Here is a 115,343-nt window from a genome sequence, read left to right as displayed (position 1 = left end):
AACAACATTATTTACGAATGTCCCTTTTCCTCGTTTTTTAATCAAAATATCTTGATCCACAAGTCTTTGAAGCACGCTCCTAACAGTTACACGACTAACATTATATGTTTTTTCTAGTTGTGCTTCAGAAGGAATCTTTTCTCCAGGTTTATATTCACCCTCTTGAATTTTTTTTTGAAGAATTGCATAAAGTTGCTCTTGTAAAGTGATAGCATTCAATTGATTTAAGTTTTCCATTCCAATTCCCACCTTGATATCATTGTTATTCAGAAGTGCATTTCATTATAGATGAAAAAGTTGATATTAAAGCATTGACAGCACTGCCAATGTTGTATTAACCTATATCTGTATAATACAACATAATACAAGTATAGGGAAGGTGTAAAAGATGGAGCGCAAAATTGTGATTGCTTCACATGGAAATTATTCGCAGGGTTTAGCTCATGCAGGCAATATGATATGTGGAGATCTTCCTTATGAATTGGAAGCGTATACTTTACTTCCGGGAATGTCTGCGGCTGATTTTGTGGAGAAACTTGAAAAAGAAATATTATCAGATGTGAGTGCAGAAAAAGAATATGTTATTTTGACGGATTTGTTTGGTGCGAGTGTTTGTAGTGCGATGTGCCAATTATTGAAATATGAAAATGTAAAGGTTTTCGCTGGTATGAATTTAAATTTATTGTTGATGGTTTGTATCGAGTATACACAAAAAATTGGAGAGAAAGAAGCACATGAAATTGTTGAAAAGGCACGAGAAGGTATACGATATGTTCAATTAAGTCCTATGATCGAAGAAGAGTTTTAATTAACTGGAGGCAATTATGAGAGATCGAAATTTTTTAGATATGTTCCAACAGAAAAAGGTTATCTTTGGCATGCTACATTTGAAAGGAACCTCAGAGAAAGATGTAATGGAAAGATTGAAGAGGGAACTAGACGTTTATGTAAATAATGGATTAGATGCTGTCATTATTGAAAACTATTTTGGTACTTATAAAAATTTAGAACAAGGATTGCAATATATTGAAAAATGCAAATTACCTATTCCTTATGGTGTAAATTGTTTAAATGTCGATCAAATGGGATTTGAATTAGCCAAAGGATATGAAGCAAATTTTGTACAGTTAGACTCTGTTGTAGGGCATGTACAACCTAGAGATGAAGAAACTTTAGACGCTTTCTTTACTAAATGGTATCAAGATTATCCAGGATATATTTTAGGAGGAGTACGTTTTAAATATCAACCGGTATTATCGAAAAATACGGTAGAACAAGATTTAATCATTGCACAAGACCGTTGTGATGCGATTTGTGTTACAGGAGAAGCAACTGGACAAGAAACTTCAACAGAGAAAATTATCCAATTCAGAAATACTTTGGGGAGCTTTCCACTCATTATTGGTGCAGGTGTTACTCCTGAAAACATGAAAGAACAGTTTAAATATGCAGACGGCGCAATTATCGGCAGTTATTTTAAAGAAAAACATGTAGCAGAAGAAGATGTATCAATTGAAAATGTCAAAGCAGTAGTAGAAGCAGTAAGCAATATACGGAGGGGTTTTAATGATTAAGTTAGTGAGAGTAGATCATCGATTATTACATGGACAAGTCGCATTTTCATGGACAAAAGTATTAGGAACAGATTGTATTTTGATTGCCAATGACGCAGTTGCGAAAGATTCTTTACGCATGGCAGCTTTACGCATGGCAAAACCCGAGGGAATTAGATTGGTAATGAAGAGTATAGAGGATTCTATAACATCTTTAAATAGTGGGGTAACAGACAAATATAAATTATTGATTATTGTAGAATCTGTAGAAGATGCGTATCGATTATCTGAAAAAGTAGATGTAATAAAAATGATTAATTTAGGAGGTGCAAAATTAATAGAAAATAAACGACAAATTTCTAAAGCTTTTTCAGTTTCTGATAAGGACTGTGAGTTACTACGTAAAATGAATGATAAAGGAATCCGATTGGAAATTCAAATGGTGCCTGATGAGCCAGCTAAAGATGTAATGAATTTAATTTAAAAAGGAGACTCGAGGCATGTTAACACAAACATTGCTTATCTTTTTAGTAGCAATTTTAGGATATTTAAACAGTTATTTCGGTAGTAGTATGATTAGTCGACCAATTGTAATGGGAATGTTAGTGGGGCTTGTTTTAGGAGATTTGACAACAGGTATTAAAGTAGGGGCTACATTAGAGTTGGTTTGGTTAGGAGCGATGGCTATAGGAGCAAGCAACCCACCAGATATGGTTTCAGGATCTATTATCGGAACATCGTATGTGATTGTAACAAACTCTAGTATAGCAACAGCAGTGGCATTAGCTGTTCCAATTTCAATGTTAATGCAAATGTTATGGAATTTATTAATGATTGTTTGGGTTCCGTTATTGGCTGCAAAAGCAGACAAATATGCCAATGAAGCGAATTATAGAGGAATTGATCGCATGCATTACATTGCTGTTTTTAGTCAGGCAATATTGTTAGCTGGTTTGACTTCTGCCGGATTCTTTTTAGGTTCAAAAGCTATTCAATCTTTTGTAAATATAATACCTAATTTTGTTAATTCGGGACTAAATTATGCTATGGGGATTATTCCGGCGATTGGTTTTGCGTTATTGGTTAGAATGATTGTGAGCAAAAAGACGGCTTGTTTCTTATTTTTAGGATTTTTATTAGTAGCATATTTAAAAATAAGTGTACTTGGCGTAACAGCATTTGCTTGTGTATTAACCGCTATTTTGCTATTCAATACAGGACTTTCATCTTCAAATAATCAAGTTCAGGAGGTTATTGACGATAATGAATTCTAATTCAGAAAAGTTAACGAAAAAAGAAATACGTCAAATCTTTTGGCGTTCTTGTCAATTAGATTCTTCTTGGAATTTTGAACGCCAACAGAATTTAGGATATTCTTATGCAATGGTGCCAGTTATTAAACGTTTGTTTAAGAATGATTCGAGAAAAGCAAAAGCTGCATTAAAAAGAAGTCTTGATTTTATGGCGATTACTCCGCAATTATCATCATTATTAATGGGGATTAATGCAGCGATGGAAGAAGAAAACGCTAATAATCCAGAATTTGATGATTCCGCCATTACAGCAGTGAAAACATCGCTAATGGGACCACTAGCAGGAATTGGCGATTCATTAATTGTCGGAACGTTACGGATTATTGCGACTGGAGTAGCTATTGGGTTTGCATCAAAAGGAAATATAATCGGTCCGCTTTTATTCTTGTTATTATACAATGTGCCAGGTTTTTTACTACGTTATTATGGTTTGAATTTTGGTTATAAATATGGGGCTTATTTTATTACAAATGCCGAAAAAACAGGCATTATGGATAAAGTCACATATGCGGCGAGTGTTGTTGGTTTGACAGCAATAGGAGGTATGATTGCAAGTTATGTTCAATTAGATTTATCCGGAATTATGATAGGTAGTGGGAAATTTGCGGAACCATTGACGAAATACTTGGATATGATTATGCCGGGACTCGTCCCTTTAGCTGTATTTGGAATAATGTATTGGCTGATTGGTAAGAAAATAAAAACGTCAAATTTGTTGTTAGGCAGTGTCTTTGTATGTATTTTTATTAGTTTTTTGGTTAGTTTATTTTAAACAAAAACCATAGAGTAGTATTATCCTCTTTAAGTAGATAGTATAAAAACCCATCAATTCATGATGAAATATAGATACGCACTGACCTAAAAAAATGAGACAAATAAAAACACCTTATGTTGAAGAATGGGTATGAAACCCATAATTACAACATGGAGGTGTTTTTTCTATGTCTAGAGCGAATAAACAATACCCATTTGACAAATTCCATGTAATGAAGTTGGTGAATGAAGCTTTAGATCAAGTACGCAGTCAAGAACAAATCGAACAGCCTGCACTTAAAAACACACGTTTCTTATGGTTGAAGAATCAGAAAAACCTAAATTCCGAACAACATGAAACCGCGTTAAAACTATTACTATTAGTTGAAGTACTGAGCTATTTAATTTGAGGTAGTCCAACACCTTCTTCTATAAATGGCATAAAGTAAATCTTGAAAATGGATGCCATCAGTTGGAGACCATTATGATTTCCCAACTTCCCTTAGTAAGACCTACTTTTATAGATGTCCCGACCAAAAGTACATCAAAAGGTTATGTACCAAGGTCTTATTGGATAGTGTAAGAAATACCTAGGGTTAATATCTTGATTCCTAATCCATAAAAATTAAATTTCGTTTTACTCGACTCTTTTATAATTTTTTTGTAGATAAATCTTTTTTCATTAAAATATGTGGAATTCCATCCTCCATAAATATACTTGATGAAGTCTGATAGCCAAGTTTTTTATAAAAACCCTCTGCCTGTGTTTGACCGTGTAATTTTACCTGGGATATTCTTTTTTCTTCTGCGATTACTTCTAACGCTTTAATAATTACTTTTCCAAGACCAAATTTACGGTAAGGCTCTAAGATACAGATTCTCTCCAATTTTCCAAATCCATCAACCCATCTTACTCGTCCAGTTCCAACAGGTTGTTCATTATAATAAACCAAAATGTGTTCAGAAAACTCATTAAGGGTGTCGAACTCATCAAACTCATCTTTCAATGGTACACCTTGTTCTTCAACGAATACTTCTTTTCTAATATGAAACGCTTTTTTTAAATCATTATCAATTGTTATTCTTTTTGAATTCATTTTTTTCAGTCCATTTCTAGAATTATTTAAACTGACTAGACAAAATTAATTTATAGTCATATAATTACTTTAAAACTTTTTTGTTGCAAGTGCAACAAAAATAATTGTATTAAGGAGTTTTATAAATGAAGGAAATTTTACGTGAAATTGGAATGATAGCGAGGTCATTAGATTCTATAAGTAATATTGAATTTAAAGAATTTGACCTTACAAAAGGACAGTATTTGTACCTAGTACGAATATGTGAAAATCCAGGAATCATTCAAGAAAAGTTAGCAGAGATGATAAAGGTAGACCGTACAACAGCAGCCCGTGCAATAAAAAAACTTGAAATTCAAGGGTTTATTGAAAAGAAAGATGATGATAATAACAAAAAAATTAAAAAACTATTTCCAACGGAGAAAGGTGAAAAAGTTTATCCCTTTTTAAAGAGAGAAGGAGAATATTCCAATTTGGTTGCTTTATCTGGATTTTCCCAAGAAGAAACAGAAACAATCTTTAATCTTCTTCAAAGAGTTCGAAAAAATATAGAGGTCGATTGGGAATTTGTAAAAAAGGGAAACAAGAGAGATTACTGATAAAGCTAATAGATTTATCTTTAAAACTGCCAGTTAGGTAGAGATAAATTACCTGGGATGCTGTGGCAGTCTTATCCCTGTTTGCTACCGGAACAGGTTTATTTAACAAGCGTCTTTATATAAAAACGGATTTCTTAGTCTAAATTCAATCAATCTAAAAAAGTAAGGAGAGAACTATTAGAATGACGATAGTTATTAAAAAGTGCACCCTTGAAGATTTACGCATACTTCAAAAAATAAGTTATGAAACATTTAATGATGCATTTCGAGAATTAAATACGCCCGAAAACATGAAAACCTATTTGGAAAGAGCATTTAATTTAGAGCAATTAGAAAAGGAATTATCTAATGTTTTTTCTTCTTTCTTCTTTTTATTTTTTAACGAAGAACTCGCTGGCTATTTAAAGGTTAATATCAATGAAGCTCAAACAGACAATATCGTTGAAGAGGCTCTTGAAATTGAGAGGATTTATATAAGAAGGAAATATCAAGTAAAAGGACTGGGAAAACATCTTATAAATAAAGGCATAGAAATAGCGAAAGAACAGAATAAAAAGAAAGTCTGGTTAGGCGTATGGGAGAAAAATAAGGGTGCAATCCAATTTTATCGAAGAATGGGTTTTGTTGAGAGTGGAGCCCATTCCTTTTACATGGGAGATGAAAAACAAACTGATTTTGTTATGACAAGAACACTTATATAATTGTAAGTTCTTGTTTAACTACTAGAAACGAGGTGGAATCAAGATATATAAAATCGATGAAGAAGAAAATATTTTTAACTTTATCGAAAAATACAGCTTTAGTAAGAAGCAGTTCAATAAGGGATTTTTAATTAAATGTAATTGAATATCATAATGAACAATTTGAGAAGATATTACTATTTGTTTAAAAGAGTTGAAATGATAGTTATTTACTTACTCTTTTTATTGGATATTAATGTTTTTTATAACAATTCATATTTAAATTCACAATCTGTTTAATTTTTGACACATCGATTTAAATGTTTCTATGCTATTCTTAAATTACTAAATTTAATTAAACATATAAAATCCTTGGAGGGTTATTAATGAGCTGTGGTTGTACAACAAGTTTAAAAGATGGGAAAGACATCGTTGACCATGTTAAAAGTAAAGGGAAAGAAAACTTTGCACCAACAGTGGCGCACGAGATTAGATGTGAGTGTGGAGAAACATTTACATTAGAAACAGTAATTATGAACTGCCCAAAATGTGAAATGACTTATGCGGTAACACCTTGTGGATCAGATGACAAAAATAATATAAAGCTTGCTGGCATAAAATACGCATAATAACTTAATTGTTTACACAAACAAAGAAGCTAAAGTAAATAGAAATTCAAAAATGGCATATCCATCATGATTTTGCCCAATTGAATTAAGAGGATTAGGTTGCTACTGCAACCTTTTTTTATTGAGTGGTCAGAATATAGTAAGGAAATGTTTATGGTAGATTTGTTTTAAAGATGATAAATCCACATCTGTGCTTGTTTTTGAAGCAGGTTCAAATATGAAAGAAGAATTAAGTAGTACAAATGGTGGAACCGCACTAAACTTATCCTCTGATAATAGATTTTCGTTCAATGGTTTACGATTTTTTTCTCATTATTATTCTTTTATTTATTACCTGGGGCAGGATGATCGACTCCCCTTACACGATGACTATGACCATCATCCTCTGTTGTATAAAAATCATAATAATGAACATGCATGCCATTTCCTACTGTAATCGCTGGTCCAGAGTATGCCTTATAATGATGAGTATGACCATTCTCGAAGACAACATATCCCTCTGTATAATGAATATGGTTACCATCCTGAGTTTGAATAGGGGGAGATGTAACGTCTAAACATTGATGAACATGCCCTGCCTCCATGGAGGTATAATCAACCGAACCATGATTATGGTGGGGAACAAACCCATTTGCAAAATCATCTTTTCCTATTTTTGCCATAAACTCACCTTCTTCTGAAATTGTTAACAATCAAACTTGATATGCCTTTGTTTCCTGTTGTTCGAAGTAATAATGAAACCTGTCTGTTTGTTGGATGAGCTGAGTATCTTTTCGGTTAAACTCCTCACCTAAAAATATTGCATGTTCTTTCATAATTCTAAGCCAAAACCTGTTTTCAGTAAGTGAACATTCTACAAATAATTGTTCAGTAATGGATTCGGGTCACGCTGCAAATGTTTCAGGGGCAACTAACATTTGTTTGACTGATCCGTACTTACATGACCAGGTAATTGGGGGTGATTTTGCATTTTACCCCTCCTGTAAAATGGCTTTATTACTAATGATATTACTTATTTATTCGAATATGTTTTGGACATGGTCAAATTTCTAATGTAATTAATTTAGAACCAAATTACTACTTTCATATTTTCAATTGGACGAGGAAAGATTTTGATACTTTTCGAAGGTTTAAAAGTGGGTATTTCTAATAAAAAATCAATGGCTAGTTTGAAATACATAAATAAACGAAAGAGCCAATCCTAACTTGGATTAGCCCTTTCACTTTATATAGGTTCTTTTACCAATTTGTAATTGCAACTAGTCCGCTGGATTTATTTCCCTAATTGAATTACTGTAATCATTTTACCGTATTCATTGTTTACTAATTATCTCTCCCTGGCTTGTAATAATAAGGATCACTTTTATGTTCGATTATTGCATTATTATCTATAAATAACGTTCCATTTTCTAAATAAGTCGCTAATATTATATTCTCCACTTTTTCCCCCATTTTTTCGAGTTCGTTATATAGCCAATCTCGATCTAATTTCAAATATTTCAAATTATGATAAACAATTTGACTGTCCATTATGAGTGGAATGGGAAGATACGTTTTACTAACCTTTAAATTTAAATCATTTGGTTGTACAGGACGATGTTCTGACTTAGGGATAACGCTAATATTACCAGTTGACTCCATAACCGCAATAGCAATATTTTGAGTATCAATGTACCCTTTTACCCTTAATTGTGACAATAACTCATTCATTGGCATCCTCACCTTTTTCAGTCCTTGTCTATCAATATCGCCATTATGAATTAATACCGTAGGACTTTCATAGAGAAGCCATCTTAATTTGTTATGTAAAGATAATCGGACTAAAATTTTATATAAAATTACCGTAATGGTAGCATAGATTATTGATTTTCCAATATTACCAACCTCAACCGGTGTACTAATGATATTGGTTAGGACAAGAATGTATAATAAATCGAAGGTGTGCATTTGAGCAACAGCCTTTTTTCCAGTTACTCTTAAAAAAATGTATCCCGCTATAAAAACGATTATGGCACGGAAGAATGTTTCCAAAATTACATCTCTCCTATAATTCGCTATATTTTCGTAAACATTCATATCGAACTAATGCTTTGCTAGTATTTGAAAAATAGATTGTTTTTAAACAATACGATTTGCATTACAAAAAGAGATTGGAATTTCCAATCTCTTTAACATTCTTAGGAATATTATTTGTAAATGTACCTATACTTTTTGTAAATGTACCTCTACTTTTTGTAAATGTACCTCTACTTTTTGTAAGGCTATATTTACAACCCAAGTTTTGAATTAGCATTGAAGCTATGTGAGTTCTTTGACTGTAAATGTGAGGATTTATTTCAATTAGAGAAACCTGGGAGGGAACAAAATGAAAAATAATAGTATTCAACAAATGGCGTCTTATATGATTTTGTTTTTATTAGGAACTGTATTCTTTTATTTTAACGATGGTCTTCAAACAAGCATTACCTATGGAGTAGGGTTTATCATCTTTGGTTTAGCATTTGGATTCCTAAGAAAGTTATTTTCTAAAAAGGACAAAGAATCAGTAGATTACCCGTTACCAGAGACAGATGAGCGAATTGAAAAATTAAGTTTAAAGCTTATGGCCCAAATTTTTGCGCTTTCCCATTTAATCGGTGCTGTAATACTATTCGGTTTATATATCACCGATAAAGGTTCAATGATACGAGTAGATTATGTTCTGGCCTATGTGGTAGTAGTTCTGTTTTTCACTTTAACTTTCGGTCCAAAAATCGTTAAAAATTTTGATCAATAATCAGTAAAAAGGAAGCAACCTCTATTGCTTCCTTTAAAGTCATTTCTTCTTTCGAATAATATCTGCCGCATAGTCTAATTAGAACATCCCCTTTCATAAAATTATCCAATATCAATCAAGAAATAATTAGTGTAAATAAAGGACAGTTCAAAAAATAACAGGTACTGTACCAGTTTCTGCTGCTATTTTAGGTGGCTTTTCCTTCTTGGACTACCATGTATCTTACATTTTCTGTGGTAAATTATTGTTTCATGGTTGGCTAACGGACAGCTTGGTTGGAGAAAAGGACTTTTTTAATGGCAGATAGAATAATAATTAATGTGGGTTATTAATAAAAAAATCCAGAAGGGACGGAGAGGAAATTATGTCATTATTACAAAATATAATTTCCATAACTGTTATAGTCTTCATTGTTACTGGAATTTTATCGCTTTTTTCTAAGAAAAAAGAAAAGTTGGATAAAGGATTTACATTAAGTTATTTTAACTTAAGTTATCGAAGAAAAATGATTCGTACACTTTGGATGCTTCTTATAATGTTTATTTCACTTGTTGCTTATAATTGGTATGTAGATTTCAGTTTTAAAAAAAATTTAATTATTTCAATTATCTTTTTAACACTTTTCTTAATACAGTTGGCTTATAACTATTATAAATGGAAGAAATATGAAAGGTAATTAAATCTAAATAAATCATTGTGAAGTAAAACACTTAAAGTAACGGTTGTGATTGTGGAACAAAGACAATTGCTTTTTTTCATCCTGAGCTAAAGTCTATAAAAAGCAAAACGATGTTCCACAATTTAAGAGTAAGAAAAATAAAACTCAATCTTACAGCACAAAACACACGAACGGTAACATTGCCGAGGTAGGAAGTCATATTAAACTCCCGAAACTTGGGTTGGTTCGATTTGCCAAAAGTCGTAAAGTGGAAGGAAAAATCCTACTAACTTACGGGAATGGGACTGCCTTTCTGTGGAATCCACCATGACCGAGACCAAAACGCTATTTTGAACCTTCTTGCAGAAGGTAGGAATCTCGGTACTTTAGTGCCGAGTAGTTCAATTAGTTGTTCTTACTACAAAGTTAAATATAGGGTCTCTAAGCTCAAATTCGTAGGTATATCCATCAACAATCCCGACTACTTTATTGCTATCATAAAGGTCAAGAATAAATCCTGCCATTTGTTTTGAGGTGTGAAACTGTGGTACAACACCTTCATATTGAAATTCATCAAGATCAAAAGAACGTTTTGCGAACTCTGTTTCAGTGGCAGCAGGAGCCAAAACTTTCACTTGCATATTCGCCCCTTTTGTCTTTAATTCGTGAGCGAGTCCTTCTGTAAATGCACTTACGTAAAATTTAGTAGCACAGTAGGTAATAGCATCTGCAACAATTTTATAGCCGCCACCTGATGATACATTAATAAGCTGTGTCCCTTCAACATTTGAATAATCACGAACATAAAGAGAAGTAAGTATTGTTAATGACTCAATATTCAAGTGTAACATAGCTTCAATTTTGTTTAGATTTTGATCAGCAACTGAAGCAAAATTGCCGAATCCTGCATTATTAATCCACGTTTCAATTTGGAAATCACGAAGACTTTCGTAAAGATTATAAGCATTCTCAGTGACTGATAAATCAGTTGTTCGAATAACAACATCTAAGTTTGGATTAATTTGTGTGATCTCTGACTTTAATTTTTCCAGTTTATCTTTCCTGCGAGCTACAACGATTAAGTTCTTTCCTCGAGACGCAAAAGCTAGGGCGGATTCATAACCTATACCTGAGCTTGCTCCCGTTATCACAGTGTATTTCATATAAATTCCTCCTGAATTTTTAATTAAGAACGTTGTAATTTTTTATGGCTTTATTAATTATATTCGTTAGAGTTAACTCTAAGGCAAGCGTTTTTTATTATTTCCATTAAGTCCATTAATAAAAAGATTGAATTACAAGGTAAAGGAGATTTTTTATGTACCATATTAGCGAGATTGCAAAGTTGTTAGAAATCACACCTCATACATTACGGTATTATGAAAAAGAGAAGATTATTTTTCCTGTACGAAATGAGAACGGAGAAAGAATGTATGATGAGATGCACCTTACCTGGCTAAAATTTGTAATGAAATTAAAGCAGACACAAATGCCAATTGCAAAAATAAGAGAATATGCTGAACTAGTAAGACAAGGAGAAAATACAACTCAAGCAAGGATTAAACTTCTTGAAGATCATCGAAGTTCCATTCAAAATCAGATAAAAAACCTATTATCCACAGAGAAGATGCTTGATAATAAAATTGTTGGTTATAAAGACTACATTAAAAGCCACAAGGGATTCCCCACTAAAAGTCCTAATTGATTTTATTAGTAGTGCCCTCTTATCCAAGGAAAATAAAGTATAGACTGAAAAATATAGTTTGTAGACTAAGAAAAGTTCTTTTGCGAACAAACGAACTGTTATGAACAAAATACACGAGCTACACTAAGGGTACGGGAAAAATGATTGGTGATGTATGGAAACAAGCTTTAAGTTGGTTGATGTTTATTAATGTAAGTGAATCAGAATCGTAGCACACCATCTCATCTGAAACATTAATCCGAAGTGGATGATTTTAACCGTTTACAATTTCCCCACCATTCACGTGCAGAATTTGCCCTGTTATGTAAGATGCATCATCAGAGGCCAAGAATACATAAGCAGGTGACACCTCATAGGGTTGACCGGCTCGCTTCATAGGGACATTGTCTCCGTATGTTACAATCTGTTCTGGTGGTAACGAAGATGGAATTAATGGAGTCCAAATTGGTCCCGGAGCCACACCATTGACTCGAATTCCTTGCGATACCAGTGATAGTGACAGCGAACGTGTAAATGAAACAATGGCTCCCTTTGATGCCGAGTAATCAATTGAATATGGCCCTCCATGATAGGCGCTAATGGATGTTGTATTTATGATGGAGCTCCCTGAACTCATATATGGCAGAGCAGCTTTCGTCAAAATAAACTGCGAAAAAACATTTGTGTGAAACGTGTTTGCTCGTTGCTGCGAATCTATATCTAGTAGACTATTCCTTACGTACAATACACCGGCATTATTTACGAGAATGTCTATTCGTCCAAATTGATGAATTGTTTGCATTACAGCTTGTTGGCAGGGCTGCTCATACCCAATATCGCCTGGAATGGTAATACAACGACGTCCGTATTTATTGACGTGGAACTTCGTCTCATTTGCATCACTGTGTTCACTTAGGTATGAGATTGCAATGTCTGCTCCTTCTTTCGCGAAGGTAACAGCGACTGCTCTCCCAATTCCACTATCACCACCGGTTATGAGAGCTACCTTATTCATAAGTTTACCGGCTGGTTTGTAATTAGGGTTATCAAATATAGGTCTAGGTATCATAATTGATTCAATACCAGGTTTACTTTGTTGCTGAGGCGGAAAACCCATTACGTACCCTCCTCTAGGCATTTTCCTACAATGTATGAAATTCCGATATAGGTTATTACCTATTAGCGAAATTACTTAATGGTATAGAGAAAGGTTGGTTTGATACTTGAAAAAACTTGAGGATTTCAATAAGTAAGAAAAATGCTATTTACTAAGTTTTGTAATTTCTATTGTATGTGGTCTTCTGTCAAGCAAGTAGTCACTAGAATACGAGACTTTTTATCTGCCAAACAACTACCGCTCCTTGTTTAGTGAGGGAATAGAAATGATCAATCGAAACATGAATGACCATTTCTACTATAAGACAACAAATATATGATGTGTAATGAGCGGTAGAGGACTGACACTAAAATCGATTACGGTGAAGTAGTGGGAGTTTGAGCTTTCTTCTCGGCATTAATCTCTAGTTTTTCACTTAAAAAAGTTGCCCCCAGTATAAGGACTCCGCCAATCATTTGAATCATTGTCATGTTTTCGCTTAAAAAAATTGCTGCGATGATCACGGCCGAAATCGGATCAATATAGCTAAGAACAGCAATCGTTTGCCCTTTTAATTTTTGAATAGAAGTAAAATATAAAAAATAACCTAAACCTGTATGCACAATACCTATTATTAGTATAAAAATAATAGAAGTAGAGTTTAAACTAGCAAAATGGAGATGACCCTGCCACAATACATAGGGAAACAGGACTAAAGCAGCTGTCATTAATTGCACTAGCGTGATTTCAAAGCCGGATAAATTTTTAATGAATTTGTTCATTAAAATCACACTTGCATAAAATGCTGCTGCTAAAAGACCATAGAAAATACCTAATGCGTGATGCTGCGAGCCGCTTGTATCACCAACCCCAGTGTTAACAATTAAAAATAGTCCAAACATTGCCGTAAGGATGCAAACCACCTTTACACTCGTCAGTTTTTCTTTAAGAATCCATGGTGCTAAAATCATGACAAATATCGGTGCGAAGTAATAGCTAATAGTGGCATTGGATATAGTGGTATAACGATAGGACTCAAATAGAAATATCCAATTAAGGCCAATCGCTGCCCCAGATAACAGGAGCAGGATTGCATTTTCCTTTAATGCTTTAAAAGATGGCTTATGTTTAAAAAGGAAACTAGCAATAAGCAGGAATAAACTTCCGATTACCCCTCTTAAAAAGGCAATTTCGCTTGAAGTCAGCTCAATCTTTTTTACAAACACCCCGATGCTTCCAAAAATGAGCATCGTCATGATGAGTCTCAATTTCGTTTTCATGTGGATCCCCCTCCTAGTTATTCTTAATCCAAACACAAAATGAGTGATATCTCAACTGCTTTTTAAAGTAATCGCCCTTTTTGCTCATCGACTTTTTTGTTTCTTCCACAGTCTTTATCCGAACAGCAACTGGAATTGTTTGCATTTCACTAATGGACATACATACTTTCTTAGTGAGGGCCACTTCTATCTAAGCAACTTGAAGAAATAGTTTGAACCATTCCTAAAAGTAGATAGACAACATCAAAGCGGGGCAGTAAATGATGAACTTAAGCTAACCAGAAAATAGATAAAAACCCCTTGATTTTAAAAATCTAAAGGGTTTTGTTTCGTTGCCTGAAGTGGATTTAGGACCAAAGGAATAAAATCTGCATAGGTGTCGATGTGAAAATCGGCTTCAATGTTTTGATTTTGAAAGGCAACGGTTTTAATCTTTAATTTCCTGGCGGGTATTAAATCTAAGTCTCGGTCACCCACTACCAAATGAATGGGGTGATTTTTTAGGACAGATTCATAGGAAGCACTATGTGGTTTTCTAGTGAACCCTTGTTCTTCAACGGAAACAATTTCTTTAAAGTATTTTGCTAAATGGAATTTCTCAAGGAGAAAAATAGTCGATTCCTTATCGCGATGAGTCACAATAATATTGTTCTCCACAGCAGATAACACATCCTCTAAGTGATCAAAAGGTCTGCTGTCCAACTTCGAATACTGATTATGTAATTTTTGGTATTCGCCTCGTTGATCCTCATCAATTCCATAATGTTTAAATGCCGTTTTGGAATCAATTTTTAGCCAGTTCAAAACTTCACTTCGATCTAGTTCTTTTTGACTTAAGTTCATAAAACCTTCAACTAGTGATGGATAGGTATCAAAAAGTGTTCCATCGAAATCCCACAATATGTTAATAAAAAACCCCTCTTTTCAAAAAAATAATGGCTGTATTCTCTAAAGACAGTATCCTCCCATTTATATGACAGAATAATACAAAAATCAACAATAAAGTTTCTAGGAACTATTTAGTTGGCTATTGGGGGTATCTAGAAATTCGATTAATTTAATTCAGGCGAACAGAGCCTGTCACTATTCGCCTGAAGGTGCTTTTTGATAGTAAAAAAATTTTATATTACATTTGGTACTATTTTGAATTAGGAGCGGTTGACCCTTTAGCAGGGCTGAAAGTGCGATAGGGGAAATTGCATTAGATGGATGAGTTAATGTTGGTTTTTTATTTGGGTAGCACGTTAGTTGATGAATTCAACTTTTCTCTCAGTTCTGATTCCAACTTAATATAATGCTCCAATCTTTTTTCTGTTGCTTCTAATATTCCTTCTAATATTTTAATTCTTAACTGCTCTTCTGACATAGCCTCAACTTTTATTATTTCTTGGGAACTATTCAGCGTTTTTTCAAATGTTTGTTTATTAATCATGTTCCTAATATCCTTCCTTTTTGAATAAACAAAAAATGTTGTTGAGTATTGGGCAGTTTCATCAACTGTGCTGTTATGAAGAATTTCGACTGGCACTATACTCTCCAATAATTCTTTGTTAGGGTAATCATAGAACAGAAATTCCTTATTTGAATTAATAAAAATAATAATAGAATCCCTGTCTACGGATTTTAAAAAGTTACCTATCTCTTTCGTTTTAGGCAAAGGATCATGGTTAAAATCATCCATAATAACAATACTTTTGTCTGGAATTTGACTCAAATTATTAACACTAACAATGCTTCTGCCAAATTGATTTCCTGAAATGTTTAATAAATTTTCCAGAAGTAGTTTATCTGAGTTCATTTCATAAATTTGGTAATCTTCAATTAACTCGCTAATTATTTTCACTGCGCAATAATACTGATGAGTATTATTAAAATACCTTTCAAAATCAGTTGAAAACCTTATACAATTTTCGAAATAGCTCATTAAGTTCGTTATGCTTGTGGACGTTATAGTCATTACTGTTTGTGGTTTTTCGGTAAAAACAAAAGGAATTAACTCAGTTGGAAAATTCTTTTTTAAAACAGTTGCCTGTGGAAATAAACCTTCATAGAACATGAGGTCATCAGGATGCGGTTTTATCACCAACCTGGTTTCCGGTACGAAATAATCAACCACTAGTTGATATATTTTTTTGTGTTCTTCGAAGGACATAATTCCTAAATTAGAAAAATGTTGTGTTAAAAGAATAGTTGAATTTTCGTCCATTTGAATCTTTTGATCGATACCAAAGAATACAAGAATTTTATCAATAAAGCTACTATCAGACCTACTCATTAATTCGCAGGTTTCTTCCAAGAAAGTGAAATATACTTCATTTTCCAACAAATAATTACCGAAATAACCATTTGGGCTCCCAACAATTATTTCAGAAAATGCTTGGAGATCGATATTATTTTCATTGAGATATTTTCCAACTAACTCGTGCTTGTTATTTATCATATTATTTTCGGTATCGTTAAAGAATTCATTGGAATTAAAAACAAACAGTTTCTCAAAAAAGTGACCTTCCATTTGCTTATACTGTGGATATTTTTCTTTAATAAAATCTGACAATAGAATGTAACAAGCCTGTTCTTTATGAAAAAGCTCTTTATAAATGATGCAGCGTAACAACTGATACGTTGTAACTACATGGTACAAAATCATAATGTTCACTCCGAATCTAAATTGAACATAAGCATATACCTACTAATTTTGTGGTGTTATAGCCCAGCCTGATCCATGATATCATTCAATGTTTCGAAAGTTTGATTTTCTGTATCTGCAATCACTCCTCTTGAAAAACGCAAATCACCAAAATATTTCCTTATAAATCGAAGATCTTTTATTATCATCCTAAAAGGTTGATAGGCATCGTAACCTGAAATATTAATTAGATAATCATAATTTGAAAACATCTTCTTGTATAACTTAACAAAATCAAAAATACCATGATGAATTTGCTCTATAATTTTATAATTTTCAACTTCGGGTACATCAAAAATTAATTTAAAACCTTCTTCCGTTTTCTTGAAGCCTGAGAATGAAGGATAGCAAGCCTGAGTAAATAACTCAAAAAATACATTATTATGTTTAGTATTTGAGTGGGTATCGTATAAATTTCTGTTATACATTCTTGAAAAAATATAAGGTTCTATTTCTTTTTTCATAATCTGGCTAAGATTACCTGTGTGGTTCGAGTGCCTACAACCGGCTACTAAACTTTGAACTTCACAATTCAAGTTCCATTTTTGTTCAATCAAATATTTGATCCCAGACCCTCCAGATCCGACCCAGCCAACGTCAACGACAGCAACTTTTTTACTTCCTTGAATGATCTTAATAAAATACTCTTTAACAATTGCATTATCTTCAGATAGCTTATTTACAACAGTTTCCCAATTTTCTACAAAAAATGTTTGAATTAATTTTACATTTCCCTTTTGAATCAAATCGTCTTCATTTAATTCATATTGACTTAACAAATCAATCATTTCATCTAATTCTAATGATTCTAGTAGTCCTTTTATGGTAATTCCCAATACACTATTTGCTTTGTGTTTGACCATTCGTTGCAAAAAATCATAACGATTTTTATCTATTGTATATTTCATATTGGCTATTCGAGACCAGTAAACATATTCATTATTCATATCAGAGTAAAGATAATTAAATACTTTGCGATATATATCCCCATCTCTTGAAAGAAACAAAACTTTATCTATATTATTTTGTTTTGCATAATCATAAATCCATTTGCAGAAGCCCAATATATACAAACCACCATAAATAAAACCATATTCATAATGCGGTGTATATTGCTTTTTACCATTATGCAAATGAGTATTGACGATTCCACTATATGTGGAACCAATTAGTTCGGACAAACTGCCTGTGCGGTATTGATTTCCTATCTCATGAACATTATGGTAATATCTTGTCGATATCCCTTGTTCTTGAGCGCTTTTTATATCTGACTCATAATTTTCCCCGACGTGTACGATACTGAGATCCTTGCCTAATTTTTGTTGAGCTATTTTGAATAACCGTTTATTTTGTTTACTACCATTGTTCTCACATGAAACAAAAACGTCAAATAATCCACTAAATCCTGCCTTCTCCAACAATTGTTTAATCATTGACGTGGTTAAATACATATCTGAAATTGCAATCAATTTCTTATTTTGCGACTTAAGAATTTCAAAAACATCTTTCATATAGGGATTAGCAAAACAAAACTCTAATTCTGTTTGAAACTCTAACTGGGTTCCATATTGTTTATCAATTCCTGTTTTTAACTCAATAAGTTCATATATATCAAATATTGTAACTTCCCTATTCCCTTTCTTTACTTCTGCTTGATTACGGGCTTCCTTCTCCGCTTTCATTCGTATGGACATAAAATTTACACTGTCCAGTTTTTCTCCTACTATCATGAATAGATGTTGAGGCTGGGCAAACGGCCTTAATAATAAAGTGTCAAAAACATCAAACGAAATAACATCGTATTCTAACATACTCGTAGCAAATTCAAGTGGTGTCGGTCGGTTTAATACTTTCGACTCCGATCCATCCAAATAGGGCAACTTTAGCAACTCTGTTGAATTTAAAGAGTCATACATTGATAAATATTCCTCCAATTTTTCCAGCTAAGTACTTTTATCATATTCACATGTCCAGTAGAGGTGAGGGCAAGGACAAGGACACAATTGGTATTTAGTCCCATAGCATTTTGAACAAAAAAGGTGCCATACATATAGATCGATAAAAAGCTTTTTGTATAAAAAGAACTTCTTTTTTAAGTGGATTTTTCATAATAAAATCATCCCGTTAATAAATTACTTAATATACATTCTCGATTGTCTACAAACCCTGTACGAGTATTCAGCGAGAAAGGACAGATGGAAATGGCGATTAGGGAAGGACATGGAAGTTCCGAAATAAAATCCGGCCTCAATGTCATCTATATCGTACTAGATGATGTGGGATACTCGGCTTTAGGTTGCTTTGGTTCGGAGATTGAAACGCCTCATATTGATTCATTAGCAGCAAACGGCCTACGGTACAATAACTTTAATGTAACCCCCTTGTGTTCACCTACTCGTGCTTGTCTTCTAACAGGCCGGAACTACCACTCTGTAGGGGTGGGAGTCGTAACTGAACTAGATTGGGGACCTCATTACCCAAATAAACGAGGGAGAATTTCAGATACTGCTGCCACACTTGCTGAAATCTTAAAGTTAAATGGGATAGCTACTTATATGGTAGGAAAGTGGCATCTGGTTCCTGGACATGAAGCAGCATCAAGCGGGCCTTTTGATAACTGGCCACTATCAAAAGGCTTCGGGCGGTATTATGGCTTTTTATTAGGGATGACGGATCAGTATGCGCCGGATTTAGAATATGATAATCACCGTGGGCAGAAGCCCAATCACTCAAATTATCATTTATCAGTGGACCTAGTTGATAAAACGCTGGAATTTATGACTGACCATCTAGCTGTTACGCCGGACCGACCATTTTTTCTATATTTAGCCTTCGGAGCACAGCATGAGCCACATCAAGTACCAAAAGAATTTATCGAGAAATATGCGGGCGTTTACGATAAAGGATGGGATCAGATAAGAGAAGAGAGATTCGAGCGACAAAAGGACTTAGGGGTTATTCCTCCTTACACAGAACTGGTTGAACGCAATCCGGGGATTAAGCCATGGGACGAACTGACAACGAAGGAAAAAGAGCTATTTATCAAATTTCAACAAACTTATGCGGGCTTTCTCACTCATACTGATCAGCAAATTGGCCGACTGTTGCATTTTCTAGAAGAAAAAAACAAGCTGGATGATACGATTATTGTGCTACTTTCTGATAACGGGGGTAGTCAGGAAGGGGGATGGAATGGCTCCATAAATGATACCGCCTATTTTAATGGGATCGAGGAAAATATTGAGGTTATGTTTGATCATATTGATGAAATCGGAGGACCTCACGCAAGCCCCAATTACCCGAAAGGCTGGGCGCAAGTAAGTAATACACCGTTTAAATATTATAAGCAAGATACGTTTTATGGAGGGACTCATGTACCCCTTATCATTTATTGTCCGCAAAGAATATCAGACCCTGGTTCCATTCGCTCCCAATTTTATCATGCGATCGACATTACCCCTACGATACTCGATCTTTTAAACATTGAAGCTCCTCTAGTTTATGAAGGCGTTCCACAGATGCCGCTACATGGTGTGAGTTTGAAGGATACCTTTACAGAACCGCATGGTCCATCAAGGCGAAAGACACAGTATTTTGAAATGGTTGGACACCGGGCAATTTGGCAAGACGGGTGGGTGGCGGTTACCTATCATGAAACAGGGATCCCTTTTAATGAAGATCATTGGGAATTATACAATGTAACCGAAGATTTTTCGCAAAAGTATAACCTAGCCGATAAGCATCCACGAAAATTAAAAGAGCTTCAAGCAATATGGTGGCGAGAAGCAATGAAGTACGGTGTTCTCCCCTTAGATGACAATCCATATAGAAAAGGGTATCAAGGACTGCAGGAGGGGAGAACAACATTCATCCTCTATCCTGGAATGGCTCATTTGCCAACAAGTGCTGCGCCAAACATAACCCTTTCCTCTTACTCGATTACCATTCCAATCTTCCGTTCGAATCGGACAGTGGAAGGTGTATTAATGGCTCATGGCAGTCATTCAAGTGGCTATACAATCTATATAAAAGATAATTACTTAGTTTATGAATATAACTTTGTTGGCACTGTATATAAACTTCAATCTTCTGTGGAAGTCCCGATTGGTTTTTCAACGATCCAATTTGAATTTAAAAGAGAAATGTTCATACAAGGAACGGGCAAACTTTATATTAATGGTCAACAGGTTGGTGCACTTTATATGCCACGTACATTACCATTTGTCCTTTCGGTTGAGGGATTGGATATCGGCCGGGACCAATTAACCCCGGTAAGTCCTAACTATCCCGTGCCGGAATTTTCGTTTAGTGGACACATAGAGAAAGTTGTTCTTGAACTTGATAGTCAAAGGGATCGCAACTATTTAAAAAAGGAAAAAAGAGAGCCCATTTACATTAATATAAATGGGACGATTATTATTCTGTGACTGCCCCTCAATTTAGCGTGGATCCCTCTAGAGAAAAGAGGTAATAAATTGGATAAGTACACTAGTTTCCACATTCTGGCTAAGCCAACAGGTCCAATTTGTAATCTAGATTGTACGTATTGCTACTACACGGAAAAGGAAGCTTATTTTCCTAAGGATCATTCCTTCCGAATGTCTGATGCAGTGTTAGAGTCGTATATAAAACAGTATATCGACTCCCAAGATACCTTGGAAATTGTCTTTGCCTGGCAGGGTGGGGAACCACTGTTAATCGGCTTAGATTTCTTTCTTAATGTAGTAACTCTGCAAAAAAAGTATGCGCACGGGAAACACATCACCAATACGATTCAAACGAATGGAACATTAATAACGGAACAATGGTGTGAATTCTTTTCAGCCCAGCACTTTTTGGTAGGTTTAAGCTTAGATGGACCCGAGCATATCCATAATCGATATCGGATGGACCGTGGGGGAAAACCGACCTTTGAATTGGTAATGAAGGCACTTTCGCTGTTAAAGAAACATCGCATCGAATTCAATATTCTTACCTGTGTAACAAAACACTCCGCTTATAAACCGCTAGAAATCTATCACTTTTTTAAGCAACAGGACATTCAATTTATCCAGTTTATCCCGATTGTAGAAAGAAATGTGAATGAAGGAGCGGCAGCGCTGTCCTTACGCCATGCCACTCCTCCTTCTCTAGCTAGCGAAGAAGCTCAACAAACGGTCACTCCCTGGACGGTAGAACCAGAAATGTATGGAGAGTTCCTGATTGAAATATTTAATGAGTGGGTTCAGCAGGATGTCGGATCTGTTTTTGTCATGAATTTTGAATGGGCATTAGCTTCCTGGATAGGAATCCCTTCACCTGTTTGTATTTTTTCGGAAGAGTGTGGTCGAGCCGTCGCAATGGAGCATAATGGTGATCTGTTTTCTTGTGACCATTACGTCTATCCTGACTATCGATTAGGAAATATTTCAGACGGCTTAATCCATTTGATGAATCTGCCAGCCCAGCTTGCCTTTGGAAAGACGAAGCGAGATACACTTCCTACCGTGTGCAAAAATTGCGACGTTCGATTCGCTTGTCATGGCGAATGTCCGAAACATAGATTTCTAGTTACAGAGCAAAATGAGCCGGGATTAAATTATCTATGCGCTTCCTATAAGAACTATTTTAAGCATATTCATCCTTACATGATTAGGATGAAGCAGCTGTTACAAGAGGGTTTACCTGCGTCTAATATTAAAGCAATGATGATGAATCAAGCTGCTCCTTCTAAAATCTAGTTAAGGTGGGACTGAACTACTAAAGAAGAGGATGGGAACATAGGCATTCACACCCATTTAAGGCTGCAGAATATTATGAAGAGGAGCGTTATATATGACGCCCCGAACGACAAGGGTATGGAAAAGGATGACTTTACTAAAACGCTTGATTCATCTTGAAAACAAAATATGAGTAGTCACAAAACAGTGTTTGGGGAGGAGAGTAAGATGGAGGTAGATGCGACAGCTGGACATTCCGGTATGGAAATTGGGATATATTCATTAGCAGATTTAGGGCCTGATCCACAAACAGGGAAAACCATAAGCACAAGACGGCGTTTGGAAGATATAATCGAAGCGGCAAAAATGGCTGATCAGGCAGGACTAGACGTTTTTGGTGTTGGTGAACATCATCGTCTGGACTATGCAGTGTCAGCACCACCAATCGTCTTGTCTGCGATTTCACAAGTCACCAATCGAATTAAACTGACAAGTGCTACGACTGTATTAAATACGGTTGACCCTGTTCGATTATTTGAGGATTTTGCTACACTTGATCTCTTGTCAAACGGACGTGCCGAAATCATTGCAGGACGTGGAGCTTTTACCGAATCTTTCCCTTTATTCGGTTATGATTTGGAAAATTATGATGCTTTGTTTGAAGAGAACATCGAGTTGTTTCTGAAGCTGAACGCTCATGAGAAAGTTTCCTGGAATGGTCGTTTTCGCTCTGCATTGCATGATGCCGAAATTGCCCCGCGGCCAATTCAAAAAAATATTCCCTTATGGGTTGGAGTGGGAGGTACTTCGGAAAGTGCAGCACGAGCAGGTAGATTAGGAGCTGGCTTAGCATTAGCGATTCTCGGAGGCGATCCGATTCGATTTAAACCGTTGGTGGATCAATACCGACAGGCGGCGAATGAAGCAGGTCATCCTCGTGAAGATATGAAGGTTGGAGTAACGGGCCATGTCTATATTTCGGAAACAACGCAGAGGGCAAGAGATGAATTCTACCCTTATCATTCAAATTACTGGGGTTACCTCAATCACCAAGTTGGAATAAGCACCAAGATGTCCAGAGCTGACTTTGAACTGATATCGGGAGCGGAAACGGCTTTATTTGTAGGTAGCTCACAGCAAATTATCGAAAAAATTCTGCGTCAATACGAGCTATTTGGACATCAGCGATTTATTGCCCAAATGGACATAGGTGGTATGCCTTTTAAAAAAGTGGCTGAAAACATTGAGCGGTTGGCAACGGAAGTAGTGCCGGTTGTACGCCGGGAAACGAGAATTTGATTAAAATAGGGGGGAAGACGCCCCCCTCTCAGCTCCAAGAAATATTGTTCTAGCTGCCATATCGACCGGAGGCGATCTTGTTATTTTTATTTTCCTTATGATTCTTTATTTTGGCTAATAAATGATTCAATTTGCGCTATATGTTTTTGGTCATGTTCAATCATACCAACAAAGTACTCGCCAAGAGTGATATGCTCCTTACCAGGAAGTGGCATATCGAATCTTTCCGAATCCAACTCAGCTAGGAGTGATACTAAATGTTGTCTAATAGAAATTAACTCATTGATCAGCTGGTCCTTCGTTATTCCTGATCTGGCATATGTCGATGCTGCCTTGTTTATTTCTTCTACATCAATGGACATTTTAGGGAATGGCTCGTTTTTTACAAGATGCGAAATCCTGTTTTCTATCATAAAATTATCCCAGGATATAAAATGAGAAATAACGTCTGCAGAACCCCATGAACCTTCACGAAATGGCTGGAACCATAAATCATTCGGAATAGCTCTCAAAGAATGAGCCCATTCTACTAAACTTAACTTTCCTTTAATAATATCTTCCTTCTTCATATAAATCCCCCTTTAAAGTTCCTCTCATCGCATTTCTTCTACTATTTAATATCTAAATCCTTCTTTTTTGAAAAATTACTCCTATTAAAGCAGGAAAAACAGTATTAAAAGAGTATAGATTAATAAAATAGATTCAATCCTCATGAAGAATCACATGATTATTTAAAATGAATCATCGTTTATAAAATGAGGGAGATACGAGGGCTAACATTTTTGCATCTGAGGGGAATATAAACCGCATGAAATAGCCTGTGCTTTTCAGACGGTGACTGTAATTTGTTCCATTTACCAATAATGTATTTGAAACCATTTTTCGTCAAACTACTAATTTCAAGACTAGGAGTGATTCTAATGACCTATCAGCAAAAAACAAAAGAAACGGATAACAGTGTTGTGGAGTTTATTGAGAGTGTTGAGAGCACGAAAAAACGTGAGGACGCGTATAAACTAGTAGATATTTTTACTGAAACGACAGGATATGAAGCGAAGATGTGGGGGCCAAGTATTATCGGATTTGGTTCCTATCATTATAAATATGAATCAGGTCATGAAGGGGTTGCCCCATTAGTGGGCTTTTCACCTCGAAAGGCAAAAATAAGTTTGTATTTTGCACCAGGTGATACAAAACGTCAGGAATTGCTCAATAACTTTGGAAAACATACGACTGGGAAAGGGTGTGTGTACATCAATAAGGTAGCAGATATCGATATTGCTGTCTTACAGACGTTAATTAACCAATCCGTCCAGTTTTTGCAAGAGACCTATCCGAATTCTTAAAGTAGCTAGTAGGTTCGACAATGGCGATGCTTCGATTACGAAGGTCGCTTTTTCTATGTTAATACTATCATTAATCATACACAAACATGTGCTGCTGTTTCCAAACTCCTGGGGATTAGGGGAAAGAAGTTATCGAGTGCTCCAAGCTTATGATACAATCGTAATAATTCAATAATAATAAATAGTTGGATGCTAAATTTATCCAAAGCGCAGATAATAGTTGAGACCAACTGATCCTCAAGGGAGGAGCAAGGCACTTGAACATAACATTAAATCAAAAAATGATTCAACAAATGTGCGGTAAGGTCTCCTTTAAACGAGGAGATTATTTTTATCGTACGAATAAAGTAGTCTTTGACCAATACCTTTCTAATCGCTGTCAAGCAACGGTAACAGGAGAGGAAGAGTTCCGTGTTACGATTGAAAAGGATGCCCATGAAGACATTCGAACGGAATGCAGCTGCCCAAAACTAGCTTCATTTGATAAGGATTGTCAGCATATTGCCGCTGTTTTATTGGCGATTTACGACCATCAACTTCGAGGAACCATCCCTGCTGTTTCACCTTCAAACAATCTGGAACTGACAGAAGGATTACGGACTCTTTTCACTGATCAGCCTCACCGATCAAGCGGCCATCAGCTTCACTTTGAAAAAAGAAAAGTGCTTGACGTAGAGTTTACTTGTAAACCAGTCGCGATGGGCATGCGACGGTACATATTCGGTATTGAAATGAATCTCGGTTCGACTAAAGTGGAAAATATCCGCGTTTTTCTGGAGCAAGTAAAAGAAGGGAATCCATGCCAACTTTCCCCTTCCTTCACGTACGACCCGAGTCTGCAATGCTTCCAAGCTGCAACAGATGCGGTTATTCAGCAGCTTATTCAAGTGATTCATGATGAAAAGGTGTTTGGTGACGTTTTGCCAGACAAGGATCACCATCAGAGGCTGCTCCTTCCATCATCATCTTGGGAACGGCTTCTGCCGTTACTTTTAAAAGCACCAGGGGTGAAACTGGAGTATGATGGACGAACCTTTACAGGGTTAGACTTATCCGACGATTCCCTGCCATTACAGTTTGATTTTACAGAAACGGTAGACAAAGGCTATCAACTGACGGTGAAAGGCTTTCATCGGATGGTTGTCCTCGATCCCTATCGCTCTGTTCTATATGAAGGGAAAATAATACAGCTGGAAAGTCAGGACTGTAAACGTCTTTCGGACCTGCAGCGGATGCTAGATGCTTCCGGAACGAATCAAATTCCCATACCAAAAGAACAGATCTATTTTTTTCTGGAAAAAGTGGCTCAAGGTTTAAAAAAAAATTGGCAAGGTTCACATAGCTGAATCATTAACAAAGCAATTTATGAAGACACCTTTGGTTGCCAAGCTCTACTTGGATCGTGTCAAAAATCGCCTCTTGGCGGGACTCGAGTTTCACTACGAAAATATGGTTATCCATCCATTGGAAAGGAAAGACCTCCCGGCAGGCTTCATGTTGATAAGGGATGTGGAAAAGGAAGATGAAATTCTCCAAATCATGGAGGATAGCTCGTTTGCGAAGAATGACGGAGGTTATTTTTTACATAATGAAGAGCTTGAATATGAGTTTTTGTACCATGTCGTACCAAAGCTCCAAACGCTTGTTCAAATTTATGCAACGACGGCCGTAAGAAATCGGATATCCAGAGGGAATGTACGTCCGCAAGTGAGGGTGAAGGTCAAAAAGGAACGGACCAATTGGCTTGAATTCAAATTTGAAATGGACGGCATACCTGAAAAACAGATACGGGATGTATTAGATGCTTTAGAGGAAAAACGGAAATATTATCGTTTGCCCAATGGATCACTGCTCTCGTTACAGACGAGAGAAATCGAGGAAATTCAACGTTTTCTTCATTCACCACTTGTCCAGGATAAGGATATCGCTAGTGGCTTGGATTTACCAATCGAAAAGAGCCTTCAACTTCTTGATTCTGTTGATGTGAGCGATGCCTTCAAGCTAGAGGCGTCCTTCCATCAGTTCCTTGATCACATCAGAAATCCTGGCCGGTTGGAGTTTGAAGTACCAACGAGCTTAGAAAATATCCTCAAAGATTATCAAAAGCTCGGATTTAAATGGATGAAGACCCTTGCCTATTATGGCTTCGGAGGGATTTTAGCAGATGATATGGGACTGGGAAAAACGATCCAAAGCATCGCGTTTATCGTATCCGTGCTTCCTGAAATCCGTAATGAAAAGCTGCCAGTCCTTGTTGTTTGCCCATCCTCTTTGACGTATAACTGGCTTAGCGAAATGAAGAGATTTGCTCCTACCTTACAAGCGGTTGTCATCGATGGAAATAAAGCCGAGCGGTCTAAGTTACTGAAAGAAATAACGGATATCGATGTGTTGATTACCTCCTATCCGTTATTGCGGCGGGACATTACCTTTTTTGCGAAACCATCCTTTCATACAGTATTTTTTGATGAGGCCCAAGCATTTAAAAATCCATTGACCCAAACAGCACGTGCGGCTAAGAAGCTACAATCCAATAATCGCTTTGCCCTTACTGGTACACCAGTTGAGAATTCTCAAGAGGAGCTGTGGTCGATTTTTCACGTGGTCTTTCCAGAACTTTTCATGGGGCTAAAGGAATATAGCAAGCTTTCAAGGAAAAACATTGCACGGAGAATCCGGCCATTTTTACTTCGCCGGTTGAAGGAGGATGTCCTTTCAGAGCTCCCTGAAAAAATAGAATCCCTGGAATCAGTGGAGCTACTTCCTGAACAAAAGAAGCTGTATGCGGCCTATTTGGCGAAATTAAGACACGACACATTGAAGCAGCTGGACAAAGATACCATTCGGAAAAATCGCATCAAAATTTTAGCGGGTTTGACGCGCCTGCGGCAGATTTGCTGTCACCCAAGCTTGTTTGTCGACGGTTATAAAGGTAGCTCCGCGAAATTTGAACAACTCTTACAGATTGTCGAGGAATCAAAGCAGTCTGGAAGACGGGTGCTGATTTTTTCACAGTTTACGAAAATGCTTGAGCTTATTGGTAGAGCGTTAACGATGAAAGGGTTACCTTACTTTTACCTTGATGGACAAACCCCTTCAGAAGAACGAGTGGAAATCTGCCACCGATTTAATCAGGGGGAACGCGATTTATTCCTCATTTCCTTGAAAGCAGGAGGGACAGGCCTGAACCTGATGAGTGCGGATACCGTTATTTTATATGACACCTGGTGGAATCCGGCCGTCGAGGAACAAGCAGCTGATCGTGCCCACCGGATGGGTCAGAAAAATGTTGTCCAAGTCATTAAGCTGGTTGCCCATGGAACCATCGAAGAAAAAATGAATGAACTACAAGATAAAAAGCGACATCTCATTGAAGAAATCATAGATTCTGAGGAGAAAATAATGTCTTCTCTTACCGAAGAAGATATTAGGGATATATTGATGATTTAAATAATTGATGAATTATGATTCATCTAGTGTGGAGCATTTGGAAAAAGGAAACAATAAAAAGAACCCTTAATTCAATTTTAAGGGTTCTTTTTGAAGAATTGACCTATTGTTCTGCCCACTGGTTACTACTAGCACTATATAATTAGTTTTAAGAAAAAATTCCCCAAAAAATGGTTGCGAATGGAATGGGTATTTATTATAATCAGCCTCCTTACTAAAGCTAGACAAGACGAATGGGTTTATGAAGGTGTATAAAAAGTTAATGAAATTTTAATGATATATTTTTCAGAATATTATAAAATTAAAGTATTACAGTGTAATAAGGGGAGTGTGTGATGAAGGGGCTATATCGCGATTTCTTTTTTCATTTTGATGTTCTGGTCATGTTCTTGTTGTTTTTTGCAGGATTAATATTTGTGCTTATGACAGGAGTGAAGATTTCAATGATTTTATTTTTCCTCCTGGGGCTCTTTGTTTTTGTCTTAAGTGAATATTTTACTCACCGTTTTTTATTTCATTTAAAAGCACCTAAGAATCCTTTGTTTCTAAAATTTTTAAAGAGAATCCATTATGACCACCACGTGTATCCAAATGATTTAAAGCTTTTATTTCTGCCCTTATGGTATAGTCTTCCCAATTTTCTTATTATTTCAGCCGTTTTTTTTTACTTTTCACGTGACCTAACTGAAACGGTGGTGTTTGGACTAGGTTTAATGGCGATGTTATTAACGTATGAATGGAAGCATTATGTGGCACATCGACCTCTGAAGCCGAAAACAAAATTTGGAAAATGGGCTAAGAAAACGCATATTCTTCATCATTACAAAAATGAAAATTATTGGTTTGGCGTTAGCAATCCGATTGTCGATGTCATATTTGGTACGTTTAAAGAGGAAAAAGAAGTGGAATCAAGTAAGACAGCTAAAAACTTGGAAATGAGATAATATATAAGAACAACCAAGGTACAATACTTAACGGAGTGATCATGGTGATGTGGTTATGATTTTTAATGTCTGAATACTCTGTTTTTTACCAAAGCAAAGAGGGAATGATTCCTCGGAAATTCAGTTGAGGATTGGAGTAAGTAATAATGAATACTCCTCTGACTAAAGCTGTTTGTTCTAACAAGGATAAGCTGGACTGCTGTTGGTTTGTTTACCATAGAGCAGTCCAGCTTATGACATCGAGGGTTTAGGAACGAGGCTAGATTCCTAGTAATCTAGCCTATACGTGGCTAAACGGAAGAGTGCTTATTTTTTTAGTCAGTTTGCAAATTTTTTTCAAAGAAATCTTCTATAGAGTGGTCGAGCATTCATAAAACGCCAGCTAATCCACCATCTATATTCACTGCTGTCCCTGTTACATAAGAGGCAGCATCTGATGCGAGGAATGTAATCACTTTAGCAGCCTCGTCCGTATTTCCAATACGCCCTAAAGGGATATGATGATCTGAATTCCTTGAAAATTGTTCCCATGTAGATTCAGGCGCTGTTTGTTTCCACTTTCTTTCAATTTGAGCACTTCGGATTAGACCAATACATACGGTGTTAACACGGATATTGTCAGGACCAAGATCTTTGCTCATCGCCTTAGTAAGAGCCATGCCTGCTGCTCGGCTCACAGTAGTTGGTAAAGAAGAAGCGGGTGGAGTTTTGGCAATGGCCGCCGTCACATTCACAATTGCCCCTCCTCCAACCTGACGCATATAGGGAATGGCATACCGCGAACAATGGATCGCACCAAATAATTTTAAATCGAGGTCATGATGCCATAGTTCGGTTCCCACTTGTTCAAATGGGTGCGCTGAAGAAGTACCAGCATTATTGATTAAAATGTCGATTCGACCATATTTATCGGCTGTAGCAGTTACAATTCTTTTACAATCATCTTCCTTCGTTACATCCGCCTCTAGGTATAATACTTCAGTGCCTGTTTTTTCAAAAATAAAGGTTGCAGCTGTTTTTAGATTTTCACCATTTCTTGCACAAATAGCGACGTTAGCACCTTCAATAACTAAATTTAGAGCTGTTTCTAATCCAATTCCTTTACTTGCCCCTGTTATTAATGCTACTTTTCCTTTTAATCCTAAGTCCATAATGGGCTCCTTTCTGAAAAGAATAAAACTTAACCTAACACGATGATTAAAACGGATAGAACTGATAAGTTAGAATACCAACGATGATACCTGTTATCGCTCCAAAAAAAACTTCTGCAGGTTGATGTCCTAATAATTCTTTTAGTTTTTCTCTTGACTCTGTTTTCTTTAAATTCGGGTCTTTTAAAGTTTCGATGAGAAGATTGAAATTAGCTAACAAGGTATTTAAAACCTCCGCATGGTATCCTGCATGTCTTCGAACCCCAGTAGCATCATGCATGACAATGAGGGATACGACCACACAAATGGCAAACTCATTGGAATAAACTCCTGTAGTGATTCCAATGGCTGTAGTCAAAGAAATAATTGTAGATGTATGAGAACTAGGCATTCCACCAGTACTAAACATCAGGTTCCATTTTAATTCTCTAGAGGTTATATAGTGGATGGGGATTTTTACAAATTGGGCGATCAACATACCTAAAAGCGCTGCCAAAATGGGATAGGATAAAAACATCGTTCTCCTCCTAATTATTGTTTGTGCTTAGAATATGACATTAAAACCAAAATGATGAAAATGATTAAATTTTTGATCTTTACGTTTAACGCGTTCTTTCAGTAATACTACATTACGCTCATTCTAGAGGCAATATATTTGGATGAAGATTTTAATGCAATGTCAGAATATATTTTTCAAAAGTTATCGAATAACTATTCAATACAAACAAAGTCAGGCACTGAATGCCTTATTTTTTTCAAAATATTGAATATTGCTATAGTACCTATTATAATACCTTTGAACAATCATTTGATTTTCTTGAAAAAAATCTTTCTGCTTTAGAAAGTGAACAACAAGTAACCTGTTCTTGTGGTTACCGGAAAACAGTTCAAGTAATCCGAACCGAATTTTCCTTTACTATTTCGCTGTTTCACTACAAAGATGACGAAGGAGGGGATAGAGTGAGTCTATCGAACGCCGAAATAGAATCAGCGGTCAATCCAAGTGACGAGGATTCCTTTGTCCTAGGTGTAAAGGATTGTATCCCAACACTATTGGGTTACTTAAGTATTGGATTTGCTGCAGGTGTTGTTGAAAAGACGGCAGGTCTTAGCATTGCGGAGATTGCCCTGTTAAGTTTCGTTCTTTATGCTGGTTCAGCTCAATTTATTGCAGCGGGAATGATTGCCGCTAATAGTTCAACCACAGCCATTATTATTACCATTTTCTTTGTCAACGTTCGTCACATTCTACTTAGCGCGGCCCTTTCGCCTTATTTTCGCCATCTTTCACCTTTTAAGAATATGCTCATCGGAACGCTGCTTACCGATGAAACGTTTGGCGTTGCCATTAATAAAGCGGCACATAAGAGAAACATTAGTGAGAAATGGATGCACGGGCTAAATATTACAGCATGGTTAAACTGGGTGATGGCCAATATCGCCGGTGCCTATTTTGGAAATTGGATTTCAAATCCTGAAAAATTCGGGTTAGATTATGCCTTGCCGGCCATGTTTATTGGGCTTCTGGTTCTCTCGATGTTAGGTCGAAAAAAAATCAAACTGGATGTTGTCGTTGCCATCATCGCAGTGGTTATTGCTGTTGGCATCAGCTCCGTGTTTTCAAGCAGTCTAGGTGTGATTGCGGCAACAATTATTGCTTCAACGATAGGGATGGTGTTGGAAAAATGGAAGTAAGATGGGCGATTCTTTTGATTATTTTAGGAACAGCGATTGTCACATTCATTCCCAGGGTGCTGCCGCTGATGGTACTTAGCCGCTTTGAACTGCCTGAATGGGGGATACGATGGTTAAGTTTTATACCCATTTCTGTAATGGCTGCCTTAGTAGGTCAAGAGATTCTCATGGCTGATGGTGAAATTTCGCTATCTGCTGGGAACGTTGAAATACTAGCTGCTATCCCCACCTTTTTCATTGCGATAAAGACACGGAGTTTATTAGCCACTGTCCTGACAGGAATTATATCCTTGATGATATTACGATTTTTATTTTGAAAAATGTATTTTGTTGTAAATAATATTAAGGGAAGTATATTTCGCAACACTATAGATTTTGTTTTAATGGTAAAGTTCACCATTTTAAAGGTGGAAATAATGCATAGAGAGTGGAAGTTTTAGCTGATCATGTAGCATGGTTATTTCCATAAGACGCAGAGAACTCTGATAGCAAATTATTTGTTATTCAGAGTTCTTTTTTATTTTTTCCTGTGCAGCCGCTAATTATTACCGAGGCAGACAGCTTATTCCTTGCCACAAGTGGACAAGCTGATTTTTGTAAGGAGCAAATCATTTATTTTCTTATTCAACAAATTTATTTTGAGGAGATATCCATTGATTTTTTGGTGGTTTTTTGCTTAAGTTTAATGAGAAATGCTTGGATTTAGGAGCGTGGCTATTATTTTTTATTCAATACTATTATTTATTTTTGCAGGATTGGCGGAAATTGGTGGGGGCTATTTAATTTGGTTATGGCTGAAAGAAGACAAGTCATTTTGGTTCGGAATAATCGGCGGCATCATCTTAATTCTGTATGGGATTATCCCGACACTACAAAAGTTTCCTTCTTTTGGAAGGGTATATGCTGCTTATGGGGGCGTGTTTATTTTTCTTGCGGTATTATGGGGCTGGGGTGTTGATAAAAAGGCTCCTGATACCTACGATTGCATTGGTGCAATGATTTGTTTAATTGGTGTCTCTGTTATGCTATGGGCACCAAGACATTGATGATTGGCGCCCGCACACTCGTGACTTTAGTCGTGAGTGTGCGGGTGTTTTTTTTTGTTTTTTTAGAGTTAAAATATGACAAAAGAACTGGTAAGGCCTAGCTGGGCGTATTCATTCTAGAGGGCGGGCCAGGTTCCAATTACGACAGTAGCGTCCAGTTCGTCGTAATTTGCCACCCGTGGGATTAACCCGTTCCGAGCAAAGATCTCAACGGTTTGCATGGCTTGTTGCTGGCTAGTCTCGACCAGTAGATGACCGCCGGGAGCCAACCAGAGTGGAGCCTCAGTAGCCACCTTTCGCTGGATGTCCAGACCGTCCGTGCCCCCGTCGAGCGCCACCCGCGCCTCATGTTCGCGCGCCTCCTGGGGTAACAGCTTGATTGCCTCGGTAGGTACGTAAGGTGCGTTTGCGACCAGGACGTCGACGCGGCCACGCAGTTTAGATGGCAGTGGCTGATAGAGGTCACCTTCGTACACGTTACCAACGGCAGAAGTAACATTGCGGCGGGCACACCGCACTGAGACTGGGTCGATATCAATTGCATGCAACTCGATCCCTCCAAGAGCTGCAGCCAGCGCGACGCCCACGGCACCAGTGCCGCAGCATAGGTCAACGACGATGGCCCCAGGCATGGCCAGGGCAGCTGCCTGGTGGACGAGAAACTCGGTGCGGCGACGGGGTACGAAGACTCCTGGCTCCACCGCTATACGAATACTGCAGAAATCCGCCCAACCAATGATGTGTTCGAGGGGAAAACCGGCTTCTCGTCGTTCCACCATGGCGGCAAGGGTGTCCGGCGTCCGTGCCTCTGAGATAAGCAACCGGGTCTCATCTTCTGCGAAAACACAACCTGCGGTCCGAAGCCTGGTGATTATAGATTTTTCCATTTCGTCGTCCATATAAAAATTCATTGGCTTTCCCATTATTTCACGACCCTTAATACCTTGTTATGTTTATTATTATTGATAATTCGTTAAAAATTTCCGGAATCCTTTATCAACTCTCCTAATTCTTAGACGAATAAGAAAAAAGGCGAGCTTCATCTTGAAGAATCTCACCGTTTAGTATAATAAATATTCGTTAAGATACATCCTTACATAGCATCAATACGTTACCATCTAGGTCTTTAAAAACAAAATAAAAATCGTCCTCAATCTCTGACAATAATTCAACATTATTTTCTTTCAAAAATTGATATGAGGCTTGAATATCATCCGTTACAAACTGAATGGATGGTACTTGATAAGTTGAAATGTTACCATTTTCATCTCTCCACTTTGGCATCGTATCTAAAATTAATCCTGCAGTCCCATCCATAGGAGCATTATATAAATGACCAAAATATATTTCTCCACCTTCCAAACCAAGCATTTTACTATACCACTTTTTTGCTTTCTCAAGGTCACGAACAGGAATAAACACACCACCGATACGGTTTTTTAAAGGTGTTTTTATAGGTGTATTCACTAACAACATACCTCCTTATATAATGTAAGCTATATACTGATTATCGAAAATTCCGATAATTCTTTTTAAACTGTTCAACTGCTACCTTTAGTATAAGAAAAAACTCGACACCTTCATATTGAACATTCGCATTCTACAGTTGAACAAGGAAATACGTGACTAGTCTGATAAAAATCCATCAATGTAGGTAAATGAACGGACTTCTAATTGAGGGAAGTCCGTTTCTTTTATTAAAGTATGTGTAACCATAGCCGTTCAACTTATTTTCAGAGGGGCCCCAATGGAATTGCGAACAGAGATGGCCCCTGTTCGCATTGCAATCGTGAGTTTAATATTAAATTGATTTGACGGGTCTTACATTAACGGTATCCAAATTTCAGAGTAATAATCAGGACTTGATGGGTCTCCGTCAGAGTAGACTTCCATTTCAGGAGTGCCAGCATGCTGATAGTGACTTGATGGGAACCATTCTGAGAAGATTTGTTTCCATGCTTGCTGAATGGCATCGGGCATTGGTCCGTGAACTTCGAATACCCCCCATTTCGATGCAGGGATTTCTAGCTGCAATAAACCATCGGGCGCGTCACCATCATATTCTGCAGCAATCCAATAATCCATTAATTGCGATCCTTGGTCCCGTTTATCCACACATACCCCGACTACGCCTTTAATTTGACCATTATTCAACTTAAATAATAGGTCGTTGGTGCCATCTACGTGAACGTCATTCCACATTTTTGGTATTGCTATTAAATTCTCGCCATTGACACATGAAAACTCTCGCTTAACTCCAACTACTTGAAAACTTTCTCTTTCGACAATTTTGTAATTCATAGGATCTGCTCCTTTCAGACTCACCTGAATCACCAGGCGGTTATAAGATTTCATTTTTCCAGAATGATTCCTTGCTTGACTAGGTGTAAGGCCATGCTGTCGGCGAAATGCTTTCGTAAATGCCTCGGGAGTGTCATAGCCATATTTAAGGGCGATATCAATGATTTTACTGCTTGTATTGTAGAGTTCTTGGGCCGCAAGAGATAAACGTCTGCGGCGGATATATTCCCCTACAGTTATATCCGTTAAGATTGAAAAAGTACGTTGAAAGTGAAAGGCCGAAACATTTGCCTGTTTTGCAATACTTTCAATTGAAATCGGTTCTAGTAAATGTTCCTCTATATATTCAATTGCCTTCTGTAAAGACTCAACCCAGCCTATATCGCTCACTCCTTAATTTCATATTAACAGTCATCCAATGTGAATTCCTGTCAATTTGTGCGGTGCTTGAACAGGTTTCTCTTAGCTTTATTTTTGCCCTATTTTACTAGATTTGTCCAACATGGAAAAATGCTAGGGTAAATATTTCAGCTTAGTATGGTTCAGTCACTGTTTTTATTCATTAAATTTTTTAATTTCTCTTCTGTTGCGGAGCCTTCTAATGGCGTATAGATGCTGAGTCGTAAATCATTATCCCCTTGTAACTGAAGCGAGGTTAAATTAAAAAGCATTTTTCTTGCCTTGGCATGTCTTAATTCAATTTGAACATCTGGAGCAGTACTAACCTGGCTATCAAGCCAAAGCGTCTGGAATTCTTGGTGATGCTCACTCATCTCCTCAATAAATTGTTTGTACCAGTCTTCTCCGGCATATTGGCCGTAGTATACACGAAAAATGGCGAGAAATCCTTTGACAAAGTGCTCCCAATTGACAGCTAGTGACCGTAGCTCTTTTCTTTTAAACACTAAGCGAATTAAGTTTCGCTCTTCCACTGGGACCTGGTCAAAATCGAGAAAAACATGGGCTGCCGCCTGATTCCAACCGATAATTTGACAATAACGGTCGGTTACAACAGTTGGACAATACTTCAATTCCTTGAGGATTTTCTCTAAAGAAGGACTGATTTTTGGTTGTTCCACTGATTTCATAGTGCTTATTACGTGTGTATCCAATGCTAAATCATATAAATATTTCCGTTCATCATTGGTTAATTGTAAGGCAGTAGCTATGCAATCTAGCACAACAGAGGAAACCTTTATATCTCTTCCTTGCTCTAACCAGGTATACCAAGTAGTGCTGACACCTGCTAACTGGGCCACTTCCTCTCTCCTGAGACCTGGAGTTCTTCTTCTGATTCCTACTGGCAATCCGACAGATTCTGGTTGGATTTTGGAACGTTTAGATTTTAAAAAATCTGAAAGGGCAGCTAATCTGGTGTGGTTATTCAAACTCGATCCCTCCAAACATGGTGGTAGTTATACTAGTATAAACCATAACTTGTAATAGGATAACTATTAGGTAAAATAGGAGTAACACGGTAAAGGAGGAAGAGAGAATGGAGAGAGTAGTCATTACAGGAATGGGCGTCATTTCACCACTCGGCAATGATGTTGCAACATTCTGGGGGAATTTAATCGAAGGAAAATCCGGCATTTCTACCATTGATAGATTTGATACGACACAGCATAAAACTAAAATTGCAGGGCTTGTGAAGAATTTTGACGCCAATACCTTATTAGGTCGTAAGGAGGCAAGAAGATTAGATCCATTCTGTCATTTTGCGATAGCTGCAGCAGAACAAGCATGGAATCAATCGGGGCTAGACCACCAGACGATTGATTCAGAGCGATTTGGTGTCTATGTTGGCTCAGGAATAGGCGGGATTGAAACCTTAATCAATAATATGGATTCGTTGCGTGCAAGAGGACCAAGAAAAGTTAGCCCAATGTTGGTGCCCGCAATCATCTCTAATATGGCTGCAGCACAAATAAGCATAAAATATCAGGCAATGGGACCTAGCATGTCACCTGTAACAGCTTGTTCCATCGGAAATACTGCGATTGGCGAAGCGTTTCGCTTGATCCGCTATGGCGGAGCAGATGTCATGTTTGCCGGTGGGGCCGAATCGGCAATCACGGAGTTATCGTTAGCTAGTTTTGAGAATGCGACTGCTTTATCCACGAGGAATGACGAACCTGCAAAATCGAGCCGGCCATTTGATGCGAATCGTGATGGATTTGTCATGGCAGAAGGTGCTGGTATCTTAATTTTAGAATCGTTATCGCATGCAGTAGCGAGGAATGCAACGATTTTTGCAGAAGTAATTGGGTATGGTGCTAGTTCCGATGCCTATCATATGGTAGCCTCACATCCAGAAGGAAAAGGGGCGTATATAGCGATGAAATCTGCATTACGTGATGCCGCCCTTTCTACAAATGAGATTGATGTAATTAGCGCGCATGCAACAAGTACGGAAGTAGGTGATCGTTCCGAAACAGAAGCAATTAAGAGGCTGTTTGGAACTGAAGCCAATCAAGTTCCGATTACAGCAAACAAGTCGATGACCGGCCATATGTTAGGTGCAGCGGGTGGAGTCGAAGCCATCGCCTTAATAAAAAGCATCGAAGCAGGAATCATTCCGCCAACAATCAATCAAGAACAACCGGATCCATCATGCGATTTAGATTATGTTCCAAATACTGCCCGTGAGGCAAAACTACAAATTGGCTTATCCAATTCTTTTGGCTTCGGCGGCCACAATGCCGTCATTGTTTTAAAAAAATATCGCTAAGTAAAAGAATCCTAGATAACAATGGTAAAACAATGAATATGATTGGAATTTTAAAAAGGATAATGACGATTCAGACATTAGTGGAAGTGGTAGAGAAACATCAACCACACGAAGCAGCAGATTTGGTTGTAGATGAAACAAAGTAAGACTATTTAAGGAGTGTCTGTATGCTGGGATAGTTTAGTGGCATCCGTTACTCACGGGTTTATCAACTGGAAACCGCCAGAATGGGTCAGTCATTATAGCTATTCTCTTTTAAAAAGGCTCTTTTTCTAAAGATTGTTACTTTTATTGAAATGGAAGGACGATTTGACCATTACCCTTCAACTCGCTGATATAACATAAAAAGTCGCTGATAAATGAAACATATTCGCTGATAAACCATTTAAACTCTTTGGTAATTTGAATATAGCAAGACCTTTTAGAGAAAAATTGGTTTAATTCGCCTTTAAAATCATGAAGCGGAAAAAATCACCATCTCAATTAAAGAAATTAGGCAAATTTAGTAAGAAAAGCAACAGTTTTTACGAAAACAACCTTTAAATAAATGATTTTACTCCTACACTTGAGATTCTTGATGAAATAGTGTGAAATAATTTTGAATATTATTACATTTAATTTTATACTGTTTTTAACTGCACTAATAAGAGTCTCTGATTCAATAACAATGCAAGAATCTAAGTGACCGGAATACATAGGTAGTAGAAGGGGGTAACGTTTCATGAAATCTGCATTAATACTCGGTGGAACACAATTTGTTGGAAAAAGGTTAGTCCAATTATTATTAGCAGAAGGGATTGAAGTGACAATCGCGACGAGGGGAATGACATCCGATTCCTTCGGTGATCATGTATCAAGATTGAAAATCACTCGCGAAGATGCTGATTCTTTACAACAAGCGTTTAGAAATAAGAAGTGGGATGTTGTCTTTGATCAGACATGTTATTCGTCTCAAGAAGCTTTAGACACGCTGGAGGCATTAGCTGGAAAAATTCAAAAATACGTATTTACTTCCAGTCAGGCTGTCTACGATTTTGGAACAATTCATAAGGAAGAAAACTTTGATGCACTTGAGTATCAGCCAACCTTAAAAAATAGAAAAGAGTACTCAGGCTATGTTGGATACCAGGAAGCAAAGCGAGCAGCTGAAGCGATTCTTTTTCAAAATGCAAAAGTTCCAGTTGTGGCCGTCCGCTTTCCAATCATTGTTGGAAAAGATGATTATACTAATCGGTTGAAATTCCACGTTGAGCATGTAAAAGAAGAGAAAGCTATGTTCATTGAAAATCCTGACTTACGATATAGCTTTATCGATTCAGATGAGGCAGCAAAGTTTTTATTAAGTATGGTAAAGTCCGATTATCAGGGAGCTATTAATCCAGGCTCTAAAGGTGATATTAGTTTAAGAGAATTAGTGAAGTTAATCGAGGATTTTTCTGAAACAAAGGCAATCTTTCATGTAGATGGAGATCCTTCTCCATATAATTTGCCCGGATCGTGGTCAGTCGATATTCAGCGCGCCCAGTCATTAGGGTATCAGTTTACATCACTAGATCAATTGTTAAACCAATTAATTCACCACTATTTGCAGGAGTCACCCCATAACTGATTTGAAAAAAAGTGGGGATACCTGAAATGAAATAGGAAAAAATCTTTCATGAGGTAACTGACCCCAACAAATTAAGTGAACTTTTTATTACAAGTTTTAAATATTCATTTTTTCTTATTATAATAGTATAAAATGAGGATGGGGGAGAAAGTGAGTACTTTCTCCTATAAAAACAGATTGATTGTGAAAACAGTAACAAACTTTCCGTTCAACTAAGAGTTGGCTTAATAAAATAATTTGCCTGGAGCTGGTGACTGAGATGGAGAAAAAAAAAGTTGTCATTATTGGTGGAGGAATTACCGGTTTAGCAACCGCGTATTATCTTCAAAAAGAAATAAAAGAGAAGGCTTTACCACTAGAAGTAAAGCTGTTTGAAGCAAGTAACCGTTTTGGCGGTGTGATTAACACGGTGAAAAAAGACGGCTTTATTGTTGAAAAAGGTCCGGATTCCATTCTCGCACGGAAAGCCAGTGCACTAAAATTAATTAAAGAAGTGGGATTAGAAGATAAAGTTGTGTCGAATACAGCAGGTAAATCTTATATTTATGCAAGGGGTAAGATCCATTCCATGCCTGAGGGGGCTTTCATGGGGATTCCGACCCAAGTTACTCCTTTTGCCCTTTCAGGTCTCTTTTCTCCACTTGGAAAACTAAGAGCAGCAGGTGATTTTATTTTACCAAGAGGAAAAGAAAAGGCCGATCAATCCCTTGGTGAGTTTTTTAGAAGAAGGCTGGGAGATGAAATAGTCGATAACCTAATTGATCCCCTGCTATCAGGAATTTATGCAGGGGACATCGACCGGTTAAGCTTAATGTCATTGTTTCCTATGTTCTATCATATGGAGCAAAAACATCGAAGTCTTGTACTTGGATTGAAAAAAACAATGCCGGCGCCACCTAAAACCGCGAAAAAAGAACCTTCAAAAAAAGGAATGTTTATTTCCTTATCAACCGGTCTTGAATCTTTGGTAGATGAAGTAGTAAGACAGATGGAAGACGGTACTGCTATCAAAGGAACACCTGTTGATAAAATAGTAAAACAGGGGAATCTCTATCATATTACACTAGCAAATGGAACGGTCGAACAGGCTGATAGCGTGGTCATTGCAACGGAACATTTCCATGCCCAAAAGATGCTTTCTGATTATCCGTTCATGAGCACGTTTGACGATATGCCGTCCTATTCAGTAGCGAACGTGGCGATGGCGTTCCCTAAGTCCGCAATCAAACAGGATATCGAAGGAACAGGATTTTTAGTGTCTAGGAATAGTGATTTTAGAATTACAGCCTGTACATGGACTCATAAAAAATGGCCAGGTACGACACCAAAGGAAATGGCATTATTACGCTGTTATGTTGGAAAACCGAATGATCAAGCTGCGGTCGATTTATCTGATGAGGAAATTATTTCGATTGCATTAAGGGACTTGAATAAAACAATGAACATTACGGATAAGCCGTTGTTTCATATTATCACAAGATGGAAGCAGGCAATGCCGCAATATAATGTCGGCCATATTGAGCGGATGAAGAACGTAAAAGAATCCCTCTCTAAGGAATTGCCAGGGGTATTCCTTGCTGGGGGGTCCTATGAGGGTGTCGGTATTCCGGATTGCATTGATCAAGGAGAATCAGCTGTAAAAAAAGTTCTGGAATTTTTGCGATAATCTTGAAGGAAGATTTTAACAGGGGTAAGGTATAGTTGATCTTTTCATGAAAATCTTCCTATTTAAATCAAACTGCTATATTTCAGAAAACGATTACCTATATAGCCCTGCTTAAGGGTATGAATGATATAATATAGAACACAAAAAGGTGTCAGGCACCAGCCATTAATTTGGCTGGTGCCTGACACCTTTATGGTTGATTCGTACTAACAAAAAGGTATACGATACTCAACTGAATCAATTGAAGAAGTAAATGGAGATGGTTTAGTTAAATTTAAACCAGAAAAAACTAATCAAACGTTTGATTGAATCGACGAAAGCCTTGGTATATAGGCTTTTAGGGATTAATCAAACGTTTGATTGAATTTAAAGGGTCGCAATAATTTCTACCCTATTTAGGAAGTTCCTTGTAGGCCATCTTCAGAATGATGTCCTTGTGTTGCGGATACTTTTGTAAAAGATCGTCTTGGGTAAATAATTCAAAGTCTTGGAATTCAAAACCAGGAGAAACCATGCAGCCAACTAGTGAGCATGTATCTTTTTCCAGGACGGAGGAACCAAAGATTGAATTTTTAGGAACCAAAGCTTGAGGTACTTCGCCCTCTTCTACATTCATACCTAATTTCATTTCTTCATATTCTCCATTTTTATGAATGACATGAACGGTTAATGGACTTCCAGCATGGTAATACCATAATTCATCAGATTTCAGACGATGAAAGTGGGAAATATTATTAGACGTTAATAAAAAGTAAATACTCGTATAAAGTTTGCGCTGACCTGCGAAAGTTACACTTAACTCTTTGTCAGAAATTTGTTCCCCAGATGAAAAGGTGCTTTTGTAATAGCCGCCTTCTGGATGCGGAACAAGTCCTAGTTTTGCTACCCAAGAATCTAATTCACTTATATGCATGGCAAAAATCCTCTCACGATATTGTCGAATACATTATAAACTAAACCTAAAAGAATGTCCGTTAGTACAGTCGTTGAGTATAACTTTCTTGAAGTCTTTCCGCAATTGTCTCAGCACTGGTATTAGGGAGCTTAGCGTGTTCAAATAGGATCTTGGCTACAGATGGCAATGTATCTTGATTAATCCAAGAGCTTGGTTCCCATAATCCTGAGCGTTTAAAGGCTTTCGCACAGTGGATGAAGCATTCCTCTACTTCAACACCTATCCCTAAGAGAGGCTTTCGTCCTTTAACAGCCATTTGCTCTAGAAGTTCATCATCCTTTACCAACGTGGCTTTCCCGTTAATTCTAAGTGTTTCCCCAAGTCCAGGAATGAAGAAAACAAGACCAACTCTTGGATTCGATAATATATTACGCATAGAGTCCATTCTTTTATTTCCGGGCCTTTCGGGAATCATTAATCGTTTTTCATCTAACACAAGGACAAAGCCAGGCGAATCCCCTCGTGGAGAGACATCACAAAAACCCGAACTATCAGAAGTGGAAATAACTAAAAATGGAGACTTTGAAATAAAATCAGAACAATGATGGTCTAAATAGGTGATTACCTTATTTTTTACTAATTCACTTGGAAAACCCATGATTGAACGTAATTCTTCTTCGGTTTCAACAGCAAGCTTAAATTTTTCGCTTTGTTCCAAAATATCTTCACTCCCCTGTTTTTTTGAAAATCAAAAATAATATCGTGAAATTTGATAACTGTCTAGCTCCAGCGCCTGGGGGATCGAGGTCATATGCCAATCCGGCAAGGAGGTTAAAAAGCAACCTCTCACTGGCTCGTCCTATGCTTGTCGCCCTTTGGAGAGGCGCTTCAGCTTTTCTCATTAACCTGTAATCACTCTTTCTTTTGGATAATTATATTTTGATTTCTTTTTATTGCCACCAATAATAAATAAGAAGGAAGTTAAACCGATTCTTCCAATGAACATCAAAATCATCAGAATGCTTTTCCCAAAAATACTAAGATCCGGGGTAATCCCAGTAGACATGCCGACTGTACCGAAGGCAGAGCAAACCTCAAAAAAAATAGCAATAAGCTGATGCTGTTTATCAGAAACGCTTAAAGCGACAACCGAAATAAAGCACATGACAAGGGCTAAAAACGTAATCGCCAATGATTTCAAAATATCATCTGGATGAAGCTCGCGATTAAAGATTTTGATATCACGATTTCCTCTCGCAAAGTGAAATACAAATAACATATTTAGAGCAAAGGTTGTCGTCCGGATTCCCCCGCCTACAGAGTTTGGGGAACCACCAATAAACATAAAAATACTCATAACCAAGAGTGTCGGCATCGAAAAATCGTTAATATCCATTGTCGTGATCCCGGCACTTCTTGTCGATGCTGCTTGAAAAAAGGCATAGAAAAACGATTTATGCCACGTCATATCCTTAAAATAATGTTGGAATTCAAAGAAAAAAATAAAGAGCGTCCCTAAAACGAGAAGAATTCCATACGTTGATGTCGCCAGCTTTGTAAATAATGAAAAGCGGAAAGGGTGTCCAAGCTCTGTCTTTTTCCTAAATAAATAGGCCTTCACTTCAATTAATACCGGGAACCCTATGGCGCCAAGAATAATTTGTATGATATTTATCAGTTGCACAAAATAATCACTAGCATATGGAGCATGAGACTGGCCGGTTATATCCATTCCAGCATTTGTTGTTGCACTAACAGATGCAAACAAGCCGTGAAGAAAAGCATCACTCCAAGTCGGATAATATTTCAAGAAATGGAACCCGAGAATGATTCCCCCTACAAGCTCAATAAGGAGAATCATCTTAATGATTTCTTTCACTAGTACAACGAGTCCGGATAATGCGAACTGATTATTGTCAACCATTATGAGACGCCGTTCACGCAATCCAATTTTTCGGCCCAAAAGCATCCAAAAAAAAGTGCTAATGGCCATAATGCCAATACCCGCGAATTGCAATACAATCATAATGACAAAATACCCAAATGTGCTATATGTATTCGATATATCAAATACAGTCAGACCTGTGTCACTAACCACACTGACAGCTGTAAAGACTGTATCAATAAATGCCACTTTGACCCCAGGTTTATGGACAGCAGGGATGCAAAATAATAGAATTGATATTGTTACTGCAAGTAAATAATATCCTGTAATAACCTGGGCAGGTGACAGTTTTTCCATCCAAGCTCGTACTTTATCCCACATGGTTACATTTCCCTTCAATTTTTTTCATTTCTCCTATCATAATTAATATTGAATATTTTTGAAAGGAATATTTTGAAAAACTTGGAGGCAATTTATTATTTGTCACTCCAGTGCCACCTTTCTGCTGGTTGAAAATTAGAAAAAACAAATTCAATTTTATAGGTGAATTTTTTTTATCAATAGGAATAAAGACGAAAGCATTTATGAAGTCAAGAAAAGTATTGTTGAAATGATCGCTATACATCGGTATTGTTAATCAAATGCTGGAAAATACTTTTAATATAATGATAAAAGTGAGGGTTGTCTGTGGGGGACATTACATCTTATGTGGATCAGTATGGATACATAGTGTTATTTATCGCGCTAACACTTGAATTACTTGCCCTGCCATTACCGGGAGAACTCATTATGAGTTATGCAGGGTTTCTTGTCTATCAAGGACACTTGGGATGGTTCACAAGTATTTTGGTAGCTGGTATCGGGAGTTTAGTCGGCATGACGATTAGTTATTGGCTTGGTTTAAAATTTGGTACAGTTTTTTTTGAAAAATATGGTAAGAGATTTCACATGGGACCAGAACGAATAGAAAGTACATCAAGATGGTTTGGTAAGTTTGGGAATAAATTACTTATTGTTGCTTACTTTATCCCTGGTATAAGACATTTTACTGGCTATTTTTCAGGGATTACGAGACTTAGGTTTAGTACATACGCTTTATTTGCCTATAGTGGTGCATTTATCTGGGTTTCCACTTTTATTTCCATCGGGAAAATTCTTGGGCCAAAATGGGATCAATTTCATACCTCAATAAAAAAATACCTGTTAATTGGTGTGATTATAGTTCTGTGCATTTTGGTCATTGTTTATCTGTACCGGACGAAGAAAGAACAAATTAAAGGTACAGCTATTTTAGCGATTAGCCGTGTGATGAAATTATTTAGGTCAAGGAAGCGAACAGGGATATTTATTGTCTTCACTGCTGTGATCACACTTGTGCTTAGCGTTCTGATGATTGAAATTATTCGAAGTTTTTTATCTAATGAATTTCAAGAATTTGATGAAACAATTACCTATTTGGTTCCGGCAACCTTTGATAAACATTGGACTACTTTTATGCAGACCTTCTTTTATATGGGCACCTCAAGAGTTCTATTTTGCGTATGTTTTTTTACCTTAATATGGATCTTATGGAAGGGTAGGAACAAAGTTCTTGAAACATTGGCATGGCTGCTTATTGTCTCAGGAGGAGAATTATTTGAAGTAAGCTTAAGAAGTATTTTTCATAGCTGGGCTGCTATTAATAAAACTTCGGCAGAACGATTGATTGATAAATTTCCAAGTGAACAGTCGTTAATGGTATTTGTTATCTATGGCTTTGCTATTTTTATGTTCATTCGATACACCCGGAGTGTACGATATCATACAGTAGCCGTTGCTGGGGCCCTACTTTTATTACTGCTTATAGCAGTTAGCCGTATCTTTTTTGGTGTTCAACACCCTAGTGATATCGTAGCAGGATATGTATTTGGCGGGGTTTGGTTAAGCTTAAATATCCTTGTGTTAGAAATATTTCGTTTGGTCCAAAATGTCTACATCGAAGTCAAAGAAAATGGATCAGTTTAGGTTCAGTCACCAAAACTTCTAAAAACCAAGAAAGATTGGCTCGAAAAGCCAATCTTTCTTGGTTTAAGAATTGGAAAAATAGTAGTTGCGATTTCCGCCAATCTATTTTGTTCGCAAAAATAAAAGAATCATGAGTCTTGTTTCAATTTTGGTCTTTTCTTTCCAATCAATAAAGTGATTTGTGTCATTGTAATAGGCAAAGAAGATTTTCTTCGATAGGCTAAATATTTTGGATGCCACCTATCGGCATATTTCTCTTTGAATTTTCTTAATCCTTGAAAAGAATAGAGAAATTGTCCATGCAAAAAGATTTGCGAAGCTATTTTTTCACTTAAAAATGAATACCTTGAAAGTCCCACATTCGATAGAGGTGCCATCCCGATATTGAAGTATTTATATTCTTGTTCTTTTGCCCATTCAAATAATGATAGAAAAACAAAGTCCATTGTTCCAGAAGGCGCATCCTTCCTGAACCGCATCAGGTCCAAAGAGATGGTTTGTTTTTGATCATAAACGGGCATTAAGCTTACGAATCCAAGGATCTTCGTTCCATTAGCTTTAACAACGGCAATCTCAGCTTTATTGAGGTATTCCTCATCAAAAAAACCGAGGGAAAAACCCTTTTCCGTTCTTCCTTGAAGCCATTCTTCTGATATTTCCCTAAGCTCATTCATGATATCTTTATCAAAGGGAGGGCTGACAATCTCAAATTGATAATTCTCTCGTTCAAACTTGTTTTTTACTGCCCTTGCTCCCTTCATTTTTTTTCCACTAAATGAAAAGCTGTTTAAATCAACATAAGCCTCCTCGCCAAGCTTGAAAAAGTCATAACCGTTTTCATGCAGATATGGGAGCATTTTCTCGCTGACCTCGTAAAAAACAGGTGTATACCCATGAAGATCGGACTTTTCTCGGAATTCTTCTATGGCTAGTGGCAATTCGTCTCGGTCTCCAACCGGGTCACCGAGGACCACAAGTTTGTCGGCAAATAGCTGATAAGCAAACATGACGTTGTCCTTTTTATTCCAATAAATATATTTATCATGTAAAAAGATTAAATGGGTCAGGACCGTTCCATTATATTGATCCAAATGTTTCATTATTTTTTCATCCTGAGAAAGGGATTTTTCCAGCACCCATTTTTTATCCCTTCTAAACAAATAGCCGATGAAAAAAAGAACCAAGGCGATAAACAAGCCGATTAACGCACTCTTAAATAAATCTTGATAATCTTTAATCACATAGGGCGCTAGCTTTGGGTGCAATTTGATTTCAGAGGTGGGCAAATTGAAATATCCGATTAAAACAAACATTAAGGTAATTACGACAAACATACCGATATCAAAAATAGTTTTGCCCCAGCTTAAAACAAAACGCACTCTGTAAAAACGTCTTTTTGAAATTCTCAATAGTACGATAACAATTAGAAGATACAATGCTTCCTCATAATCCAATCCTTTAATGAAAGTAAATAAGGCAGCAAAAAACAAGACAACAATCGTGATGTGGTATGCCCGTTTCTCTTTGTACTGAATCCCTCGGGATAAACCGAGTAGGATAAAGCCAGTTGCAACAGAAAGATGATGAGAAATATTCATAATGGGAAAGGATAAAAATTCTTGTGCAATCTTTAACCTTCCAATAATTCCTGGTACTGCTGCAGAAAGAAGCAAAACAAGTCCAGATAGAAATACCAAGAATGTTAACAGGATATGGCTAGTCCTCACTAGGATGGCATCAGGAACATGGTTCCATAATTGATTCCACCGGCCCCAAAGAACCTTGACGAATAAAACTACCCCCACTAAAAATGGAAGAATAAAATATCCAATGCGATAAAAGAGCAGCAGGATAAGCACTTTCTCTTCCGGAACCGCCAAGAGCTGAGTACCCCAAATGAAAACTAAGTCGAATGAGCCAAAGCCTCCCGGAATCATACTGATAATACCTGCACAGGAAGCGACAATAAAAACAGGAATTAGGTCATCAAAATCAATAGGAATGTTCAAAATCATACATAATAGCCAAATGACAAGAAAAGCGGTGATCCATTCAAATAAAGAAACGAAAAGGAGTCTTAATGCCATTCCCCAATCGATAATGAAATCAGCCGCTTTTTTCCGTTGTATGAGAAAGACTACGAAAAAAATTGGCAGATATAAACTTACGGCAACGATGCCCCAAAAAAGCCATTTTTTATCATGAAGGAGAGGAAAGCCTCTATATCCAACCAGGACAATCCAGGAAAGCAAGGAGATACCGGTAAGGAAGTAAAGAGAAACAGAAGCAATTATCTTCACCAGTCTTTTCTTGTCTGGTTCATATTCATGATAGAAATAGGTTCTTAGTGTGGCACCAGCGAGACCTCCAAACCCAATGAAGTTTGCAAAGGTATTCGCAATAAATGACTTTTTCAACAGCTCTTTTAACGGTACTTTAATCCCTAATATTTTTGCTAAACAAACATCGTAGAAAAACATCGGGGAAATAGCACAAAAAGTAATGAATAGAATCAAGATCAGTTTTGCCAAATGCAAGTGACTAACTTCACGACGAAGCAAATGAACATTTACATTTCCGGTAAACTTTTTTATTTCATAGACAGCAAAAGCTAACAAAATCAGTGGAATAATAACTTTTATGAATGTAAAAATCTTTTCTTTATTAAATTTTTTCAAACTCATTCACCTATTTTCTCCTTGCGCGCCAGCGATAGACATTTTCAATCAACAAATGATAAAAAAAGAAGCCGCCAGTTAACGATGGTAAAATATGAATCTTATCTGTATTTTGTATCGAAAGTACACAAATATTCGTAAAACATCGGGTTTGATGCTCTGTTGCCGTCGAAGTGGATCAAGTAGAGGAGAGGGATTCGGTAGTGTAAAAGCGATTTGTGAAGGCAAGAAAAAGGGAAACACACCTAATAATAATAAAAACCCTCTAAAAAATTTGTTGTCTCAACAAAAAACACACGAAATTTCATATGAAATCTCGTGTGTTCGACATTGTGATGGTATTGTGTGTATCTCTGAAGAAAACCAATCAAGATTCCCTTAATTTTTTTCGTTCTTTTCAGTAGTTTATGAATGAAAATACTGTAAAATAGTTCCTTTGCCTTCTTCAACTTCTACCTCAGCATAAGCACCATTAATAAATGTAATTTGCGGTGGCACATGACCGCAATCAATATCATAAATAATCGCTATTTCCAACTCATCAGCAAGGTTTTGATAAACATCTTCCGCTGTATAATTCCCGACCGGCATGTTCGCGGCACTGCGCCCAAACATAATGCCTGAACAATGTTCAAACCAGCCAGCTAACTTCATTTGGACCAGTGATCTACGTAAATCTGTTGTTGTCATTTCACAGTTCTCTAAGTACCAGATTACAGGCTCTCCGTTGAGATGCTTTTTCCTAAAACTTTGTACATCACCGAATGGTGTGCCAATTAAATGTCTGATTACGTCGATACAACCACCAAGAATCCGTCCTTGAATTTTCACACTATTATTGGATACTGTTTTCCAATTAGTATTTTCCGTTAAATGAAAAACAAAGGGGGAAGGGTTATCATGCTGCCATTCTTTTTGATAGAGGACAGATGAACGCTGCAGGACCGATTCACCCGTATTCGTTGATAATACGGCCTGCCACATGGCTGTTGTGTCATCGGAGTTTTCTCCCCTTAAATCTATAAGGTTTGTTCCATGAGCCGTAGCAATACCTGTTTTTAAGGTCATTGCTAGTAATAATACACTTAGATCTGAGTAACCCAGCACCCACTTTTGCTTGATGTTTTCAAAGTTAATTAATTCAAGGATTTCAATTAATAGTTCGCCACCCCATGGTGGAATGATGATGTCAATATTGTCGTCATGCATCATGGCATTAAATTCGGCTGCACGATTTTTAGCCGAGGATGATTTTGCCTTATCTTGCGTCCAAACCGTATCTCCACAGGTAATTCTAAAGCCTTTCATCTCCATCCGGCTTAAGGCAAGTTTAAACATGTCATGTAATTCAACTGGCACACCAGATGATGGTGCGGTTACCCCTATTATTGCGCCTTTTTTTAAATGCGGATATTTAATCAACTAGATCCCCCCTGAAGGTTTTACACGATCTTACCAGATAGAAGTTATTTGAACAATAAAAAATATTTGATTTTTTCAAAACAATCTCTTTTTATTCATTGATATATGGGGAGCTTACCAACCAGCCTGTAATGATTCTGGTATAATAAAGGTAACATTGGAAAATTTATACTTTCTAGTTGATTAACCGTTTAATTTATTCGAAGGGGGAGTAAGCTTCATGTTATCTTTTGAGGAAAAAAAGGCCATTTTCCGTTCTTTTCAGTTAAAGGAGAAAAAGATTAGTAATGGTCGAGTAAATTTTGTCTATCCGGAAAGTAAACAGCGGGGCCAAGTTTTAGCAACGCAATTACATCCAAGTGGGAATGGCTATGTGATCGGTAAATATTTGTTAGATGAATCCATTAAACATAATGGCTATAAGCTTGACTCGAGGGGGTATATTTCGGTTAGGGATTTTTCCAAAGACGAATTAACGAAAGTTATATCTGAAGTGATGAAGTCCATGTCGGAAATAACTGATCCCCTTTTGTTTTTTGAAAAGAAGACCGTATCCGAAAATGCCAATCATTCTATTGAAAGGCAGGAGGCTTCCGAAAAGGTAACGGAAAGTAAAATTGAACCTATTGATGTGGCCATGAAAAAACCAGAAAAGGTAGAGGAAAGAAAAAGTGAACCTAACGAAGACATTCCGGCTGTAGCTGCGTATGATAATTTAGCTTGTTCTTTACTAAATCATTGGGTGGGCTTGACCATATCCGTGGCCGAATGTGGTTTTATAGTATGGAGGAATACGGTCCGAAAACTAGGCAGGCTAAAATAAAAAAGGTTAATAGCCCTACATAGAACCTTGCTCATTCAATGGGCAAGGTTTTTCCACGCATTAATATATAAATGTGATATTATTGGCGCAGCAAATTTTTTTATAGCTTTTGATTAAAGGCTAGATTAGAAGAATTCAGGAGGATCTTTTGTGAGAAACATAACCTTATCAAATGGGAATATAGTAGAGGTAGAATGCTTAAGCTGTGCTTTAACGAGTGGATTAATTGAACCCGATGGAGGTGTAGTCATCGAAACAGATCATTTCCATGCTCACCAAGATGTCGCTTACCCAATAAGGGGATTAATCATTTTAGCGTCGAAGCGCCATATTAATTGTTTTGATGAATTAACCGAAGCTGAGAAGGTTGATTACATAAACATCCTAACAAAAATTAGAAAAGCTCAACGAGAAGTGTTGGGAATCGAACATGTTTACTATTTTTATAATGAAGATACAACCCACCATTTTCACACCTGGATGGTTCCCCGCTATGAATGGATGTACAGTTTTGGGCGTTCCGTGGAATCTGTTAGACCGGTCCTACTCCATGCCAGAAATGAAATGAATGATGAAGTAAATGTGAATGAAGTGATGGAGGCAATTAAGCTACTTACTAATGAGCTGGACGGATAACTATTCTTTGGTTGATAATAAAAAAATGCATGGATGTGATTTTTACGGGTTCGGTTGTTGGGGAGAAAACAGTAAATAACAATAATTAGAGACACAATTCGCTTATGAATTCGTTGTCTCTTTTTTATTGATATATCAATACCTTACTCCATTTTAACTTAAAATTTAGCGACTATTTTAACATACCAATTATTTAGACCGCATAAATCTAAGTGGTCTCGTTAAAAACAATTACACATCTACCTTATCCAATTGGTATGTTGCTCAGGAAATACGGCGGCTGGTTCAAATCAATTCTGTCCAAGACAGAGATGAAGAATATGAATTTCATAAAGACGGTTGTATCGCAGAAGAGTTAACGCCATTTATTGAACCAAACGGATTTTATAAACAAGGAAAAAGCAGACTTGGAACACAGAGGTTGCAGTGTAAGGTTTGTAAAAAGAAAACATCTCTTACTCCTAAAAGGGATAACTCAATAACTTACAATCAAAACGAAGTGGTGTTCACCACCTTTTCGCTAAATTGCTATTAAGTCGTACACCTGTGACAAGAACCTGTGAGATTTTAGAAATAGGCAGAGGAACTTATTATGATAAATTAGAGTTTCTTTATCGAAGGTGTTTAGAGTTTCTAGAACGACACGAAACTAAACCCCTTCAAAGATTAGAGTTTAAAGAAATGTGGCTGAACACCGATAAAATGACCTATTATCTAAATAATGTTCGTCAAAAAGGGATGGGTGGTAGACGATACGATGATGTTGAAGAAAATCAATTCCCAACGCACGTTCTTGTATCTGCTGATGTTTTATCCAGATATGTGTTTAGAAGCGACGTGGCTTATGATTGGGAAATCACATTAGGTGATATTGCACTCGATACGGTGTTACAAAAAGAAGAGCATCTTATTGAATTTGCTAAAAAGTATGCTCAATATCCTAAGTATTCACATTATCCGCAACCTCCATCTGCTAACGATACACAATCTAAAAGTGACTATTATAAAGAGTTGGCATTGGTAGAACGTAGAATGAAATATATAGATGGATTACACGTTGGTTCGACTTATACCACAATTGCACATCTCTGGTTAATCAAACAGCTTGTAAATGCTCCTGAATGGCGTTTTGTGACAGACGAGGATAATTCCCTTATGACTTCTATCAATCGTGTCTTTTCGAAGGAAATCAGACTTTCTGATGCACATCATTTTCTTTGCCAAACAGATAAGACCAAAACGAGAAAACAAGCTCGTGAGGAGTTTGTTCAAGCGAGAGTAGATTTAATTGATTGGGGAACAATGTGTGGTTATGGAACAAGGTCATTGAGAAAGTTAGCATACTTGCAGATGGCAGAATTGTTCGAACATCACAAATTTCGTAAAGAAATCGTAACCGCCGTTGGAACACATCTAGCATATGCAGACAATCCAATTTTGCATCCACTTGCAACAATCGATAGAGGACTTCGTTCGGTAGATTGTACAACAAATCTCTCTTCTCTGGAACCGAAAGAAATTGCCGCTTTAATATTAAATGTAAATGACAATGCAACTAATACTTTCATCCAACACATTCGGAGAAGATTGTCTATCTTAGAAAGACCTTTAACGACTGCTCGTGGTGATGGGAAGAGTTATATCTAAGCCAATTTTAATCCGAAATATGCTCAAATGGTTCTTACGATACTTCGCACCTATTATAACTTCTGTCTAGCTTATAAAACCAAAGATGTAATAGTGACACCTGCACAAAGATTAGGTATAACAGGTAAGCAATTTTCTTTAAAAGATATAATTAATTTGAGATAACATCACCATACTTGGTGGTGTTTTTTCTTGAAGGGAAATACAAATATTTAGAAAATTATACAAATATTACACCTTTTATATTATAATTCTATAAATACTGAAAAAGGGGATAATTCATATGAAAGAATGTTTTATTTGCAATAAACACGCTGGAAATATTGAAACTTCTGGAGTTATGATTTATGAAGACGAATATGTATATGTAGGACACATTGATAGAAATGGTAAACCCAACTATTTAGGTCATATTATGATTGACCTAAAAAGACACGCACCGACACTTGCTGAAATGACAGTAGAAGAAGCAAAAGCATTCGGTGTCATTATGGCTAGAGTCAGCAAAGCTCTAAAGGAGTCAGAAAACGCTGAGCATATTTACTCACTTGTTTCAGGGAATTCTGTTCCTCATCTTCATATGCACCTAGTTGCTCGTTATCCTAATACACCAAAAGAACATTGGGGACCGATGGAAGTTTACGATTGGGAAGATGCACCTATGGGTGACAACAATGATGTTATTGAACTTTGTAATCGTATTAAAACATTTTTAGAGAACAATCAATATGAATAATGAATTCAAAGATTTTAGTTGGGTTGGAAGCCAAGAAAACTTCGTAGATAAAGTAAACATTCAGCATATAAATCATATAATTGTGGGACGATATGGCGGCAATTCGAATGTAGGACAATATAAGAACGAAGATGGATGCCTAGTATGGTTTAACGAAAAAGAAGATTGGGAATTCGTTATTGTTTTAGATGCACATAACACAGCCGAGAGTGCCGAAAGAGTATTAGAATTGTTCGAAAATGAAAAATCTCAAATAAAGCATTTATTATCTATGGCGACAACTCAAAAAACTTTTAAGATGCTAGAAGAAAAGGTATTATGTATGTTTCAATCTAGGGAATTCTTATCTACTTGCCGAAATGTTGAAGGAGAAACCGCTTGTTTAATTGTTGTTAGAAAAGATAAATATATTTGGTGGTTTTCTGTTGGGGACTGCGTTCTTTATTTATTTCATCCAGAACTATCTGCACTAGGTCAATACCAAATAAATCAAAGACAATTCTATGAATGGATAGGACAAGTTAATACTTTTGAACAAGAAGTACCTTGTTACAGTGTGGGAATAAAAGAATTGAGACAAGGAGAAAATCGCTTTTTTCTGACCACAGATGGTCTAATTGAATGCCCTAATGTACCATATTCAAACCCAACAAACATTTATTATTCTTTCTTTAATTCTAAAGATGAAGAAAGCATTAAATCAATGTTTAATAACATCCAAGAAAATAATGTCAGAGATAGCACTACCATAATTTCTTGGAAAGTAAATATTCTAAAGGAAGCTACTATACCAAGTAATCAACAGGCGAAAAAATACTGATTATTATGCTAATTATGAAGCTAAATACTATATAAAAGAGGTGCGAATTGCACCTCTTTTTCTAATGTTATTTTAAGTTTTCTCCCCGTGAACCGATCCCGTTAATGTGATTTCCATGCGTTTTCGTTTGCTTGTTCAGCTATCGATTGCGAATTTTGTAAAGGATCGCTGCCACTATATTGGAAGGTAAATTAAGTAGATTTCCTTGAAGATTAAATTGCAGTTGCTGCTCCTCAAAGGACATATTATCGTAAATTTCATTATGGGATTGATTTAATTCCTTAAATCGCTCCTTCGTTTCGGAAATATAAGAATATTGGACTGGAATCATGATGAGAAAATAAACGACATAGACAGAAAGACAAACGATTAAAACTAATTCCATGCGTACTTCCCCCTTTTTAGCTCTTATAATTATTGTACGATTAAGGAGCGTTAATGTTTCGAAAATTTTCAATTATTTTCCTAAAATAAATTTAGAAAAATAAGGAGTTGATAGCTAATCATACATTTGACCAAATAAATATCTTTTCTTTTTGGCTGCAAAAGTTGTGATGTAAGAAGGGATGTATTTCCTCATTGCCGAATTTAGTAGTAAAAAAGAAGAAATTAATTCTCGGGAGGGAACAAAAGTGGGGATTATTCTTAAAAAAGTTTTTGTCGGTATGCCAAAGACAATTGGAAGTAATGAGGCTGCAAATCTAATGGAGCGGGAATGGACAAGTGCCATTTTTAAAGGGCCGGTCGAAGGTCCAATCTGGGTTGGCAAAACGGGTTTAGCTGGTGATGGACAAGGCGATCTGGAACATCATGGCGGGCCAGAAAAAGCTGTTTTTGCTTATTCGTTTGAAAATTATCCTTACTGGCAAAATGAATTAGATATTCCTGAGATATCATCCGGTGGCATGGGAGAGAATTTGGTCATGGAACATGTAACTGAGGAAACGATTTCGATTGGCGATACTTTTCAAATTGGTGAGGCGGTCATACAAGTTTCGCAGCCAAGACAACCATGCTGGAAGCCGGCGCGCCGATTTAAAGTAAAGAACTTAGCGTTGTTACTACAGAATACAGGGAGAACCGGTTGGTATTTTCGTGTTTTGCAAGAGGGGGTTGTAGAGGAGAGGCAAACATTTACTTTAGTCGAACGCTCATTTCCGCAATGGACCATCCAAAAATGTAATCAAATTATCCATTCTAAGCAACCAAATTATGTGGAAATGCGCGAGCTTGCAAGCTGTGAATTACTTGCGCCAGGCATGAGAGCCACATTAGAAAAGCGGATAGAGAAAAGGGAATTGCCGGATATTCGAGATCGGGTTTTGGGGCCGAATGAATAACAGTCGGGTTTTTGAAAAGCGGGAAGATTGAGGAAATAAGATTTTCGTTAGAGTAATTCTTATGAAAAACAGTCTTTACAAAAATAGGGGTGAATCAAATGTATCAATTAACAGAAGGTCAAGTGGAAAGGAATGAGTACTCAACCATCCCTTTTAAGTGGATTCGCAGTGAACAACCAAATAATAGTATCTGTATCATGCTTCCAGGGCTTGGTTACACAACGAAGCGACCACTATTTCATTATGCAACCGGAGTGTGTTTGAATAATAAGATTGATGTTCTTCATGTAAACTATGAATTTGCAAAAAATGAACATTTTAAAAAGCTTAGCGAAACAGAACAAGAGAATTGGATGTATGAAGATGTAAAGGCTGTTGTCAGGGAAGTAGTAAAAGATATAAACTATGAGCAATGTTTCCTGTTGAGTAAATCGATTGGAACGATTCCAATGGCAATGGAATGGACCGAAAAAAATTTCATCCACAATTCGGTTGGAATATGGTTAACTCCTCTAATAAAAAACGAAAATGTATACCAAGCACTATTGAAAACTGAGCTTCCTTCTCTTTGTATAATAGGGGACCAAGACAACCATTTTATCGAGGATCGGATTTATTCAATAAAAAATAATGAATGTGTGAGCACTGTTGTTATTCCTAACGCTGACCATAGTTTAGAAATAAAAGAGGATATTTTAGCATCCATTGATGCTGCAAAAGAAGTTATCACTGCCATTCAAGACTTTATTATTAAAAATAAGCAATAATTTTCACACTCAAGAAACCTTTTCAGAATTAATTCGTCTTTTTCTAAAAAGGGATGTGTATACTTGTGTTCAAAAGGATATCTTTGATTGTTTTTATTTCGATAATGAGTGTCCTTACCTCAGGCTGCGGATTGGGTAAAGGCACTGCAGGTGACCTGCCTAATAATCACGGCCCAAATAATCAATCAGACAATAACGAGGTCAAAGAAATCCACGGCATGTTAGAAAATATTGACCGACTAAATCTGTTCGTTGAAAATGTACATAGTGGAAAAGATGATAAGGTTAGGCTTACTCGGTACACCATTGAAGGCGATCCAATCTTTCATGATTTAACCTATCATGATGCGAAATTAACAATAAAAATGGACACGACAAAGGATAAGTTTGGTCAAGGGGAAGTAACAACCAATGTCTGTAAAGGTATTCAAAAGCAAGAATCAGACACAGAAACAAAATACATCCTTGAAGAATGTCCGAATCTACCTGAATTATTAACCATTTCCCATGATGTCGACAAAGAGGATTATTTTGCTTTCGATCTGAAATATGGGATTGGAAAGAAAAACGAAATCGATACAAAGAAACAGGTGTTAAAAAAGGATTTACAGAATGGCGAATTCGTTGACGTTTCCGACTTTCAATTTTCCAAAAAGGAATTGAACGCCATTTATAAATGGATGGTTTATTCGAATTACCTTAATGAGAAAAAGCTAACAAAGGAATGTAATCAGAAACCATATGAAAGCTATGAGTTGGATGTATGGATCAATAGTGGGTCCCGACACTTTGAATGGTCTGAATGTGATAAGAGTGATGATGGCAAGGAAATGACCAAGTTAGTTCATAATATTCTTGATGTCTTAAAGCAGAATTCAATTTATCAATCACTTCCTAAAGTTAAAGGTGACCATGAATAAAGGGAGAATTGTGCTGGGGTTGTATGAATGAAAATCCATTTCTTATATATCTTACTATTACTTAATTTCCTTTTAGCTGGTTGCGGTCTAGAAAGAGGGAAAATCCATTAGGGTAAACGGTGTCTACTATGACGATGAATATATGGTTCTGCATTTGAAATAGACAATGGTACGGAAAGGAAGATTAAATGATTAAGGGTGAAAATATTTACATAAGGTCATTTTCTAAAGATGATGCGGCTGCACTCCTTAGATTACAGACTGAAAACCGTCGTTTTTTTGAAAAGTTTTCGATGGAACGGAATGAGGATTTCTATTCGATTGAAACCCAGCTTAATAGAATAAAAATATATGAAGAAGATCGTAGAAACGATCAAGCCTATACCTTTGGGATTTTTATAAATGACGGCACTTTAATTGGTACGATTAATTTATTTCAAGTATTAAGGGGCTCACTCCAAGGTGCCTTCATCGGCTATTTTTTAGATGAAAAGCATAATGGGAAAGGCTTCACAACAAAAGCGGTGAAACTGTTGGTGGCATATGCATTCGATGAATTGAATTTACACCGGATAGAAGCTGGCGTCATGCCGCATAATATTGGGTCAATTCGGGTGTTAGAGAAATCTGGTTTTCATAAAGAAGGAATTGCAGTGAAAAATGTGAAGATAAACGGAAAATGGGAAGACCATCAGGTGTTGGCCATCATTAATCCTAATGACTAAAATAGGTGATCAGGTGGAAAAATGATAGTGGGATTTGTTGAAACACCCTTCAGATAAGCTGAAGGGTGTTTTTCAATAGTATTTATTAGATGTAATACAAACAGTTTTAGGGGATAATCGCATCTCCTCGTGTATCAAAATAAATTAACTCAATAGCATCGGTAGACCAACAGCGACTAAAAGAATGACAAGTATGATGATCCACGAAAGTGGGTGGGCCCAGTTATTCGTCCAGCCAATCCCAAAACGCTTCTCTAAAAATATTGCCGGGTCGTTCTTGTTAAAATAGAACATGCCAAGCTTCCAATAACGATCATCGTCACGATTAACAATTGTGCCACTTTCGCTTCCAGTTTTTACTGGGATACGGCTTCCACCTTGGCCAGTCGTTATCGATAAAATGATTGTCCACGCGAGAATCCCAACAGTAAATACAAGAGGTACAATCATTAATAATTGCTGATTAATCGGATAAATTATTGAAAGCTGGATTAGCAAGAACATGCTAACCAATGCCGTACCCATAATGATGGTGAAAAGCGACCATCTTCTGCGAAAAATAAGGTTTTGTCGGATCGATACTTCTGGATTCTCGGCGGATACTTGCTGTTTTGCTTTAGAAATAATCGTATTAATGAATAAAAAGACTAGTGTAAGATAGATTTGCATAATCGGCATAAGCAGCACTGATCGGTATGATTTATGTGTCCAATCAGTGGCTTCGCCGCTAAGGTTGTAGTGACTGGGGTATCTATCAGGTATTTGTTGATAATTTATAAGAGTAATGACTACGGCAACAATCGAAATCAAAAAGGGTATGACAAACCAATAATTAGAATGTGCAAGCTTCTTGTTTCGGAAGCCGGTATCAACCATGACTAACTGAGGTTTTTGCGCCCAATCTTGATTTTTACTTTTCAATTCCTTCATTTGCTTATGAAAAACAAGATACACGGCAAAACTAGCAGCTAGAACGATACCTATTAATATGGCAAACAAGATGCCGATGAAATCTTCATCGTGCCCACCTGCTAAAAGCAAAAAGGCAGCAGAAGTGATGAGAGCAAGCAACACATTCGTCCAAGCGTATTTTTGGCGCATTTTTTTAATATCAGGACGGTGATAGGCCTTCTCTGGAATTGATACTCCGAAACTTTCTGTTTTTCTTGTCCAGAAAGGGATAAAGATAACTGTAATAAATATCGGAATCATCATCGCAACGAGAAATATTAAATTGGCAGTGTTCATGATTCATCATCCTTTATGTTAAACTTTGTGAAAATTTGGCTGCAAAGCTGAGAAAAGTCTTTTTCGGAAACATTCCGGCACACTGCTTCGGCAATAAGCGGATGGATCTTAGACTCCAGCTCAGACCAGTAGGCTTCATCGGCTTGCGGAACCCCATCGGGATTGACAACTACACCCTTTTGTCGATGAATTAAGATAAATCCTTCCTGCTTCAATTGCTGATAAGCTTTGTTGACGGTATGAAGATTAATTCCAAGATCAGCTGCCAGCGACCTTACAGAGGGCAGTCCCTCACCGGGGCTTAATTCCTTTTTTGCGATGCCAGCTATGATTTGGTATTTTAATTGTGTATAGATTGGTTCTTCTGATTCCAAGTCAAGTGTAAGATACACATACTCCACACTCCTTTTGTGTTATTTGTTATATTTATAGTATAACAGTTATAACAAAAACGTCAATATTTTAAAAAAAGCTCTGTTCGTAAAAGAACACGGCTGGTCAATATTTCTTTGAGGGGAGAAGGTATAATGACACAGGACAAAAATATTAACAAAATTGGTATTCCAGCTGATTTAGCTAAGCCAGCACGACGAGCACTTCTAGGGGCTGGATATGTGCAGCTTGAGCAGCTCGCCAATGTTAGTGAGGCAGAAATCTTGCAGCTACACGGAATGGGACCAAAAGCATTAGAACAGCTCCGCCGTGCGCTCGCAACCAAGGGACTATCGTTTGCAAGCCGTGCTTGAGTTCTAGTGATTCTTCTAATAGAAGGATCATTTTTTTACATAAAAAATCTCCATTTACATTTTATGGTGTTAGAGTATAGTAAATAAGGGGGGGATTTGTAATGGTTGTTAGAGAAGCGAGAGTCACGGATGCGGATAAACTGGTTCGACTGATTCAACAGGTTGAGACAGAATCCGAATTCATGTTGATGGAAGCAGGCGAAAGACAAATGACTCCTGAACAGCAAGGACAAAGGATAGAATCTTGCGAAAAATGGAAAACTTTGCTTTTTAATAGTGCAAAGTACAATAAGAAACAAAGCGGAGGACAACGATGCAATTTGAACAATTAAAAGAATTTATTAAGGATTTTCCTAAATTGAATAAAGCTTATCAAGTTAAAGTCGGGGAAGGATATACTATAACAAGTATATCTGCCAGATCTCTATGTCCTGAAAGATCATTAGATATAAAAAGCATAGAGATTCATATGGAAAATACGAATGGAAAAAGAATTGTAATCAACTTCTATGAGGGAACAATAAAGTTTTTATACATTGATGAGATCCCTTCTGGAAAAGGAATAGTTTACGACAATATGGTATTAAATAAAGAAATGATTCATGAAAAGGATTTCAAAAAAAAGCTATTTGGTGGATATGATGATCGTGAAGTGAATGTTTTTTTAGACCTGATTATTTCAGATTATAAGTACATGGAATTACTGCAAAAAGAGAACAAAATACTTAGGGAAGACATTAAAAAATTCAGGGACAAATAAATAGTATATACAGAAAGGAGTATGGATAGAAGTTTAGTAGTAAGAACGCATTATAGGTGCCTAGCACTATAATTTGCCAATCGGAAAAACGATGGTAATTAATAAAAATTTGGAGTAGGGAAAGATGCCTCCATTAAAGGCGGTCATCTTCCCATGCCCTGTCATAATCTTTAATATAGTGTTTTTCTTTTAATGTTTGTTCCGTTTGATTTTGGATCTCCGTATTTTTTATTTGTCTATCCTGTTCTTCTTTTTTCATACCAGTTGCCTCATATTGTTGGCAATTATCAAAGAAGCCTAATGCATATTTAACCCCTTCTTGAATATCATTTGTTTCATAAGCATCTAAGTCTTCGTGGGTAATTCTCAATTTCACTCCTTCTAATGCATAACCGCTATCCAAATCAATATCCAAAAGCACTTCATAGCCTTCCGTATTTTCATTTGCTTCAATAATATTGAAGGTCTGAATGGTTGTACCCGTTTCATACTCGATTGATTCCATAAAATCTGACATAAGAACACCGCCTTTTCCTTAACACTTCATAGGTAACCTTCCATAGTTTAACCTTACTTGCTTCTGATATTCCTTTAGTAACTAACGCTGATTTTAAGCCCTTTTAGATTAGTATTATATAATTCTTAAAAACAAAATATTTTGAAAATAACAACAATTATTAAGTATAAATGGTATAATAATCCATATTACCTCGTGATTTTTTCATATGACAGGTTTCAATGAAATCATGAAAGGGGTAGAGGAGAATGGCTGAAAGTGTTTTCGAACTCTTGAAAAAAAAGGGGATAGTTGTACCTGAACACCATATTCAACCCTTAATGTCACAGTTGGATGCCTACCAATTACTGAACAACAATCCGAATCTTGAAAAGCTTGCAGGTAAAAAGGAGGGTCATAAACATTTACTGGAGGAGTTCAGGCACTAGTAAGGTCATGGCGACCAAATCCAAAGAAGAATGATCTCCATTAAAAGTATTTTTATCAAGTGGTGTCACTTTACACAGATAGACAGGTTAAGAATGTTTGCCTAATTTGAAAAAATAATTATCTCAACACGTGGGGATGATAGTAAACGGGGTAGACACGAAAAAAAAGCAATACCCTGTCAGCGACAAGGTATCATGGAAGGGATCACTTTCATTTGGATAGGAAAATGAAAGTGATCAAATTCTATTTTTTATTGACTGATACGGAACCGGCGCTGGATTGCAGCTTGAGCTTTGGACCACCTGAACCAATAGAGGCGATGACACGGTCACGGTCCTTTGTATTGTACGAAACGTTTGACAGATTTACATCAACATGACCAGCAGATGTCTGGAGGTTCATTTGAAGCGACTCTGGTTGATGTTCGGTCACGATCCGAACGGAACCGGCACTGCTACTGGCGTAAATGTCATGAGAAATTGCCTTTAACTGGACATCAATTGAACCTGCACTATCGGTTAAATCCAACTTTCCTTCAATGTTGGTTAACTTCATACTACCTGCGGAAGAATGAGCAGTTACATCCCCTTTTAAGTCATTGGCCTTAATGCTACCTGCGGAAGAGTCCAAATCAAAGTGGTTGGCTGAAATTTGTTCGACGGTAATACTACCTGCTTGCGAATGACCTTTCAGTTCACTGTACATTTTTTGTGGTACTTCAACATCGGCTTGCAGTTCATTTGTCATGAATCCAAAAGGCGAAAATTGAAAAAGATGATCATTTTTTTTTCGAATTTCTATTTTAGCGGTATCACCGCTTGTATTTACTGAAAACACAAGATCCTTTTTCGATGTTCCACCGTGGAGATGAACGGTAATATCATCGGATTTTGTAGGAGAAAAATGCACACTAGCTAAACTTGATTCCAATACGATTTTATTTATGTCCTTTGCGTTGATCGTTTTTGTTTCATCTATAGTGACGGTTGAATAATTATCATGAGTATACCCATAAGCTACAACTCCAATTACCCCAATTACCAAGCCTAAAATAGCTGCAACGATAGAATATTTCTTCAAATTAATAACCCCCTTTCACGATTTTTACGTTGAGTTTCCAGTACCAGTGGATTATCTTTAAAAACCACTTTGCAAGAAAATTTGTCAAAAGTAAAAATAGATACCCAAATGAAAAAGTGCCAAGGATAAAGAAGAACGCAAGTAGTATTGGTGTATCGTGCGTAAATAAATTAATGATAAATCCAATGGGAGTTATAAGACAAGCGAACGCAGCAGCATACAGACCAATAAAAGCGCCAGCGATCCCTACAACGGGCCCAATGATGAATATTAGATTAAACAAGAGCATGCCCAAAAATGCAAAAATGTTAGGTCCGACATTTGTAGTGGCTTCCTTTTTTGAACCACTAAGTTTGTCAGTAGGGACAAATACTCCTAATTCATCTGCGATCGTTTTTGGTGTGCCTAAATCCGCAACAGCCTCTTCCTCGGTTTTCCCATTTTCTATAGCCGAATCAATATGAGATTCGTAATCACTTAGAATATCCTTTCGTTCCCCTTCCGGTATCTGTACCAACAGACGGTTAAGTTCGTTTAAAAATTGCTGTTTGGTCATCAGTCCATCCCCTCCTCAATAATCTCATTCACACTGGCAGAAAATTGCTGCCATTCTTTTACCAACTGTTCAAGATATTCTCGTCCGGCTTTCGTCAATTGATAGTATTTTCTGGGTGGACCCTCTTTAGATTCCGCTAAATAAGTAGCGAAATAGCCTTCATTCGTTAAGCGTCGTAATAAAGGATATACGGTTCCTTCCGCGATTTGGATTTTATCAGAGATGCTGTGCACCAACTCATATCCATATCGGTCCTTTTTCAATGTGAAGACCAAGACACATAATTCCAATGCACCCTTCTTAAATTGAACATTCATGTGAATCACCTGCCTATAATGTAATGATTGCTACTGAATAATATATAGTAGTGGAATATGAAAAAAATACCATCACAGGAATACTATATCATCTACTACTATATAATGCAAGGTACTAAATTTTATTTAGTGGTCTTTTTTTATTATTTGTTCATTGGGACTTCAATAGGGTGTCAGGCACCATGTGAATTTTTCACATGGTGCCTGACACCCTTTAATGCTGATATAATGATAGATGAGAAAGGTAGGATGGGTAAGATGAAAATTTTGCTTGTGGAAGATGATAAAACGATCGCTTCTGGACTTGAATATTCTCTGCAGCAAGATCAGTTTGCCACGGTTCTTTGCCATGATGCGGCATCTGCGAAAAAGGTGCTAACTGATGAATTAGATCAAATCGCTTTATGTTTATTTGATTTATCCCTGCCAGATGGAAGCGGTTATGAATTATGTAAGCTGGTGAAGGAGCGGAGCGATATTCCGGTCATTTTTTTAACAGCGATTGATGATGAAGTCAATGTCGTAATGGGGCTCGACATGGGTGCAGATGATTATATTACCAAACCTTTTCGGATTCGTGAACTGCTTTCAAGAATCAAAACTGTTCTGCGAAGATACCAGAAGCAGACGCCGACAAAGGCGACGATTGATATAAAGCATATTCGGATTAATACTCTGGAAGGAAAGGTGTATAAAAACGGCGAAGAAGTTTTGTTGACTGCGTTAGAATATCGTTTACTCCTTATCTTTGCCAATCATATTGGACAGGTTCTCTCTCGAAATCAGCTGTTAGAGCGGATTTGGGATGTGGCCGGAGACTTCGTGAATGATAATACTTTAACGGTTTACATCAAAAGGCTCCGTGAAAAATTAGAGGATCAACCGCAAAACCCACAGATTATCAAAACAGTGCGCGGATTAGGCTACAAGGTAGGAGATTAGGATGCTACGTAATCGAGAGATTCAACTATTCTTATTAACAATGTCCTTCATCAGTTTAGCTGGCATCATTGCGGCTACGTTTATTTCTTTGACTGCCTCGATGCTTGTTTTCGTCATTTCTGTTTTACTCATTGTATGCAGTTTTATTTTTACGAGCTGGAGATACCGCGAAATTGAAAAGCTATCAGGCTATTTGCAGCAAATTAGCAGTGGAGATTATTTTCTTGATGTCCGTGATAATCATGAAGGCGAGCTTAGTATTTTAAAAAACAATATATATAAGGTAACAACCATGCTTTCGGAACAGGGTTCCCTTTTACAACAAGATAAAGTCCAACTGACAAATGCGATTTCTGATATCTCCCATCAGCTTAAGACCCCACTGACCTCGATGATGATGATGGCCGATTTGTTAAGTGATGCCAAGCTTCCCCCAGTGAAAAGAAGGGAGTTTACACACAATATCTCCATCCAGCTTGAACGGATTGAATGGCTCGTTTCATCATTATTAAAACTATCAAAAATTGACGCGGGAACGGTTCAATTTAAAAAAGAAGCGATAGCGGTAAAAAAGCTGCTACAAAAATCTTTAGAGCCATTGCTGATTCCGTTGGATATTAAAGAACAAGCCATTTCGATTGAGGGTGACGATACTGTTTCCTTCGTTGGTGATTTTCATTGGACCACGGAAGCGGTAATCAATATTTTGAAAAATTGTATAGAGCATACTCCTAGTGGCGGCGAGATTACCATTTCTTTTTTAGAAAACGCTCTGTTTACGGAAATAGTAATAGCCGATAACGGAAAAGGCATCGCTAAGGAAGATCTTCCCTATATTTTTAAACGCTTTTATAAAGGAAAGAATGCCAGCGAGGATAGTGTCGGAATTGGGCTTGCAATGGCCCACACCATAATCACAAGCCAAAACGGCAATATAGAGGTTAAAAGTAAGCAGGATAAGGGCACCCAGTTTCGGCTTACGTTTTACAAGCAGGTGATTTAAAGCAGATAAGAGTGATCAACTAGCGGATTGCGTGCTCCAACTTGGCGGATAAGGGGAGTTTACTGTCGGATAAGCGGTGTTTACTGTCGCATAAGTGTGTATAACTGTCGGATAAGCGGAGTTTACTGTCGGATAGGTGAGGATAACTGTCGGATAAGCGGCGTTTACTGTCGCATAAGCTCACCCAACTTTTCGAATAAGAGTTTCCAACCTACCCACGTTGGTGTTGAGTGCATTACTCTTCTTAAATACAACATTAAGTGACTAAACTGTCATTTTACAGTCACGTGAAAGTCATTTTAAACAGATAAACTAGAACCATCAGCAAAAACATGGAGGTTTTACCACAATGGATATTTTAAAAATAGAACATCTGTCTAAAATGTACGGTAAAGGTGAGACGGCAGTGAAGGCACTTGATGATGTTTCTTTCTCTGTGAAAAAAGGGGAATTCGTCGCGATAATCGGCCCATCAGGCTCTGGGAAATCAACGCTTCTGCACATGCTTGGCGGTGTTGATCGGCCAACGAGCGGTAAAGTCCTCGTTGATAATACCGACATCTATAACCTGAATGAAACACAGCTGGCCATTTTTAGACGTAGACAAATAGGATTGATTTATCAATTTTACAACCTTATTCCGGTTCTAACAGTAGAAGAGAATATTACCTTGCCACTCCTGCTTGATGAACATAAGGTCGACAAGAAACAGTTTGATGATATCGTCAAAATTCTTAATCTACAAAGCCGCTTAAACCATCTGCCCAATCAGCTTTCCGGTGGACAGCAGCAACGGGTCTCAATCGGTCGGGCGCTCATTAGCAATCCTGCTATCATGCTAGCAGACGAACCAACTGGAAATCTTGATAGTAAGAATAGTAGTGAAATCATTGATTTATTAAAAATGTTTAACAAAACGTTTAACCAGACGCTGCTAGTCATTACCCATGATGAACGGATTGCGCTGCAAGCTGATAGAGTCATTGCGATTGAGGATGGAAGGATCGCCAAGGATGAGGTGATTCGTCCGTGAATATTGTCAATAAATTAACGGTAAGGCATTTGAAGCAAAACAAAAGGAGAACCCTTGTGACCATTATTGGCGTCATTATTTCAGTCGCTATGGTAACGGCCGTTGCCACACTCGGTGTCTCTTTTATGGAGTTAATGCAAAGGAATACAATTGCGAGTGAAGGTGAATGGCATGTTCTTTACAAGGAAGTGAACAAAGAGCAGCTTGAAGCGATTAAAAACGACGAAGCAACGAAAACAGTGGTGCTTTCTAGAGATCGTGGCTATTCCCTTTTAGATGGATCTCATAATGAAAGTAAGCCTTACTTGTTTGTTAAGGAGTATAACGCCCAAGGTTTTAAACAGTTTCCGATTGAGTTAAGTAAGGGGCGGCTGCCAAAAGCGAATAATGAGGTAGTACTCTCAGACCACATTGCCACGAACGCCAAAGTAGCATACAAGATTGGTGACCGTTTAACACTTGATGTAGGCGAACGAATAACTGAAGCTAACGATGCTCCCTTGCAACAATTTGAGCCATTACGTATGGAAAAAGGTCAAGTGATCGAAGCCTTAAAAAATAAAACAACGGCAAGCTATACGATCGTTGGCTTTATCAAACGCCCCACATGGGAACCGACCTGGGCACCGGGGTACACGGTTATTAGCTATGTAGATGAAAAAATGATTAGAGCGGATGATACTGTCAATGCGACGGTTGTCTTAAAAAAAGTTCAAAGCTCTTTATTTGATCACGCCAAGCAATTAGCCAAGAAAAACAAAATAGAATCACCAAAATTTAATAATAATTTATTGCGCTATTATGGGGTGACGAATAATGACAGCCTGCACCGTACTCTTCTTCAATTATCGGGGATTATTATGGCCGTCATTATGATTGGTTCCGTTTCATTAATCTATAATGCCTTCGCTATTTCCGTTTCAGAACGTTCGCGTCATTTAGGGATGCTATCGAGTGTCGGGGCAACGAAAAGGCAGAAAAGAAACTCGGTGTTTTTTGAAGGTGCAATCATTGGATTAATTAGCATCCCAATTGGAATTATTGGCGGTCTTATTGGAATTGGGATTACCTTTTGGTTCATTAATTCGATCATTCAAGGTGCATTGGGGATCAACGAAAAACTAACCGTGTCAGTCACACCATTATCCATTTTGCTTGCTTGTGCCGTTTCGGTGGTGACGATCTTCATTTCAACCTATCTCCCCGCAATAAAAGCATCCAGAGTTTCAGCAATTGATGCGATTCGCCAAACAACAGATGTAAAACTTACAGGTAAAGCGGTTAAGACATCGAAGTTCGTTCGTAAGCTATTCGGAATTGAAGCGGAAATTGGCTTGAAAAACTTGAAGAGGAACAAACGCCGCTACCAGGCAACGGTATTTTCACTTGTCATAAGCATCGTTTTGTTTTTAACGGTATCATTTTTCACCGCCAATTTGAAAAAATCGCTTGAGCTCTCACAAAAAGGGGTGAATTATGATATTTCCGTTTCATTGTCCACAGAAGCTTCGGTATCAGATCAGAAACTGCTGAAATCATTCGCATCCCTAAAAGATGTGACGGAATCTAGTGTGATGAAAGTGTTATACGTGAACGCCTGGATAAACAAAGCAGAAGTTGCTGATGAATTCCGAAAGGCGGTATATAAGGATAATTTTGAGAACGAGAAATACCCTTATTTTATTCAAATACACGCACTAAATGAACTGAACTTAAGAACGTATGCAAAAACTGTAGGAGCAGATTATGCCCTGCTTACCAATCCGACTAACATTACTGGCATTGTGATTGATACGATTCCTTTCAAGGATGAAGCATCAGGGAAATATATTGAAACGAAGGTCATTCATACGAAGGTTGGCCAAAGTATCGATTTAACCTATTCAGATCAGGAAACAGAAAAAGAAGTGAATTTTAATAAAGTGGAAATTGCGGCATTAACCGATCAATTACCGATGGGAGTTTTACCGACTCAGATTGGCGGGCTAACTATTATCGTCTCAGAACAAGTCATGAATCAACTGGTAAACGAAAAGGTGAATGACAGGATCCAGACAATTCTTTACCTGAAAAGTAAGGACCCAATGAAAACACAACAGGAAATTGAGGAAATAAAAGAGAACAAAATGTTTGTGCAAAATGTATATCAAGGCAGACAACAGGAAGAACAGATGATCATGTTAATGTCGGTATTTACCTACGGATTTATTGCCTTAATTACCGCAATATCAATGGCGAATATTTTTAATACTATCTCAACATCGATTTCTTTACGGAAACGGGAATTTGCGATGCTGAAATCGGTGGGGATGACACCGAAAGGCTTTAATAAAATGATCAACTATGAAAGTATCTTTTATGGCATCAAGTCGCTGATTTATGGACTTCCGATTAGCATTGCCGTGATGTATTTGATCCACAGGGCATTGATGAACAGCTTCAGCTATGGATTCACCCTGCCTTGGATAAGTATGATCTATGTGGTTGCCGCTGTATTTGTCATCGTAGGCTCAGCCATGCTCTACTCCAGCTCCAAAGTTAAAAAGGATAACATTGTTGATACCTTAAAACAAGAAAGTATATAAAAAAGGGTGTCAGGCACCATGTGAATTTTTCACATGGTGCCGGACACCTTTATTTTTAATCCAAATAGACGGGTGACTGGGGATTTTTCAAAAATGTAAAGGCCATCTCAATTTGAGATTGTGTGTTCCGGGCTGTGGATAGCGGAGGAAGTTCGTTTTCAGCAAAGAATTTTACTTCACTTGTTTCGACACCCTCCGTTGCTTGTCCACCAATAATTTCACATTGAATAAACATTTTATAAATGTGATAGGAAGAAGGAGGATGGGGATGACATTTCATGTCCATTACTGCTAACAATTTAGTGGCTTTCACATCAAATCCTGATTCTTCTTTTAGCTCCTTAACGGCGACTTCACGAGGAGTTAGTCCAATATCAGCCCAGCCACCAGGTAATGCCCAGCGGCCATCCGTGTTTTCACGGACCATTAATATTTTTTCATCTTTAAAAACCACACCGCGTATATCGACTTTAGGTGTTGCATATCCAGTTTCACCTGCAAATAAATTTTTGATTACGGTCCTGTCCATGTCTGTATGGTGTGCTATAATGTCGATACTAATATTTCTAATGAACTCAAATCGTTCCAAGTCATAAACATCTTTTGAATACGTTAACCCTGCTTGGGCAATGGATTGAAGCTGTTTTGCCCAACCCAGCCATTTCGGTTCCAATATCATCACCTCACCAACTTGGCTTAATATACCTACTATTATATGATCCAATTTAAAAAACTGATTCGACTTTTGTACTAGTTTTAAAAGATATCTTCTCACTTAGTTTAACAGGAAATTTTCTACTTCTGTTGAATATAGATTAATAGACAATTTTTATGGAACTGGAGGTTTTTAAATTTTGGGTGTAATTGAAATAGCTCTTCGGACAGCAGCGGATGCGCATAGAAATCAATGTCGAAAAGGTACTGATATCCCTTATATCACCCATCCGGTTGCGGTCGGAATGATTTTAATGAAGGCTGGGTACAGTGATCCAATCGTTGCAGCCGGAATCTTGCATGATACCGTGGAAGATACTGCACTCACTTTGCAGGATATTGAACGGGACTTCGGCCCAATGATAGCTGAAATTGTTGCAGGGTGTTCAGAACCGGATAAGTCACTTTCATGGGAAGATCGGAAGAAACACACGATTGAATTTTTGAAAAGTGCCTCAAGTAATATTCGAGCTGTTGCTTGCGCCGATAAACTAGATAATATCCGCTCAATCATAAAAGATTATGAACAGCTTGGGGACGAAGTCTGGAAGAGGTTTAATCGAGGCAAGAATGAGCAGGAGTGGTATTACCGGAATATCGTAAATAGCTTGAGTGATGGCTATTCCTTTAGTTTAGTAGCTGAATTGGAAAAAGAAGTTAACATGTTATTTAATAATAACAACGAGCAGTGGATCAAGAAGGCAAGCGAAAAATCAAATGTTTATCATGAAGACGATTTTTCTGCTACTGAAGATGCCACTCTAGACAAGGACGATTGTTTAGGAAAAATCCATCCGAATCATAAGCAAAGCATAGAAGAGAGGAAAAAGACAATGGAAATCAGACTTCTAGATTCATCGGATGCGGAAAATTATTGGTCATTACGATTAGAAGCATTAAAGAAAAATCCAGAAGCATTTTTAACAAGTTATGAAGAATCCATTAAAAGAGAAAATCCAGTCGAGCAGGTTGCTCGCAATTTTACCACAGAAGGAAACTACACATTTGGTGCGTTTGATAGTGGGAAACTTATTGGGGCTGTCACCTTACTTCAGGAAGATCGGATGAAAATAAGGCATCGGGCCAATATTTTTGCGATGTATGTGACCCCAGAGAAACAAGGTTTAGGCGTCGGAAAAGCATTGCTTACAGAAGCGATAAATAAAGCGAGAAATATAGAAGCGATTGAAAAAATAAATTTAAACGTAACCGCAAGTAATGTAAAGGCGAAGAAACTCTATAGCAAATTAGGGTTTAAAGTGTTTGGATTCGAAGAAAAAGCCCTTAGAGTAGATGGTGTCGATTATGACGATGAATATATGGCTTTGCATTTGAAATAAGTTTGCCAATTACAAGGGTGTCAGGCACCATGTGGAAATTTCACATGGTGCCTGACACCCAGTTTATGCGGAGTATTACACCATTTAAATAGGAAACACCCTCCAAACATAAATCAACAAAAAATGAGGTGGAACTATTCATTAGTTCCGCCTCATTTTGTTACCATTCTAGCAGTCCGTACCGTTTTTATTTTAGAGAAAAAGTAATAGTATTTATAAAATATAACTAGCAGAAGAGTGATCCTTACGAAAAAACTGTCGAGTAGGATGAAGGGGAGTGCAATCATCACGTCTGCCAATAATAGAATGGTAAGTTTTTGTTTTAACGTCATGGCCCTCTCTCTAACAAAGCTGTCCAAATGACGCTGATAGATTTTTGTCCCTTTAAACCAGCGCTCAAATCGTTCCGATCCTTTTACGAAGCAGAATGATGCTAAAAGTAATAACGGAGTTGTTGGCAACAGCGGCAAAATAATACCCAAAATTCCTAAGCCAAGGGCCATAAATCCACTGATAATAAAAATAAATTTAACGAATTTATTTATGATTGCAGCCTCCTTTCAGGGAAACTAGAAGTCTCAGTCCCTTCATTATACCATTTGGGGTACGGGAACTTAATGGCTAAAAAAGGACAAAACTATGTTCAAGCTTCTAATTCTATCACATTTATGGATGAAATTTTTATGATAAAATGGGAGAATGCAGAGAATGGAGGTTGACACACCTGTGAGTACAATTTATAACATCATTGTTTTCATACATATTTTTTCAGCTATCTTGGGGATGGGCCCAGGTTTTGTTTTAACCACGGTTGTCAAATCGGGGAACACGATGACTGAATTAAAGCATTCTTATAAAATCAGACACAAGCTACATATTTTCGTCATGATTGGCGGCATACTTTTACTAATCACCGGTTTGGCAATGGGTTATATAAATCCAAGTCTGTTTCGGATGGGCTGGTATGTAACGAGTCTCTTCCTCTTTTTGGCTGCTCTTGCAATTGGCCCGCTCGTTTTATCTCCAAGGTCAAAACCGGTTAAAGCCCTGTTAGAATCCCATAATGGGGAAGTGATTCCTGAAGAATATTGGCGTTTATCAAAAGTTCTTTTTCGATATGAGAACCTTGAAAATGTGATTTTTTTGATCATTATCGCTCTGATGATTACAAAACCATTTTAGGAAAAATTATTAAGAGTATAGTTGAAGGGATGTAAAAACTAACTAATTAGATAACATTTCTTAGGACTACAATAAACACTATTTTATAAAATAAGAACTGTAGGAAAAACTCTACAGTTCTTATTGGTATTTTCTCCTAATATTTCTTCATATCACGCTTTGGCCAAAAACAGCCGATGATTGCTCCAATTAAAGCGGGTATAATCCAGCCAAGACCAATGTCGTAAAGTGGCAGGTAATCCATGTAGAATGCTTTAATAGAATCGAATAATGGGACGGTTGCATTTGGTAAGTTAGCGACTAATGCGCTGTAGCCGTCGAAGAAACTTACAAAGAATGATAGCAACATGGAAGCTGCATAAACGCTATGTTTATTACTAAATAATGGCGAGCAAAGGGTCAATAGGATAAGAACAATTGCAAGCGGATATAGTAACATTAACACCGGCACCGCGAATTGAATAATATTGTTTAAGCCGAAGTTTGCGATTATAAATGAAACGACACATAGTATGAGTAAAAACCATCTATAACTAACTTTAGGAAATACATTATGGAAAAATTCACTACAAGAAGTAATAAGTCCAATGCTTGTTTTTAGACAAGCAAGTACAATAATAATTGCTAGTAAAATCGTGCCGAATGATCCAAAATAGTGCTGAGCAACTGCTGCAAAAATCTGGCCACCATTATCAAATGTTCCTATAGCTAATACGCTCGATGACCCCATATACGTAATAAGTCCGTAAATCAGCATCATTAATGCCATCGCGAAAATACCTGATTTCCATGTTGCTTTGGCTATATCCTTTGTGTTAGTAATGCCTTGTCTCTTAATGGCATTGATGACAACAATACCAAATGCGAGTGATGCTAGGGCATCCATTGTATTATAGCCCTCTTTAAAACCTGTTATGAAAGGCAACTCAATATAGTCCCCTGAAGGTTCCCCGAAATTACCCATTGGCTTGACTATGGCAGTTACAATTAAAACAAATAGAAAGACTAGAAATGCCGGTGTTAAATATTTTCCAATATAGTCCATAACTTTTGCAGGATGAAGTGAGAAATAGTAAACAATGGCAAAGAATACGAAGCTAAAGAGCCCGAGCCATAAGCTAGAGGATCCTGGATTTATGTACGGTTCAAAACCGACTACAAAGGGTACCGTTGCTGTACGTGGAATGGCGAAAAATGGTCCAATTGTTAAGTAAAGAGCCATGGCGAAGACCAAACCAAAAAGCGGATGTACTCTATTGGCTAAATCACGAAGTCCGTTACTACCGGAAAGACCGATCGCTAATATTCCTAAAAAAGGTAAGCCGATGGCTGTTACTAAAAAGCCAATTAATGCTGGCCAAAAGTTTGTACCAGCAAGTTGTCCTAATTGGATAGGAAAAATCAAATTTCCCGCACCAAAGTACATTCCGAAAAGCATTGTTCCGATGACTACATAGGTTGAAAACGGTATTTTCTGTTGCATCTAAATTGCTCCTTCTAGTTGTAATAATCACGATTCAAAGTCATTTTAAAACTCTTCCTTCATGTCCTCTTTTTCTCCTGTTTTATAGAAGTTATTACTCGAACAACTATAAAAAAACTTGATAGAAACATACTCACTATAAATACTTGATTATAACAAGTCAATTGTAGTTTTAAGTATTTTTGAAATTTGATAGGGAGTCTAAAAATTAGTATATCCATTGTCTTCGCGAATAGATACAATTTATTCAGGATTAATATTATTACTAGGAAATAATGAAGCAAGGATCAAGAATTCTTCTTCAAAGGTTACATTAACAGGTATGAGTAAATATGATAATGTAAATTTAAGGAATTTAGAAATTCCAAATTGAACAAAAAGGATATGAGATTTATGAAAAAAATTACCAATTTGGCTCTCGTTAAGTCTATTAGTAGGAGTGCTTGGTATATTTCATACTTATGATCCTGAAGGTCCTGACATTGAGTTTCCTTTGTTTATGGATATTTCAGTGATGCTTTTTTTAATTCCGAGTGATTCTCTTGTTTTAAGCACTTTTATTTTTATACTATTTAACATATTAAAATCAAAATTAGTTTTCATAGGATAAAGAAATTTTATAATAATAAACTTGGGGAGAAAAAAATGACTCAGAATGAAATTGTTTTAGTTGTTAGTGTATCAATAATCAAAGGCAATGATGTTTTGATTATAAAAGAAAATAAACCATCTGCAATTAATAAGTGGAATTTTCCATCTGGACGTATTGAACCTAAAGAAGACATACTCTATGCTGCCTGTAGGGAAGTAAAAGAAGAAACAGGATTTGATGTGAAACTTACTGCCACAACTGGTGTATATAACTTTATCAGTAGCACAAATAATCAAGTGATCTTATTTCATTTTACTGGTGAAATTATTGGAGGTTCATTAAAGATTGAAGAGGATGAAATTATAGATAGTAGATGGATAAAGGTATCTGAACTTATGAATCTTGATAATAAAGATCTTCGTGAAGCAGGTGTAATAAGGCAAATTGTAGATAGATTATTAAATCGAAAATTTCATTCAATAACTGTTTTTAATGAACAATTATGTAATTAAGGCAATTTCAGTAACGGGCAGGTCAATAGGGAAGTCGGTTATTTAGAGACTAAATGCAGGTGTTTTAAATATTTTGTAGAACTTCATTTCTATTAAGAATTATTGGGGGAATAATGGTGGAAATTTTAAAAGAGAATATTTTAGAATTAACAACCACAGTACAATGGAAAGAAGCCTTCCCGATTATGAATCAGCTTCGTTCAGACTTGGTGGAAAAGACATACCTTGATTTACTTAGTAAGATGAAAGAAGATGGATATCGTCTATTTGCATTATTTGCTGATGATAATATTGTAGCTTTAGCTGGCTTAAGCTTGAGGGTGAATTTTTATAGTAAACGTCATGTTTTTATTTATGATTTGGTAACAGATGCTTCTCACAGTTCACTTGGATATGGTGAAAGACTATTAAATTATATTCATAATTGGGCGAAAGAAAATGGGGCAGAGTATGTAGCTTTAGAATCGGGAATCCAAAGAATAGATGCCCACAGATTCTACGAAGATAAATTTAATTACGATAAATGGTGTTTTTCATTTAGAAAAACATTGTAGTAAAGATTTGTTTTATGAAGTACTATCGGCCCTTTTGTTTAGGTAGAAAATGATAATCTTGGTCTAAAACCGGGTGATTTACTTGTGCGAAATGTTTCTAGCTAAAATGGAGGATGGTCACATTTCTCTGGTAAAGGCTAGACAGTTCACGTTCTTTACTTCAAATAAGGGAACAGCCTTTTTCTAATTCAAGTAACGGAATTTAGTGAAAAAAGGGAATTTCCAATTCCCTCACGAATACTATTTATTATTCAATTTTTGCTTAAGGGTGATGAGTATGAATGAATATTCAATAGTAAATATTTTGGAAGCATTAAAAACAAGATTGGATGAAAATAATTTATTAACTGTCCATAGTACATCTGGAATTTATCCTAAAGCTGGTTTTACATTTAACAAACCCATCACGTATCACGAATTAGAACAATTTATAGCAAAAAATCATTTGACTTTACCTACTGAATATAAAGATTTTTTATTATTACATAATGGTGCAGAGCTCTTTACCAACGAATATGGATACTCCTTTTGTCTTTATTCAATCGAGGAAATGATTCGTGAATACAATTCAATGCAAGATTATAGTGATGTTGATTATTTTCTGAAAAATTGCTACCCAATTGGCTATTTTGTAGATAGAGGTACGTTATTACTTGACGTTTCTAAATTTAATCAAACTAATGAAGTAAATGTCCTTTTGAGTGGTATTGAAACCATAAGTTTTTATTGTGATTTAAAAACCTGGTTAGAAAGAATGATTATTGCACAAGGGAATGCGTATTGGGAATGGTTTTCAAAAGTGGTTTATTTTGATTAATTTTAGTGGAGAAATTCAACGATGCTATAACAAGGGATCGCCCTTTTGGTGTTCAATTGATAAATTAGATTGTGAAGCACTGTACTTAAAGTAACGGGTGCGATATTTCATTAGAGGAGGCGAAGGCATGAAATGACGGAAAGCAAACACGAAATTTTGGAAGAGATAAAAAAACTCTATCGAATTAAGCCAATAACTGCGGTTATGGTTTTACTTGTAACTGCTTTCATCTTCATGATAATTTATGGTGCAGTTAACGATTTCGGAAGGAAACTGGATTCAGATTTAGTTGGTGCTTTAATCAGTTTTATCTACGCATGGAATTTGGGATTGGGGCTCTATCTAGGAATTTGGCGATTTTCGAATTCTCGAAAGATAAACAAAGTGCTTTTTCCAAAACTTGAGCAGTTTATAAATGAAAGTGAAGAGAAAAGTGTTGATGAAACTGAAACAGAAGTTTATGAAATGGTTAAAGTGGCATATGCGGATTACACAAAGAAGTATAATAAGCTCAATCATATTTACTGGACAAGCATCAAAATAAGTTTTGCTTTCCCACTTATTGCTATCGTTATTTGGTTTGTTTACCATCAGCTTTAGAACGAAAAAGAAACAACATCAATTCAACAAATACAACGAGACCTCAGCTCAATAATAAATCCAAATATCGCAAATAAAAACGTCAAATCCATATGACTATATTACAGCTAACATAGATACCTTCGAAAACATAGTTTCAAAAAAACAGATTACACTTTTTTATTTTTTAGATGAATTTGATAAAAGTAAGGAAAACGGATTAAAAGAGTATATAATGGCTGCTGCTTGTGTTGAAATATTAGGAGATAAGAACCCCGTCCAAGAATGGTCATCAGGACTTGATTGGTATAAAAAATATACAGCTAAATTGGAGGATTAATTAAGCAAAAATTTTAACGACTTTTTCGAGCGGTGTTTTGTATATAACTTCAAAAAAATTAGTAGAGATATTATGTTGCAGATCCATTTTACTTTTGGGGAGTGAAATCCTTCTTAAAAGCCTTTCTCCATATCCGAAAATAAGTAAGACAGCATTTCTGGCATTCTTTTTCTAAAGAAAAGATAACTATGTTCAGCATCCTCGATAATTTGATAGTTCAGGTCTGTTATCCTGCTCTTTAAAATCTCATACACTCCGTTAGTAAGAGCGAGAAACATTTGATTACTTTCTTCATCCTCTCCAACTTCTTTTGTTCCGAAGTCTATGTAAAATTTCTCAATGGCCAATAAGTCGGAGTTTGTTAATAGGTTTTCAATTTCCTCTTGATTCCGGTAATACCCAGGCGAGATAGCGGCAATTCTTTTAAAAATATGTGGGTAACGGCAGGCAGCGTAAGTGGAGATAAGACCGCCCAAAGAAATTCCTGCCATCGAAGTATGGTTCTCGATCGTTCTGTACTTGTTGTCTATCAAAGGTTTTAGTTCATTGACGATGAAGTCTAGATATTCTCCACCCCTGCCACCAGATGGGCTAGCATAGCCTAATATTTTTTCACTTAGTTCGCCATTAATCCATGGACAATATTCGTTGATCCGCTCTTCACCCTCTGGATTTAAGTCGATCGCAACGACAATAATCTCCGTGCCATTTTCATTTAAGTAGTTTTCTAGACCGAGAGATACGCCCCTAACGGCATTTTCATCCCGAAAAACATTTTGTCCATCGTGCATATATAATACGGGATAACGATTATTACTTTGGTTGTAGCATTCAGGCAGATATACTCTAATAGTTCTATCTTGTTCGAAAGAAGTCATCTTAACCTGGAGTTTTTCTAACATCATTGCTCACCTGCATTTCAAAATTGTTATCATTAATTTAACATAATTTTCGAAAAAGTTAATATAAAAAAATATATTTGAAAAGGGAGAAAATCAATGCTTTAACAATAGAAACAAAAGCAAATTCACGGATAAATAAAAAGACATCGCTCAGGACTACAGCTTAAAGGTGTTTAATTAGATTGATTATATTCGCAGCTGCAATTCAATCAAGCTGTGAAAGGGCATCCACTTTATTTTCTTGTACTACTTACATAAAAAATGACCTATCATTCTTTATTTGTACTATACCTCGTTATTTAAAACTACACTTTCTCTAGGCTCAGCTTCTTCCCAGCCCTTGCAAACATCTACCCATTCCCTTGCAAGTGAATATTGGAAAATTTCATCTGTTGTCAATTCAATGGCAGAGTTTGTGCTGCCACATGCCGGGAATAGAGTTTCAAAGCGTTTCATAGAGACATCGAGGAACACATCGAGTTCATTTTTCAAGCCAAACGGGCAAACTCCGCCTATAGCGTGTCCGGTTTGCTCGAGTACCTCATCAGGCGTAAGCATCCTGGCTTTGAAGCCGAAGGTTTGACGAAATTTCTTGTTATCGATTTTTACATCTCCAGCAGCAACAATCAAGATGGCTTTTTCATGGTCACTCCTGAATGATAGTGTTTTCGCAATACGGGCAGGGATGACACCGATTGCTTCGGCTGCAAGTTCAACGGTAGCACTCGAGGTTTCAAATTCCATCATATCTGCTACCCGATTCCATTGTTGCAAATGCTCTTTTACACTTTCTAATGACATCTTCTTCATCCTTCCCTTTTCGGTATTACGTAGAATGATAACATACCTTAATGTGAAAAAGGAAAAGGTTGGTTTTACAAAATAAGAGATAAAGCATTTAATCGATTGTTTATCATAGGGATTGAGTCTGATTTTGTCAAAATAAAGGGCTGGCTTTTAAAGGATTTAGAGTATAGTAAAAGAAATATATACATATTGGGTAAATATGAAGATTATGGAGGACCATTAGTGACTTGGGAAATGTTGTCGATTTAGATAAACTAATGGAGAAAAAGGTTGAAGATTGGTTAAAGAAAACCAAATGAGGCCACGATGGCACCAAAATAAAATATTTGGTTACCTTTTGCATAAAACATTTGCAGCATCAAGTGATTAGAAATTTACTAAAAGTATTAAGAGAGAAAATTCAGGAGAGTGATTATTTTGAAAGATTATCAGATACGTACATATGAAGAAGCGATTGAAGTGATTAAAGAAGTTGGTTTACTGCCTCTGGCACAATTAATACCTGGTTATCCGTCGCTAGATAGTATTACTTTGAAAGAACATTGGCATTCGGATACGGAATTTGATCCATGGATGTGGCGTGCGAACTTCCCGGTAGATGGTGTTGCTGCCTACGGTAAATTCATCAAGAAAAAATCTATATTAATTTCACGGGAACTCCTTCCTTTCGTAAAAGCAATATTAGGCTCAAGCCATTCATTGAAAAATCGTTATGAAGATGGCCTTGTTTCAAGAGAAGCGTTGGAATTGTTTACACTGATTCGTGGGGAAGAAGGCATCGATACGAGATTGCTCAGAGCCAAAGCAGGTATGAAAGATAAAGAAAAGAAAAAGCTATTTGATAATGCCTTGTTAGAGCTACAGGGATCCATGGAGATTGTTGTCTCCGGTACAAAGAAAAAGACAAATGCAATGGGCGAGATAAATGGCTGGAGCAGTACCTCCTTTGAAACGATAGATTATTGGGCTGAAAATCATAAGGTGGCTCTGGAAAGTATTACTGTCGAAGTAGCGAAAGCGGAGCTTAAGAACCATTTTGCTAAAATGTGCAGCCCAGAGTCCATGAAAGCTTTGGCAAAAATTTTTAAGTTTTAATAGTCAAAGGGAATTCCTCCATTTATTTAAAGATAGGAAAGAAAATTTTCGACTTTGAGAAATGTCCAGCTCCAGCGCCCTAGCGACTAGAGTGCTTCCCTCACCTCCCTACGATAAGTCAACATCGGTTCGCTAACGCTCACCGTGTTTCCTTTATCTCAGTCGGTTCAGTCCAGCCCTTACGTCGCTGACCAGGGCGCTTGCGCTTTTCTTATTTTGTAGTATTCGCGTTATGTGATATTTTGGGTATTATACAAAAGTATGAAAATGATCATGGAGGGTGACTAAGTGAAAAAATGGGCGTTCGTTTCTGATTTTGATGGTACGATTTCTAAACAGGACTTCTATATCGTAATGATGGACAAATACTTTCCGCAAGGCCGGGAACTTTTTAAAAAGTGGAAAGCTGGAGGAATCAAGGATATTGATTTCCTAGCTACGGTTTTCAAATCCATCAATCAGGAGGAAGATAGAATTATTGAGGATACACTATCCATCCCCATCGATGAATATGTACCAAATTTTATAAAAAAGGTTCAAGAAAGCGGTGCTGATTTTTATATATTGAGTGCTGGTACTGACTATTATATTTATCATATATTAAAAAAATATCATGTTGAGAATGTAAAGGTTTTTTCCAATGATGGGCATTATCGTGAGAAGAACGTACATATGAACATCGACAAAAAGCAATGGCATTATTCCGAGCGTTATGGCATCGATAAATCCAAGGTGATTCAGAAATTAAAGGAAGAGTATGAAACGGTTTATTTTATTGGTGATAGTGAGCCTGATTCCCACCCCGCCCAGTATGCCGATGTTACTTTTGCTAAAAATGGATTACAGGATATACTCCGTGAAAAGAAGGTACCTTTTGTCCCGGTCGATACCTTTAAAGAAGTGGAAGATTATTTGGTTGAAAAAGGGGTGATGTCTTAAGTGTTAACACCTGTTACGAGTGTTCCGATTCCTGCGATTTTGGAGATTGGCAAAGGAACTGTTTTTAGCCTTGAGCGGATTTTGAAACAACATGGCTTTGTCAATGCCGTGTTCTTGTTCGATGACTTTACCTATCAAACTTACCGGCAGGATATTCTTGACTCCATCTCGGAAGTGAAGATAACAGCGCTGCTCATGCCGTCTGATTTAGATATCCAGGATCTAATTAAAAAAGCTTTTGAGATGGAGCGTTATGATGTGGTCATTGCCATGGGAGGCGGGACGGTAATTGATTATGGAAAATACATAGCTTTTTCAAGGCGGAGCCCATTTTTGAGCATCCCAACGTCAGCGTCCAATGATGGCTTTGCTAGCAGCAATTGTTCCTTGGTGGTCAATAAAAAGAAAACGACGGTTCCGGCAAGGGTCCCATATGGAATTATTGCCGACCTTGAGATTATTCAGCATGTACCTAACCGCTTTATTTTGGCAGGGATCGGTGATTTGCTCTCCAACATAACAGCTCTTTATGATTGGGAGTTTGAGGAGAAACATGGTGCTGCCCGGGTAAACCATTTTGCTTATATGCTGAGTAAAAAAGTAGTCAATAGCTTTATTCGGACACCAATGACCGACATAAGAGATCCAATTTTATTAAAAGAACTGATCAGTTCACTTACACTGGGCGGCATCTCGACGGTCATTAGCGGAAACAGTTCGCCAATCAGCGGCTCGGAGCATTTGATTTCCCATGCACTCGATAAAATTGCGCTGCAGCCGCAAATGCATGGAATTCAAGTTGGAATTGCCACATATATAATGGCTAATGTGCAAGAGCACCGAGCTGAACGAATGATGAAAGTTTTCACAAGGACCGGTTTTTTCGATTATGTGAAAGGGCTTGGCTTAAATAAAGAAGAATACCGCCAAGCCATTGAAATCGCGCCAACGATAAAACCGAATCGATATACTTATTTGCATGATGAGGTTTATCGGAAGAAGGCACTGAGATTTTTGGACGAGGATAAGTTACTACAGGAATTTTTTCAATAAAGGGATTCGTGGTATAAATTGATTATATTGGGGAGTGGAACAAATGGGGATTAGAAAAGCAAAAGTTGACGATTGGAAAGCACTATCCGAATTGTTAAACCAATTGGGGTATCCAAATACTGAGACTTTCATTAAAGAAAAAATAGAAAAACTTCTAATTCACCCAGATGAGGAATTATTGATTTATGAAGAGGATGAAAAAGTACTTGCTTTTATTTCATTGCATTTTATACCTCAATTAGCGGTAAAAGGAGATTTCGCAAGGATAAGTTATTTTGCAGTTAATACAACCATTAGAAGTAAGGGAATTGGGCGTAAGATTGAAGAATATTGTACTGATTTAGCTAAAAAAAGAAATTGCGACAGAATTGAAGTTCATTGCCATTCAAGAAGAGTAGATGCACATAGGTTCTATACTCGACAAGGATTTACTGAATCCCCGAAATACTTTATGAAGATGATGAACGAATCTGTATAAGAGTCTTTTTCAACAAACGAGTGCGATTCTTCAAAATGAGGGTCGCCGTTTTTCTTGATGTACAACCGTTGAAGAAGTAAATTGACGCTTTAGTATCGCATTTGCCCCATATTGTGAAACAAAGGGGTTAAGAAAAAGGTGTATGTGTTTATGAAAGATTTCCATTGCTGTGCAACATGCCGGCATTTAAAAGCAGAGAAAAAAGCAGAAGGAATGAAATATTATTGCAGCCGGTTAGGTTATGAAACAAAAACGAACTATAAATTTAATTGCTGGAGCCCCAAGGAGCATGTGATAAAGTTAATGAATAACAGAACCACGCCCCAAAAGGAAAGTTAAAAGTAGGTTAGATCGTTCCGTTGAACTGAAGGCTTATATCTAAGTGTATGAATTTCATGTGGATTGTCTTTGTTGTATCAACATTTTTTGGTATTTAATTAAAGAAAAAAGCAAATTAAGAAGTTTTCTACAAGTTTTATTGCCTAAAGCTTGCCGCCAATTTCTGGTTCAAAGCAAGGTAATTACATTATCAAAAAAGTCTTTCTTTCCATCCAGATCATTCCCCCTTTATCGATACAGAAAATCCTTTTTTTTAAGCGAATAGAAAATCATAAGTTTTTCAAATTTATCCTTCAAAATTTGCTGTCGGATATAATAATATCCGACAATATTTTTTTAAATAGGTACATTCTATGTGGTTAAATTGAATCCTTTAAATGCAGAAATAATCGACAATCGTACTCCAATCCGACATAAAATGATATATAAAAACTACAAAATATCGATTACAATAGGTAAATAAAGATTGTATTTTACAAATGGGAAAATCGCATCCAGAAAATAGCAAAACTTCTTCGGCACCTGTGGAAATAAAATTGATAGGGCTAATTTATTGAAAGATAAAGACGCAAAGCTAGAGGGGCTAAGGTCACCACCGAATGAAAGTGGTGGAGGACTATGCCAGCCAGTTGCTTATTTTTGAGGATTCAGAGGGACTAATCTCATTGATTGGTTTAGGAGATGATCATATCGATGATTAAACAATTTGAATCACTAGCTGAACTTAAAAGAAAGATATTTCTGGGGGTTGTGCCCTTAATAATAATCGCATTTATTTTAAATACCATTCTTAAAAATATGGACGCCGCAAATAAACTTAATTTCATTGTCAACAACACACTCACCCTTTGGTTCATCATCAGTTGGGTTCTGATGTTTAAGAATCGGTACGTTCGGTTTGCCGAGTTTTCCAATTTAGCTTTGGTTAGTTTTTATCATGTATCGACCTTTTATGATGCAGTTATTAACTACCTTGGTAAAATAGGAGGGTCTTTAGGGGATTTTATCGTCTGGATGCCCATCTATATTATGTTTATTTTCTTAACACTGGGGATAAAAAAAGGGCTTTATTTTTCCATCAGTATATTTGCCATTACTGTGGTGGGTGGAGTCATGTACATGAACAAGCTACCCGCTGAATCCATTGATTCGCTTCTCCAGTTTTACTTTTCTAATTTGGTCTATATTATTGTCCTTTATTACGCCCAGCATGTGTTCAAGGCCTATACAAAAATGGAGCTTTTTAATAAGCACGCCTATGTAGATTCATTAACGGGAATCGCTAACCGCCACCGAATTGATGAATGGCTTGAAATTAAGTTAAAGGATTCTAAGGTCATGAACATAAGTTTTTCGATTATCTTTTTTGATATTGATCATTTTAAAAAAATCAATGACTTTTATGGTCATAATGTGGGTGACTCCGTTTTAATCGAGTTGTCTGAACTTATTCAAAGGAATCTCGATATACGTGAATTTTTTGGTCGATGGGGTGGAGAAGAATTTATTATCATTACGGATGTCTCCGGCAAAGATGCCACCGAGCTTGCAGAATATTTAAGACAAAAGGTCGCAGAACATGAATTCCAAGAGGTTGGAAGGCTGACAGCAAGCTTTGGAGTAGCAGATTCTCAGCCAGAGGACAATAAAGATTCGTTGTTAAATCGAGCAGATGAAGGATTATACCGCTCAAAGAATTATGGCAAAAATAAAGTGAGTATGTGTTAGCTCTATTCAACAGAATAGGGCTTTTTTTAATGCACTTGTAAGTTGCGTCGAATTAAAGAAAAGTCTTAGTGTCGTTCACTGCGGTTTTTTTAGGTCCAATAATAAGTTTGGGTTTATGGAACTAATAATTCTTGGGTAATGAACATCTAAATTGTTTTTCGAAAAATGGACATGCATGGGGATTTTACCATTTCAATTTTATTGAAATTTCATAATTTATTAGTAAAGAAACTGATATTGATCAATGTTGTACCTGACCTTACAGGTATGTCATGAAACTGTAATGGGAGTTGTTGATTTTGCAAAGGAAAAGACGTGGATTCTGCATTTTCCCCGGGTATAGATGGTGTGGCCCAGGCTGCAGTGGCCCTGGTGCTCCGATTAATGATGTCGATGCCTGCTGCATGGGACATGACCGCTGTTTAAGCAGAGGGATTTCACCTTGCCGATGTGATTACGAATTTATGGATTGCCTGCGCTCCAAAATGAATAGGTATACAGATAAAGGGAGAAAAGCTGCACTGATGCATGATTTTATGAAAATGAAAACAGCGTTCACATGTGGGGCAAGGTATCGAAGGTAACCTAAGAAAACGAGCTATTCAATTCGTACCTGTAAAAATTAATAACAGTAACTAGCTTTTGCCTAACCTTGAATTTTTATTATGCAAAACGGACTTTAGTTTCCGCTTAGTTGAAAGGTAGTTCGCTGCCGATATTATCCAATCATAAACCATTTCCCAATAACTCAAAATAAAAAGGTTGGTACATTCAGAAAGGGGGAAAATGGTGTGAGATGGCATAAAACGATACTTTCGATGATTCAGCAGCGTCAAGACAAAAAGGTGGCATTAGTCGTGGATACTTCCACAAATGAAGCACCAGCGATTCTCATCAATAACATCATTAAATTGTTTGAACAATTAAAGCCAGATACGATTTTGGTTCAAGCAGATTTCAAAATCAGGAGCATTTCTCCGGTAAAAAGTGATACGATTAAATACTATACACACGGGAAATCTTCCTATACATTAGCCCTTGAGTGGGCAACAGAAGAGCAAGTGGATACACTGTTTTATATCACCGATGTAACAGGTTTCTTTTCTGAAGAAATGGATCGAGTTAATTATGAATTATTTTGGCTCGTTCCCGGTGCATTCTTACCGAGGGTCCCATTTGGAAAGGCCATTAAAGTGGCTTAAGATTATCCAAATGTGTACAGAATATCTTTAGAATTTCATATTTCAATCATACAGCAAACGGTTGGTTGCAAATAGTTCATTTTCATGTGGACTGAATCCCTCAGCACATTGGAATAGTAAGTTACGATATAACAGAGTGGCAATCAATGTCACTCTGTTTTTTTGTTGAAAATTAACTCACTCATTCATCGATATAAATAAACCTGAATTAAGAAGGATTCTGATTCAGCAATGTTGAATATTTTACTAACAAGTGGAAACTTTGGTAAATAATATAGGGAGTGATTGAAAATGTTGGGTTCTAAAACGAAAGGTGAATTAAAAGCTTGGGTTAAAACCATATTTATTGCGTTAGGATTAGCATTGGTTATTCGGACATTTCTATTTTCTCCTTACATAGTGGATGGCGCTTCTATGGAACCTACACTACATAATCATGAAAAAATTTTTGTAAATAAAATTTATTATACCGACAGTTTTAATAGAGGTGACATTGTCATCATTAATGGGCCAAATGAAAAATATGTGAAAAGAATCATTGGTATCCCTGGGGATAAGATTGAAATGAACAGTGATCAATTATTTATTAATGGGGAATTATATAAAGAGAACTATCTGTCTCAAAAATTAAAATTAGCTAAACAACAAGGAAGTAGGTTCACTGAAGATTTTGGTCCAATTGTGATTCCTAAAAACCAATATTTTGTGATGGGCGACAACCGATTGCACAGTACGGATAGTCGTAATGGTTTGGGATTCATAAATCAAGAAAATATTGTAGGGAAGAGTGAATTTGTTTTATTTCCGTTTTCGGAAATTAGAATTGTAAAATAGTCCTATTACAAGAATTGACTTCGTTTTTACAAGGCCATTTGGTACTCTTTTTCTGCTAACGCAATAATGTTTATCGGAAACAGCCTAAATGGAAATGCCAAGTTTGATTAATCGTTGCTTGGATAAAAAAATATACGGATGAAATAAAATATTAACGGGCGCGATACTATAACTTATGAGTATCGTTTTTTTCTTATTTAGCCAACGAAGAATAGGTAAAGAAGATTTTCAAAATAATTAGAAACATAAAAGAAATATAAATCGTCTATTTTATATAAGGGAGGGTTGATAAATGAAAAAGTTACTCTTAATATCCTTAATTTTGATAATCAGCGCTGCTTTATTTGGTTGTGCCCATACAGAAGATGCACGGGTACATATACAATCTGAAAAGAAACCAATAGTAAACGGAGATAGAAACCAACAGAAAATCATCATTATGGACAATGTAAATGATCCACTTCCGCCAGAAGCAAAGAGTGTGGAATCGATGCCAAATAGCAGTGGGCCACAGCAAATTCCAAAAGCCAATCCCAATAAACCAATTGTCATTACCAAAATGCCGTATTCTAAAAAGAGCAAAGTCAAGATAACTGAATTGAAAGTCATTCAAGATAACGGAGAAATTTTACTTCCAGATGGCCATGGATGTGTAAAGATTAATGATAAAAAACAGTCTATTAAAGTCTCTGTGTTGGCAAAAGGACTTAGTCCAGAAAAAACCTATAGTATTACTCTTGAAAGAGATAATCATGGCGGGGTAACTTTTGGTCCTAAAGAGAATGTTGAAATCAACGCTGGGGAAATGATTGGAGAAACTACTTTTCAACCTAATGCTAAAGGAGAATTGTCTGTTTCAATGCTAAATCCAATGCGAATTGTTCAAGGGGCCAAAGAGCTAAGAATTTTGATTAAATCAGAAAATGAAATAAAAGAGCTAATTCAAACTGAACCGTTTACAATTCAAATGGATGAATGAGCTTTAAAGTGTATGCTATATGTTCACACATTTCCTGTGCGTTTAGCCCATTCCTTTAAGTGAAATGTGTGAATCACTGATAAAATGTAGGGTCGTTTTGAAACAGACTTTAAGCATTGCAGCCGGTTAAATGTTTTTCAAACTGTTCCCATCTTACATCAGGACAATATTGTGTCTGCCATTTAATCATTAAGGATCCACGTAAGAACATAAAGAATATTTGATTTAGTTTAATGGAGGAGAACATATTGAACATACTACAAAAGGTTTTGGAGCTGGATATTGCATACCTTGACACCTTTGCAAAGCGAATAAATACATCATGGGGTTTTATTTTTTATAATGAAAACCTGCCGAAGTATTATGATGCTAATCATGCTCATATTCATGAAGTCCCGCAAAATCCAAGGGCCGTTATAGAAGAAGTGATTCATTTCTATAAGGAAAGAAACATTACACCGCGCTTTTATATATTCGATATTGAAAAAAAATCACAATTGATTGATGAATTAACTTCTTACAAATTTCATTTTGAAGAATTAGTTAGTCCGATACAAATCTGGAACAAGGAAATCAATGAACACAAGAGAAGTGATCGAATTATTATTGAAAAAGTGACGGAAGATAATTTTAATGAAGCATTAGAAATTGAATGCAGTATTAAGGAGTTTGGTGGAAGGGAAGTAAGGGGAAAGGCTTTTACAGAAGAGTTTAAACACCCTGCATTTACCCATTATCTTCTTCGTTATGATGGTGAAGCATGTGCGACAGCATGTTTATTTGAGCATGGGGATCAAGTTCGAATGGAGAGCGTAGCGACAAAGGAAGAATTCAGAGGGAAAGGTTTGATTGGCGAACTTATCTATTTCCTGCAAGCAAAAGTAAAGAAAAAGAGAATAGAAGATTTATGGGTTTTTCCGATAAATGAGAAGATTGAAAAGGTTTACTCAAAATATGGGTTCCAAACAGCAAAGAAGTTTGTTACTGGTCATGCCTTTTTAGGAGGTAAAAGCATTAAAGAAATCCAGGAAGGCTAGGAATCTAAAATATTTCTAATAAGGTCAGTCCTCTTCTAAGATTAGTGGTTAGGGACTGAACCCGTATTAATAATGGAAATTTAATAATATCGTTTTCAGATTGAATTTTGTTCAAATCTTCCCAGGAAAATAAATTTTTTTTTTAGAGGTTAATAATTCTGTTATAATCGAAATGCAGATGGAAAATTTATACTTTAACGAAACAATACACATTTTTATGAAAAGGAAAATAATTGAATTAAGAGAGGCACTATGATGAAAAAGTCTTAGGAGTGGTGAACTTAAGCATTTTGTTAAGAACATCTAGTTCAAGGTTTTTCTAGGGAGACTTCTTAGAGAGTAAAAGGGAGTTCAGGAATAATAATAGTTTCTAATATACTTATAGCTTCCAAGGAGGATAGTAATGAAAGCAGCACGAATTTTAATTTTCATAGTAATTTCCTTTTTATTACTTTGGTTCATTTATTTTTTGAAAACGGGGGATTTGTTTTTTAAAGAAGGTTATTTTACAAAGGAACGAGCGTATCAGGCCTGGCTGAGTGATAGCAAAGAAGATGGACTGACCAAGGAATTTCTAGCGAATGCTAAAAAAATTGAACCAGATGATAAACAGTTACTTATTTTAGCGGGTGAAAACAATGTTTATCAGCTTCGTTTTCAAAAAGAACTTTTTCTTTGGATGAGTCCAAGCGTTTATCAGATTGATAATCAAACAATAAAAAAGATGAATGAAAAAAATAGCGAATATTATTTAAGCTACAATTGTGTTGCAACAGTGATTACGAAAAATCCTGATATTGTTAAAGGTAGAATAGGGAAAACTGATACCGAAATGCTACCGTTAGCACCCTATTTTCAGGAAGCTAAAGAAATGAAATTATGGTTTCTAAATATACAACCTGATGCATATGATTGCCAAGGACCTTCAGGGCAAACCTTCACTTTTTATGATCAAAGCGGCAAGGTTATCAAAAAGATAGAAGATAATTAAGTGGGAAGAAAAATCAATGATAAATTTAATCGACAACCTTTTAGGAGTGTAAATATGTTCAGATTTATTATTGTTTTTATTGCTTTGATTGTAATCGGTATTGGATTATATTCACTTATTAATCCCGAAAATGATAATCTTTTACTTCCAATTATGCAATTCTCCCAAGCTTTATTATTGGTCGCGGTAGGGCTATATCAACTTAAGTTAAAGCATAAGGACATTGCTATAATATCGTTTTGTGCAGGGGGATTTGTCTTTGCTGTGTTCATTTTAAAGCAAATATTTTAACTAATACCATTGCTCAAAAATCTGTAAAGTGGACATTAGTTTAAACAATTTTTAAGATAAGGGCTGTCAAAATAATCAGGCTGCCCTTTTTCTATTTTAATAGAAATAACTTCGGAATAAATTAAAAGCATGACAAATGTAAAAGCGGTATACGCAGAAATAATAACTAGAGAAGGTTAAGGTTAGAATAAAGGTATTTTAACAGCGAGAAAGAATTATTTTTTTAGACAGTTATCCAAGGAGGGTTAGGAAGATGATTCTACACATTATTAGTCTTTCCGATTGGGAAAAGGCGTTAGTAGATGGACAATATTGCCCCGTGAGTTTGGAGAAAGATAGCTTTATCCACTGTTCTACCTTAGAACAAGTTATTGGAGTTGCTAATTTTTTGTATAAAGGAAAAAAAGAACTTTACCTTTTATGTATTGAAGAACAAAAGGTAAATTCAAAGATTGTATTTGAGGACTTATATAATTCTGATAAGTTATTTCCGCATATTTATGGCCCTTTAAATTTAGATGCTGTTTTTAAAGTTGTTGAATTTCCGCCAAACAGTGACGGATGCTTTGACTTGCCTTGTTCAATTATCGAGGAATATAGAGGAATTGTTGATTTTTCGAAAGGGCGTTAAAATGAAGTTCCTCTATTGGTTTTTAAAAATTACTTTTCTGTTAGTGGTTTTGTATGTCGGAGACACATACTTAAAAAACCTTGGCTGGTGGTCCTTGATCATGAGTATCATAGCATTCATATTGGGTACCAGGCTGATTGATAAGAAGTTTGACCATTACAATAAACAATATTTTTTGAACAGGCTGCCCATTTTAGCAGATCTAGAGGTTGGACAAATCATTACGCTCGAATTATTTGATGGAAAGGAATTAGTAAATAGAGTCTATACTGGGTCTCGAAGTACGGAGATATTAATTGGCGCTGAGCCTGTTTTGGCTAATGGATCCGAGAAATTGTTACAGGGAATGAACAAGACTCGCTGGGTAAAACTAAAAAAGGTAAAAGCAATAAGGATAGTAACCTAAATGCTTGGGAATGAATTTCCTTACAATAAAAAAATATGAGGTTGTGAGTTTATATTGGCTGCGATACTTCCAAAAAGAAGGTCGCTTTTTTCTTGGCAAATAGGAAAGCTTCCCTATCAAACATAAGGGCAACTACGCCTCATATACTATGACACCACCAACTATTATAAAAATGGTTAAGCCGATATTTATCTACCACATTCCTTGTTAATGTGGTTTTATTTGGTATGATGAACAAGAATACTCATACGACATAACGGTTGGTTGAATAAGGAAAGGGATTATGGCAATGAGACATATATTAATCGTAGATGATGATAAAGAAATTGTTCAATTGATTGCTATTTATTTGCAAAATGAAGGTTATAAAATTTCTAGAGCTTTTAATGGCGAAGAGGCCTTAACTCTTTTTGAAAAAGAAAAGATCGATTTGATTGTACTAGATGTCATGATGCCGAAAATTGATGGCATGGAAGTATGCCGGATTTTACGGGAGAAAAATCATGTTCCCATTTTGATGATTAGTGCCAAAACAGAGGATATCGATAAAATAACTGGATTAATGAGCGGGGCAGATGATTACTTATCAAAACCATTCAATCCCTTAGAGTTAGTGGCTCGTGTAAAAACTTTGATACGAAGGACTTATCTCTACCAAGAGGAACGGTTAGAAGACGAGATTATTAAGGTTGGACGTCTTGAGGTAAATAAAACCTTTCATACAGCAAAAGTTAGCAGGCATTCCATTCCGCTAACTTCAAAAGAGTTTGCGATTCTTTATATTATGGTATCGAATCTTGGCAGAGTTTTTAGCAGTGAAGAAATCTTTGAACTTGTATGGAAGGAAACCTACTATTCTTCAAACAATACGGTAATGGTACATATCAGCAATTTACGTGAAAAGCTGGAAAAGGAATTAGGCTATAAATTGATAAAAACCATCTGGGGAGTGGGGTACAAAATTGATGGATAAAAAATCAACCTCCATTTATACCAGATTACTTTCATATCTACTATATAGTCTGCTCGGTGCCGGAATTTCAACTGTCATACTAGCATATATCATTCGATTTATATATATATATATCCCTTTACCGGTAGAAGTAAATTATTTATACGCCAATATGAGGGATGCTTATGGATTTTGGTACTTATTTTTCATAGGAACGATTATTTTGACGGTCATCTATTATGCCTTAGCAATCAAAAATATGGTATCGTACTTTAAGATAATAAGCCGTTCGGTAGATGAAATTTCAGAAGGACGTCTTGATATAGAGATTCCGATTTGGAAACATGGGGGATTAAGTCCGTTAGCACAAAACATAAATCAAATGAAGGAACAGTTAGAGTTGTTAATTGAAGATGAAAAGAAGGCGACCCAATCGAAAAACGAGCTGGTGACGAATGTGTCGCACGATTTAAGGACGCCATTAACATCCATCATCGGCTATCTACGCTTAATTGAGGAAGATCAATACAGAGATGAAGTGGAGCTCCGGTATTTTGTTGATATTGCCTATGAAAAATCCATACGGCTGAATAGCATGGTGAACGACTTGTTTGAGTTTACCAAAATCAATAATCGTGACCTTGCCTTAAAACGGGTACCCCTTAATCTAATTGAGCTGCTTAAACAGCTAGCGGCGCAATTTCATCCTGAATTAATAAAGGCGAATATGGAAATAGAATTAAAAACCTCTGCCGATGAACTGATGATTGAGGCAGATCCTGATAAAATCATGAGAGTTTTTGAAAACCTTATTTCAAATGCGATTAAATATGGAAGGAAGGGAAAAAAAATCGACCTCGTTGTCGAGGAGAAAGATCCGTTCGTACTCGTAAAGGTTGTCAATTATGGGGAAGCCATTCCCACCAATGCAATCCCCCATATTTTTGATAGGCTGTACCGTGTGGAACAGTCAAGGTCGGATGAGACAGGTGGTACCGGTCTGGGCCTTGCGATTGCAAAAGGAATCGTGGAGTTGCACCAAGGGGAAATCATTGTGTCAAGTAACGATGCGGAAACGATTTTTCAAGTTCAATTGCCGTTACCAACTGATCGTTGAAGTTGAATTTGAACAACCAAAGACAACTTTCCTGCGATTTTTTTCTATTTGTAAAAGCGTTCATTAGGAATACTTTAGGTTTTCTTTATGTTTATTTTCATTTCTCTTTAGAAATAATGGCTATATTTGGACTAAACCATTTTTCTAGGAGTGCTGATTTTATGAAAATAAAAAATGTAGTGATTGGATTGATTGTTTTAATTTTATTGGGTTCTGTTAGCCAAATCACAGGGATTAAAGACATTCATGAAGATTTTAGAAAAAATATAATAGATTCCATTAGTTCGAATTTTTCTATTAAAGCTGAAGCGGCTTTATTATTAGATTTGGAATCAGGGAAGGTTATTTATGCAAAAAATGATCATAAAAGGCTCTTTCCTGCGAGTACAACGAAAATCTTAACCGCATTATTAGCTGTTGAATATGGTAATTTAAATGATCGAATTACGGTTGGTAAAGAAGTTCAATTCAAAACTGATGGTGAAAGTACAGCCTGGCTTAAAGAAGGGCAAGTTCTCACTTTAAGAGAATTGCTGGCCGGTTTAATGCTACCTTCCGGTAATGACGCTGCTAGAACGATAGCCATCTATATAGCAAAAAAACAAATGGGTAACCCTCAAGCTTCAGAGGAAAAAGCGTTAGACTATTTCGTTTCAATGATGAACAAAAAGGCTAAAGAGGTTGGAGCAATAGACTCTCACTTCATGAATCCTCATGGATTGCATCATCCCAATCATTATTCTACTGCCTATGATCTAGGGAAGATTGCAAACGAAGCAATGAAAAACTCAAATTTCAAAGAGATTGTGAGCAATAAGGTGTATTCAGATGAGGGAATCACTTATCAAAATAGCAATCAGCTGTTGAATTCAAGTAGCGCGTTTTATTATGAGGGGGCAAATGGAATAAAGACCGGTTTTACTGATGAGGCAGGATATTGTCTAGTCTCTTCAGCCGAACGCAATGGAAAAAAGTTAATTGCAGTAGTATTAAAGTCTAGCAAAAATAGGGTTTGGGATGATTCCATCACATTATTAACGAATGGATTTACTTCAGAATATGTGAAAAAATAATGATGTATCATGATGCGATAACTAATGACAAAGGTTTCGCATTTTTTTATGGAAAATATTAAAGAAGAAACTCCCTTTTTGTTAGTTGAATTATTAGAGGCAGTTAATGTAGGGATACACAAGGAGGACAAAACTATGTAAATTAATAAAAGACTCCGTTTGTTCCACGCTGTGATGTATTCAGGATGAAATAAAAAGTTTTTTGTTTTTCCTTAGATAAAAAGAGCTTTGAAAAAATTAAGCAGCCTGAGTCATTTTCTTATTGAACTCAGGCTGTTTATTCATTTATTTATTACTGTCTGATTAACGGAGGTGATCGATAGCCTTTCTAATTGAAGAGTCTACTTTTCTAGCTAATCAATCAAATTGCCAAACCATACTACATCTCGTTCTGTATCATGTGCGTGTTGATATAAATGGAGTCGGTGATCTGTGCTGAAATAGGCTATGGCCACACCACGAACTTTATTATTGTCATCCCAAGAAAGGAGAACTTTAATGGAAATCTTTCCGGTTCCCAAATCAATAGGAGATAAATTTGTAAAACCATTTTGGATTGTATCGAAGCTATCGTTATTATTCGTTGAAAATGAATATTCCCAATATGAGCCGGTTGAATCCACTGAATAAAGGCTTCCTGAAGTCTGCTTTTCTACTTCCTCTTTCGTTAGCCCAGGTGACAACAATGTCTTTAGTTGTTCAACTTTATTTTTAATGATTTCATTGCCAGGATATTTCATATTATTATCTTCATAAAAATACCCGTTAGCGATGACATGATGAGCCCATCTCCCATCTGGTAAGAGATAATAGGATTTTGTTCCATCTTTAATCCAGTCGGTAGCCATTTCACCTGTTTGTTTGAAATAGTACCAGCCGAATGAATAATTATAGTTTAGATTGCGCCATCCGGATGCCATTTCACCTGATGATTCCATATAGTACCATTTGTTTTTATCCTTCAGCCAGCCTGTCGCCATCGCTCCGCTTCCATCTAGGTAATACCATTTAGAGTTTACTAGTTTCCAGCCAGTGGCCATCGCTCCTGTTGTGTTTAGATAGTACCATTTATTTTGATATTTTAACCATCCCGTTTGCATAACACCCTTTTGATCAAAGAAATACCATTTAGAATTGATTAATGCCCATCCCTTCCTATACTCTCCGTTATTGTTATGGAAATACCACTTGCCACCTTTTAGTTCCCACTGACTTTTAATTTTCACAGAACTATTGGTTGTAATGGCAGTTTTAGCAAATGATGTAGCTGGTGAAGCTAGTAATAATATACTGGTTGCTAATGTAATGGACTTAACGACTTTTTTCATTTTTACTCCTCATTTCCTTTTATTTAGTAATCTATATAAATAGTGGAAAAAGTTACATGGATATGTATCCCCTTCCTTTCCAAACGGAATGTGTTTTGGATAATTCTTCTATTAATGTTACAATTATATAACAAATAATACAACATTATTGTAATATTTGTAACAAAATTGGTGCTATATTCCCATTTTGCTTGAAGTATTCTTTGGGAATATGAAATTATGGGACTAGAGTTTAAGAATTTCATATTTGACGAAAGATTTGATGTTTACTTTTTCCAAATTTAAAAGAAATAAATGTCCTTAGTCATTCAAAATTTTGAAATACAATATTATACTATTATTTAGAAAAATTAATATAATTTACAAAAAGGTGAGGGAATGAAATTCTTTAAACAGGTTCCTGGATTCATTAAGTGTTTCTTTTCTAATTGGTCTATTTGCAATCGGAGGCTTTACTTCAAGAAGGAGTAAAGCCTCTTTCTCACTTAAAGTAGTGTAAATTGGTATGTGGAGAGAAAGGGGGTGTTTCAATACAGGATGATGGAAGCAAAAAAAATAGATTGGTGTCAGGCACCAATCAAATTATGGGAAGTTTTAAGAAATGAGCTCTTCGAACCATTTCCTAATTAAGTTACCTTAATAATAAAATATACTTATGAAGAACTTATAAGGAACTTGTGTGAAAGTTGTGAAGATGGATTTTAGGCAAAAAAAATAGATTGGTGTCAGGCACCAATCAAAATATGGGAAGTTTTAAGAAATGAGCTCTTCGAACCATTCCCTAATTAACTTACCTTTATATTAAAATATACTTATGTAGAACTTATAGGGAACTTATGTAGAAGTTGTGGAGATTCCCTCATGATGGCCTGCGGCCGTAAATAATACAGTACTTTTATTCTATTTTGTTCTAGTTTTTAGAAAAACAGGAGTTAGTGGTAAACTATTTTTATACAAAATTTGGAATATATCTTGAAAGGAACATTTCAGTGAAATATTTACAAACGGATTTTTCTTCAGACTTAAATGAGTTAATTAATACTACTGAACATTCTTTTTATGAGCATAGTAAATTATTATTAAGTGAATATGCGGATCTCTGTGTAAAGAGAGACCGAAAGCTTACTATAGAAGTAGAAAAGTACGGAAAAGATCCTTTTATGCCTGGATATGTTTCTATTATTTCAGTGATAATAAAGCGAGAAAAGGATAAAATAAAAATAGTCGGTCCGATTTGGAAATGCCAAAGGACTTTTTTTGGAATCCAACTTTCGAAAAATTTACCGGGAAGTAAAGTTTCCGGGGAATTAATCACGTTGCAGGATACTGGGAACGTGTTCAAAGAATTTATTGAAGACAATCTAAAATAGGAATTATCTTGTAGATAAAGGCGTCAGTCTCATAAAAAGTTAAATGGTTAAGAGCTTGGAATCCAAGTTCTTTTTCTTATGTTAAATTTAAGGAAATACAAAACGGTTAAACAAGAAAAATTAATTCTCCAAGTAATATAGTAAGGGTTGAATAGCCTGCTTTTAACTATTTTTCTCAACAGTTAATTGTTTTTCATTGGAATATTTAATAAACTTTAATCACAGATGGGAATGGAAAGGAAGTAATCTTAGAGGGGAGCTATTTATATAGTACAGAAGAGAAAGGGATGACTGAAATTGGAGTTCACATTAAAGACATAAAGCAGCTGACTAATCCGATTTCACTAGAGTTGACCTTCTTTCCGTCTTGGATCAAAGGCAATGTAAAAATAAAGATTAAATAAGTGAAAAGGTGCCGACATCATTTTGGGTGTTAGGCACTTTTTTCTTTAAATAGATGACCAAGACTCTTTATTTTGGTAAAATTATCATAAATAATTGAAAATTCTTTCTTTAAACAATGGAGGAAAATATTAAACAATAGTATGTTTCCCTACATCACCTCGACCCTACTAGATTGTGACACCATTTACCCACACTTTAATCAGAATCATCACGATAATGAATAGAAGAAAAAACAAAACATAAATATAGAAAACTGAATATTAAGGGGATTGAAAAAGGAGTCGACGTAAATGAAAAATATCTTACAACCGCATATCAGAATTGGAAATGGGTATGAGGTGAAATACGCGTTACTACCAGGAGATCCAGGACGTGTCGATGAAGTGGCTAAATTTTTAGACCATACTGAAGAACTTGCCTACAACCGGGAATACAAAACAATCATCGGCTCATATAAAGGTGTCAAAATTTTCGTTTCCTCGACGGGAATTGGCGGGGTTTCCGCAGGAATTGCTATCGAAGAGTTAAAAAATATTGGCGTAAAAGTAATGATTCGTATCGGAAGCTGTGGTGCCCTGCAGCCACATTTGCGTTTGGGTGATCTGGTAATTGCTTCTGGTGCCGTGAGAAATGATGGTGCCTCCTATGCCTATATTAACAAGGCTTATCCAGCTATTCCAGACCCCGAATTGCTCTTTCATGTTATGAATGCAGCCAAAAAGAATCAATCAACAAATCATACAGGTATTGTCAGATGTCATGACAGTTTTTATACTGATAAAGAACAAGAAATTGACAAGTTTTGGTCAGAAAAAGGAATTCTAGCTTCTGATATGGAAACAGCCGCACTATTTGTGATTGGTGGATTACGCGGTATTAAGACCGCTTCCATATTAAATGTCGTGGTCGAAAAAGAGGGGGATTTGGAAGGGGGAATCAATGATTACATTGATGAGAAAAACAATAGTAGACGTGGGGAAGAACAAGAGATTCTCACAGCACTCGAAGCGATTGTTTCCTATGAATCTATTTATAAAAATTAGAAGGGGGTTTTTTCAATGAAAAAACAAAGCATGTGGTCGTTACGTTTATCTACAGCCGCATTGGTTCTAATTCCTGTTGCGGTAGGTGTCAACTATATTGGTAAATTAATTGCAGCCTTCCTAAAACTGCCGCTTTGGCTAGATTCCATCGGCACAGTCCTAGCAGCGATGTTGGGAGGCCCCATTGTCGGCGCTTTAGCCGGTGCGATTAATAACATTATTTATGGCTTTACCGATCCTATTTCTTTTATTTATGCGATTACAAGTGTCGCAATTGGTTTGGCAGTTGGGATTCTATTTTTCAAAGGCTATATTTCTAGCTGGCTGAAAGCGGTGGTTGCCGGTTTAATTATTGGGCTTGTCGCGACGGTTGTTTCCACTCCGCTTAATATAAGTCTCTGGGCTGGACAAACAGGGAATGTTTGGGGTGACGCATTTTATGCTTTTGTTTTAGCAAAAACCGATTCTATTTGGCTGGCCTCGTTACTTGATGAACTGGTGGTCGACGTGCCAGATAAATTATTAGTTGTGCTAATCAGTTTTGGTATTTTCAAAGGATTACCACGAAATGTTGTGCAATTATATAACAATAATGAAAAAATAGAGACTTTAGATTAGCCTCTTTTTGAAAATGAAAGCCGGTGAAGCTTTTTGAAATCGATTAGCTTGTATGTGGAAAGGGATTCTTTCATTCATGATGTCGATCCCATCACTAAACTCTTATATATACTCTTTGCTCTTATAATTCCGATTATTCTGCCATCATTCACAACCTCTTTCATATGTGTGGGAATTAGCATTGTGTTATTGATAGCGGCGAAAGTTATTCGAAAAACCATTCCTGTGTTTAGTTTTGTTTTTCTCGTGCTGATCACAGTCGTTATCATCCAAGGCTTGTTTAAACCGGAAAATGAGACCGCTCTCTTTCAAATTGGTCCAGTTGTCATGTATAAAGAAGGGCTGCTATATGCCTTGACGATTACGCTCCGGGTGACGAATATTGTCAGTTCCTTCATGATTTTGGTCCTGACAACGAAACCATCGGACCTTGTCGAGACGCTTGTTCGTAAAGGAATGTCGCCAAGAATTGGATATGTTATTGTTTCGGTTTTTCAAATTATTCCTGAAATGATTGCGAGCATGGGCACGATTATGGATGCGCAGAGGGCTAGGGGAATGGAGACGGAGGGAAATTTGTTCGTCCGAACCAAGGCTTTCCTACCGTTATTAGGCCCGGTCATATTAGGGTCGCTCATTAACACCAAGGAACGGGCAATGGCATTGGAAGTGAGAGGGTTTAATTCCAGTGCCCCGAAAACATACTTATATGAGGAAAAAACCTATAATCATAGCAGAGTGATTCAGTCCCTAATGCTGCTGCTAATAGTTTGCGCTGTAACGTGGAGGATTTTTGTATGAACAAAATAATTGTTCAAGGTCTCAAATATAAATATCCATTATCCGACACGCTAGCACTTGATGATATTTCGTTCCAAGTTAACAAAGGAGAATTTATTGGCATTATTGGTAAAAATTCATCAGGTAAATCGACGCTATGCCAAGCACTCGTTGGTCTCGTTCCTCATTTTTATAAGGGAGCATATGGCGGAAAAGTCTTGGTTGACGGGCTGGAAGTGAAAAATCATTCGCTCGCTGACATCTCTTTAAAGGTAGGGATGGTGTTCCAAAATCCGTTCACCCAGGTGACAGGTTCAAAAATGACGGTTTATGAGGAAATTGCCTTTGGGCTCGAGAATATCGGCGTACCTCGAAAAGAAATGATAGATCGGATTGACGACGTGTTAACGCTGCTTAAAATTGAGCACGTAAAGGACCATAATCCCTTTGCCTTATCGGGTGGACAAATGCAGCGCATGGCAATTGCGAGCATCATAGCGATGAAGCCGGACATCCTGGTGCTGGATGAACCAACTTCCCAGCTCGACCCGACGGGATCTGAGGAGGTATTCAACGCGATTCAAAGTCTAAGCAAACAGGGGATTACTGTTTTGCTGGCAGAGCATAAAATGGAGAAGGTTGCTCAGTATTGCGATCGAGTCTTACTACTCAATGACGGGAAAGTTGTGGATGTTGCTCCTCCTGAAATAATCTTTTCAAGAGATGATTTGGAAGCTTACGGTGTCTTGGCCCCCGTTTATACGAGAGTGTGTAAGGCTTTGGGTGTTAAAAAGGACGGCAGCGATTGTTATCCTGTTACCTTGGAGGCAGCGGAAAGGGTATTAAGGAGGGGGGTTCCACTTGTATGATAAAAGTATCTAATCTTTCCTTTTCTTATAACAAGGGTGGAGCCCCCGTACTTGCGGGAATAAATTTGGAGTTTGATCAGCGTTCAACCGCCATTATCGGTCAAAATGGCGCTGGAAAAACGACGTTCGTCAAGCTGTTGAAGGGTCTGCTGAAACCGGATAATGGGGATATTTTGATTCATAACGTTGATGTGAAAATGAAAACCACAGCCGCCGAGATGGCTGGAACGATTGGGCTTGTTTTTCAAAATCCAAATGACCAGATTTTTAAACGGACGGTTTTGGAGGAAGTGATGTTCGGCCCGCTGAATATTAAAATGGGTAAGCTTATCGCAGAAAGACAAGCTATTCAGGCCTTAAAGATGGTTGAACTAGACGATAAACTAGAGATGAATCCCCATGATTTAAGTTTATCAGAGAAGAAACTGCTGTGTATTGCCTCCGTTGTTGCGATGGATACCGACATCATTATTCTTGATGAGCCGACGATTGCACAGGACATTCATGGGAAGGAAAAGATTCGGGAAATCATCCAAGCGTTAAAGAATAAACATAAACTCGTCATGACAATTATTCACGATATGGATTTTGTTGCAGAGAACTTTGAGCGAACGATTGTATTTAATGGAGGAAAGGTCCTTCTCGATGGAGATACAAGATACGTATTTTCACAGAAGGATATTTTAAGAGAAGCCAAAGTGGAAGCTCCCGGAATTACACAATTGGCAGAGAAACTGGGATTTAAGGAAACGGTTTTAACCGTCGAGGAATTTATTCAGATGAGATGAAGGGAGCTAGACACCAATATTGTTGGAGCTCGACTCCTTTTTCATTTTATGCTGTCAGAGTTGTGTTTAAGGGAATTTGTCATATAATAGGATTATAGATGTTCATGAAATTGTCAAAATTAATCCTTGATACAATTTATATAGTGGAATGTTAGCTAGTGGAATAGATCGTCTTGGGGAGGGAAATGAAATGTTTAAAGCAGCAGTTGCAGGTGTACTTGGGTTTATTCTGATTTTTATCGAATCGATGATTGTGATGAAGCTAAAAGGATATGCAACCATTGAATTTGGCGGATTAGCTCCCTTTATTAATGTTTGGGCGATGAACTTCTTCTTTGTCTTTGCCATCCTGACCCAATTAACAAATTGGTATGTCAATAGAGAAAGTTTAGAAGAAGATAACAGTTATTAAATGAAAAGCGTCACACTCTCGCTAACTGCGAAGAATGTGACGCTTTTTTGATGATAACTACATTTCCTTTTATTGGATAATGTTGTCAGGCACCTTTTTCCTTTTATTGTAAAATGCGAATTGCTATTTTCGATGCATTTTAAATTGCAAGAATAACTCGTTGTAGTAGGCTAGGTTCTTTTTGCCGAGATTTTTATATACTTCTAGTTTTTCGGTCAGCTCTGGTGATGGATAGAACCGCTCATCGTTGACCACTTCTTTTGGCATGTATTTAAGGGCACCTTTGTTAGGCGTAGAATAGCCGACATAATCGGTATTTTTGGCAGCAACTTTAGGATCAAGCATGAAGTTAATGAATTTATGCGCTGCCTCGATATTTTTGGCTGTTTTAGGAATGACCATATTATCGAACCATAGGTTGGAGCCTTCCTTTGGCACCACATAGTCCAAATCTTCATTCTGAGACATGATTTCTGATGCATCTCCTGACCAGACAAGCCCAACGGAAGCCTCACGATTCGCAAGCAGCATCTTGATTTCATCACCGACAATCGCTTTGATATTTGGTGTGAGCGTGTCTAGCTTTTCCTTTGCTTCGATTAGATGTTGTTTGTTTGTATCATTTAGCGAATAGCCCAGGCTGTTCAATCCCATTCCAATCACTTCGCGGGCACCGTCTGTTAACAAGATTTTATTTTTTAAATCAGAAGCCCAAAGGTCATTCCAACTGGTAATTTTCTTGCCATGCAGCATTTTTGGATTGTAAACGATGCCGACAGTTCCCCAGAAATAAGGGATGGAATATTTATTCTGTGGATCAAACGGCAGATCCATAAACCGGTTATCAATATATTTTAAGTTGGGCAGCTTCGAATGATCCAACGGAATGAGCAAATGCTCGTGACGCATTTTATCAATCATATATTCAGAAGGAATGGCGATATCATAATTCGTGCCGCCCTGCTCGATTTTGGTCATCATCGACTCATTAGAATCGAATGTTTCATAGATGACCTTAATCCCTGTTTCTTTTTCAAAACGTTTGATTATATCAGGATCAATATAGTCGCCCCAGTTAAAAACTGTTAACGTGTTGCTGCCGGTATAACCCTGCGAGCTGTTCAAACTCGAAATCGCATAAAGCAGCACGGCCGAGACGACTGCAATGACAAGAAAAAAACGGACAAGTTTATTCATCGTTTGCGAACCCCCATACCGCTAGGCTTGTTACGCTGGGTAATAAAGTAATAAATCACTACAAGCAGCAGCGTAAATAGGAACAACAGGGCGGACAGGGCATTAATATTTAAGGAAATCCCCCGTCGTGCTAAGGAATAAATCTCAACCGAGAGCGTGGAAAAACCATTCCCGGTTACAAAAAAGGTTACGGCAAAATCATCTAAGGAGTATGTTAGTGCCATAAAGAAACCGGCAAAGATTCCGGGTGTAATAAACGGGATAATCACCTTTGTTATTACGTTCCAACTGCTTGCCCCTAAATCCCGGGCAGCATCAATCAGGGTCGGGCTCATCTCCATTAATTTTGGCAGTACCATCAGGACGACAATCGGAATGCTAAAAGCAATATGGGACAAAAGTACGGAATAGAATCCAAGTTTGATCCCTGCCATCGTGAACAAAATCAAGAATGAAGCCCCAATAATAACATCTGGGCTGACAATAAGAACATTGTTTAAGGATAACAAGGTATTTTTTGTTTGTCTTTTTTTAGCATTGTGTATAGCTAAAGCTCCAAGCACACCAATAATCGTGGAAAAGAGCGCGGATATAAAAGCAACCACCACTGTATTTAAGACGATTATCAACAGCCTTGTATCTTGAAAAAGCTCTCGATACCATTCTAATGAGAAGCCTTTAAAATTATACATCGTATCTCCACTGTTGAAGGAGAAGATAACCAGAAAGAATATCGGTGCATATAGGATGAAAAAGATGACCGCTAAAAAGAATTTTGATAAAGGGGTTATTTTTTTATCCATCTTACACACCTCGCTTTCGAGTACCAGTTACGACCATAATCAGAACCATAATAATTATTAAAAAGACAGCAATCGTGGAACCCATGCCCCAATCCTGCGTCACAAGAAAGTGTTGCTCTATTGACGTACCAAGAGTGATGACACGGTTCCCAGCAATCAGTCTTGTCAGCATGAACAAGGAAAGGGCCGGGATGAACACGACCTGGCAGCCGGATTTCACACCGTCGATAGTCAACGGAAAAATGATCCGGCGAAATGTCGTCCATTTGGAGGCCCCTAAATCACTGGCTGCATCCAAAAGGGTTGGATTCAATTCATCTAAAGCATTAAAAATCGGCAAGATCATGAAGGGAATAAAAATATATACCGATACAAACACGAAGCTGAAATCAGTAAATAAGATTTGCCGTGACCCGATACCAATCATTTTTAAGAAGCTGTTAGCCGCTCCATATGTACCAAAAATACCAATGAAGGCATAAGCTTTTAACAGTAAATTAATCCACGATGGGACAATAATTAACAACAGCCATAGTTGTTTATGTCTGGTTTTCGTTAACAAATAAGCTGTTGGATAAGAGATCAACAGTGAGATTGCTGTAATTAAAAATGCATACCAAAACGAACTGATCGTCATTTTTAAATAAACGGGCGTGAAAAACTTTTGATAATTGATGAACGAAAAATTTCCCTCAATATCAAAAAAAGAATAGTAAAGTACAAGTAAAATAGGCACGATTACAAAAAGAAGAATCCAAAGTAGATAAGGAATTCGATAGAGGCTGCGGGTTAATTTATTTTCCATGGCGGTCCACATCCGCATATGTTTCTAAACGGCGATCGAATTCTTCCTCTGTTTCGCCAAGGCGCATAACATGAATCGCTTCCGGATCAAAATAAAGCCCGATTTCATCCCCTACGGTTGCCTTCTTCGTGGAATGGACAAGCCACTCATTTTCATCCTTATCGTAGCAGCAGATTTCATAATGGACACCTCGGAACAGTTGGGAATCAACACGTACCTGCAATTTGCCACGTTCTAAAGTTGTAATTTCCAAATCCTCGGGACGGATAATAATTTCCACTGGTTCGTTCTCGTTAAAGCCCTTGTCGACACATTCAAACTCCCTGCCGACAAATTCTACTCGATAATCCTTCATCATTCTGCCATTAACTATATTGGATTCACCAATGAAATCGGCGACAAAGCGGTTAATCGGCTCATCATAAATATCGGTTGGTGTACCACTTTGCTGGATTTTTCCTTTATTGATGACAAAAATCTCATCTGACATCGCCAAGGCTTCCTCTTGGTCGTGTGTCACAAAGATAAAGGTAATCCCAAGGCGACGCTGCAACTCACGGAGTTCATACTGCATTTCGGTACGCAGCTTTAAATCTAGGGCAGAGAGCGGCTCATCGAGAAGGATTACTTCCGGCTCATTAACAATCGCTCGGGCGATAGCCACACGCTGGCGCTGACCGCCAGACATTTCCCTGATTTCTCTGTTTTCATAGCCTGTAAGGTTAACAAAGCTGAGAGCTTCCTTCACTTTTCGTTCTATTTCAGCGTTCTTCAATTTCTTGATTCGTAATCCGAACGCCACGTTCTCAAAAACATTTAAATGAGGAAAGAGTGCATAATCTTGAAAAACCGTATTTACCTGCCGTTTATTGGCGGGAATATCATTGATTTTTTTTTCGTTAAAATATATCTCTCCCTTGGAAGGTTCGATAAATCCAGCGATTAACCTTAGTATCGTTGTCTTACCGCATCCAGAGGGGCCAAGGAGTGTATAGAATTTTCCGCGTTCAATCTCAAAGCTTACATCGTCAAGAACAGGCGGATCGTTATCATATTGCTTGGTTACATTATTAAATTGAATAATAGCAGCATTTGTCATGGCAGCCACCCCCGTATAAAAAAGTATTTTTCTCTTTGTTGATTCGGGAACAATTATACAGGATGTGTCTAAAAATTCAATAATTGTTTATTTATTTACAATAAAAATCAGGTTTTGTAAAAAAAAGCCTCACTTCTCGGAATAAAGAGAAGGAGGCGCTTTTTTGAGTTGCTTAGACGTTTTGTTTTATTATTTTATTTCTTGTGAAAGCAGTTTTGCGAATGAATGGAATCACCCAGCGGTCGAGACCAATGCGACCTGCGTTATAGCCTGCGAAAAGAATAATGGCTCCGATAAATAGGTCTGTTGGAATGTGAGATACTGTTCCAGCTAAGAAGAATGCATAGTTCATAACAAGTCCGAAGAACATTGCTGCTGTTGTTAAGCAGCCAAGAATTAGTCCTAATCCGATTAAAAATTCTCCAACAGGAACGATTGTGTTGAAAATGTCAACGTTTGGTAATGCAAAACCTTTTAGGAATTCAACATACCAGCCGTATACTACACCACCATCTGGACCCTTTACTGGATTAGCAATTACTGCCTTTAAATATCCAGAAGCATCAAAACCACCACTTGTAAGCTTACCCCATCCTGCAGTTAACCAAGAATAACCAAGATATAAGCGAAGAACTGTTAAAATTCCAGCAGCAACTTTATTTTCTCTTAACCAATTGACAACCATGTGAAACACTCCTTTTAGTAAATAAGATTTATATATTAAGTACATTGTTAATATAACAAATTTATTTTGAATTGAGGATAATTTGTTCAATAGTTCACATATCTGTAAAAATGTTTTGAACAATTTGTTACATGCCAGCAGTGAAAACCTTTGAATTCGGGTTTTAATAAAAAACAGTAAAAGATGGAAGAAAAATGTTGATTTAACTAATATCATTAGTTATATTAAAACTAATGATATTAGTTAAAGGGGAGATGAGAATAATGAGAATAATTAAAAAGGGGTTCTTGTATCAAGTGACATTTATGGCGAGTGTTTTTCCGGTCAATTGCTATTTGGTCGAGGAAGAGGATGGAGTAACCTTGATTGATGCAGCACTTGGCTTTTGTACGAAAGGGATATTGAAGGCTGCTGAAACTATTGGGATGCCGATTACAAAAATTATTTTAACCCATGCTCATGAGGATCATGTCGGTGCGTTAGATTCGTTAAAGGAATGGTTACCAGAGGTACCGGTTTATATTTCAGTTCGAGATCACAGATTAATGAATAATGACCGTTCCCTTGATCTACATGAAGAACAAACACCTATTAAAGGTGGAGTGCCAAAGAATTTAAAAACTAGAGCGAATGTATTATTGAAGGAAGGCGACTTGATTGGTTCTTTAACCGCAATCGAGACTCCAGGGCATACGCCAGGCTCCCTGTCGTTTTTAGATTTGCGTTCAAAGTCATTGATTGCAGGTGATGCCTTCCAAACTAGAGGGGGCATCGCGGTGGCAGGGGATATTAAGCCCTTGTTCCCATTTCCATCATTCGGAACGTGGAGTAAGAAAACAGCGTTGGGGAGTGCAAAAAAATTATTGGGTTACGAACCAAAGCTTCTTGCGGTTGGCCACGGAGAAATGATGGAGAATCCTGTTAATGCGATGGAGCAGGCGATTAAAAATTTAGAACGGAAAATAGGATAAGGAGTAGTTATTATTATGTCACCAAGACCAAAAATTGGACTCGATTTAACGACGATACTTGAATCAGCAGGGGAAATTGCTAACAAACAGGGAATGCAGGAGGTTACACTGGCAAACCTTGCAAAGAAATTAGGCATCCGCCCTCCCTCACTTTATAACCATTTTGATGGATTGCCTGGATTAAGGAAAAAGTTAGCGATATACGGGATTGAAAAGATTTATGAAGTTATGGCTAATGCAGCAATAGGGGTGTCAGGCACCGAAGCCGTACTTGCAATTAGTCAGGCGTATGTCAATTTCGCCCGTATGAATCCCGGGGTTTATGAAGCTGCCTTGATGGCACCAGACCCAGAAGATGAGGAGTTCCAGCTTGCCGGAGCAAAAGTTGTTGACCTTTCCATCAGGGTGTTACAGGCCTATCATTTGGAAGGGGACCATGCTCTACATGCCGTAAGGGGATTACGTAGTATTTTACATGGATTTTCTTCCTTAGAGCAAAATGGAGGATTCAAGCTTTCATTGGATTTGGATGAGAGCTTGATGATTATTATTAAGGCATTTCTTGCAGGGATTGGTGAACAACAAAATTTCAATGAGGGAGCCCTCTTGACGACCGAAACCGGAGTTTAAAAAGAGAAACGGTAGTTAATAAAGGTTATTGGCGACCACAACCGTGAAAAAAAGAGAAAGGGTGGTAACCAATAAGGTGTATTGGCGACCGCAAACATGAAAAAAGAGAAAGGGTGGTAGCCAATAAGGTGTATTGGCTACCACAACCGTGAAAAAAAGAGAAAGGGTGGTAACCAATAAGGTGTATTGGTGACCGCAACCGTGAAAAAAGAGACGGAACGGTAGCCAATAAGGTGTATTGGTGACCGCAACCGTGAAAAAAGAGACGGAACGGTAGCCAATAAGGTGTATTGGCGACCGCAAACATGAAAAAAGAGACGGAACGGTAACCAATAAGGTGTATTGGTGACCGCAAACATGAAAAAAGAGACGGGGCGGTAGCCAATAAGGTGTATTGGTGACCGCAAACATGAAAAAAGAGACGGACCGGTATCCAATAAGGTGTATTGGTGACCGAAACCGTGAAAAGAGAGACAGAGTGGTCTCCAATAAGAGTTATTGGAGACAGAAACAGTGAAAGAAGACTGAAAATGGTCTTCTTTTTTGACATACACATATGAGAGGGACATTTTGGAGATGTAATAGTTAGGCAAGCTTTGTTATAATAGGGAAAACTTAAGAATTAAGGGATGATTACTGTGCGGAAATCTGAAAAATTTGGTTTGTTATTGGATGTCGAGACTACAGGGTTAGGCCCCACCACAGATGAAGTAATAGAACTAGCCTTGAAACTCTTTTCCTATCGAACAGATACCGGCGAAATCACTGATATTATTGAGGAAGATTCCTTTTTAAGAGAGCCGCTTTCAAATTCAGCAAGGAGGAATTATGACCGAGCCTTTCAAATACACGGAATCCCCTATGAGCTAGTAAAAGGGAAAAGCTTTTATGATGGAAAAATAAATACGTATTTTCACCGTGCTGATTCTGTTTTTGCTCATAATGCTTCGTTTGACCGCAGCTTTCTTTATCACATGTATCCGGAAGTCAACGATTTGAAGTGGTATTGCACGATGAGAAATATCCCTTGGAAAAACTATGGCTTCCCAAATGGCAAACTCCTAACCCTATTGCAAGCACATAATATCACAAATTATCAAACACATAGAGCAATGGATGACATTACATACCTAATGGAACTTCTCAAGAAAACCAATCCAAATGGCATTCCCTATCTTCAAGAGGTCCTTGAAAAAGGGCCGATGAGAAAATATCAGCCTGCCAGCTCACGAACAAGAATGGGTTAAAAATAAACATTAGAGTTGTTTCAAATCATCTAATCTAGAATAAAGAAAAAAGACAGTTTCTCAACGTGTTTACTCACATTAAGAGACTGTCTTTTTGGAGTGGACAAAATCGTGTTTTGTCCACGGGTGGTGCCTGACACCATAAACCCTATTTACACTATAAACACCATTTATTTGAATGATCCATTATATTTTGCTTGTGGTCTATAGATGGTATTGTTTTCGGCCTGTTCTAGGACATGTGTTGTCCATCCGACGATTCTGCTTGCGGTAAAGGTTGGGGTGAATAGTTCTGCATCCATGTTGATGGCTTTCATGATGGCAGCGGCATAAAACTCTACGTTTGTATAAAGTGCTCGGCCAGGTTTCAGTTCTTCTAATACCTTCACAGCCGTGCCTTCTACATCCATGGCTAGGTCAAGCCATTCATCCTCACCAACCAACTCCATTAGCTTTGCCTTCAAAGAAATGGCTCTAGGGTCGTGAGTTTTATAGACTCTGTGCCCAAAACCCATTAATTTTTCTCCGTTTGTTACCTTATCTCTTAAAACTTTTTCTGCATCTCCGACCAAAGCAATCTCATTAAGAAGCTCGATGACGCCTGAGGGAGCGCCGCCATGAAGTGGACCTTTCATTGTACCGATTGCAGAGGTGATAGCGGAAACTATATCTGACTCAGTAGATGCTGTAACCCTTGCTGAAAAGGTAGAGGCGTTCATTCCATGTTCAAGGGTTAGAATTATATACGTTTCGAGTGCTTCAACATGGGCAGCGTTAGGCATCCTTCCACTTAGCATATACAAGTAATTTTCAACATGGTCTAAATCATTCCAGTGTGGAACGAACCTTTTCCCTGCTAACTGTCTTTTTCGATAGGCAATAATCGTAGGAACCAAGGCGGTTAACCGGATTGCCTGTGAGACACTAGGCTTCCAACCATAATTGGAATTACCGCTTTCTGCAGAAATGGCCGTTCTAATAACACTCATTAAATCCATGCCCGGCGGAAGTTGGTCGATTATTACCTTTACATATTCGGGCAGATCACGATTACATTTTAACTCGTCTTTCAGCGCACTTAACTGTTCAGCATCCGGGAAGTTACCATACCAAAGAAGATAGGCAGCTTCTTCAAAAGAAAATCTTTTCGTAATCTCCTTAATTTCATACCCCCGATAAAATAACTTTCCATTATCCCCATCTATATGACTGATTAATGTTTCCGCTGCAACAATTCCTTTCAAACCTTTTTGGATCATTAATATTACTCCTTTCCTTATTTACTGTTATTTTATAAAATAAATACAATTAAGAAAATTGAATATTATTAAAGTGATTGATTAATATTTTTAATAAGGAGGAAAACATGGAATTTCAGTGGTTAAACACATTTATTACTGCTGCAGATTGCGAAAATTTTAGAAGAACTGCTGAACTTTTATATATTTCACAGCCTTCAGTAACGGTCCATATAAAACAGCTAGAAAAAGAGCTGGGTACCCCATTGTTTAATCGAGAAGGAAAAAAAATAAAATTGACAGAAGAGGGGAAAAGATATTTAGTTCATGCAAAGAGATTGCTAGAGGTTTATCAACGTGGTCTAGAGGATTTATCCTCCTTTAGTCAAGGATACACGAGGAAATTGTCCCTAGGCATTTCACCTCTAATCGCAGATACCATCTTACCCTACGTATTGAAAAGCTATACAAATCAGTATCCGGAAGTAGAAATTTCAATCAAAATTATTGAATCAGTTGATATTGAACAGGCGGTTTTAAGGGAAGAAGTAGATTTGGGGCTGTCGTGCTTAAACAGTAGTTATCCAAGTTTGATTTGTGAGCTTTTATATAATGATAGAGTCATTTTGGTAGCTCCGCATGATGGGAGAGATGCTGAATCAGCACCCCCATTAGACGAAGAAGAAGTATTAACAACTAATTATCTATTAACCCACAACCATCCTGGTTATTGGGATCTTCTTTGTAGGCTGGTAAAAAGTAAATATCCAAGTGTGAGAATGATGAAGGTATCGCAAGTCCATATTACGAAAAGGTTTATTGTTGAGGGGTTGGGAGTATCCTTCTTACCAACGTCAACGGTAAGAAGAGAATTATTAGAAGGCAGATTGTTAGAGGTAAATTGTGAGTCTATCAATTTACCTGAAGCTAATACATATGCCATTATGAAGTACGACCATACCAAACAAAAAGAATTTCTAAAATTTATCTCCAACTATCGCTTGTAATGAAGTTTTTTTCTGTAACTAATTAAGGAAAAACGAAGAACGGCACTGCTGCAAACCATAAGAACAGAGCCGTTCTATCATATTTCTTTATATTAACAATATGCGTCCCAATTATAAATTCATTTGTTGCCCTTCTGTGAAAATTTGGAAGGTAATCCCGAACTTGTCTGTTACACTACCATAAGCGGGGCTAAAGAAGGTTTCTTGCAGCGGGATGTCCACTTTACCGCCTTCCTTTAAGGCATCAAAAAATTTATGAGCCTTTTCAGCGTCGTCCGTTGAAATACATATGGTAACTTGATTTCCGCTTTGATGAGGTTGACCAGGAAACGTATCAGAAAACATAAGCTCTGTTTCGCCAACTTTTAATGTCGCATGGCTTACTAGGTCCTTTGCTTCCGATGGAAGAGGAAATTCAGGATTTTCCGGCATTTCCCCGAAAGATTGAGAAAAAAGAACCTGTGCATCCAATGCCTTTCCGTAAAATTGAATCGCTTCTTTTGCATTTCCATTCATCACTAAATAGGGAATTAATCGTAATGTCATGAATAATCATCTCCTTGATTTATTAGGTATTTTTCCTGTTATGGTTAACCTTCAGAAAACCAGACTTTCAATCGTCATTTTCAATGGAAAGGCCTAGATCCTATTATTACCCATAATATGATTATAAAACCAAGAACGTATGTTTGCAATATAAAGTTTGCTACTTTACACTATTTTTACAATGAAAACACGGTTTATTTCAACGCAGAAAGGTATCTTTCATTTAAAATATTAAGATGATGGATGGCATGTCCTGCGATAATGTAGGCGATGGCACGGGGGGTGACCTCCGTATTATTGGCGAAACCTACTTTTGCCCAAGCCTTTTCCGACATATTCTGAATTAACGTAATGGTGGCATTTCGTACAGATGCAAAGTCATCGAGGATGTTTTTGATCGAAAGGTTATTCAACCCGGCCTCTGCAATATAATCGTTCTCGTTAAATCCAGCCAAAGGGGTCTGGTCACCACGGCCAATTCTCAGCAGGCGGTAACTCATGATTCTTTCAGTATCTGCCATATGGCCAAGCACTTCTTTGATGCTCCATTTACCAGGGGCATAACGGAAATTACCGTCACCTACCGATATTCCTTCAAATAGTGCAACTGTCTCTGCTAGATTTTCATTCAAAACCGATAATAGGTCACCTTCAGGAACCAGATTAACATAGGGCACATAGTATTCGGGGTACTCACTTGTTTGTGGACGTTGAAACATTTCATTCTCTCCCTTCTAATCTTGCAGCATTATTCACCCTTCACGTTAAAGATATTAGGGGATTCCGCCACTTTATTCATTTTTTCAAAGAAATACCATACAAGGTGGAACAATATATGGCATAGGATGGCGGCCGCTAACCCCTCACTCCAATATAACCAGCCACAGAATAATCCTACCATAATATTCATACTATTCGAATAGATTACGAGTGTTTTTGTGATTTTTATTTTCATTTGGTAAATTGCCGGTAAGTGAACAAGAGCGAAAAGGATAGCAGCTACGAGATTTCCAATCCACATAGAAATTAGTTGGTTATCAATAACAAGGTTTCCAATCCAAACGAAAAAGCTCATTAATCCAAAGCGGAATATCACTTCCTCCACTATCCCGCCATAAATTAGACGAGTAAAGATTCCAAGTTGTTTCCGTGAATGTTCCACTTTTGCAATTGTATCCTTATCTACCTTTTTAATAAAATAACGATAGTAATAAGCAACATGAACGATGGCGCAAACCAAACCAAGCAAAAGACTTGTTTCGTTAATCCCAGCGAAAGAAGGCTTTGTAAAACCAGCTTCCCTATAGAAAAAGACGCCTAAAACCGCCAATGGAACAGCCATGATGAAATGGTTCAACATCCGTACCCAAAATGGTGGGATTTTTTCGTCTGGCAGAAAATCATTGATTAGTTTCTTCTCGTTACACACCATTAGGATAATTCCTGGAAGAATTATAGCAACCATAATCAAGATTTCTACAATTCTCATATAAAAACCTCCTTTAAGTTATTCCTCAATTTCGATTCCTTCTTTTTGTAAAAAGAACTTCATCGCCTTGGCAAGCCATTCTTCCTCTTCTTTTGAAAAAGGTAGCGGAATAGTCAATTTTTCTTCTGGCAGATCTGTTTTTGTCATTTGTAAAATCAATGAGGTATCTTCACCCACGATCACTGAAAACATAGTAAACATATCTTTAATCAATGCTTGAGCCTCTTTGCCCTCATGGTGACTTCCACAAACATTCTTCAAATCTGTTAACAGTGTGGCCCATTTTTTTTCGAGTTCGAGCTGTTCTTCTTGTGGGAAATCAAAAATAGCGTCCACTTTTTCCTCAGGGAAAAGGTTTTTTAACCATTCCTTGTGATCAGCTTCTAACAAAATACCGTTAATGATGGAAATGAAAATAGAGGAATCAACTGGATTATTTTCTTCCACAATATTAAGGGCGCTGTCCAGGGCTTTTATCATATGATCAATATGAGCCCGTTTTTCCAGCATGGCCTTCTTTTGAAATAGTAACGAATCTTTGAGGTTCCAATTCTCTGTTTCAATTAAATCCTTAATTTGTTCGAGAGAAAAACCGAGAAATTTCAAGGTTACTATTTTTTGTAAGGTGATAAAATGTTCATCTCTGTAAAAGCGTCGTCCTGACCTTTAGTGTAGAGAAATCTTCCATTCCAACTTCTAAAGGAATTAATGTAGGGGATTCTATAACGGAGGTGAAAAAGGCTTATGGAGAGAACTATTATCAAAAAGCAGCGTAAAACCCCTAGCTTTAGATATGGGGATATAAGCTGTAT

General features: G+C 37.0%; 120 protein-coding genes, 6 pseudogenes and 1 riboswitch (1 of these 127 running past the window's edge). Of the genes and pseudogenes, 78 read left to right on the top strand and 48 right to left on the bottom strand.

Translation table 11 applies throughout. From position 1 onward, the window contains the following. On the bottom strand, window positions 1-237 hold the start of the coding sequence (locus RTR43_RS11870; RefSeq protein ID WP_312472120.1) for a GntR family transcriptional regulator. The gene continues 480 nt to the left of window position 1, outside the view; 237 of the gene's 717 nt are visible here — the first part of the coding sequence; the start codon lies at window positions 235-237; the stop codon falls past the left edge of the window. A 151-nt stretch (window positions 238-388) separates the two neighbouring features. Here RTR43_RS11870 and RTR43_RS11865 point away from each other — a divergent pair, with 151 nt between their 5' ends. The 6 genes from RTR43_RS11865 to RTR43_RS11840 all read left to right on the top strand — a co-directional run bounded on the left by RTR43_RS11865 (window position 389) and on the right by RTR43_RS11840 (window position 4,029). After that, the gene (locus RTR43_RS11865) at window positions 389-808 is read left to right on the top strand and encodes a PTS sugar transporter subunit IIA (RefSeq protein ID WP_312472119.1); all 420 of its coding nucleotides are present in this window, start codon (window positions 389-391) and stop codon (window positions 806-808) included. A 16-nt stretch (window positions 809-824) separates the two neighbouring features. Then, entirely contained in the window at window positions 825-1,574 is a 750-nt protein-coding gene (locus RTR43_RS11860) for a BtpA/SgcQ family protein (RefSeq protein WP_312472118.1), read from the top strand. Then, window positions 1,567-2,037, top strand: a complete 471-nt coding sequence (locus tag RTR43_RS11855) for a PTS sugar transporter subunit IIB (protein WP_283922789.1) — start codon at window positions 1,567-1,569, stop codon at window positions 2,035-2,037. Before RTR43_RS11860 ends, RTR43_RS11855 begins: the two co-directional genes overlap by 8 nt. A gap of 16 nt (window positions 2,038-2,053) precedes the next feature. Next, window positions 2,054-2,827, top strand: a complete 774-nt coding sequence (locus RTR43_RS11850; RefSeq protein ID WP_312472117.1) for a PTS mannose/fructose/sorbose/N-acetylgalactosamine transporter subunit IIC — start codon at window positions 2,054-2,056, stop codon at window positions 2,825-2,827. After that, window positions 2,817-3,638 (top strand): PTS system mannose/fructose/sorbose family transporter subunit IID, encoded by an 822-nt coding sequence (locus RTR43_RS11845; RefSeq protein WP_312472116.1) that lies wholly within the window; start codon window positions 2,817-2,819, stop codon window positions 3,636-3,638. The genes RTR43_RS11850 and RTR43_RS11845 overlap by 11 nt, the downstream gene beginning before the upstream one ends. 169 nt (window positions 3,639-3,807) lie before the next feature. After that, a complete protein-coding gene (locus RTR43_RS11840; RefSeq protein WP_396954568.1) occupies window positions 3,808-4,029 on the top strand; it encodes a transposase in 222 nt (73 codons plus the stop codon). A 70-nt stretch (window positions 4,030-4,099) separates the two neighbouring features. On the opposite strand, the pseudogene RTR43_RS11835 reads toward RTR43_RS11840, so the two are convergent. Continuing rightward, window positions 4,100-4,276 (bottom strand): annotated as a pseudogene (locus RTR43_RS11835) (DUF6198 family protein); the annotation flags it as partial. Then, window positions 4,270-4,716, bottom strand: coding sequence for a GNAT family N-acetyltransferase (locus RTR43_RS11830; protein WP_312472115.1), 447 nt, complete (start codon window positions 4,714-4,716; stop codon window positions 4,270-4,272). The pseudogene RTR43_RS11835 and the gene RTR43_RS11830, both read right to left, overlap by 7 nt. 125 nt (window positions 4,717-4,841) lie before the next feature. Between RTR43_RS11830 and RTR43_RS11825 the strand changes: the two genes are divergently transcribed. From RTR43_RS11825 to RTR43_RS11815, 3 genes are all read left to right on the top strand, one after another. Beyond that, complete coding sequence (locus RTR43_RS11825; RefSeq protein WP_312472114.1) at window positions 4,842-5,294, top strand: MarR family winged helix-turn-helix transcriptional regulator; 453 nt, start codon at window positions 4,842-4,844, stop codon at window positions 5,292-5,294. Window positions 5,295-5,476: 182 nt separating this feature from the next. Further along, complete coding sequence (gene paiA / locus RTR43_RS11820; RefSeq protein WP_312472113.1) at window positions 5,477-5,995, top strand: spermidine/spermine N(1)-acetyltransferase; 519 nt, start codon at window positions 5,477-5,479, stop codon at window positions 5,993-5,995. Between the two features lie 365 nt (window positions 5,996-6,360). Further along, complete coding sequence (locus tag RTR43_RS11815; RefSeq protein WP_283920135.1) at window positions 6,361-6,603, top strand: hypothetical protein; 243 nt, start codon at window positions 6,361-6,363, stop codon at window positions 6,601-6,603. Window positions 6,604-6,926: 323 nt separating this feature from the next. Here RTR43_RS11815 and RTR43_RS11810 read toward each other — a convergent pair whose 3' ends face one another. The 3 genes and pseudogenes from RTR43_RS11810 to RTR43_RS11800 form a co-directional block, all read right to left on the bottom strand. Beyond that, window positions 6,927-7,265 (bottom strand): YmaF family protein, encoded by a 339-nt coding sequence (locus RTR43_RS11810; RefSeq protein WP_312472112.1) that lies wholly within the window; start codon window positions 7,263-7,265, stop codon window positions 6,927-6,929. A 36-nt stretch (window positions 7,266-7,301) separates the two neighbouring features. Continuing rightward, a pseudogene (locus RTR43_RS11805) lies at window positions 7,302-7,573 on the bottom strand (DUF2935 domain-containing protein); the annotation flags it as partial. A gap of 353 nt (window positions 7,574-7,926) precedes the next feature. After that, on the bottom strand, window positions 7,927-8,634 hold the full coding sequence (locus RTR43_RS11800; RefSeq protein WP_312472111.1) for a DUF421 domain-containing protein: 708 nt from the start codon (window positions 8,632-8,634) through the stop codon (window positions 7,927-7,929). Between the two features lie 237 nt (window positions 8,635-8,871). Here RTR43_RS11800 and RTR43_RS11795 point away from each other — a divergent pair. The 4 genes and pseudogenes from RTR43_RS11795 to RTR43_RS11780 form a co-directional block, all read left to right on the top strand. After that, window positions 8,872-8,979: pseudogene (locus RTR43_RS11795) on the top strand (helix-turn-helix transcriptional regulator); the annotation flags it as partial. Then, entirely contained in the window at window positions 8,969-9,379 is a 411-nt protein-coding gene (locus tag RTR43_RS11790; protein WP_312472110.1) for a hypothetical protein, read from the top strand. The pseudogene RTR43_RS11795 and the gene RTR43_RS11790, both read left to right, overlap by 11 nt. 364 nt (window positions 9,380-9,743) lie before the next feature. Beyond that, entirely contained in the window at window positions 9,744-10,055 is a 312-nt protein-coding gene (locus RTR43_RS11785) for a hypothetical protein (protein ID WP_312472109.1), read from the top strand. A gap of 88 nt (window positions 10,056-10,143) precedes the next feature. Beyond that, a pseudogene (locus RTR43_RS11780) lies at window positions 10,144-10,323 on the top strand (IS200/IS605 family element RNA-guided endonuclease TnpB); the annotation flags it as partial. Window positions 10,324-10,438: 115 nt separating this feature from the next. Here the strand turns inward: RTR43_RS11780 and RTR43_RS11775 are convergent. After that, the gene (locus tag RTR43_RS11775) at window positions 10,439-11,200 is read right to left on the bottom strand and encodes an SDR family NAD(P)-dependent oxidoreductase (RefSeq protein WP_312472108.1); all 762 of its coding nucleotides are present in this window, start codon (window positions 11,198-11,200) and stop codon (window positions 10,439-10,441) included. Between the two features lie 155 nt (window positions 11,201-11,355). Here RTR43_RS11775 and RTR43_RS11770 point away from each other — a divergent pair, with 155 nt between their 5' ends. Beyond that, window positions 11,356-11,742, top strand: a complete 387-nt coding sequence (locus RTR43_RS11770; RefSeq protein WP_312472107.1) for a MerR family transcriptional regulator — start codon at window positions 11,356-11,358, stop codon at window positions 11,740-11,742. Between the two features lie 253 nt (window positions 11,743-11,995). Here the strand turns inward: RTR43_RS11770 and RTR43_RS11765 are convergent, their stop codons facing one another. The 5 genes from RTR43_RS11765 to RTR43_RS11745 form a co-directional block, all read right to left on the bottom strand. Then, a complete protein-coding gene (locus RTR43_RS11765) occupies window positions 11,996-12,859 on the bottom strand; it encodes an SDR family oxidoreductase (RefSeq protein ID WP_312472105.1) in 864 nt (287 codons plus the stop codon). Between the two features lie 335 nt (window positions 12,860-13,194). Continuing rightward, a complete protein-coding gene (locus tag RTR43_RS11760) occupies window positions 13,195-14,097 on the bottom strand; it encodes a DMT family transporter (protein ID WP_312472103.1) in 903 nt (300 codons plus the stop codon). Window positions 14,098-14,403: 306 nt separating this feature from the next. Beyond that, a complete protein-coding gene (locus RTR43_RS11755; protein ID WP_312472102.1) occupies window positions 14,404-14,997 on the bottom strand; it encodes an HAD hydrolase-like protein in 594 nt (197 codons plus the stop codon). A 328-nt stretch (window positions 14,998-15,325) separates the two neighbouring features. Next, window positions 15,326-16,744: a polysialyltransferase family glycosyltransferase gene (locus RTR43_RS11750; protein WP_312472100.1), complete on the bottom strand. Its 1,419-nt coding sequence runs from the start codon at window positions 16,742-16,744 to the stop codon at window positions 15,326-15,328. Between the two features lie 56 nt (window positions 16,745-16,800). Further along, window positions 16,801-18,699, bottom strand: coding sequence for an HAD family hydrolase (locus RTR43_RS11745; RefSeq protein ID WP_312472099.1), 1,899 nt, complete (start codon window positions 18,697-18,699; stop codon window positions 16,801-16,803). Between the two features lie 285 nt (window positions 18,700-18,984). On the opposite strand from RTR43_RS11745, the gene RTR43_RS11740 reads away from it, so the two are divergent. The 3 genes from RTR43_RS11740 to RTR43_RS11730 all read left to right on the top strand — a co-directional run bounded on the left by RTR43_RS11740 (window position 18,985) and on the right by RTR43_RS11730 (window position 23,781). Continuing rightward, on the top strand, window positions 18,985-21,210 hold the full coding sequence (locus tag RTR43_RS11740; protein WP_312472098.1) for an arylsulfatase: 2,226 nt from the start codon (window positions 18,985-18,987) through the stop codon (window positions 21,208-21,210). A 48-nt stretch (window positions 21,211-21,258) separates the two neighbouring features. Then, window positions 21,259-22,503 carry an anaerobic sulfatase maturase gene (locus RTR43_RS11735; RefSeq protein ID WP_312472097.1) on the top strand — a complete coding sequence of 415 codons (1,245 nt, stop codon included), beginning with the start codon at window positions 21,259-21,261 and terminating at the stop codon, window positions 22,501-22,503. A gap of 207 nt (window positions 22,504-22,710) precedes the next feature. After that, window positions 22,711-23,781: an LLM class flavin-dependent oxidoreductase gene (locus RTR43_RS11730; RefSeq protein ID WP_312472096.1), complete on the top strand. Its 1,071-nt coding sequence runs from the start codon at window positions 22,711-22,713 to the stop codon at window positions 23,779-23,781. A gap of 95 nt (window positions 23,782-23,876) precedes the next feature. On the opposite strand, the gene RTR43_RS11725 is transcribed toward RTR43_RS11730, so the two are convergent. Continuing rightward, window positions 23,877-24,350: a DinB family protein gene (locus tag RTR43_RS11725; protein ID WP_312472095.1), complete on the bottom strand. Its 474-nt coding sequence runs from the start codon at window positions 24,348-24,350 to the stop codon at window positions 23,877-23,879. Between the two features lie 351 nt (window positions 24,351-24,701). Here RTR43_RS11725 and RTR43_RS11720 point away from each other — a divergent pair, with 351 nt between their 5' ends. The 3 genes and pseudogenes from RTR43_RS11720 to RTR43_RS11710 all read left to right on the top strand — a co-directional run bounded on the left by RTR43_RS11720 (window position 24,702) and on the right by RTR43_RS11710 (window position 29,521). Beyond that, window positions 24,702-25,127 carry a DUF1801 domain-containing protein gene (locus RTR43_RS11720; protein WP_312472093.1) on the top strand — a complete coding sequence of 142 codons (426 nt, stop codon included), beginning with the start codon at window positions 24,702-24,704 and terminating at the stop codon, window positions 25,125-25,127. Window positions 25,128-25,384: 257 nt separating this feature from the next. After that, window positions 25,385-28,577: pseudogene (locus RTR43_RS11715) on the top strand (DEAD/DEAH box helicase). 335 nt (window positions 28,578-28,912) lie between these two features. Then, the gene (locus RTR43_RS11710) at window positions 28,913-29,521 is read left to right on the top strand and encodes a sterol desaturase family protein (protein WP_312472092.1); all 609 of its coding nucleotides are present in this window, start codon (window positions 28,913-28,915) and stop codon (window positions 29,519-29,521) included. Window positions 29,522-29,889: 368 nt separating this feature from the next. Here the strand turns inward: RTR43_RS11710 and RTR43_RS11705 are convergent, their stop codons facing one another. Together RTR43_RS11705 and RTR43_RS11700 are read right to left on the bottom strand one after the other, a co-directional pair. After that, on the bottom strand, window positions 29,890-30,672 hold the full coding sequence (locus RTR43_RS11705; protein WP_312472090.1) for an SDR family NAD(P)-dependent oxidoreductase: 783 nt from the start codon (window positions 30,670-30,672) through the stop codon (window positions 29,890-29,892). Between the two features lie 46 nt (window positions 30,673-30,718). Next, a complete protein-coding gene (locus RTR43_RS11700; protein WP_312472089.1) occupies window positions 30,719-31,189 on the bottom strand; it encodes a divergent PAP2 family protein in 471 nt (156 codons plus the stop codon). Between the two features lie 443 nt (window positions 31,190-31,632). Between RTR43_RS11700 and RTR43_RS11695 the strand changes: the two genes are divergently transcribed. The 3 genes from RTR43_RS11695 (at window position 31,633) to RTR43_RS11685 (ending at window position 33,413) form a co-directional block, all read left to right on the top strand. After that, entirely contained in the window at window positions 31,633-32,367 is a 735-nt protein-coding gene (locus tag RTR43_RS11695; RefSeq protein WP_312472087.1) for an AzlC family ABC transporter permease, read from the top strand. Beyond that, the gene (locus RTR43_RS11690; protein WP_248735590.1) at window positions 32,358-32,684 is read left to right on the top strand and encodes an AzlD domain-containing protein; all 327 of its coding nucleotides are present in this window, start codon (window positions 32,358-32,360) and stop codon (window positions 32,682-32,684) included. Before RTR43_RS11695 ends, RTR43_RS11690 begins: the two co-directional genes overlap by 10 nt. 402 nt (window positions 32,685-33,086) lie before the next feature. After that, window positions 33,087-33,413 carry a YnfA family protein gene (locus RTR43_RS11685; protein WP_312472134.1) on the top strand — a complete coding sequence of 109 codons (327 nt, stop codon included), beginning with the start codon at window positions 33,087-33,089 and terminating at the stop codon, window positions 33,411-33,413. A gap of 116 nt (window positions 33,414-33,529) precedes the next feature. Here the strand turns inward: RTR43_RS11685 and RTR43_RS11680 are convergent, their stop codons facing one another. From RTR43_RS11680 to RTR43_RS11665, 4 genes are all read right to left on the bottom strand, one after another. After that, the gene (locus RTR43_RS11680; RefSeq protein ID WP_312472133.1) at window positions 33,530-34,312 is read right to left on the bottom strand and encodes a putative protein N(5)-glutamine methyltransferase; all 783 of its coding nucleotides are present in this window, start codon (window positions 34,310-34,312) and stop codon (window positions 33,530-33,532) included. Between the two features lie 181 nt (window positions 34,313-34,493). Then, window positions 34,494-34,880, bottom strand: a complete 387-nt coding sequence (locus RTR43_RS11675) for a VOC family protein (RefSeq protein WP_312472084.1) — start codon at window positions 34,878-34,880, stop codon at window positions 34,494-34,496. Window positions 34,881-35,234: 354 nt separating this feature from the next. Then, window positions 35,235-36,095 carry an AraC family transcriptional regulator gene (locus RTR43_RS11670; RefSeq protein WP_312472131.1) on the bottom strand — a complete coding sequence of 287 codons (861 nt, stop codon included), beginning with the start codon at window positions 36,093-36,095 and terminating at the stop codon, window positions 35,235-35,237. A gap of 161 nt (window positions 36,096-36,256) precedes the next feature. After that, the gene (locus tag RTR43_RS11665) at window positions 36,257-37,102 is read right to left on the bottom strand and encodes a helix-turn-helix transcriptional regulator (protein WP_312472082.1); all 846 of its coding nucleotides are present in this window, start codon (window positions 37,100-37,102) and stop codon (window positions 36,257-36,259) included. A gap of 107 nt (window positions 37,103-37,209) precedes the next feature. Between RTR43_RS11665 and fabF the strand changes: the two genes are divergently transcribed. From fabF to hemY, 3 genes are all read left to right on the top strand, one after another. Further along, a complete protein-coding gene (gene fabF / locus RTR43_RS11660; protein WP_312472081.1) occupies window positions 37,210-38,445 on the top strand; it encodes a beta-ketoacyl-ACP synthase II in 1,236 nt (411 codons plus the stop codon). A 721-nt stretch (window positions 38,446-39,166) separates the two neighbouring features. Next, window positions 39,167-40,054: an NAD-dependent epimerase/dehydratase family protein gene (locus tag RTR43_RS11655; RefSeq protein ID WP_312472080.1), complete on the top strand. Its 888-nt coding sequence runs from the start codon at window positions 39,167-39,169 to the stop codon at window positions 40,052-40,054. A gap of 259 nt (window positions 40,055-40,313) precedes the next feature. Further along, a complete protein-coding gene (gene hemY / locus RTR43_RS11650; protein ID WP_312472078.1) occupies window positions 40,314-41,720 on the top strand; it encodes a protoporphyrinogen oxidase in 1,407 nt (468 codons plus the stop codon). Between the two features lie 391 nt (window positions 41,721-42,111). On the opposite strand, the gene RTR43_RS11645 is transcribed toward hemY, so the two are convergent. The 3 genes from RTR43_RS11645 to RTR43_RS11635 all read right to left on the bottom strand — a co-directional run bounded on the left by RTR43_RS11645 (window position 42,112) and on the right by RTR43_RS11635 (window position 44,881). Next, window positions 42,112-42,633, bottom strand: a complete 522-nt coding sequence (locus RTR43_RS11645; RefSeq protein ID WP_312472077.1) for a cupin domain-containing protein — start codon at window positions 42,631-42,633, stop codon at window positions 42,112-42,114. A gap of 61 nt (window positions 42,634-42,694) precedes the next feature. Further along, complete coding sequence (locus RTR43_RS11640) at window positions 42,695-43,333, bottom strand: pyridoxamine 5'-phosphate oxidase family protein (RefSeq protein WP_396954567.1); 639 nt, start codon at window positions 43,331-43,333, stop codon at window positions 42,695-42,697. Between the two features lie 183 nt (window positions 43,334-43,516). Then, window positions 43,517-44,881, bottom strand: a complete 1,365-nt coding sequence (locus RTR43_RS11635) for a TrkH family potassium uptake protein (protein WP_312472128.1) — start codon at window positions 44,879-44,881, stop codon at window positions 43,517-43,519. A gap of 306 nt (window positions 44,882-45,187) precedes the next feature. On the opposite strand from RTR43_RS11635, the gene RTR43_RS11630 reads away from it, so the two are divergent. Then, window positions 45,188-46,504: a VTT domain-containing protein gene (locus tag RTR43_RS11630; protein ID WP_312472075.1), complete on the top strand. Its 1,317-nt coding sequence runs from the start codon at window positions 45,188-45,190 to the stop codon at window positions 46,502-46,504. A 128-nt stretch (window positions 46,505-46,632) separates the two neighbouring features. On the opposite strand, the gene mprF is transcribed toward RTR43_RS11630, so the two are convergent. Further along, complete coding sequence (gene mprF, locus RTR43_RS11625) at window positions 46,633-49,188, bottom strand: bifunctional lysylphosphatidylglycerol flippase/synthetase MprF (RefSeq protein ID WP_312472073.1); 2,556 nt, start codon at window positions 49,186-49,188, stop codon at window positions 46,633-46,635. A 399-nt stretch (window positions 49,189-49,587) separates the two neighbouring features. After that, window positions 49,588-50,604, bottom strand: coding sequence for a S66 family peptidase (locus tag RTR43_RS11620; RefSeq protein WP_312472072.1), 1,017 nt, complete (start codon window positions 50,602-50,604; stop codon window positions 49,588-49,590). A gap of 220 nt (window positions 50,605-50,824) precedes the next feature. On the opposite strand from RTR43_RS11620, the gene RTR43_RS11615 reads away from it, so the two are divergent. The 5 genes from RTR43_RS11615 to RTR43_RS11595 all read left to right on the top strand — a co-directional run bounded on the left by RTR43_RS11615 (window position 50,825) and on the right by RTR43_RS11595 (window position 55,266). Continuing rightward, entirely contained in the window at window positions 50,825-51,427 is a 603-nt protein-coding gene (locus tag RTR43_RS11615; protein ID WP_312472070.1) for a hypothetical protein, read from the top strand. Window positions 51,428-51,577: 150 nt separating this feature from the next. Beyond that, a complete protein-coding gene (locus RTR43_RS11610) occupies window positions 51,578-52,063 on the top strand; it encodes an HIT family protein (protein ID WP_312472069.1) in 486 nt (161 codons plus the stop codon). A gap of 546 nt (window positions 52,064-52,609) precedes the next feature. Next, window positions 52,610-53,710 carry a hypothetical protein gene (locus RTR43_RS11605; RefSeq protein ID WP_312472068.1) on the top strand — a complete coding sequence of 367 codons (1,101 nt, stop codon included), beginning with the start codon at window positions 52,610-52,612 and terminating at the stop codon, window positions 53,708-53,710. Window positions 53,711-53,993: 283 nt separating this feature from the next. Continuing rightward, window positions 53,994-54,446, top strand: coding sequence for an HIT family protein (locus tag RTR43_RS11600; RefSeq protein ID WP_312472067.1), 453 nt, complete (start codon window positions 53,994-53,996; stop codon window positions 54,444-54,446). Continuing rightward, window positions 54,439-55,266 carry a PP2C family serine/threonine-protein phosphatase gene (locus tag RTR43_RS11595; RefSeq protein WP_312472065.1) on the top strand — a complete coding sequence of 276 codons (828 nt, stop codon included), beginning with the start codon at window positions 54,439-54,441 and terminating at the stop codon, window positions 55,264-55,266. The genes RTR43_RS11600 and RTR43_RS11595 overlap by 8 nt, the downstream gene beginning before the upstream one ends. Before the next feature lie 139 nt (window positions 55,267-55,405). Here the strand turns inward: RTR43_RS11595 and RTR43_RS11590 are convergent, their stop codons facing one another. Further along, on the bottom strand, window positions 55,406-55,651 hold the full coding sequence (locus tag RTR43_RS11590; protein ID WP_312472064.1) for a DUF3949 domain-containing protein: 246 nt from the start codon (window positions 55,649-55,651) through the stop codon (window positions 55,406-55,408). A gap of 247 nt (window positions 55,652-55,898) precedes the next feature. Between RTR43_RS11590 and RTR43_RS11585 the strand changes: the two genes are divergently transcribed. The 4 genes from RTR43_RS11585 to RTR43_RS11570 all read left to right on the top strand — a co-directional run bounded on the left by RTR43_RS11585 (window position 55,899) and on the right by RTR43_RS11570 (window position 59,018). Next, window positions 55,899-56,606 (top strand): MOSC domain-containing protein, encoded by a 708-nt coding sequence (locus tag RTR43_RS11585; protein WP_312472063.1) that lies wholly within the window; start codon window positions 55,899-55,901, stop codon window positions 56,604-56,606. Between the two features lie 98 nt (window positions 56,607-56,704). After that, entirely contained in the window at window positions 56,705-57,373 is a 669-nt protein-coding gene (locus RTR43_RS11580) for an alpha/beta family hydrolase (protein WP_312472062.1), read from the top strand. A gap of 65 nt (window positions 57,374-57,438) precedes the next feature. Then, window positions 57,439-58,293 (top strand): DUF4362 domain-containing protein, encoded by an 855-nt coding sequence (locus RTR43_RS11575; RefSeq protein ID WP_312472061.1) that lies wholly within the window; start codon window positions 57,439-57,441, stop codon window positions 58,291-58,293. 188 nt (window positions 58,294-58,481) lie between these two features. Further along, window positions 58,482-59,018, top strand: a complete 537-nt coding sequence (locus RTR43_RS11570; protein ID WP_312472059.1) for a GNAT family N-acetyltransferase — start codon at window positions 58,482-58,484, stop codon at window positions 59,016-59,018. 144 nt (window positions 59,019-59,162) lie between these two features. Here RTR43_RS11570 and RTR43_RS11565 read toward each other — a convergent pair whose 3' ends face one another. Both RTR43_RS11565 and RTR43_RS11560 read right to left on the bottom strand, forming a co-directional pair. After that, on the bottom strand, window positions 59,163-60,266 hold the full coding sequence (locus RTR43_RS11565) for a DUF1648 domain-containing protein (protein ID WP_312472057.1): 1,104 nt from the start codon (window positions 60,264-60,266) through the stop codon (window positions 59,163-59,165). After that, window positions 60,263-60,658, bottom strand: a complete 396-nt coding sequence (locus RTR43_RS11560; RefSeq protein WP_312472055.1) for a GntR family transcriptional regulator — start codon at window positions 60,656-60,658, stop codon at window positions 60,263-60,265. The genes RTR43_RS11565 and RTR43_RS11560 overlap by 4 nt, the downstream gene beginning before the upstream one ends. A 135-nt stretch (window positions 60,659-60,793) precedes the next feature. Here RTR43_RS11560 and RTR43_RS11555 point away from each other — a divergent pair, with 135 nt between their 5' ends. The 3 genes from RTR43_RS11555 to RTR43_RS11545 all read left to right on the top strand — a co-directional run bounded on the left by RTR43_RS11555 (window position 60,794) and on the right by RTR43_RS11545 (window position 61,772). Beyond that, complete coding sequence (locus tag RTR43_RS11555; RefSeq protein ID WP_312472053.1) at window positions 60,794-61,012, top strand: helix-hairpin-helix domain-containing protein; 219 nt, start codon at window positions 60,794-60,796, stop codon at window positions 61,010-61,012. A 101-nt stretch (window positions 61,013-61,113) separates the two neighbouring features. After that, entirely contained in the window at window positions 61,114-61,344 is a 231-nt protein-coding gene (locus tag RTR43_RS11550) for a hypothetical protein (protein WP_312472051.1), read from the top strand. Next, entirely contained in the window at window positions 61,326-61,772 is a 447-nt protein-coding gene (locus RTR43_RS11545; protein WP_312472049.1) for a DivIVA domain-containing protein, read from the top strand. The genes RTR43_RS11550 and RTR43_RS11545 overlap by 19 nt, the downstream gene beginning before the upstream one ends. Window positions 61,773-61,905: 133 nt before the next feature. Here the strand turns inward: RTR43_RS11545 and RTR43_RS11540 are convergent, their stop codons facing one another. Then, entirely contained in the window at window positions 61,906-62,289 is a 384-nt protein-coding gene (locus tag RTR43_RS11540; protein ID WP_312472047.1) for a hypothetical protein, read from the bottom strand. 248 nt (window positions 62,290-62,537) lie between these two features. Here RTR43_RS11540 and RTR43_RS11535 point away from each other — a divergent pair, with 248 nt between their 5' ends. After that, window positions 62,538-62,717, top strand: coding sequence for a hypothetical protein (locus tag RTR43_RS11535; RefSeq protein ID WP_312472045.1), 180 nt, complete (start codon window positions 62,538-62,540; stop codon window positions 62,715-62,717). A 244-nt stretch (window positions 62,718-62,961) separates the two neighbouring features. On the opposite strand, the gene RTR43_RS11530 is transcribed toward RTR43_RS11535, so the two are convergent. Genes RTR43_RS11530 through RTR43_RS11520 form a run of 3 tightly spaced genes read right to left on the bottom strand, consistent with a single transcriptional unit; the run spans window position 62,962 to window position 64,671 of the window. Further along, window positions 62,962-63,798, bottom strand: coding sequence for a DUF4097 family beta strand repeat-containing protein (locus tag RTR43_RS11530; protein WP_312472043.1), 837 nt, complete (start codon window positions 63,796-63,798; stop codon window positions 62,962-62,964). Between the two features lies 1 nt (window position 63,799). After that, the gene (locus RTR43_RS11525) at window positions 63,800-64,354 is read right to left on the bottom strand and encodes an HAAS signaling domain-containing protein (RefSeq protein WP_312472041.1); all 555 of its coding nucleotides are present in this window, start codon (window positions 64,352-64,354) and stop codon (window positions 63,800-63,802) included. Next, a complete protein-coding gene (locus RTR43_RS11520; RefSeq protein WP_312472039.1) occupies window positions 64,354-64,671 on the bottom strand; it encodes a PadR family transcriptional regulator in 318 nt (105 codons plus the stop codon). Before RTR43_RS11520 ends, RTR43_RS11525 begins: the two co-directional genes overlap by 1 nt. Before the next feature lie 258 nt (window positions 64,672-64,929). On the opposite strand from RTR43_RS11520, the gene RTR43_RS11515 reads away from it, so the two are divergent. The 4 genes from RTR43_RS11515 (at window position 64,930) to RTR43_RS11500 (ending at window position 70,234) form a co-directional block, all read left to right on the top strand. Then, a complete protein-coding gene (locus RTR43_RS11515; protein ID WP_312472038.1) occupies window positions 64,930-65,613 on the top strand; it encodes a response regulator transcription factor in 684 nt (227 codons plus the stop codon). A gap of 1 nt (window position 65,614) precedes the next feature. Further along, on the top strand, window positions 65,615-66,616 hold the full coding sequence (locus tag RTR43_RS11510; RefSeq protein ID WP_312472037.1) for a sensor histidine kinase: 1,002 nt from the start codon (window positions 65,615-65,617) through the stop codon (window positions 66,614-66,616). Window positions 66,617-66,965: 349 nt separating this feature from the next. After that, complete coding sequence (locus RTR43_RS11505) at window positions 66,966-67,649, top strand: ABC transporter ATP-binding protein (protein ID WP_312472035.1); 684 nt, start codon at window positions 66,966-66,968, stop codon at window positions 67,647-67,649. Beyond that, entirely contained in the window at window positions 67,646-70,234 is a 2,589-nt protein-coding gene (locus RTR43_RS11500) for an ABC transporter permease (protein ID WP_312472032.1), read from the top strand. Before RTR43_RS11505 ends, RTR43_RS11500 begins: the two co-directional genes overlap by 4 nt. A 55-nt stretch (window positions 70,235-70,289) precedes the next feature. Here RTR43_RS11500 and RTR43_RS11495 read toward each other — a convergent pair whose 3' ends face one another. Next, window positions 70,290-70,907 (bottom strand): NUDIX hydrolase, encoded by a 618-nt coding sequence (locus RTR43_RS11495; protein WP_312472029.1) that lies wholly within the window; start codon window positions 70,905-70,907, stop codon window positions 70,290-70,292. Between the two features lie 181 nt (window positions 70,908-71,088). Between RTR43_RS11495 and RTR43_RS11490 the strand changes: the two genes are divergently transcribed. Continuing rightward, complete coding sequence (locus tag RTR43_RS11490) at window positions 71,089-72,288, top strand: GNAT family N-acetyltransferase (protein WP_312472026.1); 1,200 nt, start codon at window positions 71,089-71,091, stop codon at window positions 72,286-72,288. Window positions 72,289-72,440: 152 nt separating this feature from the next. Here RTR43_RS11490 and RTR43_RS11485 read toward each other — a convergent pair whose 3' ends face one another. Beyond that, window positions 72,441-72,806, bottom strand: a complete 366-nt coding sequence (locus RTR43_RS11485) for a DUF454 family protein (RefSeq protein WP_312472127.1) — start codon at window positions 72,804-72,806, stop codon at window positions 72,441-72,443. A gap of 208 nt (window positions 72,807-73,014) precedes the next feature. On the opposite strand from RTR43_RS11485, the gene RTR43_RS11480 reads away from it, so the two are divergent. Further along, window positions 73,015-73,470, top strand: a complete 456-nt coding sequence (locus RTR43_RS11480) for a DUF2269 family protein (protein ID WP_312472024.1) — start codon at window positions 73,015-73,017, stop codon at window positions 73,468-73,470. A 136-nt stretch (window positions 73,471-73,606) separates the two neighbouring features. Here the strand turns inward: RTR43_RS11480 and brnQ are convergent, their stop codons facing one another. Next, complete coding sequence (gene brnQ, locus RTR43_RS11475) at window positions 73,607-74,953, bottom strand: branched-chain amino acid transport system II carrier protein (protein WP_312472023.1); 1,347 nt, start codon at window positions 74,951-74,953, stop codon at window positions 73,607-73,609. 645 nt (window positions 74,954-75,598) lie between these two features. Between brnQ and RTR43_RS11470 the strand changes: the two genes are divergently transcribed. The 4 genes from RTR43_RS11470 to RTR43_RS11455 all read left to right on the top strand — a co-directional run bounded on the left by RTR43_RS11470 (window position 75,599) and on the right by RTR43_RS11455 (window position 78,028). Further along, window positions 75,599-76,057 carry an NUDIX hydrolase gene (locus RTR43_RS11470; protein ID WP_312472021.1) on the top strand — a complete coding sequence of 153 codons (459 nt, stop codon included), beginning with the start codon at window positions 75,599-75,601 and terminating at the stop codon, window positions 76,055-76,057. Window positions 76,058-76,170: 113 nt separating this feature from the next. Continuing rightward, window positions 76,171-76,611, top strand: coding sequence for a GNAT family N-acetyltransferase (locus RTR43_RS11465; RefSeq protein ID WP_312472020.1), 441 nt, complete (start codon window positions 76,171-76,173; stop codon window positions 76,609-76,611). Between the two features lie 277 nt (window positions 76,612-76,888). Next, on the top strand, window positions 76,889-77,428 hold the full coding sequence (locus tag RTR43_RS11460) for an SMI1/KNR4 family protein (RefSeq protein WP_312472017.1): 540 nt from the start codon (window positions 76,889-76,891) through the stop codon (window positions 77,426-77,428). A gap of 132 nt (window positions 77,429-77,560) precedes the next feature. After that, a complete protein-coding gene (locus tag RTR43_RS11455; RefSeq protein WP_312472015.1) occupies window positions 77,561-78,028 on the top strand; it encodes a hypothetical protein in 468 nt (155 codons plus the stop codon). Window positions 78,029-78,460: 432 nt separating this feature from the next. On the opposite strand, the gene RTR43_RS11450 is transcribed toward RTR43_RS11455, so the two are convergent. Continuing rightward, window positions 78,461-79,252 (bottom strand): alpha/beta hydrolase, encoded by a 792-nt coding sequence (locus RTR43_RS11450; RefSeq protein WP_312472011.1) that lies wholly within the window; start codon window positions 79,250-79,252, stop codon window positions 78,461-78,463. Between the two features lie 282 nt (window positions 79,253-79,534). Next, entirely contained in the window at window positions 79,535-80,050 is a 516-nt protein-coding gene (locus RTR43_RS11445) for a YbaK/EbsC family protein (protein WP_312472009.1), read from the bottom strand. 423 nt (window positions 80,051-80,473) lie between these two features. Between RTR43_RS11445 and RTR43_RS11440 the strand changes: the two genes are divergently transcribed. From RTR43_RS11440 to RTR43_RS11355, 17 genes are all read left to right on the top strand, one after another. Continuing rightward, window positions 80,474-81,151 (top strand): AlkZ-related protein, encoded by a 678-nt coding sequence (locus RTR43_RS11440; RefSeq protein WP_312472006.1) that lies wholly within the window; start codon window positions 80,474-80,476, stop codon window positions 81,149-81,151. A 288-nt stretch (window positions 81,152-81,439) separates the two neighbouring features. Beyond that, window positions 81,440-82,090 (top strand): MtnX-like HAD-IB family phosphatase, encoded by a 651-nt coding sequence (locus tag RTR43_RS11435; protein ID WP_312472004.1) that lies wholly within the window; start codon window positions 81,440-81,442, stop codon window positions 82,088-82,090. Beyond that, the gene (locus RTR43_RS11430) at window positions 82,091-83,143 is read left to right on the top strand and encodes an iron-containing alcohol dehydrogenase family protein (RefSeq protein WP_312472001.1); all 1,053 of its coding nucleotides are present in this window, start codon (window positions 82,091-82,093) and stop codon (window positions 83,141-83,143) included. 43 nt (window positions 83,144-83,186) lie between these two features. Then, window positions 83,187-83,621 (top strand): GNAT family N-acetyltransferase, encoded by a 435-nt coding sequence (locus tag RTR43_RS11425; RefSeq protein WP_312471999.1) that lies wholly within the window; start codon window positions 83,187-83,189, stop codon window positions 83,619-83,621. Window positions 83,622-84,493: 872 nt separating this feature from the next. Next, window positions 84,494-84,597: riboswitch (cyclic di-GMP riboswitch) on the top strand. Between the two features lie 56 nt (window positions 84,598-84,653). Continuing rightward, the gene (locus tag RTR43_RS11415; RefSeq protein ID WP_312471995.1) at window positions 84,654-85,688 is read left to right on the top strand and encodes a GGDEF domain-containing protein; all 1,035 of its coding nucleotides are present in this window, start codon (window positions 84,654-84,656) and stop codon (window positions 85,686-85,688) included. Window positions 85,689-85,987: 299 nt separating this feature from the next. Further along, window positions 85,988-86,272, top strand: a complete 285-nt coding sequence (locus RTR43_RS11410) for a phospholipase A2 family protein (RefSeq protein WP_312471993.1) — start codon at window positions 85,988-85,990, stop codon at window positions 86,270-86,272. 207 nt (window positions 86,273-86,479) lie between these two features. Further along, the gene (locus RTR43_RS11405) at window positions 86,480-86,890 is read left to right on the top strand and encodes a vWA domain-containing protein (RefSeq protein WP_248737191.1); all 411 of its coding nucleotides are present in this window, start codon (window positions 86,480-86,482) and stop codon (window positions 86,888-86,890) included. Window positions 86,891-87,181: 291 nt separating this feature from the next. Further along, entirely contained in the window at window positions 87,182-87,724 is a 543-nt protein-coding gene (gene lepB / locus RTR43_RS11400; protein WP_312471992.1) for a signal peptidase I, read from the top strand. A gap of 292 nt (window positions 87,725-88,016) precedes the next feature. Further along, on the top strand, window positions 88,017-88,703 hold the full coding sequence (locus RTR43_RS11395; protein ID WP_312471991.1) for a hypothetical protein: 687 nt from the start codon (window positions 88,017-88,019) through the stop codon (window positions 88,701-88,703). Window positions 88,704-88,951: 248 nt separating this feature from the next. Beyond that, the gene (locus RTR43_RS11390) at window positions 88,952-89,740 is read left to right on the top strand and encodes a GNAT family N-acetyltransferase (protein ID WP_312471990.1); all 789 of its coding nucleotides are present in this window, start codon (window positions 88,952-88,954) and stop codon (window positions 89,738-89,740) included. Window positions 89,741-90,224: 484 nt separating this feature from the next. Beyond that, window positions 90,225-90,731 (top strand): hypothetical protein, encoded by a 507-nt coding sequence (locus RTR43_RS11385; RefSeq protein ID WP_312471989.1) that lies wholly within the window; start codon window positions 90,225-90,227, stop codon window positions 90,729-90,731. Next, complete coding sequence (locus RTR43_RS11380) at window positions 90,732-91,022, top strand: DUF6637 family protein (protein WP_483870155.1); 291 nt, start codon at window positions 90,732-90,734, stop codon at window positions 91,020-91,022. It abuts the gene before it with no gap. Between the two features lie 253 nt (window positions 91,023-91,275). Then, complete coding sequence (locus RTR43_RS11375) at window positions 91,276-91,653, top strand: DUF952 domain-containing protein (RefSeq protein ID WP_312471985.1); 378 nt, start codon at window positions 91,276-91,278, stop codon at window positions 91,651-91,653. Window positions 91,654-91,753: 100 nt separating this feature from the next. Next, window positions 91,754-92,059 (top strand): hypothetical protein, encoded by a 306-nt coding sequence (locus tag RTR43_RS11370; protein ID WP_312471983.1) that lies wholly within the window; start codon window positions 91,754-91,756, stop codon window positions 92,057-92,059. A 289-nt stretch (window positions 92,060-92,348) separates the two neighbouring features. Then, window positions 92,349-93,032: a response regulator transcription factor gene (locus RTR43_RS11365; RefSeq protein ID WP_396954569.1), complete on the top strand. Its 684-nt coding sequence runs from the start codon at window positions 92,349-92,351 to the stop codon at window positions 93,030-93,032. Continuing rightward, complete coding sequence (locus RTR43_RS11360) at window positions 93,025-94,128, top strand: sensor histidine kinase (protein ID WP_312471980.1); 1,104 nt, start codon at window positions 93,025-93,027, stop codon at window positions 94,126-94,128. Before RTR43_RS11365 ends, RTR43_RS11360 begins: the two co-directional genes overlap by 8 nt. A 161-nt stretch (window positions 94,129-94,289) precedes the next feature. Beyond that, window positions 94,290-95,201, top strand: a complete 912-nt coding sequence (locus RTR43_RS11355) for a D-alanyl-D-alanine carboxypeptidase family protein (RefSeq protein ID WP_312471979.1) — start codon at window positions 94,290-94,292, stop codon at window positions 95,199-95,201. Window positions 95,202-95,554: 353 nt separating this feature from the next. On the opposite strand, the gene RTR43_RS11350 is transcribed toward RTR43_RS11355, so the two are convergent. Next, window positions 95,555-96,529: a cell wall-binding repeat-containing protein gene (locus tag RTR43_RS11350; RefSeq protein ID WP_312471977.1), complete on the bottom strand. Its 975-nt coding sequence runs from the start codon at window positions 96,527-96,529 to the stop codon at window positions 95,555-95,557. Between the two features lie 989 nt (window positions 96,530-97,518). On the opposite strand from RTR43_RS11350, the gene RTR43_RS11345 reads away from it, so the two are divergent. From RTR43_RS11345 to RTR43_RS11315, 7 genes are all read left to right on the top strand, one after another. After that, entirely contained in the window at window positions 97,519-97,899 is a 381-nt protein-coding gene (locus RTR43_RS11345) for a hypothetical protein (protein WP_312471975.1), read from the top strand. 695 nt (window positions 97,900-98,594) lie between these two features. Beyond that, entirely contained in the window at window positions 98,595-99,347 is a 753-nt protein-coding gene (locus tag RTR43_RS11340) for a nucleoside phosphorylase (protein WP_312471974.1), read from the top strand. Between the two features lie 15 nt (window positions 99,348-99,362). After that, window positions 99,363-99,965: an ECF transporter S component gene (locus RTR43_RS11335; protein WP_312471972.1), complete on the top strand. Its 603-nt coding sequence runs from the start codon at window positions 99,363-99,365 to the stop codon at window positions 99,963-99,965. A 33-nt stretch (window positions 99,966-99,998) separates the two neighbouring features. After that, window positions 99,999-100,766: an energy-coupling factor transporter transmembrane component T family protein gene (locus RTR43_RS11330; RefSeq protein ID WP_312471971.1), complete on the top strand. Its 768-nt coding sequence runs from the start codon at window positions 99,999-100,001 to the stop codon at window positions 100,764-100,766. Then, the gene (locus tag RTR43_RS11325; protein ID WP_312471968.1) at window positions 100,763-101,614 is read left to right on the top strand and encodes an energy-coupling factor ABC transporter ATP-binding protein; all 852 of its coding nucleotides are present in this window, start codon (window positions 100,763-100,765) and stop codon (window positions 101,612-101,614) included. Before RTR43_RS11330 ends, RTR43_RS11325 begins: the two co-directional genes overlap by 4 nt. Continuing rightward, the gene (locus RTR43_RS11320) at window positions 101,611-102,402 is read left to right on the top strand and encodes an energy-coupling factor ABC transporter ATP-binding protein (RefSeq protein ID WP_312471966.1); all 792 of its coding nucleotides are present in this window, start codon (window positions 101,611-101,613) and stop codon (window positions 102,400-102,402) included. Before RTR43_RS11325 ends, RTR43_RS11320 begins: the two co-directional genes overlap by 4 nt. Window positions 102,403-102,592: 190 nt before the next feature. Further along, window positions 102,593-102,814, top strand: coding sequence for a hypothetical protein (locus tag RTR43_RS11315; protein WP_312471964.1), 222 nt, complete (start codon window positions 102,593-102,595; stop codon window positions 102,812-102,814). 123 nt (window positions 102,815-102,937) lie between these two features. Here RTR43_RS11315 and RTR43_RS11310 read toward each other — a convergent pair whose 3' ends face one another. From RTR43_RS11310 to RTR43_RS11290, 5 genes are all read right to left on the bottom strand, one after another. Then, complete coding sequence (locus RTR43_RS11310) at window positions 102,938-104,011, bottom strand: ABC transporter substrate-binding protein (RefSeq protein WP_312471962.1); 1,074 nt, start codon at window positions 104,009-104,011, stop codon at window positions 102,938-102,940. Then, window positions 104,008-104,814: an ABC transporter permease gene (locus RTR43_RS11305; RefSeq protein ID WP_312471959.1), complete on the bottom strand. Its 807-nt coding sequence runs from the start codon at window positions 104,812-104,814 to the stop codon at window positions 104,008-104,010. The genes RTR43_RS11310 and RTR43_RS11305 overlap by 4 nt, the downstream gene beginning before the upstream one ends. Window position 104,815: 1 nt before the next feature. Next, window positions 104,816-105,619, bottom strand: a complete 804-nt coding sequence (locus RTR43_RS11300; protein ID WP_312471956.1) for an ABC transporter permease — start codon at window positions 105,617-105,619, stop codon at window positions 104,816-104,818. Continuing rightward, a complete protein-coding gene (locus RTR43_RS11295) occupies window positions 105,609-106,718 on the bottom strand; it encodes an ABC transporter ATP-binding protein (RefSeq protein WP_312471955.1) in 1,110 nt (369 codons plus the stop codon). The genes RTR43_RS11300 and RTR43_RS11295 overlap by 11 nt, the downstream gene beginning before the upstream one ends. Before the next feature lie 172 nt (window positions 106,719-106,890). Continuing rightward, entirely contained in the window at window positions 106,891-107,403 is a 513-nt protein-coding gene (locus RTR43_RS11290) for a DoxX family membrane protein (RefSeq protein WP_312471953.1), read from the bottom strand. Window positions 107,404-107,666: 263 nt separating this feature from the next. Here RTR43_RS11290 and RTR43_RS11285 point away from each other — a divergent pair, with 263 nt between their 5' ends. The 3 genes from RTR43_RS11285 to RTR43_RS11275 all read left to right on the top strand — a co-directional run bounded on the left by RTR43_RS11285 (window position 107,667) and on the right by RTR43_RS11275 (window position 110,251). Then, window positions 107,667-108,374 carry an MBL fold metallo-hydrolase gene (locus RTR43_RS11285; RefSeq protein ID WP_312471952.1) on the top strand — a complete coding sequence of 236 codons (708 nt, stop codon included), beginning with the start codon at window positions 107,667-107,669 and terminating at the stop codon, window positions 108,372-108,374. A gap of 15 nt (window positions 108,375-108,389) precedes the next feature. Continuing rightward, on the top strand, window positions 108,390-109,004 hold the full coding sequence (locus RTR43_RS11280) for a TetR/AcrR family transcriptional regulator (RefSeq protein WP_312471951.1): 615 nt from the start codon (window positions 108,390-108,392) through the stop codon (window positions 109,002-109,004). Window positions 109,005-109,642: 638 nt separating this feature from the next. Then, entirely contained in the window at window positions 109,643-110,251 is a 609-nt protein-coding gene (locus RTR43_RS11275) for an exonuclease domain-containing protein (RefSeq protein WP_248737161.1), read from the top strand. A gap of 170 nt (window positions 110,252-110,421) precedes the next feature. On the opposite strand, the gene RTR43_RS11270 is transcribed toward RTR43_RS11275, so the two are convergent. Continuing rightward, complete coding sequence (locus RTR43_RS11270; protein ID WP_312471948.1) at window positions 110,422-111,510, bottom strand: citrate synthase/methylcitrate synthase; 1,089 nt, start codon at window positions 111,508-111,510, stop codon at window positions 110,422-110,424. Window positions 111,511-111,617: 107 nt separating this feature from the next. Here RTR43_RS11270 and RTR43_RS11265 point away from each other — a divergent pair, with 107 nt between their 5' ends. Next, entirely contained in the window at window positions 111,618-112,496 is an 879-nt protein-coding gene (locus RTR43_RS11265; RefSeq protein ID WP_312471947.1) for a LysR family transcriptional regulator, read from the top strand. 111 nt (window positions 112,497-112,607) lie between these two features. Here RTR43_RS11265 and RTR43_RS11260 read toward each other — a convergent pair whose 3' ends face one another. The 5 genes and pseudogenes from RTR43_RS11260 to RTR43_RS25650 all read right to left on the bottom strand — a co-directional run. Then, on the bottom strand, window positions 112,608-113,042 hold the full coding sequence (locus RTR43_RS11260; RefSeq protein ID WP_312471946.1) for a VOC family protein: 435 nt from the start codon (window positions 113,040-113,042) through the stop codon (window positions 112,608-112,610). Window positions 113,043-113,236: 194 nt separating this feature from the next. After that, complete coding sequence (locus RTR43_RS11255; RefSeq protein WP_312471944.1) at window positions 113,237-113,761, bottom strand: DinB family protein; 525 nt, start codon at window positions 113,759-113,761, stop codon at window positions 113,237-113,239. 29 nt (window positions 113,762-113,790) lie between these two features. Beyond that, window positions 113,791-114,531 (bottom strand): CPBP family intramembrane glutamic endopeptidase, encoded by a 741-nt coding sequence (locus RTR43_RS11250; protein WP_312471943.1) that lies wholly within the window; start codon window positions 114,529-114,531, stop codon window positions 113,791-113,793. A gap of 18 nt (window positions 114,532-114,549) precedes the next feature. Next, a complete protein-coding gene (locus tag RTR43_RS11245) occupies window positions 114,550-115,041 on the bottom strand; it encodes a hypothetical protein (RefSeq protein WP_312471941.1) in 492 nt (163 codons plus the stop codon). A 60-nt stretch (window positions 115,042-115,101) separates the two neighbouring features. Further along, a pseudogene (locus RTR43_RS25650) lies at window positions 115,102-115,182 on the bottom strand (MerR family transcriptional regulator); the annotation flags it as partial. Window positions 115,183-115,343 lie beyond the last annotated feature (161 nt).

It is taken from the genome of Neobacillus sp. (assembly GCF_031988165.1).
In the GTDB taxonomy this organism is placed as follows: Bacteria; Bacillota; Bacilli; order Bacillales; family Cytobacillaceae; genus Neobacillus; species Neobacillus rhizosphaerae.
The sequence above is the reverse complement of the archived record's forward strand: the minus strand, read 5'-3'. Positions and strand labels throughout refer to the sequence as shown.

What these genes read in the sequence shown, in the direction of transcription:
- RTR43_RS11865 (WP_312472119.1), top strand. Translation starts at nt 389, where the DNA reads ATGGAGCGCAAAATTGTGATTGCTTCACATGGAAATTATTCGCAGGGT.
- RTR43_RS11860 (WP_312472118.1), top strand. Translation starts at nt 825, where the DNA reads ATGAGAGATCGAAATTTTTTAGATATGTTCCAACAGAAAAAGGTTATC.
- RTR43_RS11855 (WP_283922789.1), top strand. Translation starts at nt 1,567, where the DNA reads ATGATTAAGTTAGTGAGAGTAGATCATCGATTATTACATGGACAAGTC.
- RTR43_RS11850 (WP_312472117.1), top strand. Translation starts at nt 2,054, where the DNA reads ATGTTAACACAAACATTGCTTATCTTTTTAGTAGCAATTTTAGGATAT.
- RTR43_RS11845 (WP_312472116.1), top strand. Translation starts at nt 2,817, where the DNA reads ATGAATTCTAATTCAGAAAAGTTAACGAAAAAAGAAATACGTCAAATC.
- RTR43_RS11840 (WP_396954568.1), top strand. Translation starts at nt 3,808, where the DNA reads ATGTCTAGAGCGAATAAACAATACCCATTTGACAAATTCCATGTAATG.
- RTR43_RS11830 (WP_312472115.1), bottom strand. Translation starts at nt 4,716, where the DNA reads ATGAATTCAAAAAGAATAACAATTGATAATGATTTAAAAAAAGCGTTT.
- RTR43_RS11825 (WP_312472114.1), top strand. Translation starts at nt 4,842, where the DNA reads ATGAAGGAAATTTTACGTGAAATTGGAATGATAGCGAGGTCATTAGAT.
- paiA (WP_312472113.1), top strand. Translation starts at nt 5,477, where the DNA reads ATGACGATAGTTATTAAAAAGTGCACCCTTGAAGATTTACGCATACTT.
- RTR43_RS11815 (WP_283920135.1), top strand. Translation starts at nt 6,361, where the DNA reads ATGAGCTGTGGTTGTACAACAAGTTTAAAAGATGGGAAAGACATCGTT.
- RTR43_RS11810 (WP_312472112.1), bottom strand. Translation starts at nt 7,265, where the DNA reads ATGGCAAAAATAGGAAAAGATGATTTTGCAAATGGGTTTGTTCCCCAC.
- RTR43_RS11790 (WP_312472110.1), top strand. Translation starts at nt 8,969, where the DNA reads ATGAAAAATAATAGTATTCAACAAATGGCGTCTTATATGATTTTGTTT.
- RTR43_RS11785 (WP_312472109.1), top strand. Translation starts at nt 9,744, where the DNA reads ATGTCATTATTACAAAATATAATTTCCATAACTGTTATAGTCTTCATT.
- RTR43_RS11775 (WP_312472108.1), bottom strand. Translation starts at nt 11,200, where the DNA reads ATGAAATACACTGTGATAACGGGAGCAAGCTCAGGTATAGGTTATGAA.
- RTR43_RS11770 (WP_312472107.1), top strand. Translation starts at nt 11,356, where the DNA reads ATGTACCATATTAGCGAGATTGCAAAGTTGTTAGAAATCACACCTCAT.
- RTR43_RS11765 (WP_312472105.1), bottom strand. Translation starts at nt 12,859, where the DNA reads ATGCCTAGAGGAGGGTACGTAATGGGTTTTCCGCCTCAGCAACAAAGT.
- RTR43_RS11760 (WP_312472103.1), bottom strand. Translation starts at nt 14,097, where the DNA reads ATGAAAACGAAATTGAGACTCATCATGACGATGCTCATTTTTGGAAGC.
- RTR43_RS11750 (WP_312472100.1), bottom strand. Translation starts at nt 16,744, where the DNA reads ATGATTTTGTACCATGTAGTTACAACGTATCAGTTGTTACGCTGCATC.
- RTR43_RS11745 (WP_312472099.1), bottom strand. Translation starts at nt 18,699, where the DNA reads ATGTATGACTCTTTAAATTCAACAGAGTTGCTAAAGTTGCCCTATTTG.
- RTR43_RS11740 (WP_312472098.1), top strand. Translation starts at nt 18,985, where the DNA reads ATGGCGATTAGGGAAGGACATGGAAGTTCCGAAATAAAATCCGGCCTC.
- RTR43_RS11730 (WP_312472096.1), top strand. Translation starts at nt 22,711, where the DNA reads ATGGAGGTAGATGCGACAGCTGGACATTCCGGTATGGAAATTGGGATA.
- RTR43_RS11725 (WP_312472095.1), bottom strand. Translation starts at nt 24,350, where the DNA reads ATGAAGAAGGAAGATATTATTAAAGGAAAGTTAAGTTTAGTAGAATGG.
- RTR43_RS11720 (WP_312472093.1), top strand. Translation starts at nt 24,702, where the DNA reads ATGACCTATCAGCAAAAAACAAAAGAAACGGATAACAGTGTTGTGGAG.
- RTR43_RS11710 (WP_312472092.1), top strand. Translation starts at nt 28,913, where the DNA reads ATGAAGGGGCTATATCGCGATTTCTTTTTTCATTTTGATGTTCTGGTC.
- RTR43_RS11705 (WP_312472090.1), bottom strand. Translation starts at nt 30,672, where the DNA reads ATGGACTTAGGATTAAAAGGAAAAGTAGCATTAATAACAGGGGCAAGT.
- RTR43_RS11700 (WP_312472089.1), bottom strand. Translation starts at nt 31,189, where the DNA reads ATGTTTTTATCCTATCCCATTTTGGCAGCGCTTTTAGGTATGTTGATC.
- RTR43_RS11690 (WP_248735590.1), top strand. Translation starts at nt 32,358, where the DNA reads ATGGAAGTAAGATGGGCGATTCTTTTGATTATTTTAGGAACAGCGATT.
- RTR43_RS11680 (WP_312472133.1), bottom strand. Translation starts at nt 34,312, where the DNA reads ATGGACGACGAAATGGAAAAATCTATAATCACCAGGCTTCGGACCGCA.
- fabF (WP_312472081.1), top strand. Translation starts at nt 37,210, where the DNA reads ATGGAGAGAGTAGTCATTACAGGAATGGGCGTCATTTCACCACTCGGC.
- RTR43_RS11655 (WP_312472080.1), top strand. Translation starts at nt 39,167, where the DNA reads ATGAAATCTGCATTAATACTCGGTGGAACACAATTTGTTGGAAAAAGG.
- hemY (WP_312472078.1), top strand. Translation starts at nt 40,314, where the DNA reads ATGGAGAAAAAAAAAGTTGTCATTATTGGTGGAGGAATTACCGGTTTA.
- RTR43_RS11645 (WP_312472077.1), bottom strand. Translation starts at nt 42,633, where the DNA reads ATGCATATAAGTGAATTAGATTCTTGGGTAGCAAAACTAGGACTTGTT.
- RTR43_RS11635 (WP_312472128.1), bottom strand. Translation starts at nt 44,881, where the DNA reads ATGTGGGATAAAGTACGAGCTTGGATGGAAAAACTGTCACCTGCCCAG.
- mprF (WP_312472073.1), bottom strand. Translation starts at nt 49,188, where the DNA reads ATGAGTTTGAAAAAATTTAATAAAGAAAAGATTTTTACATTCATAAAA.
- RTR43_RS11615 (WP_312472070.1), top strand. Translation starts at nt 50,825, where the DNA reads ATGTTATCTTTTGAGGAAAAAAAGGCCATTTTCCGTTCTTTTCAGTTA.
- RTR43_RS11600 (WP_312472067.1), top strand. Translation starts at nt 53,994, where the DNA reads ATGAAAGAATGTTTTATTTGCAATAAACACGCTGGAAATATTGAAACT.
- RTR43_RS11595 (WP_312472065.1), top strand. Translation starts at nt 54,439, where the DNA reads ATGAATAATGAATTCAAAGATTTTAGTTGGGTTGGAAGCCAAGAAAAC.
- RTR43_RS11590 (WP_312472064.1), bottom strand. Translation starts at nt 55,651, where the DNA reads ATGGAATTAGTTTTAATCGTTTGTCTTTCTGTCTATGTCGTTTATTTT.
- RTR43_RS11580 (WP_312472062.1), top strand. Translation starts at nt 56,705, where the DNA reads ATGTATCAATTAACAGAAGGTCAAGTGGAAAGGAATGAGTACTCAACC.
- RTR43_RS11570 (WP_312472059.1), top strand. Translation starts at nt 58,482, where the DNA reads ATGATTAAGGGTGAAAATATTTACATAAGGTCATTTTCTAAAGATGAT.
- RTR43_RS11565 (WP_312472057.1), bottom strand. Translation starts at nt 60,266, where the DNA reads ATGAACACTGCCAATTTAATATTTCTCGTTGCGATGATGATTCCGATA.
- RTR43_RS11555 (WP_312472053.1), top strand. Translation starts at nt 60,794, where the DNA reads ATGACACAGGACAAAAATATTAACAAAATTGGTATTCCAGCTGATTTA.
- RTR43_RS11550 (WP_312472051.1), top strand. Translation starts at nt 61,114, where the DNA reads ATGGTTGTTAGAGAAGCGAGAGTCACGGATGCGGATAAACTGGTTCGA.
- RTR43_RS11545 (WP_312472049.1), top strand. Translation starts at nt 61,326, where the DNA reads ATGCAATTTGAACAATTAAAAGAATTTATTAAGGATTTTCCTAAATTG.
- RTR43_RS11540 (WP_312472047.1), bottom strand. Translation starts at nt 62,289, where the DNA reads ATGTCAGATTTTATGGAATCAATCGAGTATGAAACGGGTACAACCATT.
- RTR43_RS11535 (WP_312472045.1), top strand. Translation starts at nt 62,538, where the DNA reads ATGGCTGAAAGTGTTTTCGAACTCTTGAAAAAAAAGGGGATAGTTGTA.
- RTR43_RS11525 (WP_312472041.1), bottom strand. Translation starts at nt 64,354, where the DNA reads ATGACCAAACAGCAATTTTTAAACGAACTTAACCGTCTGTTGGTACAG.
- RTR43_RS11520 (WP_312472039.1), bottom strand. Translation starts at nt 64,671, where the DNA reads ATGAATGTTCAATTTAAGAAGGGTGCATTGGAATTATGTGTCTTGGTC.
- RTR43_RS11515 (WP_312472038.1), top strand. Translation starts at nt 64,930, where the DNA reads ATGAAAATTTTGCTTGTGGAAGATGATAAAACGATCGCTTCTGGACTT.
- RTR43_RS11510 (WP_312472037.1), top strand. Translation starts at nt 65,615, where the DNA reads ATGCTACGTAATCGAGAGATTCAACTATTCTTATTAACAATGTCCTTC.
- RTR43_RS11505 (WP_312472035.1), top strand. Translation starts at nt 66,966, where the DNA reads ATGGATATTTTAAAAATAGAACATCTGTCTAAAATGTACGGTAAAGGT.
- brnQ (WP_312472023.1), bottom strand. Translation starts at nt 74,953, where the DNA reads ATGCAACAGAAAATACCGTTTTCAACCTATGTAGTCATCGGAACAATG.
- RTR43_RS11470 (WP_312472021.1), top strand. Translation starts at nt 75,599, where the DNA reads ATGACTCAGAATGAAATTGTTTTAGTTGTTAGTGTATCAATAATCAAA.
- RTR43_RS11465 (WP_312472020.1), top strand. Translation starts at nt 76,171, where the DNA reads ATGGTGGAAATTTTAAAAGAGAATATTTTAGAATTAACAACCACAGTA.
- RTR43_RS11460 (WP_312472017.1), top strand. Translation starts at nt 76,889, where the DNA reads ATGAATGAATATTCAATAGTAAATATTTTGGAAGCATTAAAAACAAGA.
- RTR43_RS11455 (WP_312472015.1), top strand. Translation starts at nt 77,561, where the DNA reads ATGACGGAAAGCAAACACGAAATTTTGGAAGAGATAAAAAAACTCTAT.
- RTR43_RS11450 (WP_312472011.1), bottom strand. Translation starts at nt 79,252, where the DNA reads ATGATGTTAGAAAAACTCCAGGTTAAGATGACTTCTTTCGAACAAGAT.
- RTR43_RS11445 (WP_312472009.1), bottom strand. Translation starts at nt 80,050, where the DNA reads ATGTCATTAGAAAGTGTAAAAGAGCATTTGCAACAATGGAATCGGGTA.
- RTR43_RS11425 (WP_312471999.1), top strand. Translation starts at nt 83,187, where the DNA reads ATGGGGATTAGAAAAGCAAAAGTTGACGATTGGAAAGCACTATCCGAA.
- RTR43_RS11415 (WP_312471995.1), top strand. Translation starts at nt 84,654, where the DNA reads ATGATTAAACAATTTGAATCACTAGCTGAACTTAAAAGAAAGATATTT.
- lepB (WP_312471992.1), top strand. Translation starts at nt 87,182, where the DNA reads ATGTTGGGTTCTAAAACGAAAGGTGAATTAAAAGCTTGGGTTAAAACC.
- RTR43_RS11395 (WP_312471991.1), top strand. Translation starts at nt 88,017, where the DNA reads ATGAAAAAGTTACTCTTAATATCCTTAATTTTGATAATCAGCGCTGCT.
- RTR43_RS11375 (WP_312471985.1), top strand. Translation starts at nt 91,276, where the DNA reads ATGATTCTACACATTATTAGTCTTTCCGATTGGGAAAAGGCGTTAGTA.
- RTR43_RS11370 (WP_312471983.1), top strand. Translation starts at nt 91,754, where the DNA reads ATGAGTATCATAGCATTCATATTGGGTACCAGGCTGATTGATAAGAAG.
- RTR43_RS11365 (WP_396954569.1), top strand. Translation starts at nt 92,349, where the DNA reads ATGAGACATATATTAATCGTAGATGATGATAAAGAAATTGTTCAATTG.
- RTR43_RS11360 (WP_312471980.1), top strand. Translation starts at nt 93,025, where the DNA reads ATGGATAAAAAATCAACCTCCATTTATACCAGATTACTTTCATATCTA.
- RTR43_RS11355 (WP_312471979.1), top strand. Translation starts at nt 94,290, where the DNA reads ATGAAAATAAAAAATGTAGTGATTGGATTGATTGTTTTAATTTTATTG.
- RTR43_RS11350 (WP_312471977.1), bottom strand. Translation starts at nt 96,529, where the DNA reads ATGAAAAAAGTCGTTAAGTCCATTACATTAGCAACCAGTATATTATTA.
- RTR43_RS11340 (WP_312471974.1), top strand. Translation starts at nt 98,595, where the DNA reads ATGAAAAATATCTTACAACCGCATATCAGAATTGGAAATGGGTATGAG.
- RTR43_RS11335 (WP_312471972.1), top strand. Translation starts at nt 99,363, where the DNA reads ATGAAAAAACAAAGCATGTGGTCGTTACGTTTATCTACAGCCGCATTG.
- RTR43_RS11325 (WP_312471968.1), top strand. Translation starts at nt 100,763, where the DNA reads ATGAACAAAATAATTGTTCAAGGTCTCAAATATAAATATCCATTATCC.
- RTR43_RS11320 (WP_312471966.1), top strand. Translation starts at nt 101,611, where the DNA reads ATGATAAAAGTATCTAATCTTTCCTTTTCTTATAACAAGGGTGGAGCC.
- RTR43_RS11315 (WP_312471964.1), top strand. Translation starts at nt 102,593, where the DNA reads ATGTTTAAAGCAGCAGTTGCAGGTGTACTTGGGTTTATTCTGATTTTT.
- RTR43_RS11310 (WP_312471962.1), bottom strand. Translation starts at nt 104,011, where the DNA reads ATGAATAAACTTGTCCGTTTTTTTCTTGTCATTGCAGTCGTCTCGGCC.
- RTR43_RS11305 (WP_312471959.1), bottom strand. Translation starts at nt 104,814, where the DNA reads ATGGATAAAAAAATAACCCCTTTATCAAAATTCTTTTTAGCGGTCATC.
- RTR43_RS11300 (WP_312471956.1), bottom strand. Translation starts at nt 105,619, where the DNA reads ATGGAAAATAAATTAACCCGCAGCCTCTATCGAATTCCTTATCTACTT.
- RTR43_RS11295 (WP_312471955.1), bottom strand. Translation starts at nt 106,718, where the DNA reads ATGACAAATGCTGCTATTATTCAATTTAATAATGTAACCAAGCAATAT.
- RTR43_RS11290 (WP_312471953.1), bottom strand. Translation starts at nt 107,403, where the DNA reads ATGGTTGTCAATTGGTTAAGAGAAAATAAAGTTGCTGCTGGAATTTTA.
- RTR43_RS11285 (WP_312471952.1), top strand. Translation starts at nt 107,667, where the DNA reads ATGAGAATAATTAAAAAGGGGTTCTTGTATCAAGTGACATTTATGGCG.
- RTR43_RS11280 (WP_312471951.1), top strand. Translation starts at nt 108,390, where the DNA reads ATGTCACCAAGACCAAAAATTGGACTCGATTTAACGACGATACTTGAA.
- RTR43_RS11270 (WP_312471948.1), bottom strand. Translation starts at nt 111,510, where the DNA reads ATGATCCAAAAAGGTTTGAAAGGAATTGTTGCAGCGGAAACATTAATC.
- RTR43_RS11265 (WP_312471947.1), top strand. Translation starts at nt 111,618, where the DNA reads ATGGAATTTCAGTGGTTAAACACATTTATTACTGCTGCAGATTGCGAA.
- RTR43_RS11260 (WP_312471946.1), bottom strand. Translation starts at nt 113,042, where the DNA reads ATGACATTACGATTAATTCCCTATTTAGTGATGAATGGAAATGCAAAA.
- RTR43_RS11255 (WP_312471944.1), bottom strand. Translation starts at nt 113,761, where the DNA reads ATGTTTCAACGTCCACAAACAAGTGAGTACCCCGAATACTATGTGCCC.
- RTR43_RS11250 (WP_312471943.1), bottom strand. Translation starts at nt 114,531, where the DNA reads ATGAGAATTGTAGAAATCTTGATTATGGTTGCTATAATTCTTCCAGGA.
- RTR43_RS11245 (WP_312471941.1), bottom strand. Translation starts at nt 115,041, where the DNA reads ATGCTGGAAAAACGGGCTCATATTGATCATATGATAAAAGCCCTGGAC.